The sequence below is a fragment of the Devosia sp. genome (assembly GCF_039927955.1).
In the GTDB taxonomy this organism is placed as follows: Bacteria; Pseudomonadota; Alphaproteobacteria; order Rhizobiales; family Devosiaceae; genus Devosia.
In genome coordinates this window covers 1-83,719 of sequence record NZ_JBDSUA010000035.1, presented here as the reverse complement: position 1 = coordinate 83,719, position 83,719 = coordinate 1, and the positions used below count along the sequence as shown (strand labels likewise).

Annotated in this window: 89 protein-coding genes; 51 read left to right on the top strand and 38 right to left on the bottom strand. The window is 61.9% G+C overall.

Features of this window, described 5'->3' with window-relative positions; translation table 11 throughout:
• Positions 1 to 333 precede the first annotated feature (333 nt).
• A complete protein-coding gene (locus ABIT12_RS10335; RefSeq protein WP_348045596.1) occupies positions 334 to 699 on the bottom strand; it encodes a nuclear transport factor 2 family protein in 366 nt (121 codons plus the stop codon).
• A gap of 1,015 nt (positions 700 to 1,714) precedes the next feature.
• On the opposite strand from ABIT12_RS10335, the gene ABIT12_RS10330 reads away from it, so the two are divergent.
• Positions 1,715 to 2,164: a DUF6968 family protein gene (locus tag ABIT12_RS10330; protein WP_348045594.1), complete on the top strand. Its 450-nt coding sequence runs from the start codon at positions 1,715 to 1,717 to the stop codon at positions 2,162 to 2,164.
• 108 nt (positions 2,165 to 2,272) lie between these two features.
• On the opposite strand, the gene ABIT12_RS10325 is transcribed toward ABIT12_RS10330, so the two are convergent.
• From ABIT12_RS10325 to htpX, 10 genes are all read right to left on the bottom strand, one after another.
• On the bottom strand, positions 2,273 to 4,405 hold the full coding sequence (locus ABIT12_RS10325) for a sodium-translocating pyrophosphatase (RefSeq protein WP_348045592.1): 2,133 nt from the start codon (positions 4,403 to 4,405) through the stop codon (positions 2,273 to 2,275).
• A 304-nt stretch (positions 4,406 to 4,709) separates the two neighbouring features.
• A complete protein-coding gene (locus ABIT12_RS10320; RefSeq protein WP_348045590.1) occupies positions 4,710 to 5,135 on the bottom strand; it encodes a metallopeptidase family protein in 426 nt (141 codons plus the stop codon).
• On the bottom strand, positions 5,126 to 6,532 hold the full coding sequence (gene leuC / locus ABIT12_RS10315) for a 3-isopropylmalate dehydratase large subunit (RefSeq protein WP_348045588.1): 1,407 nt from the start codon (positions 6,530 to 6,532) through the stop codon (positions 5,126 to 5,128). The genes ABIT12_RS10320 and leuC overlap by 10 nt, the downstream gene beginning before the upstream one ends.
• Before the next feature lie 232 nt (positions 6,533 to 6,764).
• Complete coding sequence (locus tag ABIT12_RS10310; protein WP_348045586.1) at positions 6,765 to 8,123, bottom strand: oligosaccharide flippase family protein; 1,359 nt, start codon at positions 8,121 to 8,123, stop codon at positions 6,765 to 6,767.
• An 85-nt stretch (positions 8,124 to 8,208) separates the two neighbouring features.
• The gene (locus ABIT12_RS10305; protein WP_348045584.1) at positions 8,209 to 9,465 is read right to left on the bottom strand and encodes an RNA polymerase sigma factor; all 1,257 of its coding nucleotides are present in this window, start codon (positions 9,463 to 9,465) and stop codon (positions 8,209 to 8,211) included.
• 45 nt (positions 9,466 to 9,510) lie between these two features.
• Positions 9,511 to 9,942: a YciI family protein gene (locus ABIT12_RS10300; protein ID WP_348045582.1), complete on the bottom strand. Its 432-nt coding sequence runs from the start codon at positions 9,940 to 9,942 to the stop codon at positions 9,511 to 9,513.
• Between the two features lie 298 nt (positions 9,943 to 10,240).
• On the bottom strand, positions 10,241 to 11,842 hold the full coding sequence (purH, locus tag ABIT12_RS10295) for a bifunctional phosphoribosylaminoimidazolecarboxamide formyltransferase/IMP cyclohydrolase (RefSeq protein WP_407065612.1): 1,602 nt from the start codon (positions 11,840 to 11,842) through the stop codon (positions 10,241 to 10,243).
• Positions 11,843 to 12,065: 223 nt separating this feature from the next.
• Positions 12,066 to 13,712 (bottom strand): heparinase II/III family protein, encoded by a 1,647-nt coding sequence (locus tag ABIT12_RS10290; protein WP_348045578.1) that lies wholly within the window; start codon positions 13,710 to 13,712, stop codon positions 12,066 to 12,068.
• Between the two features lie 173 nt (positions 13,713 to 13,885).
• Positions 13,886 to 15,184, bottom strand: a complete 1,299-nt coding sequence (locus ABIT12_RS10285; protein ID WP_348045576.1) for an RsmB/NOP family class I SAM-dependent RNA methyltransferase — start codon at positions 15,182 to 15,184, stop codon at positions 13,886 to 13,888.
• Between the two features lie 9 nt (positions 15,185 to 15,193).
• On the bottom strand, positions 15,194 to 16,177 hold the full coding sequence (htpX, locus tag ABIT12_RS10280) for a zinc metalloprotease HtpX (RefSeq protein ID WP_348045574.1): 984 nt from the start codon (positions 16,175 to 16,177) through the stop codon (positions 15,194 to 15,196).
• A gap of 304 nt (positions 16,178 to 16,481) precedes the next feature.
• On the opposite strand from htpX, the gene ABIT12_RS10275 reads away from it, so the two are divergent.
• The gene (locus ABIT12_RS10275) at positions 16,482 to 16,676 is read left to right on the top strand and encodes a DUF1674 domain-containing protein (protein ID WP_348045569.1); all 195 of its coding nucleotides are present in this window, start codon (positions 16,482 to 16,484) and stop codon (positions 16,674 to 16,676) included.
• On the opposite strand, the gene ABIT12_RS10270 is transcribed toward ABIT12_RS10275, so the two are convergent.
• The 8 genes from ABIT12_RS10270 to ccmA form a co-directional block, all read right to left on the bottom strand.
• Positions 16,673 to 16,969 carry a type II toxin-antitoxin system RelE/ParE family toxin gene (locus tag ABIT12_RS10270; RefSeq protein ID WP_348045567.1) on the bottom strand — a complete coding sequence of 99 codons (297 nt, stop codon included), beginning with the start codon at positions 16,967 to 16,969 and terminating at the stop codon, positions 16,673 to 16,675. The two genes, ABIT12_RS10275 and ABIT12_RS10270, sit on opposite strands and share 4 nt — an antisense overlap.
• Entirely contained in the window at positions 16,962 to 17,231 is a 270-nt protein-coding gene (locus tag ABIT12_RS10265) for a type II toxin-antitoxin system ParD family antitoxin (protein WP_348045565.1), read from the bottom strand. Before ABIT12_RS10265 ends, ABIT12_RS10270 begins: the two co-directional genes overlap by 8 nt.
• A gap of 75 nt (positions 17,232 to 17,306) precedes the next feature.
• The gene (locus ABIT12_RS10260; protein WP_348045563.1) at positions 17,307 to 17,786 is read right to left on the bottom strand and encodes an SRPBCC family protein; all 480 of its coding nucleotides are present in this window, start codon (positions 17,784 to 17,786) and stop codon (positions 17,307 to 17,309) included.
• Between the two features lie 21 nt (positions 17,787 to 17,807).
• The gene (locus tag ABIT12_RS10255; protein ID WP_348045561.1) at positions 17,808 to 18,350 is read right to left on the bottom strand and encodes a DsbE family thiol:disulfide interchange protein; all 543 of its coding nucleotides are present in this window, start codon (positions 18,348 to 18,350) and stop codon (positions 17,808 to 17,810) included.
• Positions 18,350 to 18,520 (bottom strand): heme exporter protein CcmD, encoded by a 171-nt coding sequence (gene ccmD, locus ABIT12_RS10250; protein WP_348045559.1) that lies wholly within the window; start codon positions 18,518 to 18,520, stop codon positions 18,350 to 18,352. Before ccmD ends, ABIT12_RS10255 begins: the two co-directional genes overlap by 1 nt.
• Entirely contained in the window at positions 18,517 to 19,275 is a 759-nt protein-coding gene (locus tag ABIT12_RS10245) for a heme ABC transporter permease (RefSeq protein ID WP_348045558.1), read from the bottom strand. The genes ccmD and ABIT12_RS10245 overlap by 4 nt, the downstream gene beginning before the upstream one ends.
• A 12-nt stretch (positions 19,276 to 19,287) precedes the next feature.
• Positions 19,288 to 19,953, bottom strand: coding sequence for a heme exporter protein CcmB (gene ccmB / locus ABIT12_RS10240; RefSeq protein ID WP_348045556.1), 666 nt, complete (start codon positions 19,951 to 19,953; stop codon positions 19,288 to 19,290).
• Complete coding sequence (gene ccmA, locus ABIT12_RS10235) at positions 19,950 to 20,558, bottom strand: heme ABC exporter ATP-binding protein CcmA (RefSeq protein ID WP_348045554.1); 609 nt, start codon at positions 20,556 to 20,558, stop codon at positions 19,950 to 19,952. Before ccmA ends, ccmB begins: the two co-directional genes overlap by 4 nt.
• Positions 20,559 to 20,764: 206 nt before the next feature.
• Between ccmA and acnA the strand changes: the two genes are divergently transcribed.
• The 5 genes from acnA (at position 20,765) to ABIT12_RS10210 (ending at position 26,168) form a co-directional block, all read left to right on the top strand.
• Positions 20,765 to 23,440, top strand: coding sequence for an aconitate hydratase AcnA (gene acnA, locus ABIT12_RS10230; protein WP_348045552.1), 2,676 nt, complete (start codon positions 20,765 to 20,767; stop codon positions 23,438 to 23,440).
• Between the two features lie 45 nt (positions 23,441 to 23,485).
• Positions 23,486 to 24,139, top strand: a complete 654-nt coding sequence (locus ABIT12_RS10225; RefSeq protein ID WP_348045550.1) for an HAD family phosphatase — start codon at positions 23,486 to 23,488, stop codon at positions 24,137 to 24,139.
• A gap of 112 nt (positions 24,140 to 24,251) precedes the next feature.
• Positions 24,252 to 24,989 carry a DUF1223 domain-containing protein gene (locus ABIT12_RS10220; RefSeq protein WP_348045548.1) on the top strand — a complete coding sequence of 246 codons (738 nt, stop codon included), beginning with the start codon at positions 24,252 to 24,254 and terminating at the stop codon, positions 24,987 to 24,989.
• A gap of 327 nt (positions 24,990 to 25,316) precedes the next feature.
• The gene (locus ABIT12_RS10215) at positions 25,317 to 25,709 is read left to right on the top strand and encodes a DUF2794 domain-containing protein (RefSeq protein WP_348045546.1); all 393 of its coding nucleotides are present in this window, start codon (positions 25,317 to 25,319) and stop codon (positions 25,707 to 25,709) included.
• Positions 25,710 to 26,168, top strand: a complete 459-nt coding sequence (locus tag ABIT12_RS10210; protein ID WP_348045544.1) for a GNAT family N-acetyltransferase — start codon at positions 25,710 to 25,712, stop codon at positions 26,166 to 26,168.
• A gap of 187 nt (positions 26,169 to 26,355) precedes the next feature.
• Here the strand turns inward: ABIT12_RS10210 and ABIT12_RS10205 are convergent, their stop codons facing one another.
• Together ABIT12_RS10205 and ABIT12_RS10200 are read right to left on the bottom strand one after the other, a co-directional pair.
• Positions 26,356 to 26,853, bottom strand: a complete 498-nt coding sequence (locus ABIT12_RS10205; protein ID WP_348045542.1) for an N-acetyltransferase family protein — start codon at positions 26,851 to 26,853, stop codon at positions 26,356 to 26,358.
• An 88-nt stretch (positions 26,854 to 26,941) separates the two neighbouring features.
• Complete coding sequence (locus tag ABIT12_RS10200; protein WP_348045540.1) at positions 26,942 to 27,715, bottom strand: Bax inhibitor-1/YccA family protein; 774 nt, start codon at positions 27,713 to 27,715, stop codon at positions 26,942 to 26,944.
• Positions 27,716 to 27,922: 207 nt separating this feature from the next.
• Here ABIT12_RS10200 and thpR point away from each other — a divergent pair, with 207 nt between their 5' ends.
• The 6 genes from thpR (at position 27,923) to ABIT12_RS10170 (ending at position 33,636) form a co-directional block, all read left to right on the top strand.
• A complete protein-coding gene (gene thpR, locus ABIT12_RS10195; protein WP_348045538.1) occupies positions 27,923 to 28,471 on the top strand; it encodes an RNA 2',3'-cyclic phosphodiesterase in 549 nt (182 codons plus the stop codon).
• A gap of 236 nt (positions 28,472 to 28,707) precedes the next feature.
• Positions 28,708 to 29,229 (top strand): invasion associated locus B family protein, encoded by a 522-nt coding sequence (locus ABIT12_RS10190; RefSeq protein ID WP_348045536.1) that lies wholly within the window; start codon positions 28,708 to 28,710, stop codon positions 29,227 to 29,229.
• Between the two features lie 78 nt (positions 29,230 to 29,307).
• Positions 29,308 to 29,820 (top strand): invasion associated locus B family protein, encoded by a 513-nt coding sequence (locus tag ABIT12_RS10185; protein WP_348045534.1) that lies wholly within the window; start codon positions 29,308 to 29,310, stop codon positions 29,818 to 29,820.
• A gap of 105 nt (positions 29,821 to 29,925) precedes the next feature.
• Positions 29,926 to 31,728, top strand: coding sequence for a sulfotransferase (locus ABIT12_RS10180; protein ID WP_348045532.1), 1,803 nt, complete (start codon positions 29,926 to 29,928; stop codon positions 31,726 to 31,728).
• A gap of 92 nt (positions 31,729 to 31,820) precedes the next feature.
• Positions 31,821 to 33,023: a 23S rRNA (adenine(2503)-C(2))-methyltransferase RlmN gene (gene rlmN, locus ABIT12_RS10175; RefSeq protein ID WP_348045531.1), complete on the top strand. Its 1,203-nt coding sequence runs from the start codon at positions 31,821 to 31,823 to the stop codon at positions 33,021 to 33,023.
• Between the two features lie 58 nt (positions 33,024 to 33,081).
• Positions 33,082 to 33,636 carry an alpha/beta fold hydrolase gene (locus ABIT12_RS10170; protein ID WP_348045529.1) on the top strand — a complete coding sequence of 185 codons (555 nt, stop codon included), beginning with the start codon at positions 33,082 to 33,084 and terminating at the stop codon, positions 33,634 to 33,636.
• A 6-nt stretch (positions 33,637 to 33,642) separates the two neighbouring features.
• Here the strand turns inward: ABIT12_RS10170 and ABIT12_RS10165 are convergent, their stop codons facing one another.
• The 3 genes from ABIT12_RS10165 to ABIT12_RS10155 form a co-directional block, all read right to left on the bottom strand.
• Positions 33,643 to 34,491 (bottom strand): 23S rRNA (adenine(2030)-N(6))-methyltransferase RlmJ, encoded by an 849-nt coding sequence (locus ABIT12_RS10165; protein WP_348045527.1) that lies wholly within the window; start codon positions 34,489 to 34,491, stop codon positions 33,643 to 33,645.
• A gap of 78 nt (positions 34,492 to 34,569) precedes the next feature.
• Positions 34,570 to 35,214 (bottom strand): LysE family translocator, encoded by a 645-nt coding sequence (locus tag ABIT12_RS10160; RefSeq protein WP_348045525.1) that lies wholly within the window; start codon positions 35,212 to 35,214, stop codon positions 34,570 to 34,572.
• Between the two features lie 279 nt (positions 35,215 to 35,493).
• The gene (locus tag ABIT12_RS10155) at positions 35,494 to 35,958 is read right to left on the bottom strand and encodes an Lrp/AsnC family transcriptional regulator (protein ID WP_348045600.1); all 465 of its coding nucleotides are present in this window, start codon (positions 35,956 to 35,958) and stop codon (positions 35,494 to 35,496) included.
• Between the two features lie 127 nt (positions 35,959 to 36,085).
• Between ABIT12_RS10155 and ABIT12_RS10150 the strand changes: the two genes are divergently transcribed.
• From ABIT12_RS10150 to ABIT12_RS10125, 6 genes are all read left to right on the top strand, one after another.
• Complete coding sequence (locus ABIT12_RS10150) at positions 36,086 to 37,312, top strand: argininosuccinate synthase (protein ID WP_348045523.1); 1,227 nt, start codon at positions 36,086 to 36,088, stop codon at positions 37,310 to 37,312.
• A 141-nt stretch (positions 37,313 to 37,453) separates the two neighbouring features.
• On the top strand, positions 37,454 to 39,583 hold the full coding sequence (locus tag ABIT12_RS10145; RefSeq protein ID WP_348045521.1) for an EAL domain-containing protein: 2,130 nt from the start codon (positions 37,454 to 37,456) through the stop codon (positions 39,581 to 39,583).
• Positions 39,584 to 39,841: 258 nt separating this feature from the next.
• A complete protein-coding gene (typA, locus tag ABIT12_RS10140) occupies positions 39,842 to 41,656 on the top strand; it encodes a translational GTPase TypA (RefSeq protein ID WP_348045598.1) in 1,815 nt (604 codons plus the stop codon).
• A 95-nt stretch (positions 41,657 to 41,751) separates the two neighbouring features.
• Positions 41,752 to 42,360: a DedA family protein gene (locus tag ABIT12_RS10135; RefSeq protein WP_348045519.1), complete on the top strand. Its 609-nt coding sequence runs from the start codon at positions 41,752 to 41,754 to the stop codon at positions 42,358 to 42,360.
• A gap of 278 nt (positions 42,361 to 42,638) precedes the next feature.
• Positions 42,639 to 42,929, top strand: a complete 291-nt coding sequence (locus tag ABIT12_RS10130) for a YggT family protein (RefSeq protein ID WP_348045517.1) — start codon at positions 42,639 to 42,641, stop codon at positions 42,927 to 42,929.
• A 5-nt stretch (positions 42,930 to 42,934) separates the two neighbouring features.
• Positions 42,935 to 43,249, top strand: coding sequence for a DUF167 family protein (locus ABIT12_RS10125; RefSeq protein ID WP_348045515.1), 315 nt, complete (start codon positions 42,935 to 42,937; stop codon positions 43,247 to 43,249).
• Here ABIT12_RS10125 and ABIT12_RS10120 read toward each other — a convergent pair.
• From ABIT12_RS10120 to deoD, 6 genes are all read right to left on the bottom strand, one after another.
• The gene (locus ABIT12_RS10120) at positions 43,246 to 43,545 is read right to left on the bottom strand and encodes a hypothetical protein (protein WP_348045513.1); all 300 of its coding nucleotides are present in this window, start codon (positions 43,543 to 43,545) and stop codon (positions 43,246 to 43,248) included. The two genes, ABIT12_RS10125 and ABIT12_RS10120, sit on opposite strands and share 4 nt — an antisense overlap.
• A 127-nt stretch (positions 43,546 to 43,672) precedes the next feature.
• Positions 43,673 to 43,987 (bottom strand): hypothetical protein, encoded by a 315-nt coding sequence (locus ABIT12_RS10115; RefSeq protein WP_348045511.1) that lies wholly within the window; start codon positions 43,985 to 43,987, stop codon positions 43,673 to 43,675.
• 90 nt (positions 43,988 to 44,077) lie between these two features.
• Positions 44,078 to 44,893 (bottom strand): hypothetical protein, encoded by an 816-nt coding sequence (locus ABIT12_RS10110; protein ID WP_348045509.1) that lies wholly within the window; start codon positions 44,891 to 44,893, stop codon positions 44,078 to 44,080.
• Positions 44,893 to 46,239 carry a hypothetical protein gene (locus ABIT12_RS10105; protein ID WP_348045507.1) on the bottom strand — a complete coding sequence of 449 codons (1,347 nt, stop codon included), beginning with the start codon at positions 46,237 to 46,239 and terminating at the stop codon, positions 44,893 to 44,895. The genes ABIT12_RS10110 and ABIT12_RS10105 overlap by 1 nt, the downstream gene beginning before the upstream one ends.
• Positions 46,240 to 46,831: 592 nt before the next feature.
• Complete coding sequence (locus tag ABIT12_RS10100; protein ID WP_348045505.1) at positions 46,832 to 47,455, bottom strand: hypothetical protein; 624 nt, start codon at positions 47,453 to 47,455, stop codon at positions 46,832 to 46,834.
• A complete protein-coding gene (gene deoD, locus ABIT12_RS10095) occupies positions 47,442 to 48,158 on the bottom strand; it encodes a purine-nucleoside phosphorylase (protein WP_348045503.1) in 717 nt (238 codons plus the stop codon). The genes ABIT12_RS10100 and deoD overlap by 14 nt, the downstream gene beginning before the upstream one ends.
• A 125-nt stretch (positions 48,159 to 48,283) precedes the next feature.
• On the opposite strand from deoD, the gene argC reads away from it, so the two are divergent.
• Complete coding sequence (argC, locus tag ABIT12_RS10090) at positions 48,284 to 49,234, top strand: N-acetyl-gamma-glutamyl-phosphate reductase (protein WP_348045501.1); 951 nt, start codon at positions 48,284 to 48,286, stop codon at positions 49,232 to 49,234.
• A gap of 5 nt (positions 49,235 to 49,239) precedes the next feature.
• On the opposite strand, the gene ABIT12_RS10085 is transcribed toward argC, so the two are convergent.
• On the bottom strand, positions 49,240 to 49,791 hold the full coding sequence (locus ABIT12_RS10085; protein ID WP_348045499.1) for a hypothetical protein: 552 nt from the start codon (positions 49,789 to 49,791) through the stop codon (positions 49,240 to 49,242).
• A 152-nt stretch (positions 49,792 to 49,943) separates the two neighbouring features.
• Between ABIT12_RS10085 and leuD the strand changes: the two genes are divergently transcribed.
• The 3 genes from leuD (at position 49,944) to leuB (ending at position 52,124) form a co-directional block, all read left to right on the top strand.
• Positions 49,944 to 50,549, top strand: coding sequence for a 3-isopropylmalate dehydratase small subunit (leuD, locus tag ABIT12_RS10080; protein ID WP_348045497.1), 606 nt, complete (start codon positions 49,944 to 49,946; stop codon positions 50,547 to 50,549).
• A gap of 15 nt (positions 50,550 to 50,564) precedes the next feature.
• Entirely contained in the window at positions 50,565 to 50,954 is a 390-nt protein-coding gene (locus ABIT12_RS10075; RefSeq protein WP_348045495.1) for a RidA family protein, read from the top strand.
• A 72-nt stretch (positions 50,955 to 51,026) separates the two neighbouring features.
• Positions 51,027 to 52,124: a 3-isopropylmalate dehydrogenase gene (leuB, locus tag ABIT12_RS10070; RefSeq protein WP_348045493.1), complete on the top strand. Its 1,098-nt coding sequence runs from the start codon at positions 51,027 to 51,029 to the stop codon at positions 52,122 to 52,124.
• 196 nt (positions 52,125 to 52,320) lie between these two features.
• Here the strand turns inward: leuB and ABIT12_RS10065 are convergent, their stop codons facing one another.
• Positions 52,321 to 53,331, bottom strand: a complete 1,011-nt coding sequence (locus ABIT12_RS10065; protein WP_348045491.1) for an LLM class flavin-dependent oxidoreductase — start codon at positions 53,329 to 53,331, stop codon at positions 52,321 to 52,323.
• Positions 53,332 to 53,506: 175 nt separating this feature from the next.
• On the opposite strand from ABIT12_RS10065, the gene ABIT12_RS10060 reads away from it, so the two are divergent.
• Positions 53,507 to 54,067 (top strand): fasciclin domain-containing protein, encoded by a 561-nt coding sequence (locus ABIT12_RS10060; RefSeq protein ID WP_348045489.1) that lies wholly within the window; start codon positions 53,507 to 53,509, stop codon positions 54,065 to 54,067.
• A gap of 228 nt (positions 54,068 to 54,295) precedes the next feature.
• Entirely contained in the window at positions 54,296 to 54,829 is a 534-nt protein-coding gene (locus ABIT12_RS10055; RefSeq protein ID WP_348045487.1) for an acyloxyacyl hydrolase, read from the top strand.
• Between the two features lie 8 nt (positions 54,830 to 54,837).
• On the opposite strand, the gene ABIT12_RS10050 is transcribed toward ABIT12_RS10055, so the two are convergent.
• Complete coding sequence (locus ABIT12_RS10050) at positions 54,838 to 56,016, bottom strand: NAD(P)/FAD-dependent oxidoreductase (protein WP_348045485.1); 1,179 nt, start codon at positions 56,014 to 56,016, stop codon at positions 54,838 to 54,840.
• 35 nt (positions 56,017 to 56,051) lie between these two features.
• Entirely contained in the window at positions 56,052 to 57,089 is a 1,038-nt protein-coding gene (locus tag ABIT12_RS10045; protein ID WP_348045483.1) for an outer membrane beta-barrel protein, read from the bottom strand.
• A 244-nt stretch (positions 57,090 to 57,333) separates the two neighbouring features.
• Between ABIT12_RS10045 and ABIT12_RS10040 the strand changes: the two genes are divergently transcribed.
• The 4 genes from ABIT12_RS10040 (at position 57,334) to ABIT12_RS10025 (ending at position 60,839) form a co-directional block, all read left to right on the top strand.
• Positions 57,334 to 57,669: a hypothetical protein gene (locus ABIT12_RS10040; protein ID WP_348045482.1), complete on the top strand. Its 336-nt coding sequence runs from the start codon at positions 57,334 to 57,336 to the stop codon at positions 57,667 to 57,669.
• Positions 57,670 to 57,948: 279 nt separating this feature from the next.
• On the top strand, positions 57,949 to 58,992 hold the full coding sequence (locus ABIT12_RS10035; protein ID WP_348045481.1) for an aspartate-semialdehyde dehydrogenase: 1,044 nt from the start codon (positions 57,949 to 57,951) through the stop codon (positions 58,990 to 58,992).
• A gap of 78 nt (positions 58,993 to 59,070) precedes the next feature.
• Entirely contained in the window at positions 59,071 to 59,955 is an 885-nt protein-coding gene (locus ABIT12_RS10030) for an EamA family transporter (RefSeq protein ID WP_348045480.1), read from the top strand.
• On the top strand, positions 59,955 to 60,839 hold the full coding sequence (locus ABIT12_RS10025; protein WP_348045478.1) for an EamA family transporter: 885 nt from the start codon (positions 59,955 to 59,957) through the stop codon (positions 60,837 to 60,839). Before ABIT12_RS10030 ends, ABIT12_RS10025 begins: the two co-directional genes overlap by 1 nt.
• Positions 60,840 to 60,899: 60 nt before the next feature.
• Here the strand turns inward: ABIT12_RS10025 and ABIT12_RS10020 are convergent, their stop codons facing one another.
• Complete coding sequence (locus tag ABIT12_RS10020; RefSeq protein ID WP_348045476.1) at positions 60,900 to 61,130, bottom strand: hypothetical protein; 231 nt, start codon at positions 61,128 to 61,130, stop codon at positions 60,900 to 60,902.
• 170 nt (positions 61,131 to 61,300) lie between these two features.
• Positions 61,301 to 61,942 (bottom strand): carbonic anhydrase, encoded by a 642-nt coding sequence (locus tag ABIT12_RS10015; protein WP_348045474.1) that lies wholly within the window; start codon positions 61,940 to 61,942, stop codon positions 61,301 to 61,303.
• Positions 61,943 to 62,013: 71 nt separating this feature from the next.
• Between ABIT12_RS10015 and ABIT12_RS10010 the strand changes: the two genes are divergently transcribed.
• Positions 62,014 to 62,220, top strand: coding sequence for a DUF1737 domain-containing protein (locus ABIT12_RS10010; protein ID WP_348045472.1), 207 nt, complete (start codon positions 62,014 to 62,016; stop codon positions 62,218 to 62,220).
• A gap of 145 nt (positions 62,221 to 62,365) precedes the next feature.
• Here ABIT12_RS10010 and ABIT12_RS10005 read toward each other — a convergent pair whose 3' ends face one another.
• Positions 62,366 to 62,950: an NUDIX domain-containing protein gene (locus tag ABIT12_RS10005; RefSeq protein ID WP_348045470.1), complete on the bottom strand. Its 585-nt coding sequence runs from the start codon at positions 62,948 to 62,950 to the stop codon at positions 62,366 to 62,368.
• A 196-nt stretch (positions 62,951 to 63,146) separates the two neighbouring features.
• On the opposite strand from ABIT12_RS10005, the gene sdhC reads away from it, so the two are divergent.
• The 21 genes from sdhC to lpdA all read left to right on the top strand — a co-directional run bounded on the left by sdhC (position 63,147) and on the right by lpdA (position 82,784).
• Entirely contained in the window at positions 63,147 to 63,533 is a 387-nt protein-coding gene (gene sdhC / locus ABIT12_RS10000; protein WP_348045468.1) for a succinate dehydrogenase, cytochrome b556 subunit, read from the top strand.
• The gene (gene sdhD / locus ABIT12_RS09995; protein ID WP_348045466.1) at positions 63,533 to 63,925 is read left to right on the top strand and encodes a succinate dehydrogenase, hydrophobic membrane anchor protein; all 393 of its coding nucleotides are present in this window, start codon (positions 63,533 to 63,535) and stop codon (positions 63,923 to 63,925) included. Before sdhC ends, sdhD begins: the two co-directional genes overlap by 1 nt.
• 5 nt (positions 63,926 to 63,930) lie before the next feature.
• Positions 63,931 to 65,742 (top strand): succinate dehydrogenase flavoprotein subunit, encoded by a 1,812-nt coding sequence (sdhA, locus tag ABIT12_RS09990; protein ID WP_348045461.1) that lies wholly within the window; start codon positions 63,931 to 63,933, stop codon positions 65,740 to 65,742.
• Positions 65,743 to 65,800: 58 nt separating this feature from the next.
• Positions 65,801 to 66,157, top strand: a complete 357-nt coding sequence (locus tag ABIT12_RS09985; protein WP_348045459.1) for a hypothetical protein — start codon at positions 65,801 to 65,803, stop codon at positions 66,155 to 66,157.
• Positions 66,154 to 66,585, top strand: a complete 432-nt coding sequence (locus ABIT12_RS09980; protein ID WP_348045457.1) for a DUF3052 domain-containing protein — start codon at positions 66,154 to 66,156, stop codon at positions 66,583 to 66,585. The genes ABIT12_RS09985 and ABIT12_RS09980 overlap by 4 nt, the downstream gene beginning before the upstream one ends.
• The gene (locus ABIT12_RS09975) at positions 66,582 to 66,875 is read left to right on the top strand and encodes a hypothetical protein (protein ID WP_348045455.1); all 294 of its coding nucleotides are present in this window, start codon (positions 66,582 to 66,584) and stop codon (positions 66,873 to 66,875) included. The genes ABIT12_RS09980 and ABIT12_RS09975 overlap by 4 nt, the downstream gene beginning before the upstream one ends.
• A 23-nt stretch (positions 66,876 to 66,898) precedes the next feature.
• Entirely contained in the window at positions 66,899 to 67,681 is a 783-nt protein-coding gene (locus tag ABIT12_RS09970) for a succinate dehydrogenase iron-sulfur subunit (RefSeq protein ID WP_348045453.1), read from the top strand.
• 218 nt (positions 67,682 to 67,899) lie between these two features.
• Positions 67,900 to 68,109 carry a hypothetical protein gene (locus ABIT12_RS09965; protein ID WP_348045451.1) on the top strand — a complete coding sequence of 70 codons (210 nt, stop codon included), beginning with the start codon at positions 67,900 to 67,902 and terminating at the stop codon, positions 68,107 to 68,109.
• A 182-nt stretch (positions 68,110 to 68,291) separates the two neighbouring features.
• Positions 68,292 to 68,930 carry an AprI/Inh family metalloprotease inhibitor gene (locus tag ABIT12_RS09960; protein ID WP_348045449.1) on the top strand — a complete coding sequence of 213 codons (639 nt, stop codon included), beginning with the start codon at positions 68,292 to 68,294 and terminating at the stop codon, positions 68,928 to 68,930.
• A gap of 151 nt (positions 68,931 to 69,081) precedes the next feature.
• Positions 69,082 to 70,224 carry a cell division protein ZapE gene (gene zapE / locus ABIT12_RS09955; protein ID WP_348045447.1) on the top strand — a complete coding sequence of 381 codons (1,143 nt, stop codon included), beginning with the start codon at positions 69,082 to 69,084 and terminating at the stop codon, positions 70,222 to 70,224.
• Between the two features lie 129 nt (positions 70,225 to 70,353).
• Entirely contained in the window at positions 70,354 to 71,316 is a 963-nt protein-coding gene (gene mdh / locus ABIT12_RS09950) for a malate dehydrogenase (protein ID WP_348045445.1), read from the top strand.
• Positions 71,317 to 71,522: 206 nt separating this feature from the next.
• Entirely contained in the window at positions 71,523 to 72,716 is a 1,194-nt protein-coding gene (gene sucC / locus ABIT12_RS09945) for an ADP-forming succinate--CoA ligase subunit beta (protein ID WP_348045443.1), read from the top strand.
• Between the two features lie 4 nt (positions 72,717 to 72,720).
• The gene (locus ABIT12_RS09940) at positions 72,721 to 73,239 is read left to right on the top strand and encodes a hypothetical protein (protein WP_348045441.1); all 519 of its coding nucleotides are present in this window, start codon (positions 72,721 to 72,723) and stop codon (positions 73,237 to 73,239) included.
• 68 nt (positions 73,240 to 73,307) lie between these two features.
• A complete protein-coding gene (gene sucD / locus ABIT12_RS09935; protein ID WP_348045439.1) occupies positions 73,308 to 74,216 on the top strand; it encodes a succinate--CoA ligase subunit alpha in 909 nt (302 codons plus the stop codon).
• A 287-nt stretch (positions 74,217 to 74,503) separates the two neighbouring features.
• Complete coding sequence (locus ABIT12_RS09930) at positions 74,504 to 77,506, top strand: 2-oxoglutarate dehydrogenase E1 component (protein ID WP_348045437.1); 3,003 nt, start codon at positions 74,504 to 74,506, stop codon at positions 77,504 to 77,506.
• A 24-nt stretch (positions 77,507 to 77,530) separates the two neighbouring features.
• Positions 77,531 to 78,805: a 2-oxoglutarate dehydrogenase complex dihydrolipoyllysine-residue succinyltransferase gene (gene odhB / locus ABIT12_RS09925; RefSeq protein ID WP_348045435.1), complete on the top strand. Its 1,275-nt coding sequence runs from the start codon at positions 77,531 to 77,533 to the stop codon at positions 78,803 to 78,805.
• Between the two features lie 218 nt (positions 78,806 to 79,023).
• Positions 79,024 to 79,470: a hypothetical protein gene (locus ABIT12_RS09920; protein WP_348045433.1), complete on the top strand. Its 447-nt coding sequence runs from the start codon at positions 79,024 to 79,026 to the stop codon at positions 79,468 to 79,470.
• A gap of 60 nt (positions 79,471 to 79,530) precedes the next feature.
• Positions 79,531 to 80,145, top strand: coding sequence for a dihydrofolate reductase family protein (locus tag ABIT12_RS09915; RefSeq protein WP_348045431.1), 615 nt, complete (start codon positions 79,531 to 79,533; stop codon positions 80,143 to 80,145).
• Between the two features lie 186 nt (positions 80,146 to 80,331).
• Positions 80,332 to 80,721 (top strand): MAPEG family protein, encoded by a 390-nt coding sequence (locus ABIT12_RS09910; protein ID WP_348045429.1) that lies wholly within the window; start codon positions 80,332 to 80,334, stop codon positions 80,719 to 80,721.
• Complete coding sequence (locus ABIT12_RS09905; RefSeq protein ID WP_348045427.1) at positions 80,721 to 81,353, top strand: LysE family transporter; 633 nt, start codon at positions 80,721 to 80,723, stop codon at positions 81,351 to 81,353. The genes ABIT12_RS09910 and ABIT12_RS09905 overlap by 1 nt, the downstream gene beginning before the upstream one ends.
• Positions 81,354 to 81,374: 21 nt before the next feature.
• Positions 81,375 to 82,784: a dihydrolipoyl dehydrogenase gene (lpdA, locus tag ABIT12_RS09900; RefSeq protein ID WP_348045425.1), complete on the top strand. Its 1,410-nt coding sequence runs from the start codon at positions 81,375 to 81,377 to the stop codon at positions 82,782 to 82,784.
• A gap of 202 nt (positions 82,785 to 82,986) precedes the next feature.
• Here lpdA and ABIT12_RS09895 read toward each other — a convergent pair.
• Positions 82,987 to 83,719: hypothetical protein (locus ABIT12_RS09895; RefSeq protein ID WP_348045423.1), on the bottom strand; the 733-nt coding region annotated here is incomplete at its 5' end.

The window sequence follows — 83,719 nt, the reverse complement described above, 5'->3', positions numbered from 1 at the left end:
CGGAGTGAGCCAGCTGTCTTCCCCAGCGTTGAGCTTCCGAATGGACCGCCTGAGATGAGCGACCCCATCCCCCCGACTGTCATCCCCACTCCTTCACTCGTCATGACCGCGTTCCGGTGGGGTGATGGCGCAAGTGTACGGGAGGTTTGGGGGGTGGGGGATAAGATGGGCAAAGTGCTGCCCAGCGCTCGATGTCATTCCGGCGCAGGCCGGACTCCATGCGGTGAAATACTCCCGACGCTGGATGCGGATGGATGGCCACGGACCTGGATTCCGGCCTGCGCCGGAATGACTCGGTGGGTGGGGCGGGGGGATTTGCCCACCCACGGCGGTTCACTCCGCCGGGCATTTCTGGCTGAGGACGCACAGCCAGCTGCCGCCCGGCTGCCGCAGATAGATTTCGCTGATCCATTCGTCGGCGGTGTAGGGCACGCCATCCCAGGCGCCGGTGGAGATTTTGCGGGCGGTCATGATGGCAGTATCGCCGTGGATGACGATACGATCCGGCCCAATGGTTTCAAACGAAAAATGCTGCAATTTTCCGGCGGCAATCCAGCCGACGATATCGGCCTTGGGCACCGGGCCGGTCTCGGTGACGTAGACCCAGTCCTCGGCCATGAACGCCGCAACGGCGGGCGCGTCATTGGCAATGAGCGCGGCGTCCCAGGCGGCGGAGAGGGTGCGGAGGGTTTGGTGCATAGCGCTATCCAGATTTCTGCGGATCATAGACTGGAATAGTCAATCGACACCCACCCCTTGTGGGAGGGATCAAGGGTGGGGTGGGCAGCGCAGGCCGAGCTTGCGGAGGCAAACCCCCTTCCTGCTCGATCACGGACTTAGCAAGCTAAGTCCTATCTCGCTTCCCCTGCCATTCGAGCATAGCTCTCATGGCCTTCTCCGCTCAGATCGCGCCACTGGCGCGATCTGCCCTGGCGGGGCGCTACAAAGCCCCACAAGGGGGAGGGTAACCGCGGTGGGTTTGGCTTGATCTGGGCACAATCTGGCAACGCCACCGATGTCATTCCGGCGGAGGCCGGAATCCATGCGGTGAACGTTCCCGGTGCTGGATGCGAATGGATGGCCACGGACCTGGATTCCGGCCTCCGCCGGAATGACGCGGAGGGGGTGGGGGCTGCAGCGCATCAGCCCATCAGTCGACACCCTCCCCCTTGCGGGGCTCTGTAGCGTCCCGAAGGGCATGTCGCGCCAGCGGCGCGACATGAGCGAAAGAGGCCATGAGAGCTGCGCTCGAATGGCAGGGGATCAAGGGAGGGGGTAGGCCGCTTGCACCGAGCTTGCGGAAGCAAACCCCCTCCCTGCTCGATCACGGACTTAGCAAGCTAAGTCCTATCTCGCTTCCCTCCCCACAAGGGGGAGGGTGAACGTGGTGGGTTTGGCTTGATCGGGGAATGTTATCCCCGCCATTCAAAATGGAGACTATTGTGCTGTAAGCAGGACAATGAACGATGCGCTATGAAACACACATAAATAGAGCTGAATATGCGGTAGCCTCAGGAAAGCTCACCATCCTCGCTTTGCGACTGGAAGCGCTGCTCAGGAAATATGATCCGGCTCAGCCGCGTGTGCCTGCTGGACAATCGACGGGTGGACGCTGGGTTGGCGGAGTACTTGTTGCAGGCACGTGGGACGAGACGAAAAGGGCGGAATGCGAATTGCAGTATAAGGAGGACATTTTCCAGTGTGAGATGCTGCCTTGGAATCCCTTCTGCAGAGATCAAGCACGGTCTCGGATGACAGCTTGCATGAAAGGCGATCCGATACCGCCGTTTTTTCACGTGGGGCAGGAACGATGATTGCTGGGAAGCGGACACTTACGGTTGTAACCAGCGCGGGCGAACGAGCGGTTGAGGTGAGAATGTTTATCCCGGAGCCGGTGGGGTCGGCTTGGCATTGCCGGTATGAAATCGATTGGCCTGAAGGAAACGTAAGCAGTTTTACCGCCGGCAATGACGCGATTGCCTCGATGCACGGGACGATCGAAAAGATCGGCATGGAACTTTACATGAGCCGTTACCATCACGAGCGCAGGATGTGGTGGATCAAGGAATGGATTGGCTACGGCTTTCCACTGCCCAAGGGTGCACGCGATCTACTTATAGGTCACGACCAAGAATTTTACGGGGACGCTGGCACAAAGATATAAGAAGGCCCGGGATCGCTCCCGGGCCTTCTTCATTCTGTGCCCGTGGTTCGAGGCTTTGCTTACGCAAAGCACCTCACCATGAGGGGCTGGTGGGTGCGGTTGCGGCCGTTACCCCAGATGCGCCAATACCGCCAACAGCAGCAGGGCCACGATGTTGGTGATCTTGATCATCGGGTTGACGGCCGGGCCGGCGGTGTCCTTGTAGGGGTCGCCGACGGTGTCGCCGGTGACGGAGGCTTTGTGGGCGTCGGAGCCTTTGAGGTGCTTGACGCCGTGGCTGTCGACGAAGCCGTCTTCGAAGCTCTTTTTGGCGTTGTCCCAGGCGCCGCCGCCGGCGGTCATGGAGATGGCGACGAACAGCCCGGTGACGATGACGCCCATCAGCATGGCGCCGAGCGCCGAGAAGCCGGCGGCGGGGCCGGCGATCCAGTTGATCAGGAAGAACACCACGATCGGCGACAGTACCGGCAACAGGCTGGGCACGATCATTTCCTTGATCGCGGCCTTGGTCAGCATATCGACGGCGCGGCCGTAATCGGGCTTTTCGGTGCCGGCCATGATGCCCGGTCGTTCCTTGAACTGGCGGCGCACTTCAACCACCACCGACTGGGCGGCGCGGCCCACGGCGGTCATCGACATGCCGCCGAACAGGAATGGCAGCAGGCCACCAAACAGCAGGCCAACCACCACGTAGGGGTCAGCCAGCGAGAAGGTGAGCGTGCCCATGCCCTTGAAGATCGCCGGCGCATCAGGCAGGCCGGAGAAGTAGATCAGGTCCTGGGTATAGGCGGCAAACAGCACCAGGGCGCCGAGGCCAGCCGAACCAATGGCATAGCCCTTGGTGACGGCCTTGGTGGTGTTGCCGACGGCGTCGAGCGCGTCGGTATTGTGGCGCACGGTCTTGTCGAGACCGGCCATTTCGGCGATGCCGCCGGCATTGTCGGTGACCGGGCCGAAGGCGTCGAGGGCAACCACGATGCCGGCCAGGGCCAGCATGGTGGCGGCAGCGAAGGCGATGCCGAACAGGCCGGCCAGCTTGAAGGTGATGATGATGCCGGCAATGATCACCAAAGCCGGCAGGGCGGTGGATTCCAGCGACACGGCCAGACCCTGGATGACGTTGGTGCCATGGCCGGTGACCGAGGCTTCGGCGATCGAATTGACCGGGCGACGGCCGGTGCCGGTGTAATATTCGGTGATGACGATGATCAGCGCGGTGATGACCAGGCCGACAATGCCGCAACCGAACAGGTGCCATGGGGTGAAGCCACCGAGGTCGGCATTCATGTTGCCGCCGAACACCAGCGACAGCACTGGATAGAGCGCGATCAGCGAGAATACGCCGGTGGCGATGATGCCCTTGTAGAGCGCGCCCATGATGTTGTTGGAGGCGCCGAGCTTGACGAAATAGGTGCCGATGATCGAGGTGATGACGCAGGCGCCACCGATGGCCAGTGGCAGGATCATGCCGGAGAGCTTATAGGCTTCGGGCAAAACGATGGCGGCCAGAACCATGGTGGCGACGATGGTGACCACATAGGTTTCAAACAGATCGGCGGCCATGCCGGCGCAATCGCCGACATTGTCGCCGACGTTATCGGCAATGGTGGCGGGGTTGCGCGGATCATCTTCCGGGATGCCGGCTTCGACCTTGCCGACCATATCGCCGCCAACGTCGGCACCCTTGGTGAAGATGCCGCCGCCGAGACGGGCAAAGATCGAGATCAGCGAAGCGCCGAACGACAGCGACACCAGCGCATCGATGACGGTGCGGCTGGTGGGGGCGAAACCCATGCCGGTCAGGATCATGAAATACAGGGTAACGCCGAGCAGGCCGAGGCCCGCGACCAGCATGCCGGTGACGGCGCCGGACTTGAACGCCAGATCAAGGCCTCGGGCCAGCGAGGAAATCGCGGCCTGGGCGACGCGGACGTTGGCGCGCACCGAAACGTTCATGCCGATAAAGCCGGCAGCGCCCGACAGCACGGCGCCGATCAGGAAGCCGATGGCCGAATAGATGCCCAACAGGAAATAGGCGGCGATCAGGATGACCACGCCGACGGCGGCAATGGTGAGATATTGGCGTTTGAGATAAGCCGAAGCGCCTTCGCGCACGGCGGCGGAAATTTCCTGCATGCGCGCCGATCCCTGGTCAGCAGCCAGCAGCTGCCGCGTGGTGATCACTCCATAAACGATAGACAGACCGCCGCAGACGACGATCAGCCACAATGCCAAAGTCATAGAACGTCCCTCGATATAGTGTCCTCGAAAGCCCCGCCGGATGGTGCGATCCTCCAATCGCAGTCAGCCGGCCCTCCGCGGGCTTTCCCATGGCGGGGAGCTTATTCAGATTGGCCGCTTAAGCAATGGAAATTGCGCGGTTTTGTCGCGGTTGATCGCAGTCGTCGGCAGAGCCGCGATATTGTGGCTCCGCACCACCCCCTCCCAGCCTCCCCCATCGAGGGGAGGTGCCAGATCGAGTGCGCGGCACCATTGCCTCCAGCTCGATGCCGGGGTGACATCGCGCGTGGGGAGGCACCTGGCCTCAGTCTTCGTCCTGCGCTTCGATGGCTTCCATGTCGTCGTCGGAAAAGCCGAAATGGTGGCCGATTTCGTGGACCAGGACGTGGGTGACGATTTCGCCCAGCGTGTTGTCGTCGTTTTCGGACCAGTAATCGAGGATGGCGCGGCGATACAGCAGCACGGTGTTGGGCAATTGGCCGGTCTGGGGGGTGGCGCCGTCTTCGGTGAGGCCCGTGCCGACGAAAAGCCCCATCAGCTCGAACGGGCTATCCATGCCAAAGCCTTCGAGCACGTCGTCTTCGGCAAATTCGGCGACCGAGCAGGTGACGTCGGCGGCCAGGGATTTGAACGGCTCGGGCAGGGCGTCCAGCGCTTCAAGCGCCAGAGCGTGGAAATCGTCGAGGGAGGGCGCATAACGCCCTCCCCAGGCGTTGTTGGTCAGTGCCAATCGCGGATATCGACGAAGTGGCCGGTGACGGCGGCGGCGACGGCCATTTCGGGCGACACCAGATGGGTGCGGCCCTTGAAGCCCTGGCGGCCTTCGAAGTTGCGGTTGCTGGTCGAGGCGCAGCGCTCATGCGGCTTGAGCTTGTCGGGATTCATGGCCAGGCACATCGAGCAGCCCGGTTCACGCCATTCAAAGCCGGCTTCCTTGAAGATCACGTCAAGGCCTTCGGCCTCGGCCTGTTCCTTGACCAGACCCGAGCCGGGCACGACCATGGCCGAAATGGTGGGCACGACCTTGCGGCCCTTGATGGCGCCGGCAGCAACGCGCAGGTCTTCGATGCGGCCATTGGTGCAGGAGCCGATAAAGATCCGATCGAGGGTGATGTCGACCATTTTGGTGCCGGGCTTGAGGCCCATATATTCGAGCGCCCGCCACTTGGAAGCGCGCTTGTTCTCGTCGGCGATATCGTCCGGGTTCGGCACGGCGCCGGTGACCGAGATGACGTCTTCGGGCGAGGAACCCCAGGAAACGATCGGCGGCAGCTTGGCGGCGTCGAGGACCACCACCTTGTCGTAATGGGCGCCCTCGTCGGTATAGAGGGTCTTCCAGTATTCGAGCGCCATGTCCCAGGCCTTGCCCTTGGGCGCGCGGTTGCGGCCGTTGACATAGTCATAGGTGGTCTGGTCGGGCGCGATCAGGCCGGCGCGGGCGCCGCCCTCGATGGTCATGTTGCAGACCGTCATGCGGCCTTCCATGGACAGTGCCTGGATGGCTTCGCCGGCAAATTCGATGACGTGGCCATTGCCGCCTGCCGTGCCGATTTCGCCGATGATGGCGAGGATGATGTCCTTGGCGGTGACGTGGGGCGGCAGCTTGCCATCGACCCGCACCAGCATGTTCTTGGCCTTCTGCTGGATCAGCGTCTGGGTGGCCAGAACGTGTTCCACTTCTGAGGTGCCGATGCCGTGCGCCAGAGCGCCAAAGGCGCCGTGGGTCGAGGTGTGGCTATCGCCGCAAACGATGGTCATGCCGGGCAGGGTAAAACCCTGTTCCGGCCCGACAATGTGGACGATGCCCTGGCGCTTGTCGAAGGGGTCGAAATATTCGATGCCGAAATCCTTGGTGTTTTCAGCCAGCGTGGCGATCTGGATGGCGCTGTCAGGATCGGGATTGGGCAGGGAACGATCGGTGGTGGGCACGTTGTGATCGACCACGGCCAGGGTGCGCTCGGGATGACGAACCTTGCGGTTGTTCATGCGCAGGCCTTCGAAGGCCTGGGGGCTTGTCACTTCATGGACCAGGTGGCGGTCAATATAGAGCAGGGAGGTGCCGTCCTCATTGTTCTGGACGAGGTGGTCGTCCCAGATCTTGTCGTAGAGTGTGCGGGCCTTGCTCATGGCAATACGTGTCCAGTTATGCGTGGGATGGCTAATTTGGAGCCGTTCTAAGCCGGACGGCGGGAAGGGTCAAGATTTGCGCGCGTGTTCTAGGGTGTGTGGTGATTCAGTGATGTCGGGCTGCAAACGGCGATTCTCTGCGCTTCCGGTGCTCACGTACCAAACGTACGCTGCGCTCCGGTTCTCGAAAACCACCGTTTTCGCCTCGTCCTGACATGAATCCCCACACACCCTAGATGGCCGCAGGACGGTCAACCTGATGCCGGATGCTGAACACGCCCAACAGGCTGGTATCGAGCCCGATGCGCAGGCGGCACCAGGCGGCGATGGCGATCTGGGCGAGGATGCGCGAGGCCATGTTGGCGGCCGCGGCACCGACAATGCCATAGGTGGGGATGATGATGAACTGTGCCAAGAGGCCGATGCCCATGATGGCGCCGTAAATGGCGACATAAGCGCGTTCGTGCCCGGTCATCATCATGACGATCTTGGAGGGGCCGGTGGCGGCATCAAACAGCAGGCCGAGCGCCAGAAGTTCAAGCACGGTGGCGCCATCGGCATAGGCCGGGCCGAAGAACGACAGGATCAGCGTGCCGAAACCGGAAAAGCCGGCAAAGATCACCAGCGAGAACAGGAATCCGGCCCAGGCGCACAAGGCCGTGATGGCCTGCGCCTTGCGCATTTCGCCGGCGTGATAGTGCTGGGCGACCATGGGCGCGATCACCAATTCGATGGCGAAGGTGAACAGCGTCATCAGCCCGGCGGTGCGGAAGGCGTTGAAATACAGCCCCGAGCTTTCAAGGTTTACCATCAGGCCGACGAGGATCACGTCGGCATTGAGGGTCACGGTTTCGATCAGCGCACCCAACAGCAGCCAGCGGCTGATATTGCCGCGTTCCTGCCAATAGGCGCGCACGCCGGTAATGGCGGGGGTCAGCGCATAACCGCGCGACGTGGCAAAGAAATATTGCAGCGCCAGAGCGACAAACAGGATGGCGGCCGACAGTACCAGCGCATCGGGACCGCTGAGCACGATGCCGACCGCGAACAGACCCAGCACGGAAGCGGGGAGGGCAGTGCGCCATAATATGTCGCGCGGGATCAGAGCGGTCCACAGCGAGCCCTGCGCCCGCAGCGCCGAGGAATTGTACTCGGCCATGGCCAAGGGCAGGATCAGGAAAGCGGCGCCGTAATAGTGCTTGTTGGTATCGCCGAAATAGACAAAGCGGGTGACGATATAGACCAGGATGCACATGGCGACGGTAAGGAAGATGCCCGCGCCAATGGTCAGCGTCGAGCCGACGCGGACCGAGGCGATGGCTTTGTCGCCCTTGCCGGAGACGGTATCCTGGGCCCAGAAGCGCAGGACGGCAGTGGGCTGGCCGACACTGGCGGCAATAGCCAGCACGGTGGCGATGGCGAGACCAAAGGCGAAGTGGCCGTATTCATCGTTGGTCATGGTGCGCGAGAGCACGACATAGGTGACATAGGTCAGCCCGGCAGTGGCGACCTTGATGAACAGCGATGCTACGGAGCGCCAGAGCCCATTGCTGAGCAGTGACGACAGGTCCGACGGAATTCTAAACCGCATATATGCCTCGTAATCCGGCCTTACGCGGGCCGGACATGCCATTTTAGGCACGTCAACATCTACAGCGTCTTACGATAAGATTAAGTTACCGTAGGGCGGCGGCAGCCCGCGCCCGCAGCAGGGCACGTTCGCGTTCATTGCGGGTCAGCCCGGCGGCGCGCTCGAATTCCTGGCCGGCTTCGGCCTTGCGGCCGAGCTTTTCGAGCAGGTCGCCACGCACGGTGGCGAGCAGGTGATAGGTCTTGAGCGCGGGTTCGGCGCGCAGGGTATCGGCGTGGTCGAGGCCCGCCTGTGGCCCGAAAGCCATGGAGATGGCGACGGCGCGGTTGAGTTCGATGATCGGCGACGGCGCGATTTCGGCCAGTTCGCCATAGAGGGCGGCGATCCTGGCCCAATCGGTGTGTTCGGGGCGCGTGGCGCGGGCATGGCAGGCGGCGATGGCAGCTTGCAGCGCATAATAGCCTTTGGCGCCGCCGAGCTGTTCGGCGTGCGCCAGGCCGTCGAGGCCGCGATTGATCAGCACCCGGTCCCAGGCGCCACGGTTCTGGTCGAGCAGCAGGATCGGCTCGCCCCGTGCATCGACGCGGGCGAACTGGCGCGACGCCTGGATTTCCATCAGCGCCAGCAGGCCATGCACTTCGGGTTCGGCAGGGGCGAGACGGGCGAGGATGCGGCCCATGCGGATGGCGTCTTCGCACAGTTGCGGGCGCATCAGATCCTGCCCCACCGTAGCGGAATAGCCTTCATTGAAAATCAGATAGAGCACTTCGAGCACCGAGCCGACGCGCTGGTGGCGCTCGTCGCCAAGTGGCGTTTCGAATTTTACCCCGGCTTCGCTGAGGCTTTTTTTGGCGCGCACGATACGCTGGGCCATGGTTGGTTCGGGCACGAGGAAGGCGCGGGCGATTTCATCGGTGGTGAGGCCGCCGATCAGCCGCAGGGTCAAAGCGCAGCGGGCTTCGCGCGACAGCACCGGATGGCAGGAGACGAACATCAGGTTGAGCAGGTCATCGCCAACATCGTCGTCGAGCCGCTCGGCGGGATCGGGGGCTTGCCCGTCGGTTTCCAGATCGTGCGCGACCTCGACCAGCTTGCGGGCAACCATGGTGTTGCGGCGGAAATAATCGATGGCACGGCGCTTGGCGGTGGTCATCAGCCAGGCGCCTGGATTGGTGGGCACGCCGATATCGGGCCATTGCCGAAGCGCCACCAGCAGCGCGTCCTGCGCCAGCTCTTCGGCCAGCGAAATATCGCGCACCATGCGCGTCAGCCCGGCGACAAGCCGGGGCGCTTCGATGCGCCAGACGGTTTCGATGGCATTATGGGCGGAACTGGTGGTCACGATGGTGGATCAGAGCATTGCCGATCCACCACGGCAAGAGGGCGGTCAGTCTTTGGTGATCGGTTTCTGGTTGGCGTCGCGCCAGGCCTGTTCTTTTTCCAAGTGTTCTTCGGTGACGGTATCGACGGCAAAATCGGTGGCTTCGAAGGCCTTGCGCAGCTCGATCTCCTGGCCGTTATACATCGGCACGCGCTTGGCCCATTCGAGCGCATCGGCATAGGAGGGCACCTGGATCATCCAGAAACCCGAGATCAGCTCCTTGGTTTCGGCAAACGGGCCATCGGTGACGATGATCTGGCCAGCCTTGTTCTGGATGCGCGCGCCGTTCTTTGACGGGTGCAACCCGTCGGCGGCGAGCAGGATGCCGGCTTCGATCAACTGCTCGTTGAAGGTGCCCATCGCGGCGATGACTTCGGACCTGGGCGGAACGCCGGCTTCGGTATCAGGCGTGGCTTTGACGAGGATCATGAAACGCATGGACAGTCTCCGGTGTGGCACTGGCAATATCGCCCGCCTTGCCATCACAACGAGTGGGGTTTGGGGAAATCGACACGAGCGGGGATTGTTTTCAAGGGGCTTTTTTGTGGAGCGTGACCCACGCTCGATGTCACCCCGGCGCGGGCCGGGGCCTATCCCCAAATCTCAAGATGGATCCCGGCCTGCGCCGGGATGACATCGTGGTTTGACGCGGGTTGGAGTGCAACGGCTGGATTGTAAGAGCCCTCGGGTCGAGCCCGAGGGTGATGAGCGGTGGGAGTGGCGGCCCTTGCCGGTCCTAATGCCGGAAGTGGCGCATGCCGGTGAAGACCATGGCGATGCCGGCCGCGTCAGCAGCGGCGATGACTTCGGCGTCGCGCATCGAGCCGCCGGGCTGGATGACGGCGGTGGCGCCGGCTTCGACCAGGGCCTCAAGGCCGTCGGCGAAGGGGAAGAAGGCGTCCGAGGCGACCACCGAGCCTTTGGTCAACGCGCCATCAATACCGGCGACCTTGGCGGCGTCGATGGATTTGCGATAGGCGACCAATGCCGAATCGACGCGGCTCATCTGGCCGGCGCCGATGCCGACGGTGGCGCCATCCTTGACATAGACGATGGCGTTGGACTTGACGTGTTTTGCCACTTTGGCGGCCAGTTTCAAGTCAGCCATTTCGGCATCGGTGGGCTGGCGCCTGGTGACCACCTTGAGCTCGCAATCATCGACATTGCGATTGTCGCGGGTCTGCACCAGCATGCCGCCGGCAACCGAACGCACCGTGAGCCCATCGGCCTTGGAATCGGCCAGGCCGCCGGTCAGCAGCAGGCGCAGGTTCTTCTTGGCGGCGATGATATCGATGGCTTCCTGGGTGGCGGACGGGGCGACAATCACCTCGGTGAACACCTTGACGATTTCGGTGGCGATGGGGCCGTCGATTTCGCGGTTGACCGCGACAATGCCGCCAAAGGCGCTGGTGGTGTCAGTGCGCAGCGCCAGCTTGTAGGCATCGATGATATTGTTCGCGACGGCGACGCCGCAGGGATTGGCGTGCTTGATGATGGCGACGGCGGCGGTCTGGCTGGCGTCGAATTCGGAGACCAGTTCGAACGCGGCGTCGGTGTCGTTGATATTGTTGTAGCTCAGGGTTTTGCCTTGAACCTGCCTGGCGGTGGCGACGCCGGGGCGGTTATCGCCATTGGAATAAAATGCCGCCCATTGATGGGGGTTTTCACCATAGCGCATGACTTCGCGCAGGGCGCCGGAAAAGCTGCGATAGGGGATTTCGGGATAATCGATGGCCTTGGCGAACCAGGTGGAAATGGCACCATCATAGGCGGCAGTGCGGGCATAGGCCTTGGCGGCGAGGCGTTGGCGCAAGGCGTAGGGAACGCCGCCGGTGGCGGTGATCGCAGCGAGGATTTCGGGATAATCGGCGGGATCGACCACGACTGTGACGTAAGCGTGGTTCTTGGCCGCCGAGCGGATCATCGCCGGGCCGCCGATATCGATATTTTCGATGATGGTGTCGTAGTCGGCGCCCTTGGCGACGGTTTCTTCGAACGGGTAGAGGTTGACGGCCACCAGTTCGATACCGCCGATCTGGTGCTCGTCCATCGAGGCCTTATGGTCAGCCTTGTCGCGCACCGACAGGATGCCGCCATGCACCTTGGGGTGCAGGGTCTTGACGCGGCCATCCATCATTTCGGGAAAGCCGGTGAGATCGGAAATGTCGCGCACCGGCATGCCGGCATCGGCGATCAGCTTGTGGGTTTTGCCGGTGGTGACCAGTTCGACGCCGGCGGCGGTGAGGCCCCGGGCAAACTCGACCATGCCGGCCTTGTCAAAAACCGAAAGCAAAGCCCGCCCGACCTTGACCGTCTTGCCGTCGCTCATATCCGCCATCCAATGTTGAGGTGATGGCGGGGCTTTAGCGCATTTGGGTGGAAGGGGGCAATAACGGAGATGGCTGAAGTTATGCGGTTCAAACCTTCCAACTATCCCCGCAGGTTCCCTCGGGCTTGACCCGAGGGTCGCTCTCAACAGGGTGTGCGCTTACAGTGGCCCTCGGGTCGAGCCCGAGGGAACGCGGTGCGGAGGTTGGTGAGTTGCCCTGTTGAGCTTAGGCTCAGCCCTGTTCGCGGGTAAAGATCCAGGCGATTTCGCGGCCGGGTTCGACTTCGGTTTCCAGAACCAGCTGATTGGTGCGGTTGAAACCGACATAGGCCGACTGGCGGACGCTTTCTTCCTCGCGCAGTTCGGCGCCTTCCCAGAGGAAGCTCCAGACCGCGCCATTGGGCAGGACCAGCCGGACGATGCCTTCGCCGCGATTACGGCGAAGCATGATGCCGGGGGAGAGGTGGAAGCGTACGCTGATGACGCCCGAGACCGGGGTGGTGCCGCTGGCCTTCATTTCATCCTGGCCGACCAGCGTGGTGCCGCCGGCCAAAAGGGTAAGCCGGCGTTCCAGCGCCACGCCGAACCGGGCGGCATAGCCGTCATTGCCCAGGGTCAACAACTGATCGGCGGCGTTGAGCATGATGGTGGGGGCAGCGCCGGTGCGCACCGGCAGGCCGGAAAGCAGGCCCTTGTCGCGGATCGGGGCGGCGCTCTGGGCATTGATGGTGGGGGCGGAATGGGCCACGCCCTGCCGGAACAGCAGTTTGCTCTGCGGCAGATCGGCGGGGGCGGGGCCGCAATTGCCGATGATCAGTTCGGTGCCGTGGCTGAATTCAAAGCTCAGGCCGCCGGAATGGGTATCGGCGGCAAAATCGGGTTCGGGGATGCGGCCGCCATCGGCGATGACCACGGCGTCGCCATCGCGCAGGATGCCATAGCCGCCGAGCACGGTGGATTTGCGGCGCTGGGCGGTGCCATTGGCCTGCACGGCGATGAGCACGTCATGGGCCAGATGGCCGGTGCCATTGGCATAGACCGGCTCGCCGCTGCCCAGGGTCAGCACGTCGAGCGCGGCGTGCATGCGATCAACCTGGGCGCCCAGTTCGTTGGTCAGTTCGCTCTTGAGCGCATTGAGTGAGCGGCGGACGCTGGAGAGTTCAACCAGCAACTGCAACTGGGTGCGGGGGCTGCGCGAAAAGTGCATGCCGCCCTTGTCGATCTGGTCGGCGAGAATGGCATTGAGCTGGGTGACGCGATCTTCGACATCGAGCTTGCCATTCTGGTCGCAGACGGCGGCGCCGACCAGGGCGATGGCGGCAAGCAGGCGATCGACCGGATTGGCGGCAAAGCGGCGGCGAACCCGCAGGCTCTGGATCTGGGTGCCGAGGCACCGCAGGATGGTGCGGGTCTGGTCGGCATTGGCGCCTTCGAGCAGCAAAGGCAGATGGCGCAGCCAGTTCAGCACGCGCTGGGCGCAGATGCCCAGGGCCCAGGTCTGACGATCGAACTGGCCTTCGCGGCCGATCCAATCGAGCACCAGGGTGCGGGCAAAGCGGCGTTCGCCTTCGTCGCGCACATCGCGGAAATGGCGCAGCCAGGAAAAGCCCTGCAGGTTGGTTTCCCAATCGGCGTGCTCGACGTCGATGCCGAAAGGGGAGACGCCGCCGGTTTCGACGAGTTTTGAGGCGAGCAGATAGCGGCCCGCCATCATGTCGCGGACGGCTTCGCGGTCGCTGGGGCGATATTCGGGCAGGGCACCGCCGAATTTTTCTTCGGCCAGGCCGGTCCAGCTCCAGCGCAGCAGCGGCATGGTGACGATGTAGTCGGCAATGATCAGCGCGCGGCGCCGGGCGGCAAAGCGCAGGGCTTCAAGCATTGACATGCTCCGCCGCGTGTCTGCCTGACACTGGTGATAGAAAAGCCCGCACGCTTACCGACCCACTCAACTCATCTGCCGAACCGAAGCGCGCTCACGCTGCGGTGGCCGCCCCAACGATTGTGTCGCATCGCTGCCGCGGAAAACCGGTTCCCACTTTTCCACGCGATGCTTTAGCGACGCCGGAAGCGCGCCACGAAAAACCCGTCCATTCCCCCCGGCTGGCCGCCCGGCGCCATGCCCGGATGGGTGCGCAACACGCCCCTGGCCGAAACCGCCCCGTCGAGGCCGGAAAGTTCATCTGCCTCGATCGGCAGCAGTTCCAGTTCGGGCAGGCGCTCGAGCGCCCAATCGACCTGCGCTTCGCCCTCTTCGGGCTCCAGCGAGCAGACGCAATACAGCAACACTCCGCCCGGATTGAGGCAGCGGAAGGCGTTGATCAGCAAGGCCCGCTGCAGGCTGACGCGGCCGGCGATATCGGCGGCCATGCGATGCCAGATGACTTCGGGATGGCGGCGAAAGGTGCCGGTGGCCGAGCAGGGCGCATCGAGCAGGATGCCGTCATAGCCCGATTCGGGGGCATAGCTGCCGGCATCGGCAGTGATGGTTTCAGCGGCGTAATTGAGCCGGGCCAGGTTGGTCTTGAGCCGTTCCATGCGGTTGGCGTCGCTATCGAGCGCGGTGACCTGATAACCGGCCTTGATCAATTGCGCGGTCTTGCCGCCGGGAGCGGCGCAGAGATCGAGCACCCGCGCGCCGGGGGCGAGGTTGAGCAGGCGGGCGGGAAGGGCGGAGGCGGCATCCTGCACCCACCAGCGGCCTTCGGCATAGCCGGGCAGCGCTTCGACCGGCTTGTCGCGGGTCTGGATGCGGACGGTATCGGCGATCACTGGCGTGGCGCCGAGCATTTCGATCAGCTCGGGATCATTGTCCTTGAGCGTCAGATCGAGCGGCGCGCCGGCGATCAGCGCATCGGTAAACAGCGGAATGGCGGCGTCGCCATAGGCGGTGACCCAGGTATCACCAAAGGTTTCAGGGATCAGCAGATCGTCCGAAAGCAGCGAATATTTGGCGGAATTGGCCTGGGCACGGCGCAGCACGGCATTGATCAGCCCGGTCAGGTGCTGGGCCTTCTTGTCGCGCTTGAGCGCTTCGACGGCCAGGAACAGGGCGCTGTGGGCGCCCAGGTCAGGCAGATAAACCAGTTGGGCGATCGACAGGCGCAGCACGGCTTCGAAGCTGCCGGACTTGCCGGGCATGCCTTTTTCAAGCAGCGCGTGGATGATGAAGCTGATCTGGCCCTGCCGGCGCAAAGCTGTGGTGATCAGCCGGTTGGCGGTGGCGCGATCGCGGCTATCGGCAATATCAGCTGCGCCAAGGGCGACGAAATTGTCGCCACCCAGGACGGTGCGCAGGCGCTCGGCCGCAGCAAGGCGCAGGGCCAGCCCCGCCGGTTGTTTTTTCGCTGTCAAAACGTTCAATTATCCCCAGGGACCGCGTTGTCCACCACTATCGCCGGTCTGTCCGGTCTGTGGTACGCGCCAGCCCCCGCCGCTTGCCGGCGTAATGTTGCGCGGGCTTGGACGAGGTTCGGCTTTGCGGCCCTTATCGTCCACTCGCATGCTTGCTGCAAGGTTTGTGAGCGCTTCGATGCGGTTGGCAGTGTCGGGATGGGTGGAAAACAGGTTGTCCATCCGCTGGCCGCTGAGCGGATTGATGATGTACATATGGGCCATTGCCGGGTTCTGTTCGGCCGCAACATTGACTTTTTGATGCGCAGCGCCAGCGATCTTTTGCAGGGCCGAAGCCAGCGCCATCGGGTCGCCGGAAATCTCGGCGCCGGCTTTGTCGGCCTCATATTCGCGGGTACGGCTGATCGCCATCTGCACCAGCATGGCGGCGACGGGGGCTAGAAACACCATCAGGATGGCGCCGAAGCCGCCGAGCGGATTGTCACGCCGATTGCCGCCGCCAAAGAACAGGCCGAACTGGGCCAGCATGGAAATGGCGCCGGCAAAGGTGGCGGTGATGGTCATGGTCAGGGTATCGCGATTGCGGATATGGCCCAGTTCATGGGCGATCACCGCGGCGACTTCATGGGTCTGCAACTGCTGGAGCAGGCCCGAGGACACAGCGACGGCAGCGTTTTCCGGATTGCGGCCGGTGGCAAAGGCATTGGGCTGATCGGTCTGGATCAGATAGACGGCTGGCGTCGGGATGCCGGCGCGCTGGGACAGGATGTGGACCATGTCGTAGAGTTCGGGCGCCTGGCTCTGGGCCACGGGCACGGCGTTCTGCATGCGCAGCACCAGCTTGTCGGAATTCCAGTAGCCGATGACATTGGTGGCCAAAGCCACGCCAAAAGCGATCATCATGCCGGCGGTGCCGCCGATGACGTAGCCGACGGCCATGAACAGCGCGGTGAGGGCCGCGAGCAGGACGGTGGTGCGAAACGTGTTGAACATTGAGCTGCGTTCCTTCTAGTCTATGAGACCGTTTGTGAACTCTACTCTGGCGGTCGTCTGACACGATTTTCTGCGCTTCCGGTGCTCACGTACCAACGTACGCTGCGCCATAGCCCTTCGAGCGTAGCTCTACGGGCGTTCTTCGCTAAAAAGGTCCACTGGACCTTTTTCAAAAAGCTCATCACTTCTCGAAAACCACGCCAGCCAACACACCAGAGCAAGTTTCCAAACGTCTCTGTGCCAATTAAATTGGGTCGCCAGGGGTTCCCTGCAAGACTTCTGTCCAAACCGTAACCTATTGACCATGACCGACCAAGAGCCCGACCAAGCCAAACCCCTTACCGATGCTGCCCGCCGGGCGCTGGCCGAAGCCGCAGCGCGTCGCAAGGCAATCGATGAAAAGGCCGCGAATGCCCCTAAGGAAGAAGGCGGGCGCGGCGGGCTGGAGCCGGCGCGCTATGGCGATTGGGAGATCAAGGGGCTGACCAGCGACTTTTAGGCTGGGTCGCCCGGCCGGCGAACGCTGCTCATGTGAATGACGCTGACGATGAGGACGCCATCGGTAGATGGCTCGTAAAAGATGCGATGGCTGCCGTGCTCGTGCCGTCGCATGGCGGCGTTGAGCGGATCAGCACGTCGGCCCATCGCCGGATTGTCGGCCAGCAACTGGAAGACGTGGCTGAGTTTGAGTTGATAGGCAGCGGCCTGATCGAACCCGAATGTCATCAGGCCGAAAACAAAAATGTCTTCGATCTCGGAGCTGGCGATGTCGGTGAGGCGATAGCTAGCCAAGCTTTTTCTGCCGCGCCTCGACCTTGCGGACCGCGTCAGCAAAAATTTCGTCGAGTGTTTTGGTGCTGATGCCGCTGGCCAGCGATCTATCAAGCTTTTCACGCAGGGCGTCGGTCATCTCGAAGCTGGCATCGCGCAATTCCTTGTCCTTGCGCACCAGATCGCGCACGTAGTCGCTGGTCGAAGCGTAGTCACCCTCGCCAACCAGAGCCTCGATCCAGTCCTTCAACGGCTCGGGCAGTGACACTGTCATTGTGGCCATTATGGTCTCCTTTGGCTCCAGAATAACAAAGTTTCACAAAGTTTCCTATCCAGTCGGCTTCCTGGAAGGCGCAGATCAGGTCCGCCCTTCCGCGTACCGCGCCAGGTTTTCCAGCGACGAGGCCAGGCCCCTGTCATGATCTGCCTTGCCGATGCCCGGCGGGACTTTTTCGCAGGTGATGGTGACTTCGGTGGCGCCGTCCCTGGGTGTGAGCACCCAGGCCATGGTCATGGTGCCGGCAAAGCTGGGGTCTTCGGACTGGAACTTCACCGCCTGCACCACGCGCTCGTTGGGGATCATGCCGATAAAGGCAACGTCGACGATATCAGCGTCAGCGGAGGTTTTGCCGGAGGTTTCGTGGCCGGCCTCGGTATAGGTCAGGACCATGCGGTAGCTGCCGCCGGGGCGCGGATCGAAAGTGAAGAATTCGCCGCTCATGCCCTTGGGTGGCAGCCATTTAAGCAGCGCTTCGGGATCGATGAAGGCATTGTAAAGGGTCGGCGGGCTGGCCTTGATCAAGCGTGAGGCGCGGTCAGTGCGGCGAACGTCGGTCATGTGGTGCTCCCCCCTGCAGGGTCAGCTGGTCTTGCCCTGTGCCTGCTTAATGGCTGGCAGCAGGTCCCGTTCCACCGCCTCGGGGCTGAGGGGGCCGACATGCTTGAAGGCGATCACCCCCTGGGCATCGACAAGGAAGGTTTCGGGCACGCCATAGACGCCCCAATCGATGGAAACGCGGCGGTCGGCATCGGCGCCGATGGCGTCATAGGGATTGCCCAGCTCGTCGAGAAACGCCTTGGCGTTCTGGGCGGTATCGGCCTGATTGATGCCGAAGAGGCGCACCCCCGAAACGTCCTTGAGCGCGGTCAGGATCGGGTGTTCGGCGCGGCAGGGAATGCACCAGCTGGCAAAGACGTTGACCACGGTAACTTCGCCCTTGAGCGCGGCGGTATCGAAGCCGGGCACGCCCAGATCGGCGACGGCGGGCAGCGTGAATTGCGGCGCTGGCTTGTCGATCAGCACCGAGGGGATGTAGCCGGGGTCGCGGTTGAGGGAATAGTAGAACACACCGAGCAGACCGAGCAGCGCCACAAAGGGCAAAGCGAAGAGGACGTAGCGCATCAGGCTGGGTCCGCCGAGCGGCGGCGGATGCCCTGCGCGTCGAGCGCCCTGAGGCGAGCCTCTATGCGACGGGCATCGAGCACGGTGGTGGCGAGCAGGCCGGCAACGGCGATGGCGACGCCAATATAGGCCCAGATAATGAAGACGGCGTGGGGTCCCAGATCGATCATGCCGAGGCTCCGGCAGCGCGCTTTTCCAGGGTCATCACCTTGCGCCGCTTCACTTCGGTGTGGATGGCAACCAGATGCAGCAGCAGGAACAGGAAGGTGAAGGCAAAGAACATGATGAACAGTGGCAACAGGATCGAGCCGGGCATGTGCGGGCCGCCGGGGGTGAAAACGCTGGCGGGCTGATGCAGGGTACTCCACCAATCGACCGAGAACTTGATGATCGGGATGTTGACCGCGCCGACGAGGGTGAACACGGCAATGACGCGAGCGGCGCGGAGCTGGTCGTCAAAGGCGCGCCACAGCGCGATGATGCCGAGGTAGATCAGCAGCAGGACGAGGGTGGAGGTCATGCGGCCGTCCCATTCCCAGAAGGTGCCCCAGGTGGGGCGGCCCCAGAGCGAGCCGGTGAACAGCGCCAGCGCGGTGAACACGGCGCCGAGCGGCGCGGCGGCTTTCATTGACACATCGGCCAGTGGATGGCGCCAGACCAGCGTGCCGAGCGCAGAGGCCGCCATGATGGCGTAGACGAACTGGCTGAGCCAGGCATTGGGGACGTGGATGTACATGATGCGCACCGTCTCACCCATCTGGTAGTCGGCGGGCGAGTGGAAGAACGCGAAATAGAGCCCAACGACGAACAGTAGCGCGGTGATTGCCGCCAGCGGCCAGATCAACGGTCGGCTCCAGGCCACGAACTGACCTGGATGGGCGATGCGGCTGAACCAGTTGGGCTTGGGGGCGATATCGATGCTCATGGGCAAATTGCTCTAGTCTTCGCCCGAACTTATCGCAAGTGCGGCGGCAAAGGGAGCCAGAGCGGTGGTGATGAGGCTGATTGCCGCAAGAAACAGCAGCGCCCCGCCGGTTTGATCGGGGCCTGGCCCGGTGGAAATGGCGCCGACGCCGAAGATCAGCACAGGGATGGCCAGTGGCAGGATCAGCACCGGGGCGATCAGCCCGCCGCGCCTGATGGAAACCGTGACGGCAGCGCCGATGGCGCCGAGGGAAACCAGCGCCGGCGTGCCGAGCAATAGCGACAGGATGGCGCGGCCGAGGCTGGTCAAATCCATGGCCAGCATGATTGCCAAGAGTGGACTGGCCAGCAGCAGCGGCACGGCGGTGAGCAGCCAATGGGCAATCACTTTTGCGGCAACGATGGCGGCAAAGGGCAGATCGGCGTGGCGCAACAGGGTCAGGGTGCCGTCGTCATGGTCGGCGCGGAACAGCCGGTCGAGCCCGAGCAGCATGGAGAGGAAAGCGGCGATCCAGACGATGCCGGGGGCGAGTCTGGCCAAAAGGATTTTGTCCGGGCCGATGGCGAAGGGCACGATGACGCCGATCATGACGAAGAACAGTACCAGCGTCAGCACATCGCCGCCGCCGCGCAGCGCCAGCTTGAGTTCGCGGGTGATGATGGCGGTAAAAGCAGTCATGACGTGCCGCCGAGGGTGAGTACGCTGATGCGGGCCGGGTCGCGCAAAGGCAGGTCGTCGTGGGTGGCGGCGATAACGAGGCCGCCCAAGTCGAGATGCTGGTCGATCAGGCGGCCGACCAGGGCGTCGCCGGCGCTGTCGAGCGCGGCCATGGGTTCATCGAGAAGCCAGACCGGGCGGGCGGTGACCAGCAGGCGGGCGAGAGCCAGGCGGCGGGATTGGCCAGCGGAGAGATAGCCGGCGTCGAGTGCGGCGATGGAGCCGAGGCCGACTTCATCAAGGGCGGTTTGGACGGGGAGGCCGGTGGGGCCGTTGACCGCTGCCCAGAAGGTCAGGTTTTCGGCAACACTCAGGCGGGGCTTGATGGCGTTCTGGTGGCCGAAAGAGTGCAGCAGCGGCGGGCCATCGGCTTCGGCGCCAGTCAGCGTCATGGTCCCGGCGGTCGGGGTGATCATGCCGGCCAGCGTCAGCAGCAGTGTGGTCTTGCCGGCGCCATTGGGTCCGCGCAGGGCCAGGGCCGATCCGCTTTCGATGGAAAAATCGAGAGCATTGAACAGCAGTTTATCGCCCCGCTGGCCACCAAGGCCGCGAACTGTCAAAGTCATGTGACGAAAGGCTTGCCGTTCTGTCATGGCCCCATGTCGTATTGAAGCTCTCACCGCACTGGCAAGGCCCAATTTGTTTAACTATAAGCACTTATAGATTGGACTCATTCCAGGAAAGGCGATGCGTTCTGGCCGCGGGGAGATGTTGAAATCCCTGTTTTCCGGCCCCTGCGCAGCGCCCTGTAACGCAACGACAGGCGGGCACCGTGACCTCTTCGCTCAATAGCTTCAAATCGAAAACCACGCTCGACGTGGGCGGCAAGACCTATACGTATTTTTCGCTGCCGCTGGCCGAAAAGAACGGCCTGGCCGGGGTGACCAAGCTGCCCGGTTCGATGAAGGTGGTGCTGGAAAACCTTTTGCGCTTCGAGGACGGCATCACGGTGACCAAGGCCGACATTCTGGCGATTGCCGAATGGCTGAAGACCCGCACCTCCGAGCATGAGATTTCCTACCGCCCGGCCCGGGTTTTGATGCAGGATTTTACCGGCGTGCCCGCCGTGGTCGATCTTGCCGCGATGCGCGATGCGACCGCCAAGCTCGGCGCCAATCCGCAAAAAATCAACCCGCTGGTGCCGGTCGACCTAGTGATCGACCATTCGGTGATGGTGGACAATTTCGGCACCCCCGGCGCGTTCAAGCAGAACGTCGATCTGGAATATGAACGTAATGGCGAGCGCTATGAATTTTTGCGCTGGGGCCAGAAGGCGTTCGACAATTTCCGCGTGGTGCCACCCGGCACCGGCATCTGCCATCAGGTGAACCTGGAATATCTGGCGCAGACCGTGTGGATTCGTGACGAAGACGGCGAAACCGTCGCTTATCCGGATACGCTGGTAGGCACTGACTCGCACACCACCATGGTCAATGGCATGGCCGTGCTCGGCTGGGGCGTGGGCGGGATCGAGGCGGAAGCGGCAATGCTGGGCCAGCCGATCACCATGATGATCCCGGAAGTGGTCGGCTTCAAGATGACCGGCAAGATCAATGAAGGCATTACCGCCACCGATCTGGTGCTGACGGTCACCGAAATGCTGCGCAAGCGCGGCGTGGTCGGCAAGTTCGTCGAATTTTATGGCCCGGGGCTGGATTACCTGTCGCTCGAAGATCAGGCGACGATTGCCAATATGGCGCCCGAATATGGCGCGACCTGCGGCTATTTCCCGGTCGATGACGACACGCTGAAATATCTGACGACCTCGGGCCGCGAACCGCATCGCGTGGCGCTGGTCGAAGCCTATTCGCGCGCCCAGGGCATGTATCGCGAAACCAATTCGGCCGATCTGATCTTTACCGATACGCTCGAACTCGACCTGACCACGGTGGTGCCGTCGATCTCTGGTCCGAAGCGTCCGCAGGACCGGATTGCGCTGGATCAGGCCAAGGACAAGTTTGCCGCTGCGCTGCCCAAGGAATTCGGCAAGGAAGACCATCCGGCCATTCCGGTGGAAGGCACGTCCTACACGATCGGTCATGGTGACGTGGTGATTGCGGCCATTACCTCATGCACCAATACGTCGAACCCGTCGGTGCTGGTTGCTGCGGGTCTGGTGGCGCGCAAGGCGCGGGCGCTGGGGCTGAATTCCAAGCCATGGGTCAAGACCTCGCTGGCACCCGGCTCGCAGGTGGTGACCGATTATCTCGACAGCGCTGGCCTGTCGGCAGACCTCGATGCCATCGGCTTCAACCTCGTGGGTTATGGCTGCACCACCTGTATCGGCAATTCGGGCCCGCTGCCGGTGGAAATCTCCAAGGCCGTACAGGCCGGCGATCTGGTCGCGGCCTCGGTGCTGTCGGGCAACCGCAACTTTGAAGGCCGGGTGAACCCGGACGTCAAGGCCAACTTCCTCGCCTCGCCGCCGCTGGTGGTGGCCTATGCCATTGCTGGTTCGATGAATATCGACATCACCAAGGACCCGATCGGGGTCGGTTCGGATGGCAAGGATGTTTACCTCAAGGACATCTGGCCGTCGAACCACGAGATTGCCGAAATCGTCCGCAAGAACGTCACCAAGGAGATGTTCCAGGGCCGTTACTCGGACGTGTTCAAGGGCGACACCAACTGGCAGGGCATCGCCATCGAAGAAAGCGAGACCTATGGCTGGAACTCCGGTTCCACCTATGTGCAGAACCCGCCTTACTTCGAAGGCATGACCATGACGCCAAAGCCGGTGACCAATATCAAGGATGCGCGCGTGCTGGCGCTGTTCCTTGATTCGATCACCACCGACCATATTTCTCCGGCCGGCTCGTTCAAGGCCTCGACCCCGGCGGGTAAATATCTGGAAGAACGCCAGGTGGCGCCGCGCGATTTCAACTCCTATGGCGCCCGTCGCGGCAATCATGAAGTGATGATGCGCGGCACCTTTGCCAATATCCGGATCAAGAACCAGATGCTGGCCGGCGTCGAAGGCGGCTATACCAAGGGCCCCGATGGCTCGCAGATGGCCATTTATGATGCCGCCATGGCCTATCAGGCGCTGGGCACGCCGTTGGTGGTGTTTGCCGGCAAGGAATATGGCACCGGCTCGTCGCGTGACTGGGCGGCCAAGGGCACCACGCTGCTCGGCGTCCGCGCGGTGATTGCGCAGTCGTTCGAGCGCATCCACCGCTCCAACCTGGTGGGCATGGGCGTGTTGCCGCTGCAGTTCTCCGATGGCGAAAGCTGGCAGACGCTGGGGCTGGATGGCACCGAGACAGTGACCATCGAGGGCGTCACCGAAATCGTGCCGCGCGCCAGCGTGGCGGTAAAGATCGTTTCGGCCAATGGCACGGAACGTACCATTATCACCCGCTGCCGTATCGATACCGCCAACGAGCTGGAATATTACAAGCACGGGGGCATCCTGCACTATGTGCTGCGCAGCCTGGTGGCAGCATAAATCCAAAGCCCCGGTTCGCCGGGGCTTTTTCTTTCTGGAGTGCCGATGCTGGTCATTTTCGATTGCGATGGCGTGCTGATCGACAGCGAAGTGATCTATTGTGCGGTCGATGCCGAGGCACTGACCGGGCTGGGCCATCCGACCTCGGCCGCCGATATCGCGCGGCGGTTTACCGGCGTCACCCATCGCGAGGCGTGGGAGACGATTTCGGCCGAAATCGGGTTTGAGCAGCCTGATGATTGGCTGCAGGGCATTGCCGCGGAATGCAAACGGCGGCTGGCCGAGGATCTGCAACCGATTGCTGCCGCGGGCGATACGGTCCGGACGCTCAAGGGCCGCGGCGTGGACTTGTGTGTTGCCTCGTCAACACGGCTCGATGCGCTGCGGACCAATCTGGGGCATGCGGGGCTGTTGGAACTGGTTGATCCACATGTGTTTTCGGCGAGTCAGGTGAAACGCTCCAAGCCGGCGCCGGATGTGTTCTTGCATGCGGCAGCGCAAATGGGGTTCGATCCGGGCGAGTGCCTGGTGGTCGAGGATTCGGTGGCGGGGGTGACTGCAGCGCGGCGCGCCGGGATGCGGGTGCTCGGGTTTATCGGGGGCGGCCATGCCTATGATGGCCTGACCGAGCGGCTGGGCGAGGCGGGTGCTTTTGCCGTGGTGTCCAGCCTGAGCGATGTGCTGGATCACGCCCGTTAACGGCCTGGATTGTCGGGCAAAGACCGGCGCGTCAACCATCGGCCGACAAATCCACAAGTCTCACCCTGAAGTGACTGGCGGGACCATGGGGCGCTGCCGTACAACGGGGGCCATGATCTCTAGACGTCTGCTGGGCACAAGTTTCAGTTTTGCCGCCTTGCTGGCTCTTGCCGTTCCGGCCGGAGCCGAGGAGGCGCGCGTGCATCCCAAGGCAGTGGTGGAATTGTTCACCAGCCAGGGGTGTTCGTCATGCCCGCCTGCCGATGCGCTGCTGACCAGGATCAGCACCGGGCAGGATGTGATCGCTTTGGCCTATCACGTCAATTATTGGGACTATGTCGGCTGGCCCGACACGTTCGGGGCCGAAGCCAATTCGGACCGTCAGCGGGCCTATGCCAAAAGCTGGGGCTCGTCGCGCATCTATACCCCGCAAATGGTGGTCAATGGCGTCAAGGGCGTGGTGGGGTCGCGGGCGCGCGATGTCAATACCGCCCTGGGCAGCGCCAGCCTGCCACTGCCGGTCAGCGTCAGTGCCGCCAACAACATGGTCGCCATCGATATCGAGGGCAAGACCGGGCTCGACAATGCGGTGGTGTGGCTGGTGACCTATGTCGGCAAGGCCGATGTGGTGATCGAGCGCGGCGAAAATGCCGGCAAGACCATGCGCTATACCAATGTGGTCAATGCCCGGCAGGTGCTGGGCCTGTGGGAAGCCCAGAACGGCGCACATCTCAAACTGCCGCTGGGCGAATTGCTGACCGGCCAGACCAATGGCCTGGCGGTGCTGGTGCAGCAGGAACACGACGGGCTGCCCGGCGCGATCATCGGCGCGGCCGCAATCGAGCGGTAGGACTTCAGTTCATTTTCACGATCACCCGGTGGCTAAACACCGCGCGCCAGATCAAAAAAATCCCGCTCCTGGGGGCAGGAGCGGGATAGACTGACTGGGTCAGAATAGGGCGATCAGCAGGCAGGCTTCAAGGTTGGGGGCTCGGTCCGCCCGCCTGCCGATCACTGGAGGCAATGGTTGAATACTGCCTGCGCATTTGGACGCAAGCAGGGAAACAATGTGACCAAAATGGGGAATCTGTGCGCCCAATTCGGCCCAATTCCGAAACGCTTGCCAACTTTGGCGAATGCCGCAATCATGACGGGGTTGTCATGAGGAGATGCATCCTTGGCGGATGGCCAATCGCCCAGCGAAAAGACCGGACCGATCACGCTGGTGCATGCCGCCGAGCCGCCAGCTCAGGGCGGGCCGTCGCGCCTGCCCGCCATCGTGGCGTTCGATCGCAAGGAACTGGCGATGATCCTGTCGGTCTATGGCCGCAAGGTCAGTGCGGGCGACTGGCGCGACTACGCCATGGATTTTCTGCGCGAGCGGGCGGTATTTTCGATCTATGCGCGGGTCTCTGAGCGCCCGCTCTATATCGTGGAAAAAACCCCTCGGCTGCGCAACCGGCAGGGACAGTTTTCGGTGACCAACCAGCAGGGCCGTATCCTCAAGCGCGGGCATGATCTGGGGCTGGTGTTGCGCGTACTCGATCCGCAATTGGTGCTGGTGCGCTAGGTGCTGGTGCGGCGGGCGCTGCCGGCCGATATCGAGGCGATGAGCGCGGTGATGACTGCCTCAATCACCGAGCTTTGTGCGGCCGACCATCATGATGATCTGGCTGAAATTACCCATTGGACCCGCAACAAATCGCCGGACGGAGTTCGCGCGATGCTGGCCAATCCGGCGTTATCGCTGTTTGTTGCCGAACTGGATGGTGCGGTGGTCGGCGTGGCAGGGACTGAGGGCGATACCGTTGCGCTCAACTATGTGGCGCCGGAAGCGCGTTTTGCCGGTGTCAGCAAGGCGCTGATGGCGCGGCTGGAAGCAGAGTTGAAGGCTTCAGGTCACGCGACGGGGCGGCTGTTCAGTTCGGCGACGGCGCGCCGGTTTTATCAGGGCATCGGCTGGATCGACGCGGGCGAGACGGGCCCGGATTATGACCGGTCAGGACGGCCGATGCGGAAGGTGCTTTAGCGCGAGCCCGGGCGTTCTCGAAAAGAACCCCTCACCCGTCTCGCGCTTTGCGCGATCCACCCTCTCCCGCAAGGGGCGAGGGTTGGCTCCACTCTTGCCGCTCCCCTGCATTCCCTTCTCCCCTTGCGGGAGAAGGTGGCCGAAGGGCGGATGAGCGGTATCAAGCGGTGACGTCCAGCGTTATCTGCTACAGCGCCCGCTGCATATGAATGACGTCGAGCCAGCGATCGAACTTGAGGCCCAGGGCTTCGTGGCGGCCGACGTGGTGGAAGCCGAATTTTTCGTGCAGGGCGATGGAGCCGGCTGACTCCGCGGTGATGACGGCGATCATCTGCTTGAAGCCGAAGATCTGGCTCTGGGCGATCAGTTCGGCCAGCAGCACTTTGCCCAGGCCCTGGCCGATGGTGTCGGGGCGCAGGTAGATGGAGTCTTCGCAGGTGAAGCGATAGGCGGGGCGGGGGCGGTAGGTGGAAGCATAGGCGTAGCCGACCAGTTCACCGGCGCATTCGGCGATGACGATGGGATGGCCGGCTTCGAGCATGTGGCCGAATTTTTCGGCCAGATAAGTGGGGCCGGGCGCTTCGAGATCGAAGGTCGCCGTCGAGGTTTCGCAATAGTGCTTGTAGATGGCGGTGATGGCGGGGACGTCGCCCCACTGGAATGGGCGCAAGGATATGTCGGACATGGCGGAACCAATGAAAAAGACCGCTGTCATTTAGACAGCGGCCCGATTTTTCGTCCAACCAAATTCGTTGATCGTGCGATCAACGATCCTAGTTGCGCTGGTTGCCGAACAGGCGAAGCATCATCATGAACAGGTTGATGAAATCGAGGTAGAGCGACAGGGCGCCCATGATGGCACCCTTGGCCAGCAGTTCGGCGCCGTGGCTTTCCGAATAGCTTTCCTTGATCTTCTGGGTGTCATAGGCGGTTAGACCGACAAAGATCAAAACGCCGACGATCGAGATGATGAAGCCGAGCGGGCCCGACGGGAAGAACATGTTGACGACCGAGGCGATGATCAGCCCGAACAGGCCCATCATCAGGAACGAGCCGAACTGGGTCAGGTCGCGCTTGGTGGTGTAGCCATAAAGGCTCATGGCGCCGAAAGTGGCGGCGGTGATGAAGAACACCTTGGCGATCGAGGCGCCGGTATAGACGAGGAAGATCGACGAAAGCGACAGCCCCATCACGGCGGCAAAGGCCCAGAACACCAGCTGTGCGGTGCTTGCCTTCATCTTGTTGATGCCAAAGCTGAGCACCAAAACGAACGCCAGCGGCGCCAGCATCACCACCCACTGCAGCGGGCTGTTAAACAGCAGGGCGCCCCACTGGGTCACCAACGTGCCGTTGCGCAACTGGCCAACGGCGGCATCTGGATTGGTGGTCACTGCGGCATTGGCAGCAAACCAGGCGACCACGCCGGTGACGACCAGCCCGATACCCATGTAATTGTAAACGCGCAGCATGTAGCTGCGCAGACCTTCGTCAATAGCTGCGGCCGAGCTGGCCCGCGTATTGAGGGTCTGACGGTCAAATTCAGCCATGATCAATGTCCCTTTCCCATCAAACGGATGCGGGTTTGATACCCGCCAGAGGCGTCGTTTGCGCGCCACTTGCCAACAATATGTATGCGGCACACCCTCAATACAAGGGAGATCGCCGTCCTGTGACGATAAGGCCCTAGGCGCGGATTGGCATTATGGTAGCGTCGCAATACGAATCGCGCGTTGTTTTGCAAAGAGGAGGGCCCCATGCCCCGGCTCTTTACCGGCCTCGAAATTCCGGCCGATGTGGCTTTCGCCCTATCGCTCAAGCGCGGTGGATTGCAGGGTTCGCGCTGGATCGATGCGGAAAATTACCACATCACGCTGCGCTTTATCGGCGATGTCGATATCCGCACGGCCAATGATGTGGCCGATAGCCTGGACCGGCTGTCCAATTCCACCGCCTTCACCCTCAAGCTCAACCATCTGGGCGCCTTTGGCGGCGACAAGCCGCGGGCGCTCTATGCGGGCGTCGAGGTCAACGACACGCTGATCCGGCTGCAGGCAGCCCATGAGCGGGTGTTGCAGCGGGCGGGCCTCGAGCCGGAAGGGCGCAAATTTGTGCCCCATGTTGCCTTGGCCCGACTGCGCGGGGCGACGGCCGGGGATCTGGCGCGGTTCATGGCCATGGCCGGGCGGTTCGAGCCACTGGAATTTTCGGTAGGGCGGTTCGTGCTCTATTCAAGCCGGGATTCGGTGGGTGGCGGACCCTATGTGATCGAGCAGAGCTATCCGCTGGCCGAATTTGCCGCCTGAGCGCCTGGCGCCTTTCCGGTCAACTTCACGCAAGTGTTAGGGGTTTTTTAACCGTAGCGGCGCAAACGCTGGTGCAGGTGATCGAACGCGCCAAATTGCCGTCACGATTGGCGTCCACTGCCATGGGTATTAAATCAAAATGCGGCGGCTTTTGACACCTTGGTAACCATGTTCTGGTCATGCTGGCGGGCAGCAGATCAAATCATGCGCCCTTTTGAACAGAGGATGACTTGGCAATGACGACGAAAACCCGCGGTCTCGTGTTTGGCCTGGCTGTCGGCTGTTTCATTTTAGTGGCTCCACAGGCTTTCGCCCAGGAAGCCACCGAACTGGGCACCTTCAATGCCTGGACAGCCTGGAAGGCGACCGATGCCAGCGGCCAGATCTGCTATATCTCGGCCGAGCCGCAGTCCAGCGACCCCGCCGGCGCCAATCGCGATCCGATCCATTTCATGATCATCCACCGCAAGAGCCTGGGTACCAAGAACGAAGTGCAGACCATTGTCGGCTATCCGTTCAACGCCACGGCAGCGGGGGCCAGCGCCGCAGTGGACAGCAAAAGCTATCCGATGCTGACTGAAGGCTCGGCCGCCTGGCTGGCCTCGACGGCCGATGAAAGCGCGTTTGTCACCGCGTTCAAGGGCGGCACCAAGCTGACCGTCAAGGGCACCAGCCAGCGCGGCACCAAGACCACCGATACCTATTCGCTGTCGGGGGCGACCGCGGCAATGAATGCCATCGACGCCGCCTGCAAATAGGCACCTGCACTACCAATGATCGCCCGGTTGGGCGGGATACGTTCTCGCCCGACATCTGGGCCAGCAAGAGGCCTTTGGATGAGATTTGCCACGTTCTGCACCGCACTGGGCCTGGCGCTGGCTGCCACCACGGTTGCCGCCAATGCTGAATCGGTGCGCCTGCTCGGCGATTTCCGCGACTGGTCATCCTACGCGTCGGCCGACAGTTCGACCGGGGCGGTGTGCTTTTCGCTGACCAAGCCAAAAACCGTGGAGCCACAGCCGGACGGCTATACCCAGGCCCATCTCTACATCACCCATCGCCCGGCCGAGAACATCAAGAACGAGTTCAACCTGGTCGCGGGCTTCGCCTTCCAGCCCGACAGCACCGCCACGATCACCGTGGGCGGGCAGAGCTTCACGCTGTTTACCCAGAACGATACCGCCTGGCTCGACGATGCCAACCAGAGCGACAATCTGGCCAGCGCCATCCGCGCCGGATCATCCATGGTGGTTGAAGGCACCACCGCGGGGGGCATCAAGGTGGTGGAGAATTTCTCGCTGTCGGGCGCCACCGCTGCGGCCAAGGCGATCAACGACGAGTGCAAATAGCGGCGAGCCCAATGCCGCAGCTGCATGGGTGACAAGCGAATAATTAGTATCCTAACGTTGTCATAAATTTGCTACGCACGAAGCGATCTATTCAAGAGTCGCGGCGTGAATAACCGAATTCATCAACGTCCTCAGACATCTGCGACTGTACGCCTGGAGCTCCGCCAGGCCATCGGCAGGTGGCAAAGTGGCAGTCCAGCCGAGGCCCGTACGGTTTTGGCCGGCATTTTGGCGCGCGATCCCCGGCAGGTCGATGCGCTCCATCTCAGTGGCATTCTGGCCTTGCAGGCTGGCCGGCTGAACAAGGCGTATGACCTGTTGATCCGGGCGCTGCGGGTCTGGCCCGATTTTGCCGCTGCCCGCGCCGATATTGGTTTGGTGTTGTTCAACCTCGACCGGCTGGACGAGGCGGCGATCCATCTCAACAAAGCCCTTCTATTGCAGCCCGATATGGCCGCCGGGCTGGTCAATCTGGGCATGGTGGAACACCGGCGCGCCGGGGCAGCGGTGGCGCTGAGCTATTACCGTCGCGCCATTGCGCTCCAGCCGCTCATGGCCGAAGCACACAATAACCTGGCCATGGCGCTGCTCGATTTGAGCCAGGCCAGCGAGGCGGTCAGCGCGGCGACCGAGGCTGTCCGCCTGGAGCCCAAACTTGCCGAGGCTTACCAGACCCTTGGCAAAGCGCGCGATCATCTGGGCGATTTCGATGGCGCGGTGGTGGCGCACCGGCAGGCCATAGCGCTCCAGCCACAATCGGCCAAGCTGCACGCCGACCTGTCCAACACCCTGCTCAGCTATGGTTATCTGAAGGAGACCGCAGACGAGTTGCGGCTGGCGCTACGGCTGGATCGGCGCAACGGCGAATGGCATCAGCAGCTGTCCCATCTCGTCAAGCACCTGACCCGGGATGACGATATCGTTGCCATGGAAACGCTGATGGCGGAGCCGGGCCTGCCGGACAGCGAGCGGATGCAGTTGTCTTTCGGCCTGGGCAAGGCGCTCGACGATATTGGGGAGACGGGCGCGGCCTTCGCCCATTTCGTCGTCGGCAATGGCCTGAGACGGCAGAACCTCAGCTATGATCCGGCCCAGACCGCGGCGCAGTTCGCCGATGTGATGGAAAGCTTTGATGCCGCGGCGTTTGAGCGCCATCAACACAGCGGCTTTGCCGACAGCACGCCGATTTTTGTGCTCGGCATGCCACGATCGGGCACAACCCTGGTCGAACAGGTGCTGGCCAGCCACCACGACATTTCCGGCGCTGGTGAATTGAGCCTGCTCAGCACCTTGGTTGGCCAGCTCAACCAACAACCCGGCGCGCTGCAATTTTCGCAACTGGTGCCCCGGCTTGACGGCGCCAGCCTGCGCCAGCTGGGGCAAGGCTATGTGCGCGATCTGCGCGCCTACGGCCCAACGACCGCCCATGTGACCGACAAGATGCCGGGCAATTTTCTGCTGATCGGCATGATCAAGCTGGCATTGCCGCGGGCCAGGATCGTGCATGTTCGGCGCGACCCGGTCGATACCTGCCTTTCGATCTACAAGAACCTGTTTGCAAATTCGGGGCTGCGCTATGCCTACGATCTTGCCGAAATAGGCCAGTATTACCAGCACTACGCACAACTGATGGAGCACTGGCGATCGGTGCTGCCAGGGTTCGTCTACGAAGTGGGCTATGAAGCGCTGGTGGGCGACCAGGAGGGCGAAACGCGCCGCTTGTTCGATTGGCTTGGTCTGGATTGGGACCCGGCCAGCCTCAATTTCCAGGATAATGCCCGCCCCGTGCATACCGCCTCCAATGTGCAGGTTCGACAGCCGCTCTATTCGAGCTCCATCGGGCAGGTTGGCAAATATGGCGAGGCGGTGGGGCCCTTGCTGCAAGCGCTTGGGCTGGATCAGGGCTGATATGCTCGGGCTCTCCCCAGAGTTACTTTGCGTAACCGCGTCCGATATGCTATTGGCCGCGCCAATCCTGCAGTTCCGGACTTTTCCCCGCCATGAGCATTGCGCTGAACCTTGATCATTCGTCTGCGGTGCGTCCCGAAGTGGCGAGCCGGCCGTCGCTGATCGGGCTGAGCAAACCGCTGCTGGCCGAGGCGCTGCAGGGCGTCGGCATTGCCGAAAAAGAAAGCCGGATGCGGGCCAGCCAGTTGTGGAACTGGCTCTATGTCAACGGCGTCACCGATTTCGAGCGGATGACCAATATCGCCAAGCCGGTGCGGAACTTGTTGGCGGACCAGTTTATCCTTGATCGGCCCGAGATCGTTTCGGAGCAGGTCTCGTCGGACGGCACCCGCAAGTGGCTGTTCCGCTTTCGCGATCCGGCCAATCCCCGGCTGCCACCGGTCGAGATCGAAACCGTTTATATTCCAGAAGAAGATCGCGGCACCCTGTGCGTTTCCTCGCAGGTGGGCTGCACGCTGACCTGCACGTTCTGCCATACCGGCACGCAAAAGCTGGTGCGCAATTTGACGCCCGGCGAAATCCTGGGGCAGATCCTGATGGCGCGCGAGCGGCTGGGCGATTTCCCCGGTGGCGTGCGGCCCAATGATGGCGGGCTGGTGCCCGGCGGCGAAAGCCGCGCCATCACCAATGTGGTGATGATGGGCATGGGCGAGCCGTTGTATAATTTCGACAATGTGAAGCAGGCGCTGCTGATCGCTTCGGCTGGCGATGGCATGAGCCTCAGCAAACGCCGGATCACGCTGTCGACCTCGGGCGTGGTGCCCTATATCGAGCGCACTGGCGCCGAAATCGATGTGATGCTGGCGATCTCGCTGCATGCGGTCAACAACGACCTGCGCGACGTTTTGGTGCCGATCAACAAGAAATATCCGCTTGAAGAGCTGCTCGACGCCTGCCGCAATTATCCTGGGCTTTCCAATGCGCGCCGCATCACCTTTGAATATGTGATGCTCGACGGTATCAATGACAGCGATGCTGATGCGCGCGAACTGGTGCGGCTGCTGGCCGGCATTCCGGCCAAGATCAACCTGATCCCGTTCAATCCGTGGCCTGGCACCAATTATGGCTGCTCGCCGTCGAGCCGGATCGAGCGTTTTGCCGATATTGTCAACAAGGCTGGCTATGCGAGCCCGGTGCGCACCCCGCGCGGCCGCGATATCTTTGCCGCCTGCGGCCAGCTCAAGAGCGAAAGCGAACGCCTGAGCAAGAAGGACAGAGATGCGCTGACGGCCTGACTGCAACCGATCAAGACTTTTGCCGTTGCGCCTTCGACACGATACCGAGGAGGCCGCAATGACCCGACATATCCTGTTTGTGCAAGGCGGCGGTTCCGGGGCGCACGACGCGTGGGACAATCATCTGGTCGATGACCTGCAGCGGCGGCTGGGGCCGGATTTTGCCATACGCTATCCGCGCCTGCCGCAGGAAGACGATCCCGATTTTGCCCGGTGGAGCGCGGCGCTAGCTGACGAATTGGCAAGTCTTGAGGACGATGCCATCATCGTCGCGCATTCCATCGGCGCAACGATCCTCATCAATGCCATTGCCAAAAGCCCACCGGCCGTTCGGCTGGGTGGCATTTTCCTGCTGGCCGCGCCCTTTATCGGGCCGGGTGGCTGGCCAAGCGGGGACGTTAAGCCCGATCCCAAGCTGGGTGATGCGACGCCAAAAGGGGTGCCCATCTTTTTCTATCACGGAAGCAGCGACGACACCGCGTCGCCTGAACATGCCGAACTCTACGCACGCGCCGTCCCGCAAGCCGTGGTAAGGCGACTTGCTGGACGCGACCACCAGCTCAACAACGATCTGACAGAAGTTGCTGCCGATATCCGCAGCCTTGCCGGATAGGCAGGATCACCCCTTCGCCAGCCATTCCAGCAGCACCCTGCCGCGTCCCGCATCGCCCAACAGGTCCGCCAGCGGCGGCAGCAAGATCTTGAGTTCATCTTCCAGCGTGAAAGGCGGATTGATCACGATCATGCCGGTGCCGTACAAGCGCGCCGGGGTGGAGGGTGGTCGGACAGTGACTTCGGCGCGCAGGATCTTGCCGATGCGGGTGGATTTGAGGTCGCGCACGAAGCTGTCGACTTCGGCTGAATCCTTGATCGGATACCACAGCGCATAGATGCCGCCGGGAAAGCGGGTGACGGCTTTTTCCAGACCAGCGACCAGGCGGGAGAAATCGCCCTTGAGTTCGAACGGCGGGTCGATCAGCACCACGCCACGCTTTTCCCGGGGTGGCAGGTGGGTGCCAAGCGCGGCCCAGCCATCGAGTTCGGTGACCCGGACCTGAATGTCGCCGGCAAAGTTTTCGCGCAGGGCAGCAGCGTCTTGCGGATGCAGTTCGAGCGCGAACAGTCGGTCCTGCTGGCGCATCAGGGTGCGGGCGATCAGCGGCGAGCCGGGATAGAAGCGCAGGACGCCATCCGGGTTCTGCGCCCTGACCGCATCGAGATAGGGCTGGGCCAGTGCCTGTGCGGCAGGCGGCAGCGCGGTGTCGAACAGGCGGCCGATGCCATGGAGCCACTCGCCGCTGCGTTCGGATTGCTCACCCTGCAAATCGTAGAGGCCGACGCCGGCATGGGTATCGAGCACGCGGAAGGCAGCGTCCTTGCGCTTCAGATAGTGGATGATCCGCGAAAGGATCAGGTGTTTGACCACATCGGCGAAATTGCCGGCGTGGAAAGCGTGACGATAGTTCACTTGCGACCCGTCAGGGGCATATCGCGCCAGTGGCGCGATATGAGCAATGAACGCCCGGAGCCAAGCGACGGGCCATGACTACTTGCGCCCCTCGGCAAACAGGATGGTGACGGCAAAGGCGGTAAAGACGCTGGCAAAGGTCCAGTTCAGCGCTCGCTGTACCCATTTGTTGGCGGTCAAGACCTTGGTCAGCCGCTCGGCGGCGAACACCATGGCGACGGCCAGTGGGATCGAGACCAGGATGAATTCAGCGCCGAGGAAGAACAGCTTGCCCGGGGCGCTGGCATCGTGCCGATCAACGAATTGCGGCAGGAAGGTCATGAAGAACAGCAGCACCTTGGGATTGAGCAGGTTAATGCCGACGCCGGTCAGAAAGCTCTCCTTGAGGGTGGGAATGCGCTGCGCCTTTTCCGAAATCTTCAGCCCGCCGCCATGGAAGATGGCCTGATAGGCCAGCCACAGCAGGTAGAGCGCACCAGCGATCTTGAGCACCCAGAAGGCGGTTGGCGCGGCGACGATCAGCACGGAAATGCCGAGGGCCACCAGGGTGGTGTGTACCGCGATCCCCACCATGGCGCCGGCAGCGGTGGCAAAGCCATGGGTGCGGCCATAGTTGATCGAGCGCGACAATTGCAGCGCCATATCCGGGCCGGGGGTGATCGCCAGTACGAAAGCGGCGATGGCGAAGGTGAGGATGACGGAAAGGTCTGGAATAAAGCTCATGATCGCCTTTTGATTGCTGCGCGATGCGGTAGCAGGATCATGGCACGGGGGTTATTATCGCTGCAACCACCTCCCCTTGGTGGGGGGCTGGGAGGGGTGCGCGGAGCCTGGATATTGTGGCTCAATCACCCCCACTCTTGATCCCTCCCCACAAGGGGGAGGGTGTCGACTGCCATATTCGGGCAGGGGAGCTTTCCAGACAGGGCTGCCGTGCCCCTCGAAAGGGGGCCGCATCGCTGCGGTGGAAATTCTGCGGATAACCTGGGCTATCGATCCACTCTAGAGCGGCAACTCGTAGGTGCGCTTGATGGTTTCCATCGGCACGTCGGTCTTGACGCTTTGTACGCTGGGGATACGCATCAGGTAGTCGGACTGGAAGCGCCAGTAGGCGTGCAGGTCGGCGGTGATGATGCGCATGATGGCGTCGCATTCGCCGGTGGTGAGGTAGCATTCCACCACCTCGGGAAACTTGCGGACGGTTTCGGCGAACTGGTGCGTGGTTTCGGCATCCTGGGTCTTGAACCAGACCCGCGCGAACACGGTGAGGCCGACGCCGAGCTTGGCGCCGTCGAGCACTGCCACATAGCGATCGATGACGCCTGATTCCTCGAGCAGCCGCACGCGGCGCAGGCAGGGGGAGGGTGACAGCCCGACCTCGTTGGCCAGTTCGACATTGGACATGCGCCCGTTGTGTTGGAGCGCACGCAGAATGCGGCGGTCGATGGCATCGAGCATTTTTGGCAGTTCCTGCTAACGATAGGCAGCCTGGTGACGGTATCTGCCACAAGATCGCCGATACGTGCTTTTTTCGCAAGATAGTTGCGCGTGATCTGGTCTATCGTTCCAACTGAAGACATATGGAACCATCGTCATGGCAAAAGACATCAAGAAAGTCGTGCTGGCCTATTCGGGCGGCCTCGACACCTCGATCATCCTCAAATGGCTGCAGGAAACCTACAATTGCGAGGTGATCACCTTCACTGCCGACCTGGGGCAGGGCGAAGAGCTGGAGCCGGCGCGCAAGAAGGCCGAGATGATGGGGATCAAGGAAATCCACATCGAAGACCTGCGCGAAGAGTTCGTGCGCGACTTTGTGTTCCCGATGTTCCGCGCCAATGCGGTCTATGAGGGCGTTTATCTGCTCGGCACCTCGATTGCCCGGCCGCTGATCGCCAAGCGGCTGGTGGAGATCGCCCAGCAATCGGGTGCCGATGCGATTTCCCATGGCGCCACCGGCAAGGGCAATGACCAGGTGCGGTTCGAACTGACCGCCAATGCGCTCGACCCGTCGATCAAGGTGATTGCGCCGTGGCGCGAATGGGATTTGCGCAGCCGTACCCAATTGCTGGCCTATGCCGAAAAGAACCAGATCCCGATTGCCAAGGACAAGCGCGGCGAAGCCCCGTTCTCGGTCGATGCCAATCTGCTGCACACGTCGTCCGAGGGCATGGTGCTGGAAGATCCGGCGGTGCCGGCGCCCGACTATGTGGCTCAGCGCACCGTCAATCCGGAAAACGCGCCCAACGAGCCCGAGATCATCACCATCGGCTTTGAAAAGGGTGATCCGGTTTCGGTCAATGGGGTCAAGCTGTCGCCGGCAAACCTTCTGACCAAGCTCAACGAGCTGGGTGGCAAGCACGGCGTCGGCCGGCTCGATCTGGTGGAAAACCGTTTTGTCGGCATGAAGTCGCGTGGGCTTTATGAAACCCCGGGCGGCACCATCATGCTGGTGGCGCATCGTGGCATCGAATCGATCACGCTCGACCGTGGCGAGGCTCATCTCAAGGATGAGCTGATGCCCAAATATGCGGAGCTGATCTACAATGGCTTCTGGTTCGCGCCGGAGCGCGAAATGCTGCAGGCGCTGATCGACAAGAGCCAGACCTTTGTCACCGGCGAAGTGACGATCAAGCTCTACAAGGGCCAGGCCAGCGTCATCGCGCGCACCTCGCCCTATTCCTTGTACAACATGGATCTGGTGACCTTCGAAGAAGGCGCCGTGGCTTATGACCACAAGGATGCGGAGGGCTTTATCCGGCTCAACGGGTTGCGGCTCAAGACCTATGCGGCACGTAATAAGTCCTCACAAGGGAAGTAATCGTTGTGGCGGGCGTCAATAGCGGCGCCCGCTACAAATGTGATTGACCGCGTCGGTATCGTTTTAAAGCTGCGTTAAGCTGGCTTGCGTAGGTTCCGTCGGGCAGGTGCGCCAGAAGGCGTCTGTCGAGGGATTGACCGGGTGCAAACCGAAGACTTTGGCAGTTTCAATGAATTGGCCGAGGCGCTGCTGCTTGATGCGGCGCTGGAAAACATTCCCTATGGCTTTTGCGTCTGGTCGCCGCAGTTCCGCCTGGTGATGTGGAACAAGCATTATCGCGACATCTACGGGTTTTCCGAGAGCGATATTGTTCGGGGCATGACGCTGGAGGACGTGGTGGCGCTCTCCGCCAACCTGGGCAATCATCCCGATCTGAGCCCGGTGGCGTTTTATGAAAACTACACCAGCGAACTGCTGAACAATCGCAGCGGGTTGCGCACCAAGAGCCAGGAAGTGGTTCACGGCGGCCGCACCATTGAAACCGCGCATGTCTATTCGGCGGCCATCGGCTGGGTGATTACTCACGAAGATATCACCGACGAAATCGCGCGCACCGAAGTGGTGCAGAAGCGCAAGCTGGAGCTGGAACGGCAGAACATCAGGCTTGATGCCGCCGTCAACAATATCAGCCAGGGCCTGTGCATGTTCGACCCCAAGGGTCGCCTGGTCATCTGCAACCAGCCCTATGCCAAGATTTACAACCTGCCCGAGCGGATGCTGAAGCCAGGCACCCAGCTCGAAGATATTCTGGGCCATCTGTTCGACGTGGGCATGGAAGCGGGCGGCACACGCGACGAATATATCGCCTGGCGCCGCGAGGTGATTTCCAAGGGCGAATACGGCAAGAACATCCATGAGCTGAGCGGCCGCACCATCATGATGCAGCACCATCCGATGAAGGATGGCGGCTGGGTTTCAACCCATGAAGATATTACCGAGCAGCGCCAGAACGAGGCGCGCATCCAGCATCTGGCCCGCCACGATGCGCTGACTGATCTGCCCAACCGGATCGAATTTCTCGAACAGATGACCAAGACCGAAGCCAGCATCAAGCGCGGCGAAATGGCGGCGGTGCTGTATATCGACCTGGATCATTTCAAGGCGGTCAACGATACGCTGGGCCATGCGGTCGGCGACGAATTGCTCAAGCAGGCTTCGGCACGGCTGTGGGGCACGACGCGCGAAAGCGACGTGCTGGCGCGGCTGGGCGGCGACGAATTTTCGCTGCTGATCCGCCCGATCGAAAGCCCGGAAGATGCGGCGCGGGTTGCCGACCGCATCATCAAGGCGATTGCGGCACCGTTCCTGATTGCCGGCCAGCAGATCGAAGTGGGCGCCAGCGTCGGCATTGCGGTGGCTCCCAACGATGGCGACAAGACCGATACGCTGATGAAGAACGCCGATCTGGCGCTCTACAAGGCCAAGAGCGAAGGCCGTTCGACCTATCACTTTTTTGAAAGCGGCATGGATGCCGCGCTGCAGCAGCGCCGCTCTATCGAAGCAGGATTACGGCTGGCGCTGCAGAAGCAGGAATTGCGGCTGGTGTACCAGCCGCTGCTGGGGATTGCCCAGAACCGCGTCACCTGCGTGGAGGCGTTGTTGCGCTGGGACCATGAGGACCGCACCATCTCGCCGGTCGAGTTCATCCCGATCGCCGAGGAGACCGGGCTGATCGTGCCGATCGGGGAATGGGTGTTGCGGCAGGCCTGCCTGACTGCAGCGACCTGGCCCGGCGATGTGCGGGTGGCCGTCAACCTGTCGCCGATCCAGTTCAAGAACCGTGATCTGGTTGGTCTGGTGCGTTCGGCGCTGGCCGATGCCAAGATTCCGGCGACGCGGCTGGAGCTGGAAATCACCGAATCGCTGCTGCTGGCCGATAACGAGCAGACGCTGAAGGCGCTGCATGACCTGCGTGCGATGGGCGTGCGGATTTCGATGGACGATTTTGGCACCGGCTATTCGAGCCTGAGCTATCTCCGAAGTTTCCCGTTCGACAAGATCAAGATCGACCGCTCGTTCATGCGCGACCTGACGACACGCGGCGATAGCCTCGCGATCATCAAGGCGGTGATTGGCCTGGGCCAATCGCTGGGCATGTCGACCACGGCCGAGGGTGTGGAAACCGAAGAGCAGTTCGACATGGTGCGCGCTCAAGGGTGCGATGAGGTTCAGGGCTATCTGTTTTCGCCGCCGATTGCGGCGTCCGCGCTGGCCAATCTGCTGCATGCCGAAGCCGAAAGCGCCATGCCCAAGCAGAAAAAAGCCTCCTGATCCAGCCTTGCGCAACGCTGGCCTGCCCCGGCGGGCCAGGCCTTTTGTTGACCATTGCATGGACTAGCACAGCAGGCTTGCGCGGCAAGACCTTGTTTGTGCGGCCATCATGGGGTATGGCAGCCCGGAATGTGCCAGTGTGATCGTGACCCGATCGGCACAAAACTGTTTCCCGCACGATCCTAGTCGTCAAACGGTCCTCATTGTTTCATGAGCACCTTCGGTTTTGGGATCATGCCAACAATGGCTGACCAACCGATGTCTTTGCGCAATATTGCGATTATTGCCCACGTTGACCATGGCAAGACCACGCTGATCGACGTTCTTTTGAAGCAATCCGGCTCGTTCCGTGACAATGAGCGCGTCGAAGAACGCGCCATGGACAGCAATGATATCGAGCGCGAGCGCGGCATCACCATTCTGGCCAAGGTTACGTCGCTGCTGTGGAAAGATACCCGCATCAATATCGTCGACACCCCCGGCCACGCCGACTTCGGTGGCGAAGTCGAGCGCATCCTGTCGATGGTTGACGGCGTGGTGATCCTGGTGGACGCGGCCGAAGGCCCGATGCCCCAGACCAAGTTCGTGCTGGGCAAGGCCTTGGCGCAGGGCCTGCGTCCGATCGTGGCGATCAACAAGATCGACAAGTCCGACGAACGGCACCTCGAAGTTCTCGAAGAAATCTTTGATCTGTTCATCGCGCTCGACGCGACCCCTGAACAGCTCGATTTCCCGGTGCTGTACGGTTCGGCCAAGCAGGGCTGGATGAGCGAACAGCCGGAAGGTCCCAAGGACAATCTGGGCCCGCTGCTCGACAAGGTTATCGACTACGTCAAGGAACCCAAGGTCGAGCCCGGCCCGTTCAAGATGCTGGTCACCACCATCGAGCGCAACCCGTTCCTGGGCCGCATCCTGACCGGCCGGATCTTTTCGGGCACGGTCAAGCCGGGTGATCCGATCCACACGCTGTCGCGTGAAGGCAAGATCATCGAAAAGGGCCGGGTCTCCAAGGTCCTGGCCTTCCGGGGCCTGGAACGCACCCCGGTCGATATCGGCGAAGCTGGCGATATCGTCGCCATTGCGGGCCTCGAAACCACGACGGTGGCCGACACCATTTCGGTGCCGCAGAACATGACGCCGATCCCGTCCAAGCCAATCGATCCGCCGACCCTGTCGGTGACCTTCCGCATCAATGACGGCCCGCTGGCCGGCCGCGAAGGCGACAAGGTGCAGTCCCGCGTGATCCGCGAACGGCTGCTGCGCGAAGCCGAAGGCAATGTGGCGATCAAGGTGACCCCGGGCGCCGACAATGACTCGTTCGACGTTGCCGGCCGCGGCGAATTGCAGCTGGCGGTGCTGATCGAAAACATGCGCCGCGAGGGCTTTGAGCTGACCATTGGTCGTCCGAAGGTCTTGATGCGCGAAATCGACGGCGAGAAGTACGAGCCGATCGAAGAAGTTATCATCGACGTCGATGATGAATACACCGGCACCGTGGTGCAGAAGCTGACCGAGCGTAAAGGCGATCTGGTGGAAATGCGCGCCTCCGGCGTTGGCCGTACCCGTATCCGCCTGCATGTGCCGACCCGTTCGCTGATCGGCTACCAGCCGGAACTGTTGAGCGACACCCGCGGCACGGCGATCTTCAACCGCCTGTTCCACGAATTTGCTCCGTATAAGGGCAATCTGCCGGGCCGTCGTACCGGCGTGCTGATATCCAACGGCACCGGCCAGTCGGTGGCTTTCGCGCTGTGGAACCTGGAAGATCGTGGCCCGATCATGATCGACTCCGGCGTCGACATCTATGAAGGCATGATCATCGGCGAGCACAGCCGCGAAAACGATCTGGAAGTGAACGCGCTCAAGGGCAAGCAGCTGACCAATATCCGCACCACGTCCAAGGACGAAGCGGTGCGGCTGACGACGCCCAAGAAGCTGACGCTGGAACAGTCGCTCGGCTATATCGCCGAAGACGAATATGTCGAAGTGACGCCCAAATCGATCCGCCTGCGCAAGATCTGGCTCGATCCGAATGATCGCAAGCGCTTCATGCGCTCCAAGCAGTCGGCTTAATCATTGGGGCCGGGTACGAAAGTGCCCGGCCTCGTGGTTCGAGGCTCGCAAAAGCTCGCACCTCACCATGAGGACGTGCCACCAAGGAGCGCCACATGAGCGAATGGATCATCTCGATCGTCACCCAATGGGGTTATGTCGGCATCTTTGCGATGATGGTGCTGGAAAACATCTTTCCACCGATCCCGTCCGAGCTGATCATGCCGTTTGCCGGCTTTGCCGCTGCCAATGGTGATCTCAATGCCATCGGGGTGATCGTGGCCGGCACGCTTGGCTCAATTGCCGGCACGCTGGCCTGGTACTACGCGGCGCGGCTATTGGGCATCGAGCGGTTTCGCTCGCTGTGCAACTGGTTCGGGCGCTTTGCCACGATTTCCGAGGATGATATCGACCAGGCGGTGCACTGGTTTGGCCGCTATGGCCGCTGGGCGGTGCTGTTTGGGCGGCTGGTACCGGCAATCCGCACGTTGATTTCGGTGCCTGCAGGGTTGGCGGCAATGCCGCTGCCGCTGTTTTTGGCTGTGTCGACCATCGGCACTGCGAGCTGGACCGTGATCCTGACCGGCGCCGGTGCCGTGCTGCACGAGCATTATCATCTGGTCGAGGGTTGGCTCAATCCAGTGACCATGGGCGTGATGGTACTGGCGGTGGCGATCTATGTCTGGCGCTTCATCACCTGGAAGCCGATCAAGACCATTGGCTAGGCCGTTGCAAAACGCGAGGCGGTTGCATTCTGCAAACGCCATTGCATCCAAAACGCGAAACTTTACAGTCGCTTAACCATAACTTTCCTGGTTTTGCGGACCTCCGGCTCTGGCACGCTTCGTGCAGTTGGTAGGATGTCCGTAGTTTTGTTTTGCGTACCGGATGTCAGTCATTTGAGCCCTGCTTCGTTTTGCCCGAAGCGGGGCTCTTTGCCGCTGAGTCTTGTGAACACGGTCTTGACCAACTAGATATTGCCCAGTTTTCCGAGGAGCCTCCCATGCGCGCCGTGCTCGATATTATCCTTTTGATCCTGCAGCTGTATTACTGGGTGATGATCGCCATGATCGTGATGAGCTGGCTGATCTCGTTCAACGTGATCAACACGCGCAATCAGTTCGTTGCTTCGGTGTGGCGCATCCTCAACCAGCTGACCGAGCCGGTGCTGGCGCCGCTGCGGCGCATCCTGCCGAAGTTCTCGGGGTTGGACCTGTCGCCGATCGCGCTGTTCCTGATCATCTTCTTTATCGAACGCATCATCGCCTACTACATCTATCCCTACGTGTTCTGATCCGCTTGGATCGGCCCGGCTGCTATCGGCTCAGTCCCCAGGGGCTGAGCCTTTTTGTTCGGGTGACGCCCAATGCCGGGCGGGATGCCATCGAGGGCGTGGAAACGCGCGCTGATGGTTCGGTGGTGCTGCGGCTGCGGGTGAAAGCCGTGCCCGACAAGGGGCAGGCCAATGCTGCCGTGACGGCGTTGCTGGCCAAGGCGCTGGGCGTGCCAAAATCGGCCGTGAGCCTGACAAGCGGGGAAACCGCGCGGCTCAAGACACTGGCGATCGCGGGTGATGGCGCCGCGCTGGCCGCAGCCATCGAGGCGCTGGTCTAGTCGCGCGGCACAAATTCGAATTCGGCTTCATTGCCGCCCGATGGGTCATCGGAGACGCGCAGCGCCAGCTGGTTGGCTTCGAGCGCTTCGAACCATTCGTCCCAGCCGACCAAGGCGAAGCCGCCAACGTGGTCGGGGCCTTCATTGCCGTCGGAGTTGAGCGCGTCCTGCCCGAAGGTGAGCTGGAGCAGGGTGCGGCTGCCGCTGCCGTCCGGAACCTCCATCAGCATGGGATTGCCGGCGCGAGCGCTGGTCCAGAGGCGGATATCTTCGCGAGAGACGAGGGTTTTGGGCATGGTGATAAATCCTGCAACGAATGCAGGAACAAGGCGGCCGCCGACGCTTGGTTCCGTCCGCCGATGAAATTGCCTGGAGCCTGACGCCAAGGCGGGCCGGGTAGATCCCGGCCCGATGATGGCAAACTCAGTGCCGCAACTGGCTGGCGAATGCGCCGTGCCGTTCGACGAATTCGAACGCCATGCTGTCGCGGCCGGAAACCTTGAGCGCCAATTGCTGGCGATCGAGTTCGGCCAGCCAGGCGGTCCAGGAGACCGGGCTCATGCCGTCATCCAGTTCGAGTTCGGAATTTTCGCGCTGCCGCCGTTCAAAGCTCAGGCACAGGCGCGATTTCATGTCACCGAAATTGTCGCGCACCCGGGCGATGGCCGGGATGCCTTTATTGTCGCTGACCCAATTCTGGATATCGCGATGCCGCGTCAGTGTGTGGGTATCTTTCATGATGGCCTCCCCGCCATTGTGCGTCGCTTTAAGGAGCCAAACGAGCCTGGTCCTCCACCAGTTCCGCAAGGCATAACAATTAATGCGTCGTTAATGCGTGATTTTGGTCGCGAGCTTGAGCGCCTCCATTTCCTTGGGCGTCAGGTAATACAGATGGTCCGGCGGCGTCTCGAGCGCATGCAACCATAGCGCCGGATCAACACCGGCCGATGACAGGAAGCGGGTGATCTGCGCGGTCATCGACTGGGCATCGGACATGGCCAGCCCCGCGGTTTTGGCCAATTGCGCCGGATCGGCGGAAATCGAGGCGGCATAAATCTGATGCACGCCGATGGCGGCCTTGTCGGAGGCGAGGCGCTGTTTGCCGGCAGCAAAAATGATGGGGCAGGATGAGGCACAGAGGGAGCCGGCGGCGACCGCGGTCGCGAAGCCTTTTTCCTGGATCAGAGCGCCAATCGCGAGCGCGTCCATCACTGAACCTCCCGGCGAATCAAGGCCTACAGTGTCCGCGTATTCGCCATGCGCTGCAACCTCTGCTGCAAACCGGTCGGCGGCGCCGATATCTATGGTGCCGGTGAGCGCCAGAATACCACCGCTGGCAAGCGCGATGGTCATCGGCGCATCGAGCGTTGCGGTGGGCGTGGTGACCTGGGGGTGCGGACCATCGTCCGGACTATCGGGGTTGAACGGGGGGAGGACCGGCTGGGCGGGGGCGCCGAGCAGGGCGTCGGCCGAGGTCAGTTCGCGGTAATCGACGTACAGCACCGACAGTGTGCCGAACAGCAGGATGAAGAACGCCACCCGCATGATCTGGCCATCTTCAAAGCCGGCAAGCCAGGCAATGATCCGCCGGTAGAACGGCCCGGCACGGTCGGGGGCGCGCGCATTGGCATCGGTGGGGGCCATCAGGTGCGGACCGGGCCATCGGTGCGCTGGCGCTTGGCTGCGTCGATGGGGGTGACCGTGGTGTCGTTCGGGTCGGGGATTTCCGCTTTTGCGACGAGCGGCTCGACCACGGGCCTGTCGGCCGGCGGGTCGATGGTTTCGGCGGGCAAGGGAATGCCGGCCTGCTGCATCTGCCGGTAGAGCGCCATGGCGCGGATCATTTCGGCGGCGGTGATGTTTTCGGCTTCCTGCAGGGTTTCGGCATCGTTGCGCATGGCGTCGTTGACGATCATCAGCACCAGAACCAGCACCACCGGCAACAGGTCGATGGAAATGGCGCCAGCCCATGAGGGGATGAAATCGGACCAGTAGCGGATCACCGCTTCAGCCGAGGAGAGCGGCACGAAACGACGCTGCTCGACCTGGGGCGTGGCGAGAATCTCGTCGGCGGCCTGGGAGAGCTGGGCGGATTGGGCGGCCACCGAGGCGCGCACGGTTTCCATCACCTGATCCTGCCGGTTGGCCAGATCGGCGGAAGCACCATCGGCGACGGGGGCGATAAAGCCGGCAGAAAGGTCAGCCGAGGCGCGCTTGACCGAGGCGGCGACGCCGGTCTGCTGCAGGGCGGCGATCAGCGCGGAAAGCTGTACCGCTTCGGTCTGGAACTGATCGGAGCGCGGCTCGATGGTGCCGGGCGTGGACACCAGTTCGCGCATGGCGGCAAGGCGGGTCGAGGCCTGATCGAACAGGCCGGAGACCTCGTCGCGGCTGCCGGTGATGGTGGTTTCGAGCTGGCTCATCTGCGAGCCCATCTGGCTGAGCAATTGCACGACGCTGCCGGAGCCGGTGGTGCCGGTGAGGGCGCCCGATTCGCGTTCGCTGGCGGCGAGCGCTGTAAAGCGTTCGGCGGCGCGCTGCACGTCGGGCAGCAGCGATTGGGCCGCCAGCGCATTGGCATGGGCGAGGTCCAGGTCTTCGGCATAGCCTTGCAGGGTCACCGCCATGTGCTGTTCGAGCGCTGCGGAGCCGGCAAGCGCTGCGGCATTGAGCCAGGATGACATGGCCATGATCATGACGCAGCCGATAGCCATGGTGAGGAACAGGCCGACGCGCTGGATGCCCGAAACGACCAGCGGCACGAAGCGCAGCATGAAGCTCCAGAAGGCGTAGATGGCCACGGAGACGGCGGCCGAATAGATGATGGCGGCGAAGAACACGAAAGTGGCCGACCCATCCAGAATACCGCGCACGCCGAGATAGGTATAAACGCCCGAAGCCAGCGCCAGCACCGCCAGCGCAAAACGGGTCATCGTCTCCACCCCGCGCAGGGTTTCGTTGAGGCGATAGGCGTTGTTTTTCAGCTGCATTTTGGGTCCTCAGGTCGGGCTTAACGGCAGATTAACACAAGGATAGCGGCGGGATAGGGGCAGGCCGAAGCGCCGGACGGCGATGGCCTCCGGTTGGAATGGATGGACGGGTCCCGAGGCGCATGGCGTCCCGATGATAATTTGTATGTGAGGCACCGTGCGCCTCGGGACGCCGGGTTTTATGGCGATGGCGCACAGTGCCGGACTTTGCGCTGTCCAGGCTCATGGCCCATACGCCCAAGGAAGGCACGGTCCCTCCCTCTCCCGGCAGTCGTCTTGTCATTGGCCGTTGCAACACCGTCCGGCAAGACTGATGGGGGGCAGTATGGCACGAGTGTGTGGGGAGGGGGTTTGTTGGGCTTGGTGCGTAAGGTTCGTTCAGGTCGTGGGATGATGAGGGTTTGGTGGTTGCGGTGGCAACCCCCTCCCTAACCCTCCCCACAAGGGGGAGGGTGACATCGAGTTGTAGGCGAGATTTTGCTACATCCGCAGGGTTCACCCTCCCCCCTGCGGGGAGGGCTAGGGAGGGGGTCTTCCGGGCAATGGATTTCGCGGAGGGTGAGGGGAGCCTGGTGGGTGGGTGGCGAGAGGGCTACCCGTTGAACTTGGCCAGCAGTTTTTGCACCCGCTTGCGCTTGCTCTCCTGCGCAATGGTGTCCAGCCGGGTCTTCAAAATCCCGGTGAACTTGGCCAGCAGCGACTTTGGCACGACGGGCGCTATTTCTTCGGCATATGTGGGGAACTGGTTGGGGGCGCTGTCGGCGAGGCGGTCGAGCAGGATGGGACACATCCTGTCGGCGTCGCCGGCCTTGCTGAGCTTGACCAGCGTCATGATGCAGCGGTCCTTGGCGATCACCGAGCCGCGGTCGGCGGCGGCGACGATCCTGGGGACGTAGACCTCGACAGTCCTGGGTTCGACACTGGCGATGGCATCGAGCGCGGTCATGGCGCCCCAGACCAGCCGATTGCTGCCATCATCGAGCAGGGCGACGAAGTTTTTGGCATAGGGGGCGATCAGGTCGGGGCGGAGGGCGCCGATCTCGCAGAGGGTCTTGATAGCGTCGCTCTTGAGCGCGGCGCTGGCCGTGGTCAGGGCGTTGACCAGTTGGTCGATGGCGGTGGTGTCGGCAGACGCAGCCAGGGTTGCGGCCAGTTCGACATTGGGACCTTCGTCGTTGCGGCCAAGCGAAGTGGCGAGGCGATCAAGCGCGTTCATCGATAGCCACATCCAGTGCGAGAGTGACCATATCGGTCAGCGAGGTCTGGCGTGCTTCGGCGTCGATTTCCTCATGGGTGATCAGGCAATCGGTCATGGTGCAGATGGTCAGCGCCTTGACCCCGAAGCGGGCGGCCAGCGTGTAAAGCGTCGCCGCCTCCATTTCGACGCCGATGACGCCATGGGCCGGCAGGGTGTCGTACCCGGCAATGCCATCGGCGTGATAGAAAATGTCCGAGCTCAGCATATTGCCGGCATGAAAGCGCAGGCCTGCGGCTTCGGCCTTTTCAGCGGCAGAGCGGAGCAGGCCGAAATCGGCGATCGGGGCAAAGTTGAAGGCGCCAAAGCGACCTTTGACGATGGAACTATCGGTCGAGGCGCCCTGCGCCAGGATAATGTCGCGCACCTTGACCCTGGCGTTCAGCCCGCCGCAGGTGCCGACGCGGATCAGCGATTTAACGCCGTAAACATTGATCAGCTCATGGACATAAATGGCCAGCGACGGCTGGCCCATGCCCGAGGCCTGCACCGAAACCGGCTTGCCCTTCCAGGTGCCGGTATAGCCCAGGCAATTGCGCACCGAATTGACCAGTCTGGGGCGGTCGAAGAAGGTTTCGGCGATCCATTTGGCGCGCAGCGGGTCGCCCGGCAACAAAACGGTTTCGGCGTAGTCGCCCGGCTTGGCATGGTTATGCGGCGTCATTGTCGGCTCCTGCAATATCTCCAGGGAAGGTGGCATTGCAGGGCGCGCGGAACAAGGGTGCGTGGAACGGTCTTGACCTTGTCATGGTTGAAGTCCATTTACGCAAAACTTGACGGAGACAGCCCATGGTCGCGAAGATTTTCATCGATGGCGAAGCCGGTACCACTGGTTTGCAGATCCGCGACCGGCTGGCTGGCCGGCGCGACCTCGAAGTGATCTCGATTGCGGCCGACAAGCGCAAGGATCAGGACGAGCGCCAGCGGCTGCTCAATGCCGCCGATGTGGCGATCCTGTGCCTGCCCGACGATGCAGCAAAAGAAAGCGTCAGCCTGATCGAGAACGAGCATACGCGCGTCATCGACGCCTCGACGGCGTTCCGCATCCATGACGACTGGGCCTATGGCTTTGCCGAAATGGACCAGCATCAGGCCGAAAAGATCGCCGAAGCCAAGCGCGTCGCCAATCCCGGCTGCTGGCCGCAGGGCGCCATCGCCATGCTCCGCCCACTGGTGGAGGCGGGCCTGTTGCCGCCCGGCCATGATATTACCGTACACGGCATTTCCGGTTTTTCGGGTGGCGGGCGCGCCATGATCGAGGAGTATGACGCCGAGGGCGAGGACGCCAACGAGTTCCTGCCCTATGGGCTGAGCTTCAAGCACAAGCACCTGCCCGAGCTGCAGAGCTATGCCAGGCTGGCCCATGTGCCGCTGTTTACCCCTGCGGTCGGCAATTTCCGGCAGGGCATGGTGGTAACCGTGCCGCTGGTGCTGCGGACCCTGGCACGGGTGCCGACCGGCGCCGAAATGCACGCGGCGATTGCCGATCATTTCGCGGCTATCAAGAATGGCTTCGTGGAAGTCGCGCCGCTGGTTGCCGCCGAGCGGTTGGCGGAGCTCAATCCCGAGCTCTACAACGACACCAACCGCATGCGGCTGCATGTGTTTGCCGATGACGCCAAGGCACAGGCGGTGCTGGTGGCGGTCTATGACAATCTGGGCAAGGGCGCTTCGGGCGCGGCGGTGCAGAACCTCAACCTGATGCTGGGCGTGGCGGCGGATACGAGCCTGGCGGCATAAGCAGCTTAACCGTTGCTGGGCGGATGCTTGATGATTTCCCTGGCTTTGGCCTTCTGCTCGGGCACGGAGTAGTCGAGGATTTCGTAGCTGCGCACGTCAGCGCTGTCCGAAGTTATGCCCGCCTGCAGTACCTTGACGATCTGGTCGGCATTTTCGAGTTCGGCCGTGTCGGCGTCACTGGTGGCGTTGCCGAAGCCCAGCGATTTGGCGATCGCGCCGTGGTCCGCCTCGACCAGATCCATCTTGCCGGTGTCCAGGGTTCCGATGGAATAGGTGAAGCCGTTGCCGGCATCCTTGGACGAGATTTGCAGGACCAGTTTGTCCCCGGCAGCGGTAAATACCTTGAGGCGGTCGAAGTCGTCCTCGCCAGTAAAGCGGTAACTGTCCCCGTCGCGTTCGAGCACGTAAATGTCGCTGCTGGCCACTGCCATGAACTTGTCCGGCAGGGGCGTCACCGTCGCCATTCCGGCGAACGGATCGGTGGAGGACTCGACGCAGGCGCTCAGGCTCAGCACCGCACCCAGCCCCGCCACAAGCCGAATGATAGTATGTCTCATCGGCGTGTCTCCCTCGCTGGAGGTAGTCTTGACCATTTCACAGCATAATGATGCTGGCAATCTGACTCTGGCGTGAACGGTTTTGGCCGATCCGGACTTGACCAAAAGCCTTGGTTTGCGCCATTACACGCGCCTACAGACAAGGATGCATCATGGACAAGTTCACGACATTGACCGGGGTCGCCGCGCCGCTGCCGATCATCAATATCGATACCGACATGATCATTCCCAAGCAGTACCTGAAAACCATCAAGCGGACCGGCCTCGGTTCGGCGCTGTTTTCGGAAATGCGCTACAATGAAGATGGCACCGAAAACCCCGATTTCGTGTTGAACAAGGCGGGCTATCGCAAAGCCAATATCATCGTGGCCGGCGATAATTTCGGCTGCGGTTCGAGCCGCGAGCATGCGCCATGGGCGCTGCTGGATTTCGGTATCCGCTGCGTGATCTCGACCAGCTTTGCCGACATTTTCTACAATAACTGCTTCAAGAACGGCATCCTGCCCCTGGTGGTGACGCCCGAACAGCTGGCCATGCTGCTCGACGATGCCGAGCGCGGCGCCAATGCTACCCTGACGGTCGACCTGGAAAGCCAGACCATCAAGGGGCCGGATGGCGGCACGCTGCATTTCGATATCGACCCGAGCCGCAAGCAGATCCTGCTTGAAGGGCTGGACGATATTGCCGGCACGCTGAAGTCGGACCCGTCGATTTCCTCGTTCGAAAACAAGATGTCCGAAAACCGCCCCTGGCTGTAAGCGAAAGCTCAAACAATGGTTCAACGCGTTTCCACCGGTTCGCCTTTCGAGGCGACCTTTGGCTATTCCCGCGCCGTGCGGCATGACGACACCGTCTATGTGTCGGGCACCACGGGCTATGATTATGCCACCATGACCATGCCCGACGATATCGGGCAGCAGGCGACCAATGCGCTGGCGACGATCGACAAGGCGCTCAAGGAAGCTGGTTCGTCGATAAAGGACACGGTGCGCGTGGTGTATTATGTCGGCGACCGCAATGACGTGAACGCGGTGGTTGCCGCGGTCGGTCCGGTGTTCAAGGACATTCGTCCGGCGGCATCGATGCTGATCGTGCAGATGATCGAGGCGGGCATGAAGATCGAGATCGAAGTCACCGCCCGGATCGGCGCGGCCAACAGCTAAGCCTCTGGTCTGGCACGGTCCAGCCCGCGCACCGAGATTGTGATGGGCATCAGCCCCAACCGCGAGTTTTGAATGTCCCACTCCCTATTTCTTCTCCCCGGCGATGGCATCGGCACCGAGATCATGGCCGAGGTGGTCAAGATCATCGACTGGACCAATGCCGAAGGGCTGACCGATTTCACCACCGATACCGGCCTTGCCGGTGGCGCGGCCTATGATGCCCATGGCGTGGCGATCACCGATGGTGATGTGGCCAAGGCGCTGGCGGCGGACGCGGTGCTGTTTGGTGCCGTGGGCGGGCCGAAGTGGGACAGCGTGCCCTATGAGCATCGTCCGGAAGCAGCGCTGTTGCGGTTGCGCAAGGAAATGGCGGTATTTGCCAATCTGCGGCCGGCGATCTGCTATCCGGCACTGGCTGATGCCTCCTCGCTGAAGCGCGAACTGGTCGAAGGCCTCGACATTTTGATCGTGCGTGAACTGACCGGCGGCGTGTATTTCGGCGAGCCCAAGACCATTACCGACCTGGGCAATGGGCAGAAGCGCGCGATCGATACCCAGGTTTACGAAACCTATGAAATCGACCGCATCGCCCGCGTGGCGTTCGATCTGGCGCGCACTCGCGGTTCGCGCGTGCATTCCGCCGACAAGAAGAACGTGATGAAGTCGGGCGTGCTGTGGGATGAAGTGGTCAAGGGCGTGGCCAAGGATTATCCCGATGTGAAGCTGGAGCACATCCTGGCTGACAATGCCGCGATGCAACTCGTGCGTACGCCCAAGCAGTTCGACGTGATGGTCACCGACAATCTGTTCGGCGATATCTTGAGCGACGTGGCGGCGATGCTGACCGGCTCGCTGGGCATGCTGCCATCGGCCTCGCTGGGCGCGCCCGATGCGGTGACCGGCAAGCGCAAGGCGTTCTACGAGCCGGTCCATGGTTCGGCGCCCGATATCATGGGCAAGGGGATTGCCAATCCGATCGCCATGATCGCCTCGTTTGCGATGGCGCTGCGCTATTCGTTCAACCAGATCGAACTGGCCGATCAGGTTGAAGCGGCGATTGCCGCGGTGCTTGATGATGGGTTGCGGACGGCGGACATTGCCCAGCCGAACATGAAGACGGTTGGTACCCTGGAGATGGGTACGGCGATTCTGGCGAAGCTGAAGGCTTAGGCGAAACCTTGCCTAACCACTAGATTACCTTCTCCCCTTGCGGGAGAAGGTGCCCGAAGGGCGGATGAGGGGTGTCTTGCTTTGAAGTGAGTGCATGCGGAGAGAACCCCTCACCCTGATTTTCTGCTGAACGCAGAAAATCGGTCCCTCTCCCGCAAGGGGAGAGGGTGGGCCCGGTGGGTGTGGCTCGGTCGTGCTAACCGCGTTTTTCTAAGCCAAATGCCTCGGCGATCAGCCGATAGCTGCGCTGGCGGTGCGCGTAGCTGTGCATGGTGGTGGTGATCATTACCTCATTGGCCCCGGTTTCCCTGACCTTGGCCATGATCTGGTCGCGCACCGTGTCCGGGCTGCCGATGATCCAGAGCGCGCTTTGCTGTGTGATGATATCGCGTTCGCGTTCCGAGTAGTCGTGCGCGGCGGCAGCTTCCGGGCTGACCAGTTTGCGGACCTGGCCGGAATGGAACAGCGCCCAGCTCAGCGCCTGCGACCCGGACAGGTAGAGCGCTTCCTCGTCGGTGGGGGCGCAGACCACCGAGACGCAGAGCAGCGCATGGGGCTTTTCGAAAATGTCGTTGGCGCGGAAGGCGTAGCGATAGGCTTCGAAGGCCGGGGCGGCGGGCGTGTGGCTGAAATGGGCGGCGAAGGCATAGCCGACGCCCAGCGAACCGGCGGCGCTGGCGCTCGCCCCTGAAGAACCGAGCAGCCAGATCGGTGGCAAGCGGACGCCGGAGGGCACGACATGGACGCGCGAGAACGGATGCTCGCTGCCGAAATCCTCGTTGTCCCAGGCGATCAGTTCGCCCAGCTGTTCGGAAAAATGTTCGCCGCCGAAACTGCGCAGCGCCTGGAGCGTGCGGCCATCGCTGCCGCCGGCACGGCCGATGCCCAGATCGATGCGGTCGGGATAAAGCCCGGCGAGGGTCCGGTAGGTTTCCACCACGCGCAGCGGCACGTGGTTGGGCAGCATGACGCCGCCGGAGCCGACATGGATGGTCCTGGTATTGGCGGCGGCGCTGGCGATCAGCACTTCGGGCGAGGATGAGGCGATCGAGGGCATGCCGTGATGTTCGGCATACCACAGGCGCTGGTAGCCCAGTGCGTCGCCAAGTCTGGCGAGTTCGACCGTCTGGCGGAACGCCTCCTCGGTGGAGGTGCCTTCGGAAACGGGGGCAAGGTCCTGCAGGGACAGCGGTATCAACTGGGTCATGGCACGCACATCGGTATGGGGAGAAGCATGTGCAATGCTCTATCGGCATTTTACGATGAAAGCGAGGCGGCAGAGTTAAAAAACTGAATCAACTCAATGGTGAAACTTTGGTGAAGCGGCGTCCGTAGCTTCTGCCGACTTCAACAAGCGTCACCCCAAAGGGAAAGACAAGACCATGCAATCCATCATCAAGGCCGTCGCACTTGCCGCTCTGCTCGCCACTGCCAGCACGGCAGCTTTCGCCGAAGCGTCGGTTCGCGTCGGCGGCGCGCCAATGTATGCGTCCAAGAACATCATCGAAAACGCCGTCAACTCCAAGGACCACACCACGCTGGTTGCGGCCGTCAAGGCCGCTGGCCTGGTTGACGCGCTGTCGGGTCCCGGCCCGTTCACCGTGTTCGCTCCGACCAATGCGGCGTTCGCTGCGCTGCCGGCCGGCACGGTCGACACCCTGCTGAAGCCTGAAAACAAGGGCATGCTGACCAAGATCCTGACCGCTCACGTCATCGCCGGCAAGTATTCGGACGCTGACCTGATCGCCAAGGCCAAGGAAACTGCCGACAAGGGTGGCTTTACCCTCAAGACCCTGTCGGGCGATCGCCTGCAGTTCACCATGAGCGGTGGCGTACTTTACGTGGTCGATGAAAGCGGCACCTCCAGCCGCATCACCGTCTCGGACGTCAACCAGTCCAATGGCGTGATCCACGTCGTGGAAAAGGTTCTCGTGCCCAAGTAGGCCCGGACTTTGGCAGCGATTGCGGGGTGAGCGTCAATCCGCAATCGCTGCCGATCAACTCTCCCCTCCCCGGACAAGGGCCCTGCCGCAAGGCGGGGCCTTCTGGTTTTTGCAGCAAGGATTTGTTCAGTACAATTTTAGGCAAATCTTGCGCTTTTTCCGCCATGCGCTGTCCTGAACATCTGGGATTATTCGGGGTGTGCGATGGGCCGGACGGGATTGCGGATAATGGCGGTGCTGGCGCTGCTGCTGGCCGGCGTGATGAGCGCGCAGGCGCAGTTCGATGTGCTGCCCGAAATCCGCGTCGGCGGCATGGCCCATGATGTGGGGACCGGCGCCGGTGGATTGTTCGATCCGGTACGGTTTCGCGACGTCAATGCGGAGCTGCTGTTTTCAATCCCGATGCTGGATGGTGGTCCGGTCGGCGCTATTCGTCCCCATATCGGTACGACGATGAATTTTGGCGGACAGGAAAGCCTGTTCTATGCCGGGCTGAGCTATACGGCGCAATTGCCGGTAGTGCCGCTGTTCGTGGAGGCCAGCGTCGGCGCTGCCGGGCACGCCGCGCTATTTGCCAGCACGACGCCAGCGGCGCGGTTTGGCTGTGCGGCCTTGGCGCGCGGTTCAGCCAGTGTCGGCCTCAATGTGATCCCGGGGGCATCGATCATTGCCACGGTCGAGCATTACACCGATTTCGGTGCCTGCGGCATGGCCAATACCGGCGAGACCAATGTTGGCCTCCGAGTGGGCTTCCGGTTCTAGACCGATACCTAAGCCACTTGCCCAGCGGCCCAGCCGGATGACCAGGCCCACTGGAAATTGTAGCCGCCGAGCCAGCCGGTGACATCGACGACTTCGCCGATGAAATAGAGGCCCGTCACGTCGCGCGCCTGCATGGTCTTGGCATCGAGATCGCGGGTGTCGATGCCGCCCAGGGTGACTTCGGCAGTGCGGTAGCCTTCCGAACCGACGGGCTTGAGCGTCCAGGACTTGAGATGGGCTTCGATCGTAGCGAGTTTCTTGTCGGAGAAATCCCCGATCATGCCTGGCATATCGATTTCATCGCCGAGCAATTGCGCCAGCTTCTTGGGCAACAGGTTGGCGATGACGGTTTGCACCTGCACCTTGGGCGTGGTGCGGCGCGCGTCCTTGAGCAGTTCGGCGACATTCTGATTGGGCAGCAGGTCGATGGCGATGCTGTCGCCCTCGCGCCAGAACGAGGAAATCTGCAGGATCGCCGGGCCGGAAAGGCCGCGATGGGTGAACAGCAGCGCTTCCTCGAACCGGGTCTTGCCGTGCGAAACCACCACGTCAGTGGCAATGCCGGCGAGCGGGGTCAGGCGCGCCAAAGCGCCTTCCTCGAAGGTCAGTGGTACCAGAGCCGGGCGGGTGTCGACCAGGCGCAGGCCGAACTGGGTGGCAAGCTGGTAGCCAAAGCTGGTGGCGCCCATCTTGGGGATGGATTTGCCGCCGGTGGCGACGATCAGGCTTTGCCCGGTGACGTGGCCGGTCGAGAGCACCAGCGAAAAACCGGCCTCGGTCCTGGCGACGTTTTCCACGGTGGTCGAGAGTTCCATACGCACGCCGGCCTGGCGCATTTCGGTGGTCAGCATGGAAATGATCTGCTGCGCATTGGTATCGCAGAACAGTTGACCGAGAACCTTTTCATGGAACGGGATGCCGTGACGGCGGACCATGGCGATGAAGTTTTCGGGCGTGTAGCGCGACAGGGCCGAGAGCGCAAAGCGCGGGTTTTGCGACAGAAAGCGATCGCCCCTGGTGTTCACATTGGTGAAATTGCAGCGGCCGCCGCCGGAAATGCGGATTTTTTCGCCGGGATACTTGGCGTGATCGAGCACCAGCACCGAGCGACCGCGTTTGCCCGCTTCGATGGCAGCCATCATGCCGGCCGCGCCAGCGCCGAGTACGATTACGTCATAGTGAGGCATCAAGAGTGGCCGATCTGAATAGAGCTTTGCTTGCTCTAGTCGAAGTGCCACACCGTGCCAATGGTAACCTTGGAGGTGGAGGGACCAGTGCCGCCGCCCAGACCGGGGGTGCCATCGAGGCGACCGAGCAGCAGGGCTTCGCCGCGCAGCGTGGTATTGCCCCAGAGCGCGTATTCGACACCGCCACCCAGTGCGTAGGCGGCGCGGCCTTCGACCAGGCCAATACCGGCTGCCGCATAGGGCATCAGGCCGGTCATCGGGACCACGCCAACGCGGGCCAGCGCCAGCACATCGGCGCCGACGTCGCCCGAGGTATCGAAGCTGGCATCGAGCTGGGCTTCGACGCCGGCGCGCATATAGTCATTGAGCGCATAATTGACGCCAGCCAGGGTGCCGATGGTGAAGCGGCTCAGATGCCAGCCATTGCCATAGTCGTTGAAGAAATTGAAATTCGGGTCGGTCAGGCCGCCGGCATTGAGCCCGGCATAGTAGCCGGCAAAATCGGTGGCTGGTGGCAGGGCATTCCATGGCGCGACCGCGCCATCGAGCTGCCAGGTGAGGCCGCCGGTGATGCGCAGGGCGGAAATCGCCGGCACGTTCTTGCCATTGGGTACGGGACCGATCTGGCCGATGCCGGCGATTTCGAGCCGTGCGGCCATTGTATCGGTGATGCGGGTTTCCCCGCCAAGGCCCGCTTCGAAGGCCGCCGACGTCGCCATGTAGCCGGCGCCGCCGAACAGGTAGATCAGCGTGGTGTCGCCGGCATAAAAGCCGATACGGGCCAGCGCCATGGCGCGCAGATAGCTCGAGGAAAAATCGGTGGCGACGGTCGCCTGCAGTTCGGCCCCGGCGACGATGCCGGGTGCGATCGGCTGGTTCCAGCCCACCATGCCGCCCACTTCGCCGCGGATTTCAGCGCCGACGGTATTGAAATTGTTCTTGCGCGCCGAGATCGGCCCAAACAGCACGCCGGCGTAAAGGCCGTCGTAGAAGCTGGGCGGGGTCAGGTCGGTGGTCAGCTGGGGGCTGAAATACAGCGTGTTGTCCTCGGCCGCCGCACCGGAAACAGCCATTGCCGTCGCCATTGCTGCAACAGATACGCATTTTACCAGTGAGTTCACGGCGCAGCCCCCAATTGCGCATATTTCGCCCCGCAATGGATCAACTTGCAAACACTTTCAGAATCGGGGCGCGGGATGGCGCGACGATTGTGGCAATTGTGCACCGAAAACCCGGGGCTTTTGGCGTGATGACATGGGGTTAACTTTGTGGCTTTATCGCCGCTTAACCATGGTTAGCCGGTTGGGGAACGCGACGATGAAATTTGCATTGGCCGGTCTGCTGTTGCTTGCGATTGCGCCGGTGAACGCGGCCGAGATTTCGCGCTGCCTGATTGCGGTGGATGGCGCGACCTATCTCGATGGCCCGTGCAATCTGGACCGTGAAGACGCATTCGATTTCAGCATCGGCACGGAAGGGGACGGGCAGAAGGCGTCGAAATATTTCGCCTATGTGCAGGGCGATGCGCAGGAGGTTGTCGGCTATTGGAACGGCATTGCCGCCGATAGTCACGCAGCCGATGCGCTGGGCCCGCTGCAGCGGAATGGCGATTGCTGGGAAAATGCGCGGGCGCAGATCTGCGCCACGCCCTAGGCGCCCCGCAAATTCATTGACTCTTTGCCATTTGGGCGTAAGAGAACCTCGCTTTTACAACCAAGCAGATCAATCGATGCGCAGCGCGTTCGACATCGCCAAGATGCTCACCACCGGGACCGATGTTCCGCGTGGCGCTGCTGCGTTCGCCGCCAAAACTACCAAAACCGCCTGACGCTTTTCCCCGGGTCGTCTCCCGACGGGGAGAGGCTGAACCCGGATGGGCCGCATGTGTGACATGCGCGGGGGCGAAAAATTGGTAAGGGACTGGAGTTCCAAATGGGTTATCGCGTCGCAGTCATCGGTGCCACGGGCAATGTGGGCCGGGAAGTTCTCAATATTCTGGCGGAACGCAAGTTTCCGGCGGACGAAGTCATTGCCCTGGCGTCCTCGCGCTCGACCGGCCGCGAGATCAGCTTTGGCGACAAGATCCTCAAGGCCAAGAACCTTGACGACTACGACTTCAAGGGCGTGGATTTTGCCATCATGTCGGCCGGCTCGACCATTTCCAAGGAATGGGCGCCAAAGCTGGGCGCGATGGGCATTATCGTGATCGATAATTCCAGCTTCTGGCGCTACCATTCGGATGTGCCGCTGGTGGTGCCGGAAGTGAATGCGCATGTGCTGGACGCCTTCATGGCCAATCCCAAGCGCACCAATATCATCGCCAATCCAAACTGCTCGACGGCCCAGCTGGTGGTGGCGCTGAAGCCCCTGCATGACTTTGCCAAGATCAAGCGCGTCGTCGTCTCGACCTACCAGTCGGTGTCCGGCGCCGGCAAGGAAGGCGTCGACGAACTGTGGAACCAGACCAAGGGCATTTTCGTCAATGACAGCCCGGGCACTGGCAACAAGTTCCCTAAGCAGATCGCCTTCAACGTCATTCCCCATATCGACGTCTTCATGGAAGACGGCTCGACCAAGGAAGAATGGAAGGTCATGGCGGAAACCAAGAAGATCCTCGATCCCAAGATCAAGGTGACCTGCACCGCCGTGCGCGTGCCGGTGTTCGTGGGCCATTCGGAAGCGGTCAATATCGAGTTCGAAAACCCGATTTCACCTGATGAAGCGCGCGATATCCTGCGCGATGCGCCGGGGATTGCGGTGATCGACAAGCGCGAGCCGGGTGGCTATGCGACCCCGGTTGAAGCGGTGGGCGAATACGACACCTTCGTGTCGCGCATCCGCGAGGATTCCACGATCGAAAACGGGCTCAACATCTGGGTGGTGTCGGACAATCTGCGCAAGGGCGCAGCGTTGAATGCCATCCAGATCGCCGAGACGCTGATCGAGCGCAAGCTGATGGTCAAGAAGGCGGCTTAGGCTTCCTGCCATCTGCCCTTCTCCCCTTACGGGAGAAGGTACGGCGTTTTTGGCTGCTTGCAGCCTGATGGAAAAATCATGTCCCTGCGCGATATCGGCCTGGCTTTGCTTGTCGTCATTGTCTGGGGTCTGAATTTTGTCGCCATCAAGTGGGCGCTGGTTGATGTTTCGCCGTATCTGTTGACGGCGTTGCGCTACCTCGGCTGTGTTATCCCCGCGATTTTCTTCATCAGGAAGCCGGCGGTCAGCTGGGCCCTGCTGGGGTTTTACGGGCTGACCGTGGGCGTGTTGCAGTTCAGCTTTCTGTTCACCGCGATCAAGCTGGGGATGCCGGCCGGGCTGGCCTCGCTGGTGATGCAGATGCAGGTGTTTTTCACCATGGGTCTGGCGGTGCTGTTCCTCAGGGAACGGCCGAGCTGGTTCCAGATCGGTGGGGCGCTGGTGGCTTTGGTCGGGCTTGCGGTGATCGGCGCCGATCACCTGGGTGGCGCGGTGCTGATGCCGCTGCTGCTGACGCTGGTGGCGGCGTTTTCGTGGAGTATTTCCAATATTGCCACCAAGCGGGCCGGCAAGGTGGATATGCTGGGCTTCGTGGTCTGGGGCAGTCTGATCCCGCCGATCCCGATGCTGATCCTGTCGCTGATTTTCGAGGGTCCGGGGGCGATTGCGGCGCTGGGGCAGATCAGTCCGCTCGCGATCGGCTCGGTCCTGTTCATCGCCTATGGCTCGACGTTGTTCGGCTATGGCAGCTGGGCGATCCTGTTTGGACGCTATCCGGCCAGCATGGTGGTGCCGTTTGCGCTGCTGGTGCCGATTTCGGGCTTTGCCGGCGGCATGATCTTTCTGGGTGAAACCGTCAGTGGGCTCGAAATCATCGGCAGCGTGCTGATCTTTGCCGGGCTGGTGGTCAATGTATTCGGGCCGCGCCTGCTGACCCGGTTTCGCCCAGTGGGAGCGCGCTGATGCCGGTTCGCCATGTGCTGCTGGCGCTGCTGGTGGTGGCGATCTGGGGCTTCAATTTCGTTGTCATCAAACTGAGCATCACCGCCTTGCCGCCGATTCTGTCGGCCGGGCTGCGGTTTGCCTGCGCGGCGATCCCGGCGGTGTTTTTCGTCAGGCCGCCGAAAGCCAAGTTCTGGCTGGTGGTGGGGTTCGGGCTGGCGCTGGGCGTGGCGCTTTATGTGTTTTTGAACCTGTCGCTGGCCTGGGGCATGCCGGCGGGGCTGAGTTCGCTGGTGCTGCAGACGCAGGCGTTTTTCACCATGGCACTGGCCTGGATATTGCTGGGTGAGCGGCCGAGCAAGTTTCAGGCAGGGGGTGCGGTCATCGCCTTTGCCGGCATTGCGGTGATCGCGTCGAGCCGGTTGGGCGGCGCGGCTTTGCTGCCGTTCGGGTTGACACTATTGGCAGCGTTGAGCTGGGGCGTGGCGAATGTGCTGACCAAGATGGCGGGCAAGGTCGATGCGGTGGCGTTTACGGTGTGGGGTGCGCTGGCCGCGCCGATCCCGTTGCTTGGATTGTCATTGCTGATCGAAGGGCCGCAGGTGGTGCAGGCGGCGCTGCTGGGGTTTGACTGGCGCGATGCGGCGCTGATCGCGTTTCTGGCCTATCCGGCAACGCTGTTGTGCGCCTCGATCTGGAGCTGGCTGTTGGGAAAACATCCGGCCAGTACGGTGGCGCCGTTTACGCTGCTGGTGCCGATCACCGGGCTGCTTTCGGGGCACTTTGTGCTGGGCGAAGCCATTGCGCCGATCGAAATAGCGGGAGGATTGCTGGTGATCGCCGGGCTGGTGGTGACGCTGTGGCGCGGCCGGGCCAAGGATATATCCCCGATCACCGGCGCATGAATTGGCATAGAAAAGGCCACCCCGGAGGTCCTGGGGTGGCCTTCTGCGCTGCTGGGCCGCTTACTGTGCGGTCAGCGTCGCATATTCTTCGGCTGACAGTTCGCCATTGGCGTCGGCATCGGCCTTGACGAACTGGTCCTGGGCCGCGTCAGGCCAGGCGGCCTGCACTTCGACAAGGCTCAAGCCGCCGCTGGCATCGGCATCGACCGATGCGAAATCGGTGGCAGCCTGAGCGAAGGCGGCCGTGGACAGGCCAAGCAGCACGAGGGACGAAAGGATGATCTTCTTCATGGGGTATAGCTCCATGTTAGCGAGAAAAGCGGTTCCGGGTTAGCCCGAGGCCGACGGGCCACTCTCGTGCGGCCCGTGGGACAATGGATAGCGGCGAAATGTGTTCCGCACGGGCCGCAAAAAGGGCCATTGGGGGAAACAATCAGGCCATTGCCGGGCAGGCGACAGGATCAAACTTCGGGGCGGATGAAATCGCCGCTGTCATTGTCCATGACCCACAGCTCGCCGGTCGAGATATCGAACCAGGCACCGTGTACCGCCAGTTTGCCGTCGGTTTCCATGTCCGCCACATAGGGGAAGGTGCGCAGATTGCCGATCGAGTTGCGGATCGAGATGCGCTCCAGCGCGGTCTGGCGCTCAGCGGCGGTCATCCAGCTATTGGTGGCGACCTGCGCTGAAACCGGGCCGAGCATGGCCATCCACTTGCCGATGAAATCGCCGGCGTCGAGCGGGGACGAATCGGGATCGAGCGCCGCCTTGATGCCACCGCAGCGGCCATGGCCCATGACCACTATGTTCTTGATGCCCAACGCCTTGACCGCGAATTCAATGGCGGCGGAGGTGCCGTGCTGGCCCGCATCGGGAGCGTAAAGCGGCACCAGATTGGCGACATTGCGCAACACGAACAATTCGCCCGGACCGGCATCGAAGATGGTTTCTGGGGCAGCGCGGCTGTCGCAACAGGCGATAATCATCGTCGTCGGGTTCTGGCCGTCCTTGGCCAGGCTTCGATAATGATTTTCCTCGCGGGCATAGAGCCCGGCCATGAAATTGGAGTAGCCAGCCAACAGATGTGATGGAAACCTGTGCATGCCTTTCGATTAGCGGTAAGAGCTGCCAAGATCAAGACGGACGCTATGCGGGCGTCACATTGGGGGTGTGCATGCTGATCTACAGGTTTCTGACCGGCGAGGACGACGCCGCCTTCTGCCATCGGGTGACCAAGGCGCTGTCCGAGGGCTGGCAGCTGCATGGCGGACCGACCTATGCCTATGACGGCCACAACAAAAAAATGAAGGCCGGGCAGGCGGTGACGCGGGTGGCGGCGGAACAGCCCTATGATCCGGACAAGAAACTGGTGGATTTCTAAGGTGGTACAAGTACCAGTCTGTACCTCCCCTTGACGGGGGAGGTTAGGAGGAGGGTGTTCGGAGCCACAATATCGGGGCTTCCCACCCCCACCCTTGATCCCTCCCCGCAAGGGGGAGGGTGCCGACTGAAACTTCCTTAGAAACTCATTTGAGTGCTTCAGGCCGGTTAAGCGCTGCCCAGTACAATAGCGCGATGGTTTTGGCGTCGACGATTTCGCCGGTTTTGATCATGGCGAGGGCCTGCTTGAGCGGCAGTTCCAGCACTTCAATGTCTTCGCCTTCGTCGTGCAGGCCACCGCCGGTGGTTTCGCGCTGGCCGGAGGTATAGTGGCCGATGAAATGGGAGAGTTTTTCGGTCACCGAGCCGGGGCTCATATAGGCGTCGAAGGCATGCTCGACCGCAGTGGGGCGGTAGCCGGTTTCTTCGAGTGCCTCGCGCATGATCGCCTCGACAGGCTGTTCGCCATCGAGCAGGCCGGCGCAGACTTCGATCAGCCAGGCCGGATCGCCACTGGCATAGACGGGATAGCGGAACTGGCGGGTCAGCGCGACCGTGCCGGTGGCCGGATCGAGCAGCAGCATGGCGGCGGCATGGCCACGATCGTAGCTTTCGCGACTCATGGTTTGCCAGGTGCCGTCGCGACGTTGCAGCGCGAAGGTCACCTTGTTCAGGGTCGCCCAATCATCGGAGAGGGTTTGGGTTTCCAGAATTCTGACGCGTTCGTCCATCTTGGCGCTCCACCGGCTTGCTGGTGGAGGTATGATCAAGATCGGGCGCAATTGCCAGTGCGTGTCATGCAGGCGTGCCACCCAAAGTATATGCAGCTGTGGCGGTTTGTGGCTTTGACTGATCGGCTTGCCGGGGCTAGAAGTCTCGAACCATTCCAAACTGTAGCGGCATAGTTCCGCGCCACAGCGAGGCCTTATGCCGGTTCATCCCCGCCCTCTGTCTCCCCATCTGCAAATCTATCGCTGGACCATCACGATGACGATGTCGATCGTGCATCGGGCCACTGGCATTGCCAATTATGTCGGCTCGGCGCTGCTGGTCTTGTGGCTGGCGGCGGCCGCTGCCGGGCCGGGTCCGCTCGATCTGGTCAATGGCATCTATGGCAGCTGGTTCGGCCAGCTGGTGCTGTTCGGCTATACCTGGAGCCTGTTTCACCACATGCTGGGTGGCCTGCGTCATTTCGTCTGGGATTTCATCCAGGGCATGGAGCCGGGGCAGCGCGAGGCGCTGGCCTGGGCCAATCTGGCCGGGTCAGTTGTCCTGACGCTTCTGGTGTGGACGGTTTTTGTGTGGGTGCATTGATGCGCGAACAGGTGATTACCAAAGACATCATTGCCAATCCCAAGACCCATTATGGCGACGCCAAAGCCTCGACCCGACATTTCATCACCCAACGGCTGACCGGCGCCATCAATGTGCTGTTCATCGGCCTGCTGGTGTTCATCGTGGTCAGGCTGGCCGGGCATGACCGGGCCGATGTGGTCGGGCTGGTCGGCAACTGGTACGTCGGCATTCCGTTGGCGGTGCTGCTTGCCATCGTCACCGTCCACATGCGCAACGGCATGCGCGATGTGCTGGAAGACTACGTTGCCGGGCGAGTCTATCGGCTCGCCATGATGCTCAACACGCTGTTCTGCATCGCCATCGCCGTTCTCGGCGTCGTCTCCATTCTCAAGCTCGTCTTCTGGGGTTAAGCCTGATGGCTCAATACGACATCATCGACCATGAATTCGACGTGGTGGTGGTCGGCGCCGGTGGCGCGGGCCTGCGCGCGACTTTGGGCATGGCCGAACAGGGTTTCAACACTGCCTGTATTACCAAGGTGTTCCCGACCCGCAGCCATACCGTAGCGGCGCAGGGCGGCATTGCCGCATCGCTGTCCAATATGGGGCCGGATTCGTGGCAGTGGCACATGTACGATACCGTCAAGGGGTCGGACTGGCTGGGCGATAATGACGCGATGGAATATCTGGCGCGCGAAGCGCCGGCCGCCATTTATGAACTGGAACATTACGGCGTGCCGTTCTCGCGCACCGAAGAGGGCAAGATCTACCAGCGCCCGTTTGGCGGCCACATGACCGAATTTGGCGATGGCCCCCCGGTGCAGCGCACCTGCGCCGCCGCCGACCGCACAGGACATGCGATTTTGCACACGCTCTACGGCCAGAGCCTGCGCAACAATGCGCAGTTCTTCATCGAGTATTTCGCGCTCGACCTGATCATGGGCGACGATGGCTCCTGCCAGGGCGTGATCGCCTGGAAGCTCGACGATGGCACCATCCACCGCTTCCGCGCCAAGACGACGGTTTTGGCCACCGGCGGCTATGGCCGTTCGTATTTCTCGGCGACTTCGGCCCATACCTGCACCGGCGACGGCAATGGCATGGTGGCCCGCGCCGGCCTGCCGCTGCAGGACATGGAATTCGTGCAGTTTCATCCGACAGGGATTTACGGCGCCGGGGTGTTGATCACCGAAGGGGCGCGCGGCGAAGGCGGCTATCTGACCAATTCGGAAGGCGAGCGCTTCATGGAGCGCTATGCACCCAATGCCAAGGATCTGGCATCGCGCGACGTCGTTTCGCGCTGCATGACGCTGGAAATCCGCGAGGGGCGTGGCGTCGGGCCGAAGAAGGACCATATCCATCTGCACCTCGATCACCTTGATCCAAAAGTGCTGCACGAACGCCTGCCGGGGATTACCGAAAGTGCCAAGATTTTTGCCGGTGTCGACCTGACCCGCGAGCCGATCCCGGTATTGCCGACAGTGCATTACAATATGGGTGGCATCCCGGCCAATTATCATGGCGAAGTGCTGAACCCGACCGAGGCCGAACCCGATCGCGTGGTGCCCGGCCTGATGGCGGTGGGCGAAGCGGCCTGCGCCTCGGTGCATGGCGCCAACCGGCTGGGCTCGAACTCGCTGACTGACCTTGTGGTGTTTGGCCGTGCCGCCGCCTTGCGCGCCGGGGCGACCATGGACCGCAACGCGCCGATCCCGGCGATCAATGCCAGCCAGGACGCCAGGATCATGGCGCGGTTTGACCGCTTGCGGAACGCCAATGGCTCCAAGCCGACCGCCGATATCCGCCACGCCATGCAGATTACCATGCAGGAAGACGCCGCCGTGTTCCGCACCGGGGAAACCCTGCAGTCGGGCGTCAAGCGAATGAGCGAGATTTACGCGCACCTGCCGGACGTCAAGGTTTCGGACCGCTCGCTGATCTGGAATTCTGACCTGGTCGAAACGCTGGAGCTAGAAAACCTGATGGCCAATGCGATGGTCACGGTGGTTTCGGCCGAAGCCCGGCATGAAAGCCGCGGCGCCCATGCGCGCGAGGATTTCCCCAGCCGCGACGACGTGGTGTGGCGCAAGCATTCGCTGAGCTGGATTAATACCGATACCGGCGCGGTGACGCTGGGCTATCGTCCGGTGCATGTCGATCCGCTGACCAAGTATGAAGATGGCGGCATCGATCTGAAGAAGATTGCGCCGAAGGCACGCGTTTACTGAGATGCGGGCAGGCGCGGGATTGGCACTGATGATCGGGATGGCAGGGATGGCTCCGGCCATGGCTGCGCCCGTGAGCGAGGCCGAAATCGCCCGTGGCATGCAGGGCTGCTGGACCTGGACCGATACGACGCTGGGCGCTTCAAGTCAGATGTGTCTTGATGGTGGACTGTCGGGCGCAGTGACTGTGCTCGATTGCAGCACCCACAACGACCTTACCGAATGCTCGTCCGCGGAGGGGCGCTACGCGTTCAAGGATGAAAAGTTGTGGCGCGATTTTGACGGGCTGCTGACCAATTGTGACGTGCAGCTCGAGCCGCGCAGACAGGTGGCGCTGCGCAATTGCGCCTGGGTCAATTCCACATCGGTGGCCGAGCCGATCGATGACCTGGTCTATCAAAGGGCCGTCGGGCAATGAGTGATCCGACCGGCTATTCTGGCACGCCACTGGCGCAGAAGTTGGGCCTGAAGGATGGGCAGAGGCTGCTGTTTGTGGATTTGCCGGTGGCGCAAGTGTCGCTGGCTTCGGCGCGGGAGTTTGCCGAGGTTTTGCGGATCGGCGCCGATCAGTTCGGTGCGGCGGGGCGCGGCTATGATGTGATCCATCTGTTCACGGCGGCGCGGGCGGTGCTTGAGGCGCTGGCGCAGCTGATGATGGATGCGATCACACGCGACGGGATGATCTGGATTTCCTGGCCGAAGCAGGCCAGCAAGGTGCTGACCGATATTACCGAGGATGTGATCCGCGCGGTGATTTTGCCGATCGGGCTGGTGGACGTCAAAGTGTGTGCCGTGGACGAGGTCTGGTCTGGCCTCAAGCTGGTGATCCGGAAGGAATTGCGATGAAAGCTATGGTTGTTGGATTGCTGCTGGCGGGGCTGGCCGTCACGGGTGGCTATGCGGCGCCGGTGACGGACACGCAGAAGGCCGAGTTCAAAAAAGTGTGCCTGTCGATCAGCCATGATGAAGCGCTGTGTGCCTGCAAGGTCGAGGCAGCGCCCAAGCTGATCGACGAGCGGATGATGGGCTATGTGATTGCCGGCATGAAGGGCGCAGGCAATGCGCCTGATGATGTGCAGCGCGAGTGGAACAACTACGTCGCCAAGTCCAACCAGATCTGCAAGCCGAATTACTAGATTTTACGCAAAAGGAACGCCGCATGGTTGAGCTGCTGCTCCCCAAGAATTCGCGCCCGCAAAAGGGCAAGACCTGGCCCAAGCCGGCCGGGGCGAAATCGCTGCGCGAATATCATATCTATCGCTACAATCCCGATACCGAGGACAATCCGCGCATCGACACCTATTTTGTCGATACCAGCGATTGCGGCCCGATGATTCTGGATGGCCTGCTATGGATCAAGAACAAGGTCGATCCCACCCTGACGCTGCGTCGCTCCTGCCGCGAGGGCATCTGCGGGTCGTGCTCGATGAACATCAACGGGCTCAACACCCTGGCCTGCACCAAGGGCATGGATGACTCGAGCGGGCCGATCAAGATCTACCCGCTGCCGCATATGCCGGTGGTGAAGGACCTGGTGCCGGACCTGTCCAATTTCTACGCCCAGCACCGCGCCATCGAGCCATGGCTGAAGACTACCTCGCCGACCCCGGCCAAGGAATGGACCCAGACGGTGCCGCAGCGCGCCAAGCTGGATGGTCTGTACGAGTGTATCCTGTGCGCCTGCTGCTCGACCTCGTGCCCGAGTTATTGGTGGAATGGCGAGAAGTATCTTGGTCCGGCGGCGCTGCTGCAGGCCTATCGCTGGCTGATCGATTCGCGCGACCAGACCCAGACCGAGCGGCTCGATGATCTGGAAGATCCGTTCAAGCTCTATCGCTGCCACACCATCATGAACTGCGCCAAGGTTTGCCCGAAGGGGCTGAACCCAGCCAAGGCGATTGCCGAGATCAAGAAGATGATGGTGGAACGCAAGGCGGCTTAGGTATCGTCGCGGATTCCGCGTACACCGGCCCGGCACCTCCCCCGCGACGGGGAGGTTGGGAGGGGGTGTTGAGAGCCTCGATATCTGGGCTTGCCCACCCCCACCCTTGATCCCTCCCCGCCAGGGGGAGGGTGTCGACTGAAATTTTGTGCCGCGCTTGAGCCAAAATCTCGGCGCATCGCGAGTGCCCATACAGAAATCGGCAAGAAGGTGCGCAAATGCTTGAAACCATCGCCCAGGTTGAGGACCCGTCCATGGTGCGGGTGTTGATTACGGCGCTCAAGGCGCATGGGTTTCATCCGGCGGAGACGGGGGATGGTGGCCTGCCGGGGTTGAACGGGTTGTTTGGCGACAAGGGCACGCCAGTGCTGGTGCCCGAAGAAGAGGCCGCCGACGCGCGCCTTCTGGCCGAGGATCTGTTGCGCTAGATGCTTGGCTAGTCGAACAATCCCGCGTCATTTGCGGTTTTGGCCGGAACTGTACCTAAAGCTGCCACATTACTGGTGGTGATGGCTTATGCAATTGTGGCAATTGATCCGGCACGAGGCTTTGGCTATAAGCCGGATGCGGATTTACCATTTATTAAGCCTTAGGGCACAGGAGCAGACCCATGACGGTTTGGACGCGCGGCGCATTTTCCGTTGCAGGTTTTGCGGCAACCGCAGTGTTGCTGGCCGGATGCGCAGGGTCGCAGCCACCGATCAACACTATTCGGGCACCCCAGCAATTGAGCCCGGTCGCCACATCGATCGTGGCGACTAATTCCTTGCCGGCAATTGGCGTGCAGGGGACACCGGCCCCGGGCCTGATGGGCCAGCCGATGTTGGGTGGCGTTGCTGCCAATCCGTCGATGAACGCCAGCGCCACCGGTACTTTGCCGACATTGGGCGCCAGCACCCAGGTGGCCGCAGCCAATACCAACAGCTCGTTCGTGTCGCTCGATCCGCTGGCCCAGCCGGCTGCCGGGGCCATCGGTACCGGGCCGGAAGGCGCGTGGACTGTATTGTCCGGCGCTACCCAGTGCCGTCTCAACCTGCCGCTGACCGCCAAGACCGGCACCACCAAGTACCGCGCGTCGGCGCCGGGCTGCGCCCTGCCGGGCCTGGCCACCGTTGCCTCCTGGCAGCAGGTTGGCAACCAGGTGCAGATCTTTGACGAGAACAACACCATGGTCGCGGCGGTCGCCAAAAACGGCGGCGGCTATATTGGGACGACCTCGGGCGGCCAAGGCATCTCCCTCATCCGCTAGGCTGATCTTCAGGTGATGCCGGCCTGTAAACGGCAGGTCTCTGTGCGCCGGTGCTCACGTACCCTAAGGTACGCTCCGCTCCGGTGCTCGACACCAGCCATTTTCGGCTCGGCCTGACCTGAAGCCCAACCCAGCGTAGCGCCCATCAAAGATGCTTGAATCCATTTCTGAAATTGAACCTGGTCCGGTTAGCGCGGCTTATGCGGCGCTGACGGCAAGCGGGGCTTTGGTGGCTGACCCGGCACAACTGGAGGCCGCGGGCCTGCTCGATGGCGTTGCTGCAGCACTGAGCGAGAGCCGCGGCGCTGGTGGATTTCTGACCAAGCTGTTCGAGCCCAAGGCGCCGGTGACGGGCGCCTACCTGTTCGGCGAGGTCGGACGCGGCAAGACCATGCTGATGGACCTGTTCTTTTCGGTGGTCGACGAGCCGAAAAAGCGCCGGGTGCATTTCCACGAGTTCATGGACGAAATTCACGCCGGCATCGCCAGCTTCCGCAAGAAGGCCAAAGCCAAGGGCGATGATGGCGATCCGATCGAGGCGGTGGTCAAGCCGATCCTCAAATCGGTGCGTCTGCTGTGCCTTGATGAATTCCATGTCCATGACATCACCAATGCCATGCTGCTGCAGCGGCTGTTCGAAAAGCTGTTCGCCAGGGGCGTGGTGCTGGTTGCGACCTCCAATGTGGCGCCCGACGGGCTCTACAAGGATGGGCTGAACCGGCATCTGTTTCTGCCCTTCATCGAGTTGCTGAAGCAGAACACCACCGTGGCGGCGCTGCCGGCGGCGCGGGATTACCGGCGCGAGAAATTTGCGGGGCAGGAGGTGTACTTCACCGGACCCGAGAAAAAGGCGCGGATGGACGGACTGTGGAGCCGGGTGACCGGCGGCGTCCCAGGCAGGCCAGCAACGGTGGAAAGCCTCGGGCGCGCGATCCCGGTGCCGCTGTCCGCGATGGGCGCCGCGCGGTTCGGTTTTGCCGATCTCTGCGAAAAACCACTGGGCGTGCGCGATTTTTTCCGGCTGGCGCATGCCTTCGACACCATGCTGATCGATGATATTCCGCAGTTCGACCGCACCCGCAGCGACGCTTCCAAGCGCTTCATCCTGCTGATCGACAATCTCTATGATCGCGGGGTGAAGCTGGGCGCCAGCTTTGCCGTGCCGATCGAGCAATTGGGGCACGATGACAAGACCGCGTTCGAGTTTCAGCGCACGGTGTCGCGGTTGATCGAAATGGGGTCCGACGACTATCTGGCGCAGCCGCTGCGGGACACGGCGCCGACGGGGGCTTGACCTGCGGGCATGGCCCCATGACCGAACCGGCATGGCCCCTTGCTGGGTTTAGACGAAGGGTTCACTTGCCTCGCCTTGGGGCAAAGGTTAAGAACTGCGCCAAATCAACGCAGTCGGGGATTACCGCTTATGGCGCGCAAAAAGATCGCTCTCATCGGATCAGGGCAGATCGGTGGAACTCTTGCTCATCTGGCCGCCCTGAAGGACCTGGGCGATATCGTGCTGTTCGACATTGTCGACGGCGTGCCGCAGGGCAAGGCGCTGGATATTTCTCAGTCGGCACCGGTGGAAGGCTACGACGCCAAGATCACCGGCACCTCGAAATACGAAGATCTCAAGGGCGCCGATGTGGTGATCGTCACCGCCGGCGTGCCGCGCAAGCCGGGCATGAGCCGCGACGACCTGCTCGAAATCAATCTCAAGGTGATGGAACAGGTTGGCGCGGGTATCGCCAAATATGCGCCCAAGGCTTTCGTGATCTGCATCACCAACCCGCTCGATGCGATGGTGTGGGCGCTGCAGAAGTTCTCGGGCCTGCCAACCAATCAGGTCATTGGCATGGCCGGCGTGCTCGACTCGTCGCGCTTCTGCCATTTCATTGCCGATGAGCTCAAGGTTTCGGTCGAGGATGTCACCGCCTTCGTGATGGGCGGCCATGGCGACACCATGGTGCCGCTGGCGCGCTATTCGACCGTTGCCGGCATTCCCTTGACCGATATCGTCAAGATGGGCTGGCTGAGCAAGGACAAGCTCGACGCCATCATCCAGCGCACCCGCGATGGCGGCGCCGAAATTGTCGGCCTGCTCAAGACCGGTTCGGCGTTCTACGCGCCGGCGACGTCGGCCATTGCGATGGCTGAAAGCTATCTCAAGGACAAGAAACGCGTGCTGCCGGCGGCGGCCTTTCTCGATGGCCAGTATGGCGTCAAGGGTACCTATGTCGGGGTGCCAGTGGTGATCGGCGCCGGTGGCGCTGAAAAGGTCATCGAAATCTCGCTCAATTCAGCCGAACAGAAGGCCTTCGACAAGTCGGTGGCAGCTGTTCATGGGCTGATCGAAGCCTGCAAGAAGATCGCGCCCAAGCTGGCGTAATGTTTCCCGGCCCGGTCTCCAAAGACCGGGCCAAATTGTTCCACTGCTGCGGTGGACACGCACCAAGAGGTCTGCTGGTGACGTTGCAGAATGACCGACCGCTTCAATGCCGAGGCGATTTCCAAAATCCAGCTTTCACAGGAATGACGCGGTGCTAGTCTAGCGACTAGCCGCGACACGATTTCACCCATCAAAGGGACGCATCCATGAATATCCATGAACATCAGGCCAAGGCGCTGCTGAAGTCGTTTGGCGCACCGGTTGCTGCCGGGGCGGTGATTTTTTCGGCCGATGAAGCTGCCGCGGCCGCCAAGTCGCTGCCGGGTCCGCTTTATGTGGTCAAGAGCCAGATCCATGCCGGTGGCCGTGGCAAGGGCAAGTTCAAGGAACTTGGGCCCGACGCCAAGGGCGGCGTGCGCCTGGCCAAGACCATCGACGACGTGGTGGCATTTTCCAAGGAAATGCTGGGCAATACGCTGGTGACCAAGCAGACCGGCGATGCCGGCAAGCAGGTCAATCGCCTCTATATCGAAGACGGTGCTGACATCTCCAAGGAGCTGTACTGCTCGCTGCTGGTCGATCGTACCTCGGGCCGCGTCGCCTTCGTGGTCTCGACCGAAGGCGGCATGGACATCGAAGCGGTTGCCGAACACACCCCGGAAAAGATCATCTCGCTGCCGATCGACCCCGATACCGGCGTGACCAAGGCCGATGTGGAAACGCTGGCAACGGCGCTGGGCCTGACCGGCGATGCCAAGGCCGATGCCGGCTCGCTGTTTCCCATCCTCTACAAGGCCTTCATCGATACCGACATGAGCCTGCTCGAGGTCAATCCGCTGATCGTGATGACCGACGGGCATCTGCGCGTGCTCGATGCCAAGGTGAGCTTTGACAACAACGCCGCGTTCCGCCACGAAGATCTCAAGCCTTTGCGCGACATGAGCGAGGAAGATGCCAAGGAAATCGAGGCGTCCAAGTATGACCTCGCCTATGTGGCGCTCGACGGCAATATCGGCTGCATGGTCAATGGCGCGGGCCTGGCCATGTCGACCATGGACATCATCAAGCTCTATGGCGCGGAACCGGCAAACTTCCTTGACGTTGGCGGCGGCGCTACCAAGGAGAAGGTGACTGCGGCGTTCAAGATCATCACTGCCGATCCGGCTGTCGAAGGCATCCTGGTCAACATCTTTGGCGGTATCATGCGCTGCGACGTGATCGCCGAAGGCGTGATCGCTGCGGTCAAGGAAGTCGGCCTCAAGGTGCCGCTGGTGGTGCGCCTGGAAGGCACCCGCGTCAAGGAAGGCAAGGCCATCCTCGACCAGTCGGGTCTTAACGTGATTTCGGCCGACGACCTGGACGATGCCGCCCAGAAGATCGTCGCGGCGGTGAAGGGCTAAGGCGGTGCGCGCCGCCCTGGTTTTGCTCCTGGTTGCCGCGCTGGCGGTGACCCCGGCTGTTGCCAAGACCAAGGGCGAAGCCCGCGCCGCGCAATTGCTGGATACGTGCGAAAAGTTTGCGTCCGGCGATGTGTTGATCGTGGAGTGGGCGACAGCGCAGGGCTGGACCGCCAGCGAAGGCCAGTCCGACACCGTCTATGCTCACATCTACAATGCCACCAAGACCATCGAGGGCGTTGGCGACGTGACGCTGTTCGGCCTGGTCGAAACCTATCCCGGACAGACGCTGGGCTATTGCCGCATGGACGTGCAGTCGCCCGCCGCAAATCTGGGCGTGCTCACGCTCAACGACCTGCCGCGTCTGAGCGGCGCGGTGCAGGCGGTCGATGGCGGCGAATATGGCACCTGGCAGGGCGCTGAAACCGGGCGCGATTATCTGCTGCTGGCGAGCCAGACCGCTGATGCGTTTGCGCTGCAATTGACGACATTTACGGCGCGGTCTGCTGCCGTACCGAACCCCTAATCGGCGCCCTCGGCGCCTCATAAACTGCATCGGACGCCCAGCGTCCCAAACAGACGGAATTTTTATCGATGTCGATCCTCGTCAATAAAAACACCAAGGTTCTTGTCCAGGGCCTGACCGGCAAGACCGGCACCTTCCATACCGAACAGGCGCTGGCCTATTACGGCACGCAGATGGTGGGCGGCGTGAACCCCAAGAAGGCCGGTGAGACCTGGACTTCGGGCGTTGACGCTTCGGCATCGCTGCCGGTGTTTGCCTCGGTTGCCGAAGGCAAATCCAAGACCGGCGCCAATGCCTCGGTGATCTATGTGCCGCCTCCCGGCGCTGCCGAAGCCATCCTGGAAGCCATCGATGCCGAAATCGAACTGATCGTTTGCATTACCGAAGGCATCCCGGTGCTGGACATGGTGCGGGTCAAGCGCGCACTGGAAAAATCCAAGTCGCGGCTGCTGGGTCCGAACTGCCCGGGCGTGTTGACGCCGGAAGAATGCAAGATCGGCATCATGCCCGGTTCGATCTTTTCCAAGGGTTCGGTCGGTATTGTTTCGCGCTCCGGCACGCTTACCTATGAAGCAGTGTTCCAGACCACCAATGAAGGCCTTGGCCAGACTACCGCTGTCGGGATCGGCGGCGACCCGGTCAAGGGCACCGAATTCATCGATATCCTGGAGCTGTTCCTGGCCGACGAGGCGACCAAGTCGATCATCATGATCGGCGAAATCGGTGGTTCGGCCGAAGAGGACGCAGCCCAGTTCCTGATCGATGAAGCCAAGAAGGGCCGCAAAAAGCCGATGGCTGGCTTCATTGCCGGGCTGACGGCGCCAAAGGGACGCACGATGGGCCATGCTGGCGCCGTAATTTCGGGCGGTAAGGGCGGGGCCGAAGACAAGATCGCGGCGATGGAGGCAGCAGGCATCAAGGTTGCCGCTTCTCCGGCGCGGATCGGCAAGACGCTGGCCGAAGTTCTTAAAGGCTAAGGCTGGCTGAGTAACCGGGCGGCGAAAACTCGCATCGAGTGCTCGGAACTCGTCTGCCCTACGACAATAGTCTGTCGGGCATTCGACATGATTTGGTGCTAAGCCACGCCGCGTGGATGGCACTGATCACACTTTGAAGAGCGGTGGCGCCCGAAGGGGCGCCGCAAGTCTTAACAGGATACTAAGGAAACCCGGTCATGATCGCGCGCGATCTTTGACTGCATGTGAGGCCGGTGCTTACCGGTCCGTTGAGAAGGATGGCGGGGCGTGCGCCTCGTAACAAAGCGATGACACGACAGGAAAAGAACGACACGTTCTTGCTGACTTCGTTCCTCTATGGTGGGAACGCCGATTATATCGAGCAGCTCTATTCCAAGTTCAAGACCGATCCGACAAGCGTCGATCCGACCTGGGCGAGCTTTTTCAATACGCTCGACGATAAGGGTTCGGATGCCCAAAAGAGCGCCGATGGCCCGAGCTGGGCCCGCAAGGACTGGCCGCAGGCTGCCAATGGCGAACTGGTTTCGGCCATGGACGGCAACTGGGGCGAGATCGCGGTAAAGGTCGAAAAGGTCGTTGCCAAGAAGGCAGAAGCCGTGGGCGCGCCAGCCGCGACCGCCGCCGATGTGTTCCAGGCGACCCGTGATTCGATCCGCGCCATCATGATGATCCGGGCCTATCGCATGCGCGGGCACCTGCATGCCGATCTTGATCCGCTCAAGCTCAAGGCCGACGAGCCGGCGCCGGAGCTGGACCCCAAGAGCTACGGTTTCACCGAAGCCGACTACGGCCGCAAGATTTTCCTCGATAACTATCTGGGGCTGGAATCCGCCACCATCCCGGAAATGCTGGCGATTCTGGAACGCACCTATTGCGGCACGGTGGGCCTTGAATTCATGCACATCTCCGATCCCGAGGCCAAGCAGTGGCTGCAGGAGCGGATCGAGGGGCCAGACAAGGAAATCACCTTCACGCCCGAGGGCAAGAAGGCAATCCTGAACAAGCTGATCGAGGCCGAGGGCTTCGAGAAGTTCCTCGACGTCAAGTACACCGGCACCAAGCGCTTTGGCCTTGATGGTTCGGAAGCGCTGATCCCGGCGCTCGAACAGATCATCAAGCGTGGCGGTGCGCTGGGCATCAAGGACATCGTTCTGGGCATGGCCCATCGCGGGCGCCTCAACGTTCTGACCCAGGTGATGCACAAGCCGCACCGGGCGCTGTTCCATGAGTTCAAGGGTGGCGCGTTCTATCCCGAGGACGTGGAAGGCTCGGGCGACGTCAAGTACCACCTTGGCGCCTCGTCGGACCGCGAGTTCGACGGCAACAAGGTGCATCTGTCGCTGACGGCCAATCCGAGCCATCTCGAAATCGTCGATCCGGTGGTGCTGGGCAAGGCCCGCGCCAAGCAGGACCAGCATATTTCGCCCGACGCGAAGCTGATCAATGTGCAGACCGAGGGCAAGCCGGACCGCTCGATGGTGCTGCCATTGCTGCTGCATGGCGATGCCGCCTTTGCTGGCCAGGGCGTGATTGCCGAATGCCTGGGCCTGTCGGGCCTCAAGGGTCACCGCACCGGTGGCTCGCTGCATTTCGTCATCAACAACCAGATCGGGTTCACCACGAGCCCGATGTATTCGCGCTCGTCGCCGTACCCGACCGACGTTGCCAAGATGATCGAAGCGCCGGTGTTCCATGTGAATGGTGACGATCCGGAAGCGGTGGTGTTTGCCACCAAGGTGGCGATCGAATTCCGCCAGCGCTTTGGCAAGCCGGTGGTGGTGGACATGTTCTGCTATCGCCGCTTCGGGCACAATGAAGGCGACGAGCCATCGTTCACCCAGCCGCTGATGTACACCAAGATCCGCGCCCACAAGACGACGCTGGAAATCTATGCTGAAAAGCTGGTGAGCCAAGGCGTGCTGACGGCTGCGGACGTGGACACACTCAAGAGCGAGTGGCGCGCCACGCTGGAACGCGAGTTCGAAGCCGGGCAGGACTATCGCCCGAACAAGGCCGACTGGCTTGATGGCCAGTGGAAGGATTTCCGGCCAGCCGAGCAGGATGGTCCGCGTCGTGGCGATTCTGGCGTCGCCATCGATACGCTGGCCAAGATCGGCACCAAGCTGACGCAGGTGCCGGCTGATTTCAACGTCCACAAGACGGTCAAGCGCTTCCTCGATAACCGCCTGTCGGCGATCGAATCGGGTGAAGGCATCGACTGGGCGACGGCGGAAGCCCTGGCATTCGGCACCTTGGTGACCGAAGGTCATCCGGTGCGCCTCAGCGGTCAGGACAGCGAACGTGGCACCTTCAGCCAGCGCCATTCGGTGCTCAATGACCAGCTCGTGGACAACAAGACCTATACCCCGCTCAACAAGCTGGCCGAGGATCAGGCACGCTACGAAGTCATCAATTCGATGCTGTCGGAAGAAGCCGTGCTCGGCTTCGAATACGGTTATTCGCTGGCTGAGCCGCGCGCATTGACGATCTGGGAAGCCCAGTTCGGCGATTTCGTCAACGGCGCGCAGGTGGTGATCGACCAGTTCATCTCCTCGGGCGAGCGCAAATGGTTCCGCATGTCCGGCCTGGTGATGCTGTTGCCGCATGGCTATGAAGGCCAGGGCCCCGAGCATTCTTCAGCTCGTCCCGAACGCTTCCTGCAGCTGTGTGCCGAAGACAATATGCAGGTTGCCAACTGCACCACGCCCGCCAACTATTTCCACGTGCTGCGCCGCCAGGTCACTCGCGACTTCCGCAAGCCGCTGATCCTGATGACGCCGAAGTCGCTGCTGCGCCACAAGCGTGCGGTGTCGGGCCTGGCGGAAATGGGTGCGGACTCGTGCTTCCATCGCCTGTTGTGGGACGATGCGGAATCGCCCGGCCTGCCCAAGACCACGATCAAGCTGGCACCGGACAACGAAATCCGCCGTGTCGTTCTGTGTTCGGGCAAGGTCTATTATGACCTGCTGGAAGATCGCGAAAAGCGCGGGCTCAATGATGTGTACCTGCTGCGCATCGAACAGCTCTATCCGTTCCCGGCCAAGGCGGTGCTCGATGAGCTCAACCGTTTCAAGAATGCCGAGATCGTCTGGTGCCAGGAAGAGCCCAAGAACATGGGCTACTGGGCGTTCATCCAGCCATACGTGGAATGGGTGCTCGACCAGATGGGCCGGACCAACCAGCGCGTCCGCTATGTCGGCCGCCCGGCTTCGGCTTCGACCGCAACCGGCCTGATGCGAACCCACCTTGCGCAGCTTGCTGCGTTCCTCGAAGAAGCATTCTCCAAGTAGGCGCTGCCACAAAGGATCAAAAATATGTCGACAGAAATCCGGGTGCCGACCCTTGGCGAGAGCGTCAGCGAAGCAACCATCGGTCAATGGTTCAAGAAGGTGGGCGATACGGTCAATGCCGATGAGCCCATCGTCGAACTGGAAACCGACAAGGTGACCATCGAAGTGCCGGCTCCGGCTGGCGGGGTGCTCGAAGCGATTGCCGCCCAGCCGGGCGAAACCGTTGACGTCGGTGCGCTGCTCGGTGCTATCGCCGCCGCTGGGGCCGCCATTGCGGCAAAGCCGGTGGAAGCCAAGGCCGAAGTGCCGGCGGCCAATGCCGCCGGTCCGGAGCCAATCAGGCCTGCTGCGGCCGCCTCGGTGCCACCGGCACCATCGGCGCAGAAGATGATCAGCGAAAACGGCCTTAATGGTTCGTCCATTGATGGTTCTGGCAAGCATGGCCAGGTGCTCAAGGAAGATGTGCTGACCGCGCTGGCCCGTCCGGCTGCGGCAGCGCCCGCTCCAGCTGTTGCCGAAGCGCCCAAGCCAGCCGCCGCTCCGGTGCCTGCGCCCAAGGTTCCGGCTGCGCCACGCGCGCCGGTTTCGGTGGACGACGCATCGCGTGAAGAACGCGTCAAGATGACCCGGCTGCGCCAGACCATCGCGCGCCGCCTCAAGGATGCGCAGAACACGGCAGCGATGCTGACCACGTTCAACGAAGTGGACATGAAGCCGATCATGGACCTGCGCAATTCCTACAAGGAATTGTTCGAGAAAAAGCATGGCGTGAAGCTGGGCTTCATGGGCTTTTTCACCAAGGCCGTGGTGCACGCGCTCAAGGAAATCCCCTCGGTCAATGCCGAGATCGATGGCGATGACCTGATCTACAAGAAGTACGCCCATATCGGCGTTGCCGTGGGCACCGAAAAGGGCCTGGTGGTGCCAGTGGTGCGCGATGCCGATCAGATGTCGATTGCCGGCATCGAAAAGGATATCGGCCGGCTGGGCAAGCTGGCCCGCGATGGTGGCCTGTCGATGGCCGACATGCAGGGCGGCACCTTCACCATTACCAATGGTGGCGTCTATGGCTCGCTGATGTCGACGCCGATCCTGAATGCCCCGCAGTCGGGTATTCTGGGCATGCACAAGATCCAGGAACGTCCGATTGCGCTCAATGGCCAGGTGGTGATCCGCCCGATGATGTATCTGGCGCTGAGCTATGACCACCGCATTGTCGATGGCAAGGAAGCCGTGACCTTCCTGGTGCGCGTCAAGGAAAGCCTGGAATCGCCGGAACGCCTGGTCCTCGACCTCTAGGCTTTGGTTCGGATTTGAATTTAAGGGCGCGGGCCATATTCCCGCGCCCTTTTTGTTTGTCGCAGTTGCGGCAGCCTGCCATGAGGCAGGACAGCGGGGAAAAGCGCCCGCTCCGCCAAAATTGATGAGCCTGCTAACGATTTGAAGGTTCTGGGCAAGCATTTATCGCTAAGAGGCCTTGGTATGGTCGCGTGCGCAAATGGCGTCGGAGTAGTTGGTTGAAGTTCTTAAAAATCTGTCTGGCCGGGCTGTTGCTATGTCCGGTCGGCGTGGCGACAGCGCAGGATCTCGATCCAAAGCTGGTGGGTGAGCTGGTGGCGTTTCACGGTACCGAGGCCATCGTGTCGGCGATGACGACGCATTGCTATGAAAACACCGGGCTCGACAGCGCCTATCAGGCTGCCTCGGACAATTGGTATCTGCGCAATATCGGCTTTCTCGACCTGGCCGATCGGGTGATCGTGCGGCTGGGCGGGGCCGCGCCGGGCCAGGTGGATGCGGCCAAGACCTATGGCGGCGAGCAGATCATGGCGGCCTATAACCAGGCCGAGGACAAGGGCTCGTTCTGCAAGGGTTTTGTGGCGCAGGTCGAGGACGGCACGCTCGATATCGACAAGCAATTGCCGGCCGTGCTGGCCAAGGCGCAGGCAATCGCCGCCGAATAGGTGACTTGCCCAAACCGGACGCGGGTGATCGACTGGACTGAAACAGTCCGGAGATCGATGATGCGCAAGCTGGTTGTCAGCAATTTCCTGACCCTTGATGGGCTTTTCGATGGCCCGGACGGCGATATCGGGCCGCTGTTTCAGTATTTTCACCCCGATTATCGCGGCGATGACAGCTATGACCATTTCAACATGGAACGCTTCGAGGCGGCCGATTTCCTGCTGCTGAGCCACAATGCGTTCCTGGGCAACAAACAGTACTGGACCGGCGTGCCGGCTGATCCGAACGCCACGGCGATCCGCCGGGCGATCGCGGCCCGTTTCGCGGCAATCCCCAAGCTGGTGATTTCCGACAGGTTGGGGGAAGCCGAGCTGGCGCCGTGGAGCAATACGCAGATCATCAGCCGGGCCGATGCCCATCGCGAGATCGCGGCGCTGAAGACGCAGGGTGATGGCGATATCCTGGTGCTGCTGAGCCGGCTGCTGTGGAATGACCTGCTGATGCACGGACTGGTCGATGAGTTGCATCTGATGTTTTTCCCGTTGATCGGGGGTGCGGGCAAACCGATTTTTCCGGACCGTCCGCCGGTTGCCCTCAAGCTGCTTGAATCGCGCACTTTTGCCGGGTCGGGCAATATTCTGGGGCGCTATGGAGTGGGTCCCTTGCAGAGCTGAAGGCGGCTCGCCTTGGCAGGCGGGCACCATCGGATAGAGTGGCGCAACAGATTCGGTGAGGGTGCAGGTGGGCAAGCGCAGTTTGATACTGGCGACAGGGTTAGCGATGCCGGCAAGTGCGGTTGACTGCCCGTTAGGTCAGGCGCGCGAGCCAGGCGACGTGTTTACCCTGAACGGATGCACGCCATGACCCCGGGCCTGACGCTGCTGGTGTGGAGCACGACGCTGTTTGCCGGATATATCGGGGCGCAGTCGCTGCTGTATCGGTTTGACTATGGTGTCGGTTATGCCGCGACGGCGCGTGATGGCGAACGGCCGCCCGAGAAATATGCCGGGCGGGCCGCACGGGCGCTGCGCAATCTGCTCGAGACCTATGCGGTGTTTGTGGCGCTCGCCCTGGCCGCGGAACTGGCCAATCGCGCCGATGGGCTGACCTTTTGGGGCGGGCAGCTATACTTCTGGGCGCGATGGGTTTATCTGCCGCTTTATGTCGGCGGCGTGCCTTATGTACGCAGCGGGGTGTGGTGCGTGTCTGCCCTTGGGTTGGTGCTGATGTTTTTGGGAGTGGCGTTCTGATGAGCTTTCCATGGCTGGAATTTGCGGGGCTGATGCTGGCGTTTCTGATCAATGCGGTTATTCCGGGTGCCGACTTTGCCATGGTGCTGCGCCAGTCGATCGCGCGCGGACGGCGGCAGGCGCTGTTCACCTCGGCGGGCGTTGCCACCTCCATTCTGGTCCATGGCAGTTATACGCTGCTCGGGGTCGGGGTGATCGTCGGGCAATCGCTGCTGTTCTTCAACGTCCTCAAATGGGCAGGCGCTGCCTATCTGCTGTTCCTCGCCATTTCGGCCCTGCGTGGTGAGCCGCCCAAGGCGCCGGAAAACCTCGACGCCATCGAGGTCAAGCGCAGCGATTTTTCGGCCTTTGCACTGGGGTTCCTCACCAACCTGTTGAACCCCAAGGCGGTGCTGTTTTTCCTGGCGCTGTTCACCACGCTGGTCTCGGCGCACACTTCGGGCGACATCAAGGTGTTTTACGTTGTGTGCATGAGCATGATGCTTTTTGCCTGGTTCGCACTGGTCTCGGTTTTCTTTACAACCCCCAGTGTCCGGCAAGGGTTTTTCCGGCTGGGACGGTGGTTTAATCGGGTCACCGGCATTACATTCATCATTCTGGCCGTCCGCGTGGCGGTGGCACAGCAGCATTAATTCGAGTTGGGGCTCACGATCATGGCAGACGCATTCGACCTGGTAATCATCGGTTCTGGACCGGGCGGCTATGTGGCAGCGATCCGCGCCGCCCAGCTCGGGCTCAAGGTCGCCGTGGTCGAGAAATGGGCGACGCTGGGCGGCACCTGCCTCAATATCGGCTGCATCCCCTCCAAGGCGCTGCTGCATGCTTCGGAACTGTTCGAGGAGGCGGGGCATCAGTTCAAACAGCTGGGCATCGATATTCCGTCGCCAGTGCTGAACCTGGCGCAGATGATGAACCACAAGTCCGAAACCGTGACCGCCAATGTCGGCGGGGTGGAATACCTGTTCAAGAAGAACAAGATCACCACGCTGCGCGGCACCGGCACCATTGCGGCGCCCGGCAAGGTGCTGGTGACGCCGGCCAGCGGGCCGACCATCGAGGTCGAAACCAAGAATATCGTCATCGCCACCGGTTCGGTTTCGGCCAACCTGCCGGGCATTGCCATCGACGAAACCCAGATCGTCACCTCGACCGGCGCGCTGACGCTGGACAAGGTGCCGGGCAAGCTGCTGGTGATCGGCGCCGGTGTGATCGGGCTCGAACTGGGTTCGGTCTGGGCACGGCTGGGTTCGCAGGTGACCGTGGTGGAATATCTCGACCGCATCCTGCCCGGCATGGATAGCGAAGTGGCGCGGCAGTTCCAGCGTATGCTGCAAAAGCAGGGCATGGAATTCAAGCTATCGAGCAAGGTTGCCGGCATCGACAAGGATGACAATGGCGGGCTCAAGGTACGGATCGAGCCGGCCAAGGGCGGCGACATGGAAATCCTCGACGCCGATGTGGCGCTGGTTTCAATTGGTCGCAAGCCGTTCACCGAAGGGCTGGGGCTCGATATTGTCGGCGTCGCGCTGGATGAGCGCGGTCGCGTGCGCGTCGATCAGCACTACAAGACATCGGTTGACGGAATCTACGCCATTGGCGACGTGATCGCCGGCCCGATGCTGGCCCACAAGGCCGAGGACGAAGGCATTGCGGTGGCCGAAATCCTGGTCGGTCAGGCTGGCCATGTGAACTACAAGGCGATGCCGGCAGTGGTTTACACCAATCCGGAAATCGCTTCGGTCGGCGCCACCGAGGATGAATTGAAAGCTGCCGGGATCGACTACAAGATCGGCAAGTTCCCGTTCACCGCCAATGGTCGCGCCAAGGCGATGCTGGCGACCCAGGGCTTTGTGAAAATTCTCGCCGACGTCGCTACTGATCGGGTGCTGGGCGCCCATATCATCGGCAAGAATGCCGGCGAGATGATCCATGAACTGGTGGTGCTGATGGAATTTTCCGGCGCTGCCGAAGACCTGGCGCGAACGACGCATGCGCATCCGACCCTGTCGGAAGCGGTGCGCGAAGCGGCCCTGTCGCTGGGCGACGGCGCCATCCATATCTAGGCATAAATCTACTCTGGCGGCCAGTTGACGTGGCCGCCAGCGCTTCCGGTGCTCACGGACCTTCAGGTACGCTTCGCTCGGGTTCTCGCCGACTGCGCCAGCTGACTCACCCGAGCGAATTTCTGCCCAGATATGGCGTGATCATTCGGCAAACAAAAAGGCGGGCCCTTGCGGACCCGCCTTTTGCTTTGCGTGCGGCTGGCTACTGCGCCAGTGCGACCGTGCCGGCCTGGAAGGCAGCGAGGCAGTCGTCGTGGTCGTGCCACTTGTTTTCGGCAACGGGGCTATCGGCCAGGCCCGGGCCTTCAAAGCGCGGGTCGTCGCATTCGCCGTCGCTGGCATAGCTTGAGGCATTGTCGCCGAAGTCGATGGTGCCCGGATCATAGGGGGCGCCAGCGACATAGTTCGGGTCGAACACCGCGCGCAGCGTGACGCTGCCGGCATTGAGCAGGGCCTGGCAGTCGGTGGCGTCGGCCATCTTGTCTTCGGCCAGCAGCTTCTTGTCGGTGCCCGGGCCGGTGAAGCGTGGATCGTCGCACTCGCCGTCCTTGGCATATTTGCTGGTGTCGCTGCCGAAATCGACGGCCGCAGTGGTGCCGTCGCCCTTGAGGGTCACGGTGCCGGCACCGAACGCCGCCTTGCAGTCGGTGGCGTCCTTCCTGATATCGGCGTCATCGGGTTCGTCAGCGGCGGCCGTGCCGGTAAAGCGCGGATCGTCGCATTCGCCGTCCTTGGGGTATTGACCCGTGTCATCGCCGAAATCGACATCGGCAAGTGTGGGTGTGGGGCCGTCGACGGCGGCAGTCTTGACCGTCACCGTGCCGGCTTCAAAGGCGGTCTTGCAGTCGGTGGCATCGTGCATGGTATCGACGTCTTCAGGAGCCTCGGCAGCGGCCGAGCCGATGAAGCGCGGGTCGTCGCATTCGCCATCCTTG

Coding starts and splice junctions, on each gene's coding strand:
- ABIT12_RS10130 (WP_348045517.1), top strand. CDS start 42,639: ATGCGCGCCGTGCTCGATATTATCCTTTTGATCCTGCAGCTGTATTAC.
- ABIT12_RS10050 (WP_348045485.1), bottom strand. CDS start 56,016: ATGCCTCACTATGACGTAATCGTACTCGGCGCTGGCGCGGCCGGCATG.
- ABIT12_RS09985 (WP_348045459.1), top strand. CDS start 65,801: ATGGCTGCGCCCGTGAGCGAGGCCGAAATCGCCCGTGGCATGCAGGGC.
- leuC (WP_348045588.1), bottom strand. CDS start 6,532: ATGAGCAAGGCCCGCACACTCTACGACAAGATCTGGGACGACCACCTC.
- leuB (WP_348045493.1), top strand. CDS start 51,027: ATGTCCCACTCCCTATTTCTTCTCCCCGGCGATGGCATCGGCACCGAG.
- ABIT12_RS10020 (WP_348045476.1), bottom strand. CDS start 61,130: ATGAAGAAGATCATCCTTTCGTCCCTCGTGCTGCTTGGCCTGTCCACG.
- ABIT12_RS10075 (WP_348045495.1), top strand. CDS start 50,565: ATGGTTCAACGCGTTTCCACCGGTTCGCCTTTCGAGGCGACCTTTGGC.
- ABIT12_RS10185 (WP_348045534.1), top strand. CDS start 29,308: ATGAGATTTGCCACGTTCTGCACCGCACTGGGCCTGGCGCTGGCTGCC.
- sdhC (WP_348045468.1), top strand. CDS start 63,147: ATGCCGGTTCATCCCCGCCCTCTGTCTCCCCATCTGCAAATCTATCGC.
- ABIT12_RS10310 (WP_348045586.1), bottom strand. CDS start 8,123: ATGCGGTTTAGAATTCCGTCGGACCTGTCGTCACTGCTCAGCAATGGG.
- ABIT12_RS09980 (WP_348045457.1), top strand. CDS start 66,154: ATGAGTGATCCGACCGGCTATTCTGGCACGCCACTGGCGCAGAAGTTG.
- ABIT12_RS09905 (WP_348045427.1), top strand. CDS start 80,721: ATGAGCTTTCCATGGCTGGAATTTGCGGGGCTGATGCTGGCGTTTCTG.
- ABIT12_RS09965 (WP_348045451.1), top strand. CDS start 67,900: ATGCTTGAAACCATCGCCCAGGTTGAGGACCCGTCCATGGTGCGGGTG.
- sucC (WP_348045443.1), top strand. CDS start 71,523: ATGAATATCCATGAACATCAGGCCAAGGCGCTGCTGAAGTCGTTTGGC.
- ABIT12_RS10150 (WP_348045523.1), top strand. CDS start 36,086: ATGGCAAAAGACATCAAGAAAGTCGTGCTGGCCTATTCGGGCGGCCTC.
- purH (WP_407065612.1), bottom strand. CDS start 11,842: ATGGCGGATATGAGCGACGGCAAGACGGTCAAGGTCGGGCGGGCTTTG.
- ABIT12_RS10085 (WP_348045499.1), bottom strand. CDS start 49,791: ATGAGACATACTATCATTCGGCTTGTGGCGGGGCTGGGTGCGGTGCTG.
- lpdA (WP_348045425.1), top strand. CDS start 81,375: ATGGCAGACGCATTCGACCTGGTAATCATCGGTTCTGGACCGGGCGGC.
- ABIT12_RS09930 (WP_348045437.1), top strand. CDS start 74,504: ATGACACGACAGGAAAAGAACGACACGTTCTTGCTGACTTCGTTCCTC.
- ABIT12_RS10045 (WP_348045483.1), bottom strand. CDS start 57,089: ATGGCTGTTTCCGGTGCGGCGGCCGAGGACAACACGCTGTATTTCAGC.
- ABIT12_RS10190 (WP_348045536.1), top strand. CDS start 28,708: ATGACGACGAAAACCCGCGGTCTCGTGTTTGGCCTGGCTGTCGGCTGT.
- ABIT12_RS10110 (WP_348045509.1), bottom strand. CDS start 44,893: ATGGCCCCCACCGATGCCAATGCGCGCGCCCCCGACCGTGCCGGGCCG.
- leuD (WP_348045497.1), top strand. CDS start 49,944: ATGGACAAGTTCACGACATTGACCGGGGTCGCCGCGCCGCTGCCGATC.
- ABIT12_RS10245 (WP_348045558.1), bottom strand. CDS start 19,275: ATGAGCATCGATATCGCCCCCAAGCCCAACTGGTTCAGCCGCATCGCC.
- mdh (WP_348045445.1), top strand. CDS start 70,354: ATGGCGCGCAAAAAGATCGCTCTCATCGGATCAGGGCAGATCGGTGGA.
- argC (WP_348045501.1), top strand. CDS start 48,284: ATGGTCGCGAAGATTTTCATCGATGGCGAAGCCGGTACCACTGGTTTG.
- ccmA (WP_348045554.1), bottom strand. CDS start 20,558: ATGACTTTGACAGTTCGCGGCCTTGGTGGCCAGCGGGGCGATAAACTG.
- ABIT12_RS10275 (WP_348045569.1), top strand. CDS start 16,482: ATGACCGACCAAGAGCCCGACCAAGCCAAACCCCTTACCGATGCTGCC.
- ABIT12_RS10135 (WP_348045519.1), top strand. CDS start 41,752: ATGAGCGAATGGATCATCTCGATCGTCACCCAATGGGGTTATGTCGGC.
- odhB (WP_348045435.1), top strand. CDS start 77,531: ATGTCGACAGAAATCCGGGTGCCGACCCTTGGCGAGAGCGTCAGCGAA.
- ABIT12_RS10035 (WP_348045481.1), top strand. CDS start 57,949: ATGGGTTATCGCGTCGCAGTCATCGGTGCCACGGGCAATGTGGGCCGG.
- ABIT12_RS10205 (WP_348045542.1), bottom strand. CDS start 26,853: ATGTCCGACATATCCTTGCGCCCATTCCAGTGGGGCGACGTCCCCGCC.
- zapE (WP_348045447.1), top strand. CDS start 69,082: ATGCTTGAATCCATTTCTGAAATTGAACCTGGTCCGGTTAGCGCGGCT.
- ccmB (WP_348045556.1), bottom strand. CDS start 19,953: ATGACTGCTTTTACCGCCATCATCACCCGCGAACTCAAGCTGGCGCTG.
- typA (WP_348045598.1), top strand. CDS start 39,842: ATGTCTTTGCGCAATATTGCGATTATTGCCCACGTTGACCATGGCAAG.
- ccmD (WP_348045559.1), bottom strand. CDS start 18,520: ATGATCGATCTGGGACCCCACGCCGTCTTCATTATCTGGGCCTATATT.
- ABIT12_RS10015 (WP_348045474.1), bottom strand. CDS start 61,942: ATGCACAGGTTTCCATCACATCTGTTGGCTGGCTACTCCAATTTCATG.
- ABIT12_RS09960 (WP_348045449.1), top strand. CDS start 68,292: ATGACGGTTTGGACGCGCGGCGCATTTTCCGTTGCAGGTTTTGCGGCA.
- ABIT12_RS10100 (WP_348045505.1), bottom strand. CDS start 47,455: ATGAACGCGCTTGATCGCCTCGCCACTTCGCTTGGCCGCAACGACGAA.
- ABIT12_RS10065 (WP_348045491.1), bottom strand. CDS start 53,331: ATGACCCAGTTGATACCGCTGTCCCTGCAGGACCTTGCCCCCGTTTCC.
- ABIT12_RS10160 (WP_348045525.1), bottom strand. CDS start 35,214: ATGAGCTTTATTCCAGACCTTTCCGTCATCCTCACCTTCGCCATCGCC.
- ABIT12_RS10255 (WP_348045561.1), bottom strand. CDS start 18,350: ATGCGCTACGTCCTCTTCGCTTTGCCCTTTGTGGCGCTGCTCGGTCTG.
- ABIT12_RS10105 (WP_348045507.1), bottom strand. CDS start 46,239: ATGCAGCTGAAAAACAACGCCTATCGCCTCAACGAAACCCTGCGCGGG.
- sdhD (WP_348045466.1), top strand. CDS start 63,533: ATGCGCGAACAGGTGATTACCAAAGACATCATTGCCAATCCCAAGACC.
- ABIT12_RS10290 (WP_348045578.1), bottom strand. CDS start 13,712: ATGCTTGAAGCCCTGCGCTTTGCCGCCCGGCGCCGCGCGCTGATCATT.
- ABIT12_RS10040 (WP_348045482.1), top strand. CDS start 57,334: ATGAAATTTGCATTGGCCGGTCTGCTGTTGCTTGCGATTGCGCCGGTG.
- ABIT12_RS10265 (WP_348045565.1), bottom strand. CDS start 17,231: ATGGCCACAATGACAGTGTCACTGCCCGAGCCGTTGAAGGACTGGATC.
- ABIT12_RS10260 (WP_348045563.1), bottom strand. CDS start 17,786: ATGACCGACGTTCGCCGCACTGACCGCGCCTCACGCTTGATCAAGGCC.
- htpX (WP_348045574.1), bottom strand. CDS start 16,177: ATGTTCAACACGTTTCGCACCACCGTCCTGCTCGCGGCCCTCACCGCG.
- ABIT12_RS10200 (WP_348045540.1), bottom strand. CDS start 27,715: ATGGCTGAATTTGACCGTCAGACCCTCAATACGCGGGCCAGCTCGGCC.
- ABIT12_RS10325 (WP_348045592.1), bottom strand. CDS start 4,405: ATGACTTTGGCATTGTGGCTGATCGTCGTCTGCGGCGGTCTGTCTATC.
- ABIT12_RS10300 (WP_348045582.1), bottom strand. CDS start 9,942: ATGCGTTTCATGATCCTCGTCAAAGCCACGCCTGATACCGAAGCCGGC.
- ABIT12_RS10170 (WP_348045529.1), top strand. CDS start 33,082: ATGACCCGACATATCCTGTTTGTGCAAGGCGGCGGTTCCGGGGCGCAC.
- ABIT12_RS10010 (WP_348045472.1), top strand. CDS start 62,014: ATGCTGATCTACAGGTTTCTGACCGGCGAGGACGACGCCGCCTTCTGC.
- sucD (WP_348045439.1), top strand. CDS start 73,308: ATGTCGATCCTCGTCAATAAAAACACCAAGGTTCTTGTCCAGGGCCTG.
- ABIT12_RS09910 (WP_348045429.1), top strand. CDS start 80,332: ATGACCCCGGGCCTGACGCTGCTGGTGTGGAGCACGACGCTGTTTGCC.
- ABIT12_RS09970 (WP_348045453.1), top strand. CDS start 66,899: ATGGTTGAGCTGCTGCTCCCCAAGAATTCGCGCCCGCAAAAGGGCAAG.
- deoD (WP_348045503.1), bottom strand. CDS start 48,158: ATGACGCCGCATAACCATGCCAAGCCGGGCGACTACGCCGAAACCGTT.
- ABIT12_RS10060 (WP_348045489.1), top strand. CDS start 53,507: ATGCAATCCATCATCAAGGCCGTCGCACTTGCCGCTCTGCTCGCCACT.
- ABIT12_RS10005 (WP_348045470.1), bottom strand. CDS start 62,950: ATGGACGAACGCGTCAGAATTCTGGAAACCCAAACCCTCTCCGATGAT.
- ABIT12_RS10055 (WP_348045487.1), top strand. CDS start 54,296: ATGGCGGTGCTGGCGCTGCTGCTGGCCGGCGTGATGAGCGCGCAGGCG.
- ABIT12_RS10030 (WP_348045480.1), top strand. CDS start 59,071: ATGTCCCTGCGCGATATCGGCCTGGCTTTGCTTGTCGTCATTGTCTGG.
- rlmN (WP_348045531.1), top strand. CDS start 31,821: ATGAGCATTGCGCTGAACCTTGATCATTCGTCTGCGGTGCGTCCCGAA.
- ABIT12_RS09915 (WP_348045431.1), top strand. CDS start 79,531: ATGCGCAAGCTGGTTGTCAGCAATTTCCTGACCCTTGATGGGCTTTTC.
- sdhA (WP_348045461.1), top strand. CDS start 63,931: ATGGCTCAATACGACATCATCGACCATGAATTCGACGTGGTGGTGGTC.
- ABIT12_RS10025 (WP_348045478.1), top strand. CDS start 59,955: ATGCCGGTTCGCCATGTGCTGCTGGCGCTGCTGGTGGTGGCGATCTGG.
- ABIT12_RS09975 (WP_348045455.1), top strand. CDS start 66,582: ATGAAAGCTATGGTTGTTGGATTGCTGCTGGCGGGGCTGGCCGTCACG.
- ABIT12_RS10120 (WP_348045513.1), bottom strand. CDS start 43,545: ATGCCCAAAACCCTCGTCTCTCGCGAAGATATCCGCCTCTGGACCAGC.
- ABIT12_RS10225 (WP_348045550.1), top strand. CDS start 23,486: ATGCTGGTCATTTTCGATTGCGATGGCGTGCTGATCGACAGCGAAGTG.
- ABIT12_RS10335 (WP_348045596.1), bottom strand. CDS start 699: ATGCACCAAACCCTCCGCACCCTCTCCGCCGCCTGGGACGCCGCGCTC.
- ABIT12_RS10220 (WP_348045548.1), top strand. CDS start 24,252: ATGATCTCTAGACGTCTGCTGGGCACAAGTTTCAGTTTTGCCGCCTTG.
- ABIT12_RS10115 (WP_348045511.1), bottom strand. CDS start 43,987: ATGAAAGATACCCACACACTGACGCGGCATCGCGATATCCAGAATTGG.
- thpR (WP_348045538.1), top strand. CDS start 27,923: ATGCCCCGGCTCTTTACCGGCCTCGAAATTCCGGCCGATGTGGCTTTC.